Origin of the sequence: Flavobacterium frigidum (assembly GCF_048286735.1) — a bacterium.
Taxonomy (GTDB): domain Bacteria; phylum Bacteroidota; class Bacteroidia; order Flavobacteriales; family Flavobacteriaceae; genus Flavobacterium.
Genome location: NZ_JBLVPU010000018.1, coordinates 1 through 102,325 on the forward strand (window position 1 = coordinate 1; position 102,325 = coordinate 102,325).

88 protein-coding genes and 1 pseudogene are annotated in these 102,325 nt (G+C 34.2%); 56 read left to right on the top strand and 33 right to left on the bottom strand.

Annotation, left to right across the window (positions count from 1 at the left end):
• Window positions 1-192: 192 nt before the first annotated feature.
• From ACNQGO_RS11215 to ACNQGO_RS11265, 11 genes are all read right to left on the bottom strand, one after another.
• Window positions 193-369, bottom strand: a complete 177-nt coding sequence (locus tag ACNQGO_RS11215) for a hypothetical protein (RefSeq protein ID WP_417985298.1) — start codon at window positions 367-369, stop codon at window positions 193-195.
• An 8-nt stretch (window positions 370-377) separates the two neighbouring features.
• The gene (gene ftsY / locus ACNQGO_RS11220; protein ID WP_417979250.1) at window positions 378-1,358 is read right to left on the bottom strand and encodes a signal recognition particle-docking protein FtsY; all 981 of its coding nucleotides are present in this window, start codon (window positions 1,356-1,358) and stop codon (window positions 378-380) included.
• Between the two features lie 127 nt (window positions 1,359-1,485).
• Entirely contained in the window at window positions 1,486-1,638 is a 153-nt protein-coding gene (locus tag ACNQGO_RS11225; RefSeq protein WP_073370281.1) for a DUF4295 domain-containing protein, read from the bottom strand.
• 74 nt (window positions 1,639-1,712) lie between these two features.
• Entirely contained in the window at window positions 1,713-1,895 is a 183-nt protein-coding gene (gene rpmG, locus ACNQGO_RS11230) for a 50S ribosomal protein L33 (RefSeq protein WP_016988713.1), read from the bottom strand.
• 27 nt (window positions 1,896-1,922) lie between these two features.
• Window positions 1,923-2,159, bottom strand: coding sequence for a 50S ribosomal protein L28 (gene rpmB / locus ACNQGO_RS11235; protein ID WP_024980263.1), 237 nt, complete (start codon window positions 2,157-2,159; stop codon window positions 1,923-1,925).
• 72 nt (window positions 2,160-2,231) lie between these two features.
• Complete coding sequence (locus ACNQGO_RS11240) at window positions 2,232-3,485, bottom strand: CinA family nicotinamide mononucleotide deamidase-related protein (RefSeq protein WP_417985299.1); 1,254 nt, start codon at window positions 3,483-3,485, stop codon at window positions 2,232-2,234.
• Window positions 3,486-3,668: 183 nt separating this feature from the next.
• Entirely contained in the window at window positions 3,669-4,013 is a 345-nt protein-coding gene (locus ACNQGO_RS11245; RefSeq protein ID WP_309758546.1) for an Hpt domain-containing protein, read from the bottom strand.
• The gene (locus tag ACNQGO_RS11250) at window positions 4,013-4,624 is read right to left on the bottom strand and encodes a fumarylacetoacetate hydrolase family protein (RefSeq protein ID WP_309758548.1); all 612 of its coding nucleotides are present in this window, start codon (window positions 4,622-4,624) and stop codon (window positions 4,013-4,015) included. Before ACNQGO_RS11250 ends, ACNQGO_RS11245 begins: the two co-directional genes overlap by 1 nt.
• A gap of 41 nt (window positions 4,625-4,665) precedes the next feature.
• The gene (locus ACNQGO_RS11255) at window positions 4,666-5,442 is read right to left on the bottom strand and encodes an exonuclease domain-containing protein (protein WP_417970327.1); all 777 of its coding nucleotides are present in this window, start codon (window positions 5,440-5,442) and stop codon (window positions 4,666-4,668) included.
• Between the two features lie 172 nt (window positions 5,443-5,614).
• Window positions 5,615-6,916, bottom strand: coding sequence for a dihydrolipoamide acetyltransferase family protein (locus ACNQGO_RS11260; protein ID WP_417970242.1), 1,302 nt, complete (start codon window positions 6,914-6,916; stop codon window positions 5,615-5,617).
• An 84-nt stretch (window positions 6,917-7,000) separates the two neighbouring features.
• Window positions 7,001-8,176: a glycosyltransferase family 2 protein gene (locus tag ACNQGO_RS11265; RefSeq protein WP_417985300.1), complete on the bottom strand. Its 1,176-nt coding sequence runs from the start codon at window positions 8,174-8,176 to the stop codon at window positions 7,001-7,003.
• A gap of 358 nt (window positions 8,177-8,534) precedes the next feature.
• Between ACNQGO_RS11265 and ACNQGO_RS11270 the strand changes: the two genes are divergently transcribed.
• The 9 genes from ACNQGO_RS11270 (at window position 8,535) to ACNQGO_RS11310 (ending at window position 17,561) form a co-directional block, all read left to right on the top strand.
• Complete coding sequence (locus ACNQGO_RS11270; RefSeq protein WP_417985301.1) at window positions 8,535-10,397, top strand: ABC-F family ATP-binding cassette domain-containing protein; 1,863 nt, start codon at window positions 8,535-8,537, stop codon at window positions 10,395-10,397.
• Window positions 10,398-10,717: 320 nt separating this feature from the next.
• A complete protein-coding gene (locus ACNQGO_RS11275; protein WP_417985302.1) occupies window positions 10,718-11,539 on the top strand; it encodes a carboxypeptidase-like regulatory domain-containing protein in 822 nt (273 codons plus the stop codon).
• Window positions 11,540-11,701: 162 nt separating this feature from the next.
• The gene (locus tag ACNQGO_RS11280) at window positions 11,702-12,241 is read left to right on the top strand and encodes a hypothetical protein (protein WP_417948035.1); all 540 of its coding nucleotides are present in this window, start codon (window positions 11,702-11,704) and stop codon (window positions 12,239-12,241) included.
• A 353-nt stretch (window positions 12,242-12,594) separates the two neighbouring features.
• Window positions 12,595-14,166 carry a carboxypeptidase-like regulatory domain-containing protein gene (locus ACNQGO_RS11285; RefSeq protein ID WP_417985303.1) on the top strand — a complete coding sequence of 524 codons (1,572 nt, stop codon included), beginning with the start codon at window positions 12,595-12,597 and terminating at the stop codon, window positions 14,164-14,166.
• A gap of 80 nt (window positions 14,167-14,246) precedes the next feature.
• Window positions 14,247-14,699 carry a Gmad2 immunoglobulin-like domain-containing protein gene (locus tag ACNQGO_RS11290; RefSeq protein ID WP_417985304.1) on the top strand — a complete coding sequence of 151 codons (453 nt, stop codon included), beginning with the start codon at window positions 14,247-14,249 and terminating at the stop codon, window positions 14,697-14,699.
• Window positions 14,700-14,865: 166 nt separating this feature from the next.
• Entirely contained in the window at window positions 14,866-15,168 is a 303-nt protein-coding gene (locus ACNQGO_RS11295) for a nucleotidyltransferase family protein (protein WP_417979240.1), read from the top strand.
• Complete coding sequence (locus ACNQGO_RS11300; protein WP_309760806.1) at window positions 15,158-15,496, top strand: HepT-like ribonuclease domain-containing protein; 339 nt, start codon at window positions 15,158-15,160, stop codon at window positions 15,494-15,496. Before ACNQGO_RS11295 ends, ACNQGO_RS11300 begins: the two co-directional genes overlap by 11 nt.
• 396 nt (window positions 15,497-15,892) lie before the next feature.
• Window positions 15,893-17,029, top strand: coding sequence for a hypothetical protein (locus tag ACNQGO_RS11305; protein ID WP_417985305.1), 1,137 nt, complete (start codon window positions 15,893-15,895; stop codon window positions 17,027-17,029).
• A gap of 247 nt (window positions 17,030-17,276) precedes the next feature.
• Window positions 17,277-17,561, top strand: a complete 285-nt coding sequence (locus ACNQGO_RS11310; protein ID WP_417985306.1) for a hypothetical protein — start codon at window positions 17,277-17,279, stop codon at window positions 17,559-17,561.
• Window positions 17,562-17,694: 133 nt separating this feature from the next.
• Here the strand turns inward: ACNQGO_RS11310 and ACNQGO_RS11315 are convergent, their stop codons facing one another.
• A complete protein-coding gene (locus ACNQGO_RS11315; RefSeq protein WP_417985307.1) occupies window positions 17,695-19,242 on the bottom strand; it encodes an SDR family NAD(P)-dependent oxidoreductase in 1,548 nt (515 codons plus the stop codon).
• A 213-nt stretch (window positions 19,243-19,455) separates the two neighbouring features.
• On the opposite strand from ACNQGO_RS11315, the gene ACNQGO_RS11320 reads away from it, so the two are divergent.
• Window positions 19,456-20,247, top strand: coding sequence for an O-methyltransferase (locus tag ACNQGO_RS11320; protein ID WP_417947092.1), 792 nt, complete (start codon window positions 19,456-19,458; stop codon window positions 20,245-20,247).
• Between the two features lie 54 nt (window positions 20,248-20,301).
• Here ACNQGO_RS11320 and ACNQGO_RS11325 read toward each other — a convergent pair whose 3' ends face one another.
• Complete coding sequence (locus ACNQGO_RS11325; protein ID WP_417947090.1) at window positions 20,302-20,976, bottom strand: hypothetical protein; 675 nt, start codon at window positions 20,974-20,976, stop codon at window positions 20,302-20,304.
• A 380-nt stretch (window positions 20,977-21,356) separates the two neighbouring features.
• On the opposite strand from ACNQGO_RS11325, the gene ACNQGO_RS11330 reads away from it, so the two are divergent.
• The 10 genes from ACNQGO_RS11330 (at window position 21,357) to ACNQGO_RS11375 (ending at window position 33,697) form a co-directional block, all read left to right on the top strand.
• Window positions 21,357-22,043: an ABC transporter ATP-binding protein gene (locus tag ACNQGO_RS11330; RefSeq protein ID WP_417947088.1), complete on the top strand. Its 687-nt coding sequence runs from the start codon at window positions 21,357-21,359 to the stop codon at window positions 22,041-22,043.
• Window positions 22,044-22,204: 161 nt separating this feature from the next.
• Entirely contained in the window at window positions 22,205-23,062 is an 858-nt protein-coding gene (locus ACNQGO_RS11335) for an ATP-grasp domain-containing protein (protein WP_417947086.1), read from the top strand.
• A 483-nt stretch (window positions 23,063-23,545) separates the two neighbouring features.
• Window positions 23,546-24,115 (top strand): cob(I)yrinic acid a,c-diamide adenosyltransferase, encoded by a 570-nt coding sequence (locus ACNQGO_RS11340; protein WP_417947085.1) that lies wholly within the window; start codon window positions 23,546-23,548, stop codon window positions 24,113-24,115.
• Between the two features lie 162 nt (window positions 24,116-24,277).
• Window positions 24,278-24,499, top strand: a complete 222-nt coding sequence (locus ACNQGO_RS11345; protein ID WP_007138072.1) for a DUF2795 domain-containing protein — start codon at window positions 24,278-24,280, stop codon at window positions 24,497-24,499.
• Window positions 24,500-24,583: 84 nt separating this feature from the next.
• Window positions 24,584-27,925, top strand: coding sequence for a preprotein translocase subunit SecA (gene secA, locus ACNQGO_RS11350; protein ID WP_417985308.1), 3,342 nt, complete (start codon window positions 24,584-24,586; stop codon window positions 27,923-27,925).
• 477 nt (window positions 27,926-28,402) lie between these two features.
• Window positions 28,403-29,623 carry a putative phage abortive infection protein gene (locus tag ACNQGO_RS11355; protein WP_417970690.1) on the top strand — a complete coding sequence of 407 codons (1,221 nt, stop codon included), beginning with the start codon at window positions 28,403-28,405 and terminating at the stop codon, window positions 29,621-29,623.
• A gap of 201 nt (window positions 29,624-29,824) precedes the next feature.
• Window positions 29,825-30,784 (top strand): hypothetical protein, encoded by a 960-nt coding sequence (locus tag ACNQGO_RS11360; protein WP_417947949.1) that lies wholly within the window; start codon window positions 29,825-29,827, stop codon window positions 30,782-30,784.
• A gap of 85 nt (window positions 30,785-30,869) precedes the next feature.
• Window positions 30,870-31,433: a hypothetical protein gene (locus ACNQGO_RS11365; protein WP_417979232.1), complete on the top strand. Its 564-nt coding sequence runs from the start codon at window positions 30,870-30,872 to the stop codon at window positions 31,431-31,433.
• Between the two features lie 230 nt (window positions 31,434-31,663).
• Window positions 31,664-32,740 carry an AmmeMemoRadiSam system protein B gene (amrB, locus tag ACNQGO_RS11370; RefSeq protein WP_417944389.1) on the top strand — a complete coding sequence of 359 codons (1,077 nt, stop codon included), beginning with the start codon at window positions 31,664-31,666 and terminating at the stop codon, window positions 32,738-32,740.
• Window positions 32,741-32,899: 159 nt separating this feature from the next.
• Window positions 32,900-33,697 carry a carboxylesterase family protein gene (locus ACNQGO_RS11375; protein ID WP_417985309.1) on the top strand — a complete coding sequence of 266 codons (798 nt, stop codon included), beginning with the start codon at window positions 32,900-32,902 and terminating at the stop codon, window positions 33,695-33,697.
• A 286-nt stretch (window positions 33,698-33,983) separates the two neighbouring features.
• Here ACNQGO_RS11375 and ACNQGO_RS11380 read toward each other — a convergent pair whose 3' ends face one another.
• The 3 genes and pseudogenes from ACNQGO_RS11380 to ACNQGO_RS11390 form a co-directional block, all read right to left on the bottom strand.
• Window positions 33,984-34,232, bottom strand: a complete 249-nt coding sequence (locus tag ACNQGO_RS11380) for a hypothetical protein (protein ID WP_417944387.1) — start codon at window positions 34,230-34,232, stop codon at window positions 33,984-33,986.
• A gap of 310 nt (window positions 34,233-34,542) precedes the next feature.
• Window positions 34,543-35,364, bottom strand: a complete 822-nt coding sequence (locus ACNQGO_RS11385; RefSeq protein ID WP_417944386.1) for a haloacid dehalogenase type II — start codon at window positions 35,362-35,364, stop codon at window positions 34,543-34,545.
• Between the two features lie 122 nt (window positions 35,365-35,486).
• A pseudogene (locus ACNQGO_RS11390) lies at window positions 35,487-35,738 on the bottom strand (TrmH family RNA methyltransferase); the annotation flags it as partial.
• Window positions 35,739-35,823: 85 nt separating this feature from the next.
• Here ACNQGO_RS11390 and ACNQGO_RS11395 point away from each other — a divergent pair.
• Together ACNQGO_RS11395 and ACNQGO_RS11400 are read left to right on the top strand one after the other, a co-directional pair.
• On the top strand, window positions 35,824-36,315 hold the full coding sequence (locus ACNQGO_RS11395; protein WP_417979228.1) for a hypothetical protein: 492 nt from the start codon (window positions 35,824-35,826) through the stop codon (window positions 36,313-36,315).
• 3 nt (window positions 36,316-36,318) lie between these two features.
• Window positions 36,319-37,047, top strand: coding sequence for an LVIVD repeat-containing protein (locus ACNQGO_RS11400; protein ID WP_417979227.1), 729 nt, complete (start codon window positions 36,319-36,321; stop codon window positions 37,045-37,047).
• Here ACNQGO_RS11400 and ACNQGO_RS11405 read toward each other — a convergent pair.
• Complete coding sequence (locus tag ACNQGO_RS11405; protein ID WP_417979226.1) at window positions 37,044-37,700, bottom strand: TrmH family RNA methyltransferase; 657 nt, start codon at window positions 37,698-37,700, stop codon at window positions 37,044-37,046. The genes ACNQGO_RS11400 and ACNQGO_RS11405 overlap by 4 nt on opposite strands.
• Window positions 37,701-37,976: 276 nt before the next feature.
• Between ACNQGO_RS11405 and ACNQGO_RS11410 the strand changes: the two genes are divergently transcribed.
• The 4 genes from ACNQGO_RS11410 (at window position 37,977) to ACNQGO_RS11425 (ending at window position 42,881) form a co-directional block, all read left to right on the top strand.
• Entirely contained in the window at window positions 37,977-38,669 is a 693-nt protein-coding gene (locus ACNQGO_RS11410) for an SIR2 family NAD-dependent protein deacylase (RefSeq protein WP_417985310.1), read from the top strand.
• A gap of 142 nt (window positions 38,670-38,811) precedes the next feature.
• Window positions 38,812-40,158, top strand: a complete 1,347-nt coding sequence (gene purB / locus ACNQGO_RS11415; protein WP_417944381.1) for an adenylosuccinate lyase — start codon at window positions 38,812-38,814, stop codon at window positions 40,156-40,158.
• 220 nt (window positions 40,159-40,378) lie between these two features.
• Window positions 40,379-40,984: an NAD(P)H-dependent oxidoreductase gene (locus tag ACNQGO_RS11420; protein WP_417944380.1), complete on the top strand. Its 606-nt coding sequence runs from the start codon at window positions 40,379-40,381 to the stop codon at window positions 40,982-40,984.
• Between the two features lies 1 nt (window position 40,985).
• The gene (locus tag ACNQGO_RS11425) at window positions 40,986-42,881 is read left to right on the top strand and encodes a monovalent cation:proton antiporter-2 (CPA2) family protein (protein ID WP_417944379.1); all 1,896 of its coding nucleotides are present in this window, start codon (window positions 40,986-40,988) and stop codon (window positions 42,879-42,881) included.
• 88 nt (window positions 42,882-42,969) lie between these two features.
• Here the strand turns inward: ACNQGO_RS11425 and guaB are convergent, their stop codons facing one another.
• The 4 genes from guaB to ACNQGO_RS11445 form a co-directional block, all read right to left on the bottom strand.
• Complete coding sequence (guaB, locus tag ACNQGO_RS11430) at window positions 42,970-44,442, bottom strand: IMP dehydrogenase (protein WP_417970708.1); 1,473 nt, start codon at window positions 44,440-44,442, stop codon at window positions 42,970-42,972.
• 280 nt (window positions 44,443-44,722) lie between these two features.
• Window positions 44,723-46,117, bottom strand: coding sequence for a DUF5723 family protein (locus ACNQGO_RS11435; RefSeq protein WP_417944377.1), 1,395 nt, complete (start codon window positions 46,115-46,117; stop codon window positions 44,723-44,725).
• Entirely contained in the window at window positions 46,114-46,668 is a 555-nt protein-coding gene (locus ACNQGO_RS11440; RefSeq protein WP_417985311.1) for a hypothetical protein, read from the bottom strand. The genes ACNQGO_RS11435 and ACNQGO_RS11440 overlap by 4 nt, the downstream gene beginning before the upstream one ends.
• Window positions 46,669-46,772: 104 nt before the next feature.
• Window positions 46,773-47,636, bottom strand: coding sequence for a hydroxymethylglutaryl-CoA lyase (locus tag ACNQGO_RS11445; protein ID WP_417944399.1), 864 nt, complete (start codon window positions 47,634-47,636; stop codon window positions 46,773-46,775).
• A 193-nt stretch (window positions 47,637-47,829) separates the two neighbouring features.
• Between ACNQGO_RS11445 and ACNQGO_RS11450 the strand changes: the two genes are divergently transcribed.
• Together ACNQGO_RS11450 and ACNQGO_RS11455 are read left to right on the top strand one after the other, a co-directional pair.
• Window positions 47,830-48,441 carry a SatD family protein gene (locus ACNQGO_RS11450; protein ID WP_417944375.1) on the top strand — a complete coding sequence of 204 codons (612 nt, stop codon included), beginning with the start codon at window positions 47,830-47,832 and terminating at the stop codon, window positions 48,439-48,441.
• Window positions 48,438-49,151, top strand: coding sequence for a DUF3307 domain-containing protein (locus ACNQGO_RS11455; protein ID WP_417944374.1), 714 nt, complete (start codon window positions 48,438-48,440; stop codon window positions 49,149-49,151). The genes ACNQGO_RS11450 and ACNQGO_RS11455 overlap by 4 nt, the downstream gene beginning before the upstream one ends.
• On the opposite strand, the gene ACNQGO_RS11460 is transcribed toward ACNQGO_RS11455, so the two are convergent.
• On the bottom strand, window positions 49,134-50,156 hold the full coding sequence (locus ACNQGO_RS11460) for a quinone-dependent dihydroorotate dehydrogenase (RefSeq protein WP_417985312.1): 1,023 nt from the start codon (window positions 50,154-50,156) through the stop codon (window positions 49,134-49,136). The two genes, ACNQGO_RS11455 and ACNQGO_RS11460, sit on opposite strands and share 18 nt — an antisense overlap.
• A gap of 304 nt (window positions 50,157-50,460) precedes the next feature.
• On the opposite strand from ACNQGO_RS11460, the gene ACNQGO_RS11465 reads away from it, so the two are divergent.
• The 4 genes from ACNQGO_RS11465 (at window position 50,461) to ACNQGO_RS11480 (ending at window position 53,541) form a co-directional block, all read left to right on the top strand.
• The gene (locus ACNQGO_RS11465; protein ID WP_417985313.1) at window positions 50,461-51,018 is read left to right on the top strand and encodes a hypothetical protein; all 558 of its coding nucleotides are present in this window, start codon (window positions 50,461-50,463) and stop codon (window positions 51,016-51,018) included.
• 175 nt (window positions 51,019-51,193) lie between these two features.
• The gene (gene pepT / locus ACNQGO_RS11470; protein WP_417985314.1) at window positions 51,194-52,447 is read left to right on the top strand and encodes a peptidase T; all 1,254 of its coding nucleotides are present in this window, start codon (window positions 51,194-51,196) and stop codon (window positions 52,445-52,447) included.
• Window positions 52,448-52,614: 167 nt separating this feature from the next.
• The gene (locus ACNQGO_RS11475) at window positions 52,615-52,794 is read left to right on the top strand and encodes a YdeI/OmpD-associated family protein (protein WP_417985335.1); all 180 of its coding nucleotides are present in this window, start codon (window positions 52,615-52,617) and stop codon (window positions 52,792-52,794) included.
• Window positions 52,795-53,085: 291 nt separating this feature from the next.
• On the top strand, window positions 53,086-53,541 hold the full coding sequence (locus tag ACNQGO_RS11480) for a hypothetical protein (RefSeq protein ID WP_417944370.1): 456 nt from the start codon (window positions 53,086-53,088) through the stop codon (window positions 53,539-53,541).
• A gap of 77 nt (window positions 53,542-53,618) precedes the next feature.
• Here the strand turns inward: ACNQGO_RS11480 and yajC are convergent, their stop codons facing one another.
• From yajC to ACNQGO_RS11495, 3 genes are all read right to left on the bottom strand, one after another.
• Window positions 53,619-53,891 (bottom strand): preprotein translocase subunit YajC, encoded by a 273-nt coding sequence (gene yajC / locus ACNQGO_RS11485; RefSeq protein ID WP_417944369.1) that lies wholly within the window; start codon window positions 53,889-53,891, stop codon window positions 53,619-53,621.
• Window positions 53,892-53,918: 27 nt separating this feature from the next.
• Window positions 53,919-54,830, bottom strand: a complete 912-nt coding sequence (gene nusB, locus ACNQGO_RS11490) for a transcription antitermination factor NusB (RefSeq protein WP_417985336.1) — start codon at window positions 54,828-54,830, stop codon at window positions 53,919-53,921.
• A 187-nt stretch (window positions 54,831-55,017) separates the two neighbouring features.
• The gene (locus tag ACNQGO_RS11495) at window positions 55,018-56,118 is read right to left on the bottom strand and encodes a Glu/Leu/Phe/Val family dehydrogenase (RefSeq protein ID WP_417944368.1); all 1,101 of its coding nucleotides are present in this window, start codon (window positions 56,116-56,118) and stop codon (window positions 55,018-55,020) included.
• Between the two features lie 201 nt (window positions 56,119-56,319).
• On the opposite strand from ACNQGO_RS11495, the gene ACNQGO_RS11500 reads away from it, so the two are divergent.
• The 3 genes from ACNQGO_RS11500 to ACNQGO_RS11510 all read left to right on the top strand — a co-directional run bounded on the left by ACNQGO_RS11500 (window position 56,320) and on the right by ACNQGO_RS11510 (window position 59,548).
• Entirely contained in the window at window positions 56,320-58,080 is a 1,761-nt protein-coding gene (locus ACNQGO_RS11500) for an ABC transporter ATP-binding protein (RefSeq protein WP_417985315.1), read from the top strand.
• 71 nt (window positions 58,081-58,151) lie between these two features.
• On the top strand, window positions 58,152-58,532 hold the full coding sequence (locus tag ACNQGO_RS11505) for a PUR family DNA/RNA-binding protein (RefSeq protein ID WP_417944366.1): 381 nt from the start codon (window positions 58,152-58,154) through the stop codon (window positions 58,530-58,532).
• 95 nt (window positions 58,533-58,627) lie between these two features.
• The gene (locus tag ACNQGO_RS11510; protein WP_417985316.1) at window positions 58,628-59,548 is read left to right on the top strand and encodes a hypothetical protein; all 921 of its coding nucleotides are present in this window, start codon (window positions 58,628-58,630) and stop codon (window positions 59,546-59,548) included.
• Window position 59,549: 1 nt separating this feature from the next.
• Here ACNQGO_RS11510 and ACNQGO_RS11515 read toward each other — a convergent pair whose 3' ends face one another.
• On the bottom strand, window positions 59,550-59,888 hold the full coding sequence (locus tag ACNQGO_RS11515; protein ID WP_417970734.1) for a tRNA-binding protein: 339 nt from the start codon (window positions 59,886-59,888) through the stop codon (window positions 59,550-59,552).
• 143 nt (window positions 59,889-60,031) lie between these two features.
• On the opposite strand from ACNQGO_RS11515, the gene ACNQGO_RS11520 reads away from it, so the two are divergent.
• Window positions 60,032-60,910 (top strand): alpha/beta fold hydrolase, encoded by an 879-nt coding sequence (locus tag ACNQGO_RS11520; protein WP_417985317.1) that lies wholly within the window; start codon window positions 60,032-60,034, stop codon window positions 60,908-60,910.
• 107 nt (window positions 60,911-61,017) lie between these two features.
• Here the strand turns inward: ACNQGO_RS11520 and ACNQGO_RS11525 are convergent, their stop codons facing one another.
• Window positions 61,018-61,950: a peptidylprolyl isomerase gene (locus ACNQGO_RS11525; protein WP_417947660.1), complete on the bottom strand. Its 933-nt coding sequence runs from the start codon at window positions 61,948-61,950 to the stop codon at window positions 61,018-61,020.
• A gap of 211 nt (window positions 61,951-62,161) precedes the next feature.
• Here ACNQGO_RS11525 and ACNQGO_RS11530 point away from each other — a divergent pair, with 211 nt between their 5' ends.
• A complete protein-coding gene (locus ACNQGO_RS11530; protein ID WP_417985318.1) occupies window positions 62,162-64,726 on the top strand; it encodes a M14 metallopeptidase family protein in 2,565 nt (854 codons plus the stop codon).
• Window positions 64,727-64,888: 162 nt separating this feature from the next.
• Here ACNQGO_RS11530 and ACNQGO_RS11535 read toward each other — a convergent pair whose 3' ends face one another.
• Window positions 64,889-66,961 carry a M3 family metallopeptidase gene (locus ACNQGO_RS11535; protein ID WP_417985337.1) on the bottom strand — a complete coding sequence of 691 codons (2,073 nt, stop codon included), beginning with the start codon at window positions 66,959-66,961 and terminating at the stop codon, window positions 64,889-64,891.
• A 258-nt stretch (window positions 66,962-67,219) separates the two neighbouring features.
• Here ACNQGO_RS11535 and trmD point away from each other — a divergent pair, with 258 nt between their 5' ends.
• The 6 genes from trmD (at window position 67,220) to ACNQGO_RS11565 (ending at window position 75,238) form a co-directional block, all read left to right on the top strand.
• Complete coding sequence (trmD, locus tag ACNQGO_RS11540) at window positions 67,220-67,918, top strand: tRNA (guanosine(37)-N1)-methyltransferase TrmD (RefSeq protein WP_417985338.1); 699 nt, start codon at window positions 67,220-67,222, stop codon at window positions 67,916-67,918.
• A 169-nt stretch (window positions 67,919-68,087) separates the two neighbouring features.
• Window positions 68,088-68,438, top strand: coding sequence for a 50S ribosomal protein L19 (gene rplS / locus ACNQGO_RS11545; RefSeq protein WP_073354306.1), 351 nt, complete (start codon window positions 68,088-68,090; stop codon window positions 68,436-68,438).
• 266 nt (window positions 68,439-68,704) lie between these two features.
• Window positions 68,705-70,930, top strand: coding sequence for an NADP-dependent isocitrate dehydrogenase (locus ACNQGO_RS11550; RefSeq protein WP_417985319.1), 2,226 nt, complete (start codon window positions 68,705-68,707; stop codon window positions 70,928-70,930).
• A 145-nt stretch (window positions 70,931-71,075) separates the two neighbouring features.
• Window positions 71,076-73,457: a TonB-dependent receptor gene (locus ACNQGO_RS11555; protein ID WP_417985320.1), complete on the top strand. Its 2,382-nt coding sequence runs from the start codon at window positions 71,076-71,078 to the stop codon at window positions 73,455-73,457.
• 37 nt (window positions 73,458-73,494) lie between these two features.
• A complete protein-coding gene (locus ACNQGO_RS11560; protein ID WP_417985321.1) occupies window positions 73,495-74,316 on the top strand; it encodes a DUF4249 domain-containing protein in 822 nt (273 codons plus the stop codon).
• Window positions 74,317-74,575: 259 nt separating this feature from the next.
• Window positions 74,576-75,238: a thiamine diphosphokinase gene (locus ACNQGO_RS11565; RefSeq protein WP_309757700.1), complete on the top strand. Its 663-nt coding sequence runs from the start codon at window positions 74,576-74,578 to the stop codon at window positions 75,236-75,238.
• Between the two features lie 3 nt (window positions 75,239-75,241).
• On the opposite strand, the gene ACNQGO_RS11570 is transcribed toward ACNQGO_RS11565, so the two are convergent.
• Window positions 75,242-76,108, bottom strand: a complete 867-nt coding sequence (locus tag ACNQGO_RS11570) for an alpha/beta fold hydrolase (RefSeq protein WP_417985322.1) — start codon at window positions 76,106-76,108, stop codon at window positions 75,242-75,244.
• Between the two features lie 156 nt (window positions 76,109-76,264).
• Here ACNQGO_RS11570 and rlmF point away from each other — a divergent pair, with 156 nt between their 5' ends.
• The 5 genes from rlmF to uvrB all read left to right on the top strand — a co-directional run bounded on the left by rlmF (window position 76,265) and on the right by uvrB (window position 85,126).
• Window positions 76,265-77,224, top strand: a complete 960-nt coding sequence (gene rlmF, locus ACNQGO_RS11575) for a 23S rRNA (adenine(1618)-N(6))-methyltransferase RlmF (RefSeq protein WP_417985323.1) — start codon at window positions 76,265-76,267, stop codon at window positions 77,222-77,224.
• A gap of 394 nt (window positions 77,225-77,618) precedes the next feature.
• The gene (locus ACNQGO_RS11580; protein WP_417985324.1) at window positions 77,619-78,230 is read left to right on the top strand and encodes an RNA polymerase sigma factor; all 612 of its coding nucleotides are present in this window, start codon (window positions 77,619-77,621) and stop codon (window positions 78,228-78,230) included.
• Window positions 78,231-78,306: 76 nt separating this feature from the next.
• Window positions 78,307-79,419, top strand: coding sequence for a FecR family protein (locus ACNQGO_RS11585; protein WP_417985325.1), 1,113 nt, complete (start codon window positions 78,307-78,309; stop codon window positions 79,417-79,419).
• A 201-nt stretch (window positions 79,420-79,620) separates the two neighbouring features.
• On the top strand, window positions 79,621-83,007 hold the full coding sequence (locus tag ACNQGO_RS11590) for a TonB-dependent receptor domain-containing protein (protein WP_417985326.1): 3,387 nt from the start codon (window positions 79,621-79,623) through the stop codon (window positions 83,005-83,007).
• 127 nt (window positions 83,008-83,134) lie between these two features.
• Window positions 83,135-85,126 carry an excinuclease ABC subunit UvrB gene (gene uvrB / locus ACNQGO_RS11595; protein WP_417972081.1) on the top strand — a complete coding sequence of 664 codons (1,992 nt, stop codon included), beginning with the start codon at window positions 83,135-83,137 and terminating at the stop codon, window positions 85,124-85,126.
• On the opposite strand, the gene ACNQGO_RS11600 is transcribed toward uvrB, so the two are convergent.
• Window positions 85,123-85,524 (bottom strand): excinuclease ABC subunit B, encoded by a 402-nt coding sequence (locus ACNQGO_RS11600; protein ID WP_417972082.1) that lies wholly within the window; start codon window positions 85,522-85,524, stop codon window positions 85,123-85,125. The two genes, uvrB and ACNQGO_RS11600, sit on opposite strands and share 4 nt — an antisense overlap.
• A gap of 56 nt (window positions 85,525-85,580) precedes the next feature.
• Between ACNQGO_RS11600 and ACNQGO_RS11605 the strand changes: the two genes are divergently transcribed.
• From ACNQGO_RS11605 to ACNQGO_RS11625, 5 genes are all read left to right on the top strand, one after another.
• Window positions 85,581-86,402 carry an alpha/beta hydrolase gene (locus ACNQGO_RS11605; RefSeq protein WP_417972083.1) on the top strand — a complete coding sequence of 274 codons (822 nt, stop codon included), beginning with the start codon at window positions 85,581-85,583 and terminating at the stop codon, window positions 86,400-86,402.
• A 26-nt stretch (window positions 86,403-86,428) separates the two neighbouring features.
• A complete protein-coding gene (locus ACNQGO_RS11610) occupies window positions 86,429-87,439 on the top strand; it encodes a dipeptide epimerase (protein ID WP_417947942.1) in 1,011 nt (336 codons plus the stop codon).
• An 82-nt stretch (window positions 87,440-87,521) separates the two neighbouring features.
• A complete protein-coding gene (locus tag ACNQGO_RS11615) occupies window positions 87,522-87,989 on the top strand; it encodes a DUF1456 family protein (RefSeq protein ID WP_417985327.1) in 468 nt (155 codons plus the stop codon).
• 2 nt (window positions 87,990-87,991) lie between these two features.
• Window positions 87,992-88,648 carry an NAD(P)H-binding protein gene (locus ACNQGO_RS11620; RefSeq protein ID WP_417985328.1) on the top strand — a complete coding sequence of 219 codons (657 nt, stop codon included), beginning with the start codon at window positions 87,992-87,994 and terminating at the stop codon, window positions 88,646-88,648.
• Window positions 88,649-88,726: 78 nt separating this feature from the next.
• Complete coding sequence (locus ACNQGO_RS11625) at window positions 88,727-89,248, top strand: hypothetical protein (RefSeq protein ID WP_417985329.1); 522 nt, start codon at window positions 88,727-88,729, stop codon at window positions 89,246-89,248.
• A gap of 31 nt (window positions 89,249-89,279) precedes the next feature.
• On the opposite strand, the gene ACNQGO_RS11630 is transcribed toward ACNQGO_RS11625, so the two are convergent.
• Window positions 89,280-90,845 carry a protein adenylyltransferase SelO gene (locus ACNQGO_RS11630; protein WP_417985330.1) on the bottom strand — a complete coding sequence of 522 codons (1,566 nt, stop codon included), beginning with the start codon at window positions 90,843-90,845 and terminating at the stop codon, window positions 89,280-89,282.
• Between the two features lie 163 nt (window positions 90,846-91,008).
• Window positions 91,009-92,202, bottom strand: a complete 1,194-nt coding sequence (sucC, locus tag ACNQGO_RS11635) for an ADP-forming succinate--CoA ligase subunit beta (RefSeq protein WP_417944342.1) — start codon at window positions 92,200-92,202, stop codon at window positions 91,009-91,011.
• A gap of 405 nt (window positions 92,203-92,607) precedes the next feature.
• Here sucC and gltB point away from each other — a divergent pair, with 405 nt between their 5' ends.
• The 3 genes from gltB to lysA all read left to right on the top strand — a co-directional run bounded on the left by gltB (window position 92,608) and on the right by lysA (window position 100,208).
• On the top strand, window positions 92,608-97,137 hold the full coding sequence (gltB, locus tag ACNQGO_RS11640) for a glutamate synthase large subunit (protein WP_417985331.1): 4,530 nt from the start codon (window positions 92,608-92,610) through the stop codon (window positions 97,135-97,137).
• A gap of 89 nt (window positions 97,138-97,226) precedes the next feature.
• Window positions 97,227-98,681, top strand: a complete 1,455-nt coding sequence (locus ACNQGO_RS11645; protein ID WP_417985332.1) for a glutamate synthase subunit beta — start codon at window positions 97,227-97,229, stop codon at window positions 98,679-98,681.
• Between the two features lie 306 nt (window positions 98,682-98,987).
• Window positions 98,988-100,208 carry a diaminopimelate decarboxylase gene (gene lysA / locus ACNQGO_RS11650; protein WP_417985333.1) on the top strand — a complete coding sequence of 407 codons (1,221 nt, stop codon included), beginning with the start codon at window positions 98,988-98,990 and terminating at the stop codon, window positions 100,206-100,208.
• Between the two features lie 65 nt (window positions 100,209-100,273).
• On the opposite strand, the gene pafA is transcribed toward lysA, so the two are convergent.
• Entirely contained in the window at window positions 100,274-101,887 is a 1,614-nt protein-coding gene (pafA, locus tag ACNQGO_RS11655) for an alkaline phosphatase PafA (RefSeq protein WP_417985334.1), read from the bottom strand.
• Window positions 101,888-102,325 lie beyond the last annotated feature (438 nt).

The window sequence follows — 102,325 nt, forward strand, 5'->3', positions numbered from 1 at the left end:
AAAATAAAAGCATTTAGATCTCAATTCAGAGGAGTTAGAAATATAGAATTCTTCCTTTTTAGACTAACTAATATTTATGCTTAATTTTTGCTTCCCCACAGGTTTTGGGATTGATCCCTGATAATCCAACTTTTGCATTATCTGATTTTGATTCCGTTTTATGGCAAAAAAATAGTGCTTTGTATCAGTAATTTATTTTGCTTTCATGCGTCTAATAAAACCAAGAATAAAGAAAATAAATCCCACTAATAACAAAAAATAATAGAAGGCAAGACTTTTATCCCGAATCACATTTGCCAATACAAAAGAAATTATACTTACCAAATAAAGGTACATTGGTGGTGTATTTTTTAAAGAAGAAAAATTCATTTTAACTATTATTTAAAAAAACTGTCTACAAATTCATACTTATTAAATACCTGAAGATCCTCAATTCCCTCACCAACACCAATGTATTTAACAGGGATTTGAAATTGATCTGAGATCCCAATCACAACGCCACCTTTGGCAGTACCATCAAGTTTGGTAACCGCTAAACAACTAACTTCGGTAGCTGCAGTAAATTGTTTTGCTTGTTCAAAAGCATTCTGACCAGTAGAACCATCTAAAACTAGCATTACATCATGTGGTGCATCAGCAACTACTTTTTGCATTACTCGTTTCACTTTGGTCAACTCATTCATCAGGTTAATTTTATTATGCAAACGACCTGCGGTATCAATAATAACTACATCAGCATTTTGCGCAACTGCAGATTGCAACGTATCAAATGCTACCGATGCTGGATCACTCCCCATTTCTTGACGTACAATAGGAACCCCTACTCGATCCGCCCAAATTTGCAATTGATCAATTGCTGCGGCACGAAACGTATCAGCTGCACCAAGTACAACATTATAACCGGCTTTTTTAAACTGGTAGGCTAATTTACCAATGGTAGTTGTTTTGCCAACACCATTTACTCCCACCACCATTAGAACATAGGGTTTCGTTTGTGTAGGTATTACAAATTGAGTAGATTCACCTGTGTTAGTTTCTGATAGTAAAGCGGCGATCTCATCCCTAAGAATTTGATTCAGTTCATCAGTACCAACATATTTATCAGCAGCAACACGATTCTCAATTCTGGTAATTATTTTTAAGGTAGTATTCACACCTACATCTGATGCAACCAGAATCTCCTCCAAATTATCTAAGACTTCCTCATCTACTTTCGACTTTCCTGCAACGGCTTTCGTAAGCTTCGAAAAGAAATTTGTTTTTGATTTTTCTAGACCTTTATCTAAAGTTTCTTTTGCTTGTTCGCTAAAATTAGGGTCCTTTTTCTCTGATGAAAATATTTTTTTAAAAAAACTCATTGTAAGATAGTATTAAGAATGAAGTATTTAAGTCCATAGAACCAATACAATTTTCTAACGGTAAATATAGAAAATAAAAAAGCTACTTCCGAATGAAAGTAGCTTTTCTATATAATGTGTTTGTTAATTATTTCTTTTTCAAGAATTCATCAACAGCTTCAGGAGCCATAATAGATTCTACGAATGTATATGCACCTGTTTTTGGAGATTTCACCATTTTGATGGCTTTTGATAATCTCTTAGAAGATGTTTGTAACGATGCTACGGTTTTCTTTGCCATGATTCAAATGTTATTTAAATTTAAATAAAATCTTCAAATGTGAACATTTGAGATTTTATCAAAATCTCTAGTTATTACTTAATTTCTTTGTGAACAGTTACACGTTTCAAAACTGGATTAAATTTCTTAATCTCTAATCTATCTGGTGTATTTTTTTTGTTCTTAGTTGTAATGTATCTTGAAGTTCCTGCAACACCTGAAGTCTTGTGCTCAGTACATTCTAAAATTACTTGGATTCTATTACCTTTCTTTGCCATCTTGCTATTTTTTTATTTTGGAATGGATTATTTAATAAATCCTTCTGACTGCGCTTTTTTCAAAACTGCAGCGATTCCATTTTTATTAATTGTTTTTATCGTAGATGCAGCTACTCTTAGAGTAATCCATCTATCTTCTTCTGGAAGATAAAAACGCTTCTTAACTAAGTTTACAGAAAATTTTCTCTTAGTTTTGTTCATAGCGTGAGAAACGTTATTTCCTACCATCGCTCTTTTACCTGTAAGGTCACAAACTCTTGACATTATACTTATCTTTTATCGTTATTCAAAATCAGGGTGCAAAGAAAAGAAAAATAAACCTATTAAGCAACATATTTATTGCACATTTTTCAAAATTTCTTTCTGTAATAGTTCTAAACTTTTAATTACCGCTCTATCTATCACTTTTTCACGGGGTTGACCAAAATTAAATTCTTCTACGATTATTTCTTTTGGAGTGGCCAATGCAATAAAAACAGTTCCAAGATCCGCATTTGCATCTCCTTTTGAAGGTCCTGCGTTACCCGAAGTAGCAATTGCATAATCTGTTTTCATCATCGTTTTTACATTCAATGCCATAGCCGAAACTACCTCTCGACTCACTACGGAATGCTCGTTAATAAGCCGTTCAGAAACTCGCAAAACATCTATTTTAGCTGTTGTAGCGTAGGAAACAACACTTCCTTTAAAATAAGCTGACGCTCCAGCTGCTGAAGTTAATAGCTGTGCTATTTTTCCTCCTGTACAACTTTCAGCAGTTGCAATTGTTTTGTTTTGCTTGGTAAGCATTTTACCCACCACAACCTCAATGGTTTCATCTTCGTCAAAACCTACGATGATATCGTGAATGATAGCACTTAATGAGTTTACGCTTTTTTCAAGAGTAGTTTCTAATTTTTCTTTATCTGCGCCACGCGCCGAAAGACGCAAACGAACTCTACCTGGCGCTGGTAAATACGCTAATTTGATACACTCCGGAAGATTATTTTCCCAGTCTTCTATACGTTCTGCCACAACACTTTCGCCTTGGCCGTATGTCAAAATTGTCTGATGAATAATGTAAGGACGCTCATATTCGCGAACCACTTTTGGTATGATTTCATGCTCGACTAAATACTTCATTTCGTAGGGAACTCCGGGTAGTGAAATAAACACTGTATTTTCCTTTTTCATCCACATTCCTGGTGCAGTACCCACTTGATTGTGAAGCACCGTACATTTTGATGGAACCAATGCTTGATCTTTATTTATTTGAGATGCGGGACGGTTCATTACCTTCTGAATCAAATCAATTACATGGCGCTCCACTTTTTCATCAACAATGAGGACATCATCAAAATAATCACAAAATGTTTTTTTAGTAATATCGTCTTTTGTAGGGCCTAGACCTCCGGTAATAATAACTAAATCAACCGTGTTTTGGAGCTTTTCAAACGTTTCTAAAATATGTGTTTTATCGTCTCTTATCGAAATCATTTCATTGATTTCTACACCAATTTTATCTAGCGATTTGGCAATAAATCCTGAGTTTGTGTCGACAATCTGACCTATTAAAATTTCGTCACCGATAGTAACTATGGTTGCTTTCATTTTGTAGTTCAATTATTTTGGTGAGACTTTACTATAAAAAAACTGTACGAAGTAGTACACTCTTAATTTTGCGTGAGGGATAGAAGTGAAAATCCTTTTTATTACCATAGAGTGACAACGATGGTAATAAAAAGATTGAAACGGAAAGCCCGACCCACTTTTTCAGTGGGTCACGCCCAAATATTACAAATCGAAATCTTTCTTGATTTCTTTGACAGCATCATTTACTTGGTTTTTTACGCTTTTGAAAGTTTCTTTGATGTCTTTCTTTTTACCCTCAGCTTTGGTCCAAGCTTCTATTTGAAGAATCTCTTCAAAAGCGACGTTCAAACCCATTAGATCGAGCGTTGGTTTGATCTTGTGCGCATAAGCATAAGCATGCTTGTGGTCTTTCTTTTTTATTCCTTCTTTAATTTGCATTAAATCATCTGGAACTTCGGTGACAAATAAGGTCAAAATTTCGTTTACGAATTCTGCATCGTTATCTGAAAGTGCGTACACTTTTGAAAGGTTGTAGTTTATAGCCATTATTTTACTTGTATTCTAAATAGTTGTTGTCCTTCTAAAAATCCTTCTAAAACGTCATCTGGGTTTACAGCAGCTACTCCTTCTGGAGTTCCTGTAAAAATAATATCTCCAATTTTTAAGGTAAAAAATTGAGAAACATAGGAAATGAGTTCGTCAATTTTCCAGAGCATGTGACTGGAATTCCCCTTTTGAACCGTTTTGTTATTATTCGTTAATTCAAAAGTAATATTTTCTAGTGAACCAAACTTACTTTTTGGCAAAAATTCACCTACTACCGCAGAGCCGTCAAATGCTTTTGCTTTTTCCCATGGCAAGCCTTTTGCTTTTAATTTTTCTTGTAAATCACGGGCTGTAAAATCTATTCCTACACTAATTTCATCATAATATTTATGTGCAAATTTAGGCTCTATGTATTTCCCTACTTTGCTAATTTTGACAATAATTTCAATTTCATGATGTACATCTTCCGAAAATTCTGGAATAACAAATGGATGCTGTTTCAATAAAACGGCCGAATCCGGCTTCATAAAAACAACAGGTTCTGTTGGTCTTTCGTTCTTTAGCTCCTCTATGTGATTGGTGTAATTTCTACCGATACAGATGATTTTCATTCCTTATTGATTAAAAAATTAATGATTGAAAGATTCAAAAATTAGTTCAATTTATTATTTAGTTTTCTGAGTTTAATGGCTGTCAAAACTTTCTTAGTGTACAACGGGAAATCTGCATTTTGAATCCAACTGAAATAACCCGGTTCTGTTTCCAAAATTTTATCCACTTTTACTCCTTTGTGTTTTCCAAAAGTAAAAATCTCTTCATCATCCTTATCAAAAGCGATCATTCCTGCAAAATCAGCAATTTTTTTTCTTGTAGTAAATTCTGATAGTGATTTCATATCGTTTTCTAGTTCTGGATAACGGTCTAATTGCGCTTTTAATATTTCGTAAGTCGCTATGGTATCCGCCTCTGCTGAATGTGCATTTTCGAGTATTTTTCCGCAATAAAACTTGTGAGCCGCACTTAAAGTTCGCTCTTCCATTTTATGAAAAACTGTTTGCACATCTACAGAAACCCTATTTTTCATGTCAAAATCTACACCAGCACGCAGCATTTCCTCTGCTAATAACGGTATATCAAAACGATCAGAGTTAAATCCAGCCAAATCACTGTCTTTGATCATAGTATACACTTGCGCAGCCAATTCTTTGAATGTAGGTTCATTTGCCACTTTATCATCTGTGATACCATGTACAGCAGTTGTTTGTGGCGGAATTGGGATTGTTGGATTGACCAACCAAGTTTTACTTTCTTTATTTCCGTTCGGAAAAACTTTCAAAATTGATATTTCTACAATTCTATCTTTTCCAATGTCGATTCCTGTGGTTTCAAGATCGAAAAAGCAAATTGGTTTATTGAGTTTGAGTTCCATTTTTAATTTTTGTGTGATTACAAATATATAAGTTAAACCCGAATTTGACGCATTATCCTCAAGTAATTTCTTCAAGAATTCTTGTCTAATTGTGAGTTACAAATCGTACAATAAAATAAAAACCCGACTGATTTTTAAAAATCGGTCGGGTCTAAATTGCAATTATATAGGTCTAAACATCTCTGTTTACATCAAATGCCTCTAAGTATTCAGCGACTCTTTTTACAAAACTACCTCCTAATGCTCCATCAACTACTCTGTGGTCATAGCTGTGAGATAAAAACATTTTCTGGCGAATTCCAATAAAGTCTCCTTCGGGAGTTTCAATCACTGCAGGCATTTTACGGATTGCTCCAAGGGCTAAAATTCCCACTTGTGGCTGATTGATGATCGGCGTACCAAAAACACTTCCAAAAGTACCTACATTGGTAACTGTGTAGGTTCCTCCTTGCGTGTCGTCTGGTTTTAGTTTACCCGCTTTTGCGCGACCTCCTAAGTCGTTAACTGCTTTTGCCATTCCTACTAAATTTAATTGATCTGCATTTTTAATAACAGGAACAATCAAATTTCCGTTGGGTAACGAAGCCGCCATTCCTAGGTTGATGTTTTTCTTTTTGATGATGTAATCACCATCAACAGAAATATTCATTCCAGGAAAATCTTTCAGCGCTTTGGCAACCGCTTCCATGAAAATAGGTGTGTAGGTTAATTTCTCCCCTTCTCTCTTTTCAAACGTATTTTTATTTTTCTCTCTCCATTTTACAATATTCGTTACATCTACTTCAATGAACGATTGCACGTGAGCTGATGTTTGTACCGAAGCGACCATATAACCCGCAATTAACTTGCGCATTCTGTCCATTTCTATGATTTCATCGCCACCACTTACAGATACCGGTGCTGCTTTTTGAGCTACTGGAGCTGCAACTGGTTTTTGAACAGGTACAACTGGAGCCGAAACTACTGGTTGATTTGTTCTATTTTTTACATACTCTAGAATATCATTTTTAGTAACTCTACCTTCTTTTCCTGTTCCAGAAATCGATGCTAATTCCGCTACAGAAACACCTTCTTCTTTGGCAATATTTTTTACCAAAGGTGATAAGAATTTTTCAGAATCAGAGAAATCAACTGGAGCAGCAACTGCTTCTTTTGCGGCATCCACTGTTTTTGTCACTTCAGCAATAACCTCAGGAGCTACGGCTTCTTTAACAATTGATACAAGCTCTCCACCTTCGGTTTCAATAATCGCTATAGTCTGACCCACTTGAACTAGATCGTCTTTACCGAACAATTGTTCTACCAAGATTCCCGAAACCTCACTTGGCACTTCACTGTCTACTTTATCAGTAGCAATTTCAAGTACAGCTTCGTCGGCTTCAATTTTGTCTCCAACTTCTTTTAACCAATTTGTAATGGTTGCTTCTGCAACGCTTTCTCCCATTTTTGGAAGTTTTAATTCAAATCTTGCCATATTATTAACCTAAAAGGTGATTTTGATTTTTAGTTTGCGAAATTACTAAATATTTCAAATATAAATTACATTAAATGTAATTTTTTACTCTATTTTTATAACGTCACCTCTCTCATTACTGTTGTTACTTCCTATTAAGAAATTAGCTTTACTGGGAATTATTTTAAATGTAAAGCCTTTATCTATTGAAGATTCCAGAAATGCAATACAGTTCTTAAAAGAAATGAATTCATTGTCTAAAATGATTTCAGTTCCTAGTTTATCATTAATAGATGACGAATTTACCATTTTTTCTGTTTTCAAATCATGAAACAGGATTTTTTTTTGCAAAACTAAACGGAGTTTTTCAACTAATTTTTCGTTAGCGGAATACAATAGATAGGATTTTGGAGCTATTTTTATTCTTGGTTTTCCTTGAATCATTTTTATTAATGAAAAAATGACAATTCCTATTTTCATAAAAATCGAAAATACAAATGGCACGCTAAAATGCTTTTTATAAAAGAAATTCATCGCCTCTTGAAAATGTCGCATGTATGTTTCATCCTTAATGGTACTTTCTCCTTTATAATGGATTACAGTCGTTTCATGAAAATAATAATTGGATTTCCCTAGTTTCAAAATACGATACGACAAATCAATATCATCTGAATACATGAAACAAGCTTCATCAAAACCGCCTACGTCAAGGTACAAATCTCTTTTCATAAACATAAATGCACCTACCAAAATATCGACTTTTCCTGTTTGAGTTTCGTTTATATGTTGGGCATAATATTTTCCAACTATTCTAGATTTAAGTGGTACTTTATAAAGACCTACAACTTTTGTAAATGCAACCCAAGGAGTTGGAACGCCACGCTTACTTTCTGGGAGAAAATTTCCAGTTCCATCAATGAGTTTGCATCCCACGATTCCTAAATCATTCTTCTCGACTGCCTCTGAAGTGACAAAATTTAAAATTTTAATAAAAGTATCTTCGGCAACAACGGTATCAGGATTGAGGATACAAATATATTCTCCTTTTGCCTGCCCTACTCCGATATTATTCCCTTTTGGAAAACCAACATTATCCTGGTTTCGGATGAGTTTAACGTTTGGAAAACGCTTTTCCATCATTGCGCAACTGTCATCGGAAGAATTATTATCAATTACAATGATTTCGCCGTCAATGGTTTCTAATGCGTTTTGAACACTTAAAACACATTGTTCCAGAAAATACCGGACATTGTAATTAAGGATAATGACGGATAGTTGCATTTTTCAAAGATATATTTTAAGATGTAAAGACGCAAGGGTTCAAAGTTTAAAAACACAAATACCTACTTTTCCTATGGCCCGATTAAGGGAACATATTTTATGTTCATTCTTTAAAAATATAGTGAACACTTAACGGAGTTACTATTTATATCGGAGTTAAGTGAATTTCATTTGGAATGACAGCAGGAAAAATAGCCAAAACCAACTCTTTCGCTCCTAAAAAACAGACTCCTTTTTTAGTTTTGACATTACTTAAACTACAAAAACTTGAAACTTGATGTAAATGAATTACTTTTGCAAAAAAGTTATGTTTCGTAACGCATGCATAGCTTTCAATTTATAACTCATATCTTACAAAGTGAATTACCTTTCTGTAGAAAATATCTCGAAATCTTTTGGTGAACGTACGTTGTTTAAAGACATTTCGTTCGGAATTAATAAAGATCAAAAAATTGCCTTCATTGCCAAAAACGGTTCTGGAAAAACGACTATAATGAGTATCATTAATGGTCTCGAAGAATCGGATACCGGCCAAGTCGTATTGAGAAAAGGTATCAAAATGGCATTTTTGTCTCAAAACAATAATTTGCAGGAGGAATTGACGATTGAGGAAAGTATTTTTGCCTCTGATAATGAGACGTTAAAAGTGATTGAAGCGTATGAAAAAGCATTAGAAAATCCGGAAGATGAGGAAGCTTATCAAAAAGCTTTTGACGGTATGGATCAGCACAATGCTTGGGATTTTGAAACGCAATACAAGCAAATTCTATTCAAACTGAAGTTGGAAAATTTCAAACTGAAAGTAAAAAATCTTTCGGGTGGACAGAAAAAAAGATTGTCTCTTGCTATCATTTTGATTAATCGTCCCGACTTATTGATCTTGGATGAACCAACGAATCACTTAGATTTAGAAATGATTGAATGGCTAGAGAGCTATTTTGCAAAAGAAAACATTACGTTGTTTATGGTGACGCACGACCGTTTTTTCTTAGAACGTGTATGTAACGAAATCATTGAACTTGAAAACGGAAAATTATACCAATACAAGGGAAATTACTCCTATTATTTAGAGAAAAAAGAAGAACGCATAGCATCTGAAAATTCAAGTGTAGATAAAGCACAGAATCTTTTTGTGAAAGAATTAGAATGGATGCGCCGTCAGCCAAAAGCGAGAACGACAAAATCGAAATCGCGTCAGGATGATTTTTATGAAATAAAAGAAAAAGCACAAAGTCGCCGTCGCGAAAATAAAGTCGAGCTTGAAATTAACATGGAACGCATGGGAAGCAAGATTATCGAGCTTCACAAGATTTCAAAAAAATTCAAGGACCATGTGATCATGGTTAATTTTAGTTTTGATTTTCAACGTGGCGAAAGAATTGGAATCATAGGTAAAAACGGAACTGGAAAATCGACTTTCTTAAATTTATTGACCGGTACTTTACCCCTTGATGGTGGAAAAGTAGTTGTAGGTGAAACCATAAAAGTAGGGTACTACACTCAAAGTGGAATCAACCCAAAACCAGGACAGCGCGTTATTGATGTCATTAAGGAATACGGGGAATTTATTCCGTTGATGAAAGGAAAATTGATTTCGGCTTCGCAATTGTTAGAGCGTTTCTTATTTGATGCCAAAAAACAATATGATTTTGTAGATCGATTGAGCGGTGGTGAGTTGAAACGTTTGTATTTGTGTACGGTTTTGATTCAGAATCCGAACTTCTTGATTTTGGATGAACCTACCAATGATTTGGATATTGTAACATTAAATGTTTTAGAAAGTTTCCTTTTGGATTATCCGGGATGTCTTTTAGTGGTTTCTCACGATCGATATTTCATGGATAAAATTGTGGATCACTTATTTATTTTTAGAGGTGATGGTGTAGTCGAAGATTTCCCAGGAAACTACTCTGATTTTAGAGCTTATGAAGACAGTGCTGATGTTGCTCAAAAAGAAGAAAACAAAGCCGAAAAGAAAGACTGGAAACAAAACAATCCAACCGGAAATTTGACTTTCAATGAGCAAAAAGAATTCCAGAAAATTGAACGAGAAATAAAAGATTTAGAGATTCAGAAAGTAGCTATTGAGCAACTTTTTTCGGATGGAAAAATTACTGATGCTGACATTGAGAAAAAAGGAAATGAATTGCAAAACCTCATCCAAAAAATGGAACTTAAAGAAGAACGTTGGTTTGAACTAAGCGCCAAAATGGAAGGATAAAATTAGGAATCAGTTTTCAGTCGCAGTTTGCAGCTTCGAACATTATTACTGTTATAGGATTAGATCCACAACAAAATTAAAATTTTGTTGTGGATTTTTTTTTGCATAAAACCAATTTTTAACTAGTAAGAAAATTAAGATTTAATTAAATATCCTATTAGTGTTTTGTAGTTTATTTTATATATTTTTGAGAAATATAAATTTTGATGTTTATCAGACCCAGATACATAATAATGGTAGATTGAGATGGTTTCATTAGATTTATATAACTTGTAGGCAAGCTAACCACCAACGAGGAAAAATCCATATCAAACATAATTATGAAAAAAGTACTTTTAGCAATTTGCCTCTTATTTTCAAACTTTACTTTTAGTCAAATTAGAATAAATGGAAATGTAAAATCCGAAGCAAATAGTCCTTTGCAATATGTAAATATTGGAATTAAGAATAAAAATATTGGCACTATTTCAGATGAGAAAGGAAATTTTTCAATAACTATTGACAATACAAGGATAAATGAATTGTTAACTTTTTCATACCTAGGCTTTGAAGAAAAAAATTTAAAGGTTGAAGAGTTAATAAAGTTAAAAATCCAAGAGATTATTTTAAAAGAGAAAACAACTGTATTAGAAGAAGTTTTAATAATTTCAACTAGAGCGACTGAAATAAAAATTGGAACAAAGTCATATAGTTCAATAGTTGCTGGTTATGTAAGAGCAAATAATGACAAAAATAATGACATTCGAGAGTTTGCAAAAAAAATAAAACTTAAAAAGCCATCAATATTATTAGATGTAAATATTAATTTATTCAATGTGAAAACTGATACAGCAAGCTTTAGAGTTAATATTTACAACATAAAAAATGATTTGCCAAATGAAAAGATTACCACAGAAAACATAATCGTAAAAAAGAAGGTAGAAAATGGATGGAATAAATTTGACTTACAAAATTTTAATTTAAAATACAATGTACCTATTTTCATAACAATAGAATATTTACCAAAAAAATTGGATGAAGAAGAACCATTTAGATATAGTGGACAATTGTTTGGAGAATCAATAACTCGCTCATCAAGTTTAGGAATATGGAACTCAAAGAGCGGCTTAACAATGGCAATGTATGTTACTGTGAAACAATAGCCAGACTTCAACAGCAGTTTGTAATAATAGTCGGTTTTGGGCTTAATTTAAAGATGGTCTTGTACTTTCAAAAAGGTGTTTACACGAAAGTTTAGGTTGCCTTAATCCTCCACATTGCCACGCAGGCACTCGTAGGCAACAATCTAAAAGAAAAACCAAAAAATGAAATTCGATAGAAATGATAAAATAGAAATTTTTGAAAATGCAATTAGTTGGATTGTAGTATTTGCAATGTTTATTTATGGTGGAGCTAAAATATTTCAATTTGATGGAGCTTCTGAAATAGACAAAATTGTTTCAGAAATGACTGGAATGGAATTGATGTGGGCTTTTTATGATTACTCAAAATCATATGCAATAACTTTAGGACTCTTTGAAATAATTGGAGGAGCATTGATTTTGATGAAAAGAACTAGAATTATTGGTTGTTTGTTCACATCTACTATACTTGTAAATGTGATTTTACAGGACATATATTTCGAAGTGCATATTGGAGCTCTAAAAGCAGCGATTTTATACCAATTATTAATCCTAATAATTTTATGGTTAAATAAAGATAACGTTATTCAAAGCCTAAAGAATTTAATCAATTTCAATAAATCTCAGCAATCGAAATTAAAATTTATAATCAAATTAGTTATTGCTTTTATTTGCTTTGTAATATTTAGAATAACAGAATACTATATAACCATTAAATTATAAAGCAGTAGCGAAAAGCTGTTACAGCGGATTTGAGCAATAGGCTTAATGGAAAGTTGGTTTTGTATTTGGGATGATTCACTTCGACTATTAGCTATTGCTAGGGAGGCTAACCCCGCGCTTCGGAGATGAAATAGGTTTTGATTACGCAGCGCAAATGTCTATGACTTTGCGCCAACAATTATAGTCGCAAAAAAATACAAGATATCCCACCCCAAGTTCATAATCGCAATTTGAGATGGGGTTTTTCGTATAGATACATTAACAGAAAATTAGCACAATTACGCTACTTGAGTATTGAAATAACATATACATTTGGCTATCAATTTCAATCACCAAACTGTAAATCAACTCAAATGAACGTAAAATCTACAAACACATCCATCAAAAAAAAATCTAAATTCATACCACACCTGCTCTTATTGAGTACGATTTTCTTTTTTCAATATTCTTGGTCACAAAATATTTCAGTAAAAATAATTGATGCCACTACTAAAGAACCTATTCCCTACGCCACCATCAATATTGATAAAAAAGAGCATTTGATCTCAAATGCTGAAGGTTTTTTTAACCTATCTGAAACTGCAATTCAAGACGAAAATACACTAATCATTACGTATCTTGGATATAAAAATCTTGAAGTTAAAGTAAGTCAATTATCAAAACTAGATTATATCATAGCACTCACTCCTACTATTTTTGAATTAAATGATGTACAAGTAAATGGTGAAAAACCCAATCCTTATGTTATCATGGCTACGGTAAAGGCTAATATTTCTATAAATTATAGAAATACCGACAATCCTATTAAAGATATGTTATTTGTAAGAAAATCAACGACGACATATCCTAAAGAAGTTGTAGTTGATGTAAATCAGTCTACTGGTTTTTCAAAACAAGCACTCAAGCAAGTCAATAGTGATGTTCAATCTTTTACAAACACTTTAATCGCATCACCTCCAAAAGAGTATACAGACATGTTGTGTAATTTATTTACTCATACTATTAAAAAAGACAATAAGTCAATTGAATTACATAAAATGAACGTTCTCAAAGCAACGGTTCTCAAAAATGAGGGAAGTGCAACCTCATCAGAAGAGTTGAAACAAATAGGCATAAAAACTATGCTAAAACACTTAGATTCTACAAAGTATTACCGCATAAAAAGTGGACTCATCGGTTCTCGAGATACCATTTCTTTAAGAAAAGATTTCAATAAAAAGAAAATAAAAAATAACAAAACAGATCAAAGTACGCTCTTAACAACTACCAAATACAATTTAACACAATTCATCCAGAACAATAATTTAGGTACATCTACTGAGCATGATTTTATCAATAATCCAGAACTGTACCGTTACAAATTTGAAGGAACTACTTTTACTGAGGATAACGATTATGCATTTGTACTTACGTTTTCACCAAAAAAAGGCAGTGCAAAATATACAGGTAAACTCTACATTAATGAGTCGGATTATGCCGTTCTTAGAGCTGAATACCAGCTTGACGAAGGAGAAAAACTTAACAATGTTAATTTAAAATGGCTTTTAGGCATTAAAGTAGCCCAAAATAACAACAAAGGAATTTTAATGTTTCGCAAAAAATCTGAAAACAAGAATTATTACCTGCACTATGCCTCTGAAGAAAATGGAAATTATTTTTATGTAAACCGACCTTTGAAATTTATTGAAATCACAAAAAAAGACAAAGATATTCTATCATTAGACATAAAATTTGAAGGAAACTCTACGACTAAAACTGAATTTTTAAATCTATCACATTCCCTTGTAACAGATACTGATGTTACTAAAGTTGTTGAAAATGAATTCAAACTTATAGCCATAAAATCATACGATCCTAAAATATGGAAAGGATACCATGCTATTGAACCATTGTCCGAATTAAAGCGATTTAAAGTAAAAGAATAATACCCCCACACAATGTTTCGATATCAAATCTTTTTAAAACTAGTTAGTTAATTTAAAAAAAAACTTATCCAATATAATTTATGAAATGGACATTTTTGTTAGCGGCAATATTATTATTCGCATGCAATAAGAAAGAAAATCAGCGCAGCACAATTGTGAATGACACTTTAATAACCATACCTGAAATAACTACAGTAATAAAGGATGAAAAGTCAGAAATTCATTTGCCAAAGCAATATTCTAATGAACGTTTTAAAGAAGTAACTGTCGAACGCATCGATGAAAATAAATTCAGAATTCGCGGAAAAGGGCAAATCTTTGAGGCAAGCTTCAACTGGATAATTGAAGACGGACACGACGAGTTAGAGACGGGGTTCCAGACCACTGATGCCGGAGCTCCCGAGTGGGGTAACTTTGACTTTACAATTGCGGTTCAAAAAAAACGAGAGAATTCAAAATTGACGCTGGTTTTGTTTGAATCAAGTGCTAAAGATGGCAGCCGTCAACATGAATTGCCAATTGTTCTTTTTTAATTTGAGTTAGCGAAATACATTAATCATCTTGTACCAGTATAATGGTGCAGAATTATATTTAGTACACAAATAATAACCAAAAGCATTGATAAGTCTGAAATTCAACTTATGAACAATTCCCGTAAATGAATTATTTTGCGTATTTTTGAATTTACCTTTTTAAAATATGAATCCAATTGAAATCCATACTGCTGCTATAACAAAATTATGCAAAACGCATAATGTTAAGTCATTGTATGTATTTGGTTCTGTTTTAACTGAAAAATTCAATACGGAAAGTGACATTGACTTAATCGTTGAATTTCAACTGATAGATGTCTTAGATTATGCAGATAATTATTATGATTTGAAATTTTCATTAGAAACAATCCTAAAAAGAGAAATTGATTTGCTTGAAGAAAAAGCAATTAAAAATCCCTATTTTCGACAAACTATAAATCAAAATAAACAACTGATTTATGGACAATAATATTAAAACTTGGCTTTATGATATTTTAAGTTCTATCAATGAAATAGAAAGTTATTTTATTGATAAACCAAAAGAGTTCAAAGCCTATGAAAATGATGTGAGGACAAAAAGAGCCATCGAAAGGAATATTGAAATCATTGGCGAAGCAATGAACCGTATTTTAAAAGAAGATAGCGAAATCATTATTTCGAACTCCAGAAAAATAGTTGATGTTAGAAATAGAATAATTCACGGTTATGATTCTGTTTCTGACGATGTGATTTGGGGAATTGTAATTCGACATTTACCCATATTACAAAAAGAGGTCGAAAAAATGCTAGAAGAATAGTAAATAATGTTTGTATTAACAAATTGATAAACCACAACAAAATCCAATTCTGTTATGGTTTTTTTATTTACAAACATACCATCTCTACCAAGCAATCGAATTATAATCTTTCAAAAACTTCCCGCTCTACGAAGTATGCAAAGGTTTTTGATTACGCTGCACAAATGTCTCTGACTTTGCGCCCACAATTATAGTCACAAAAACCAATTTTTAACTAGTAAGAAAAATAATAATTAAATAAAAGTCCGATTGGTGTTTTGTAGTTTATTTTATATATTTTTGATAAATATAAATTTTGATTTTTATCAGAATAAGACACCATATAATGGTAGGTTGAGATGATTTCATTAGCTTTATTTACAGGTTGGATGTAATTTATAAAAATAGGATGTGAAAATGAAAAATTATTTAAAATCTGTTCTTCTTATTCTGTTTTTAAGCGTAACATTTTTAGCTTTTGGACAAAATTCAGACTTAATAATCACTCCGCAAATTAAAATCCCAACTGATTCGATAGCAAAAAAATATCTGATTGAAAATCTCAAAATATTTATTCAAGATATTGAAAATGGCAATATTAACTCTGGAGTAATTGCGAAAGTTCATTTATTTAAATACAAAGATTATTTTGATATTTTTAATAATATTCAAAATAGTGATAAATATGGTACAAGATTTTTCAAACCATACTTAAAAAATATAGTTCTGCAATCTGATAGATCTTATAAAATTGATATTTCATATTTCGGAATTGATGACAAAAACCAAATTTTAAACCGTATTAATTTTTCAGTTATAGCAAAGAGTGAAAACGGAAATTTTAACTTCTACTGTCCTTTTGAAGAGAATGTAAAAAACTGGAATTACAAAAAACAAAAAAAAATAACTTTTCATTTTGATGATAATTTTAATAAAGAAAATGCTTTAAAATTTGAAAAATATAATGCTGAAATTGCTAAAAAACTGAATCTAAGCCCAATTGCTTTTGGATATTACAAATGTAAAGACATACAAGAAGTTTATAAACTTCTTGGGATTGATTACTTTTTACAAATAAATGGAGATGTGCGTTCTAGTTGGATTTTAGATAAAGGACAAATTTTTATTTCTGGAACAAATTTAGAGGAATATAACCACGATTTAACGCATTTATATTTTGAAAGAAAATTTGGAAATGAAATTAGGAATTGGACAGCAGAAGAAGGATACAATATTTACACAACTGATTATTGGGGGAGAAAGCCATCAGAAATTTTTGAGCTATTAGAAAACTTCATAAAAGAAAATCCCGACAAATCACTATATGAAGTTTTTCAAAAGAACAATATTCTTCAACATCCAATTAGAATAAAATTTCCTATTTCTGCAATATTTATGCGAAAATTAGAACGTGAAAAAGGTTTTGATAAAGTATTAGAACTTATTTGTAGTGGAAAAACTGATGATAATTATTATAAACTTTTAGATAAGTATCTCAAAGTAAATAAAGATAATTTTGACCAAATTGTAAAACAAGAATTACAAAAAAAATAGACTACAGCAAAAAGCTAGGTTTTCGTTGCGTGCATATCACGAACAATGAAAGCCCGCTCTTCCAAATACACAGTAATTCTTGATTACGCTGCACAAATATCTCTGACTTTGCGGCCACAATAGTAAGCACAAAAAACTTCTGAAAATCCAATTCTGTTGTAAATTTTATTTGTAATTTAATTGATTGAAGATCTTACTTTCGTGTTACAAACAACCAAATTAATCTATAAAACTGAAAATTACAATTATGGAAAACAAAAGGCTTATTGGCATCGTCCTCACAGTAGTTGTTTTATTGCTCATTCCATTAATAGCAATGCAATTCACAAATGAAGTAAACTGGACCCTGTTCGATTTTGTGGTTGCTGGTGTTTTACTTCTCGGCACTAGTTTTATTTGTGAGCTTGTCATAAGAAAGGTAAAAAAAACCAATCATCGAATCATTCTTTGTGGAGTTATTCTGGCTGCGCTTCTCCTAATTTGGATTGAACTTGCAGTCGGTATTTTCGGGACACCCTTAGCCGGATCATAAACCGCAAACCGTGATTGCGCATTAATAATCCAAACACTAATTAACAGCAACAAAAAACCACAACAAAATCCAATTCTGTTGTGGTTTTTTTTCTATGACAATTTTAATTCCCCCTCTGGGGTTAGGGGGCTTTCTACCAGGAAATCGGATTGTAATCTTTTAAAAACTTGCCGCACCAATGTTTTCCAGTATTAATTCCGTCAAATAATGGATCCATCACTCGAGCAGCGCCATCTACAATGTCTAATGGCGGTTGAAAATCTTGTTCTTCCTGTTTTCTTTTGGCTAATTCTGCAGGATCTTCGTCGGTTACCCAACCCGTATCTACTGCATTCATAAAAATTCCGTCTTTAGCCAAAGTACCTGCGGCAGTATGCGTTAACATGTTCAAAGCGGCTTTCGCCATATTGGTATGCGGATGTCGGTCTTCCTTGAAATCGCGGTAAAACTTCCCTTCCATAGCAGAAACATTGATGATGTGTTTTTTGCCTGTGTTGTCTTTCTTCATCACTTCCGAAAGGCGGTTACACAATACAAATGGTGCTACAGAATTCACCAGCTGCACTTCGATCATCTCCGTGGTTTCTATTTGACCTAATTTTAGTCGCCAACTGTTTGTTTTTCGCAAATCTACTTGCTGAAGGTCGGCATCGAGTTCTCCTTCTGGGAAAACTTCTTGCGCTACCAAGGCATTGTCAAACGAATAGGGAATCTGCGATAATTTGGCTGAAGCCCGCAACCCAATTCCAGGTTCTGGTCCGTGCCAAGTGACAGGCATATTTTCATTGGATGAAAAACCAGTGGTCAACACTTTCAATTCATCCAGACAATTCGTATGATCCAGTAATAATTCTTGTGCTTGTTGTGGTAAAGAAGCAATGGAACGTTCTTCGTTTTCCATTAAATGGGTGTAGAATCCGGCAGGACGTCTCACGGTTTGGGCCGCATTATTAATCAGAATATCCAATCGCTTGTATTTTTGCTCGATAAAATTGCAAAAAATCTCCACACTCGGAATGTGTCGCAAGTCTAAGCCGTGAATTTTCAAACGGTGTACCCAATCCATAAAATCAGGCTCTTTAGAAAATCGCAAAGCCGAATCGACTGGAAAACGTGTAGTTGCCACAACGGTTGCTCCTCCCCGTAAAAGCATCAACGTAATGTGATAGCCAATTTTTAATCTAGAACCTGTAATAACGGCAACTTGCCCTTTTACATCGGCGGTTTGGAAACGTTTGGCATAATTAAAATCACCACAATCAGCACACATCGAATCGTAAAAGTGGTGCATCCTAGTAAACTCGGTTTTACAAACGTAACAGTTTCGTGGAGTTTCTAATTCTAGTTGCTCTTTGCTAGCCAAATCATTAAAAGCCAAAAGCTTTGGTGCTATAAAAATAGTCGCTTCACGTGCAGAGCGAATTCCAGTTTCTTTCCTTGCGGTTCTATCTTGCTTTTCTTTTTTACGTTTGGCAACTAATTTCCCATCTTTTTTACGTTTAGAAAACTCGTCACGATCAGGTCTGGAAAACATTCCAGCCGCTTTGATTAATGCCGTTCGTTGTTCTTTTGGGATATCAAAAATTTGATCCGTATCGGAATTTAATTGGGCTAAAATAGCGATGCATTTCTCAATTTCATCTGAAGTTATGGCCGTTTTAGTATCTGGTAATTCAATCATTATTGTAAAAAGTGAATGTAATATTGGTGGAAATTCTAAGCGCGCAAAGATAGGTTTTTTAAAGTCGGATATTTTTAAAGTTAAAGCGCTATTTCGCAAAGCTTCACAAAGCAAACACTGAGCCTCGCAAAGTTTATTTTTTGTTTTCAAATTTTAAAAAATCTCCGTGTATCTTTGCGTTTTTACTTTGCGAACCTTTGCGTAATAATGACTATGTTATTTCAAATCCAATCCTACCTTAAATTTCTTTGGCACTCTAAAAATGAGCATGCGGTACATTCTCCGTTTGTGTTTAGTTTACTGACAAAATGTTTCTATGATAAAAAATCAAAACCGGAATATGCAGTATTAAGGAAGTATAGAAACTCGCTTTTAGCAAATAAGAACACTATTGAAGTCACTGATTTTGGTGCGGGTTCGAAAGTTTTCAAATCGAATACAAGAGTGATTGCTCAGATTGCCAAAACCGCTGGAATATCTAGAAAACGAGCCGAATTATTATTTAGAATCACCCACTATTTTCAGCCTGACTCTGTTTTAGAAATTGGAACTTCGTTAGGATTGGCTACTGCTGCACTTTCTTTAGGATCCCAAAGCGTCGGGATAAAAGCCAAAATTACAACGCTTGAAGGTTGTCCTAACACAATGGCAATTGCAAAAAGTGAATTACAATTATTCAATTTTGATAATGTAAATCCAATCGTAACTGAGTTTAGTAGTTTTTTGGGTGACATACAACTTCAAACTTTAAACTTTAAACTTATCTATTTCGACGGAAACCACTCCAAAAAAGCAACACTAGACTATTTCGATTTATTACTTCCTACGATTACAAATGAAACGGTTTGGATAATCGACGACATCAATTGGTCGCCAGAAATGAAAAATGCTTGGGAAATTATAAAAACCCATCCAAAAGTAACGGTCACCATAGATACCTTTCAGTGGGGATTGGTCTTTTTTAGGCGGGAACAACCCAAACAACATTTTATAATTCGAATCTAAAAAAAAATGACAGCCATTGCTGACTGTCATTTTTCAAAAGTGAATTAATAAACCTTATTCTTTAGCTCTTTGCATTTCACCATTTTTAGCTCCCATTCTGTTCAATGTATACATTGGTGCAAACTTCAACTTTAAACCAGCAATTTTTCTGTTATCGTCTCCTGAAAGACCTTCTTTTTCAACTGTATTTTTTCTGCTATCTAATGCTTCGTACATCAATTTAACTTCGTCCCAATCCTCACGAGAATACGCATCCTTATTATTATCTACAGTATTTACAAAATTTTGATAAATCCCAAGAATGTTATCTTTGTTTACCCAACTAAAATTCATGTCTTCGCCTATTTTTCCTTCACCAAACAAAGCGTTTCTTAATTGTTGTTTTGGATTAGCCGCTACAGCAACTTTAGCATTATCTTGCACTTCTGCTTCATATTTAGCTTTCATTGCCTCATACTTTGCAGTAGCAGCAGCCAAACGTTCTTGTGCCGCTGTATTGTCTTTCATGTTAGCCAATGCCGCTTGAGCATCTCCACTTTTTAATTGATATGTAGCTTCAATTCCGTCCCAATTTTCTTTAGCATCCTCAGAAGCAACATTACCCAATGAGTCCACATACATTACATATGAATCTACGGTTTTTTCTGCCTCTACAGCTTTTTCATCTTTACATGAAGTAAATCCTAAAGCGATTACCGCTATTCCTAACACCATTTTTGTACTTTTCATAACAACTTGATTTGATTAATATTATTTATGTAAATGTAAGAAGTATTATTCAATTCGTAATTATAATCCAAAAATCTTATAAATATTATATGTAATTATGAAATAAATGAAATATATGTGTGAATTATATAAATTAACTCTTAAATAGTATAAATTATAATTAACTGTTTTGGTGTATAAAAATTGGATTTTTTTGTCAAATCAGTAAAAACAAAAAGAGTTTGACTTTGCCCTGTGAATTAAAATTTAAAAGTCAGGTATAAAATGTAACAAATTTTAAGAAACAGGTACTTATTATTAATTCAAAAGTGTTTTGTACTTTTAAAATCTAATTTAATAGCTGCCTGCGCATCGTCAAAGGTCAAAAATCATATCATCTAATGGCAAACCCGCTCATCCAAATAACCAATATCAAACGAGATTTTGTTCTTGGAAATGAAATCGTTTACGTACTTAAAGGCATTGATTTACAAATAAATAAAGGAGAATACGTTGCATTAATGGGCCCCTCAGGTTCTGGAAAATCAACTTTAATGAATTTATTAGGATGTTTAGACACACCAACTTCTGGGAGTTATATTCTGAACGGAAAAGATGTCAGCCAAATGCGAGATGATGAATTAGCCGAGATTCGGAACAAAGAAATTGGATTTGTTTTTCAAACCTTCAACCTTTTACCAAGAACTACCGCATTAGATAATGTAGCATTACCAATGATCTATGCTGGATTTTCAAAATCGGAACGAAAAACAAGAGCTACCGAAGTACTCGAACAAGTGAACCTTGCCGATAGAATGGATCACCAACCCAACCAACTTTCTGGAGGACAACGCCAGCGTGTGGCTATTGCGCGTGCTTTGGTAAACAAACCTTCTATCATTCTTGCCGATGAGCCTACTGGAAATTTAGACAGCAAAACCTCCTTAGAAATCATGAAACTTTTTGGAGACATCCATGCCAACGGAAATACGGTAATCTTGGTAACACACGAAGAAGAAATTGCCGCTTATGCCCACAGAGTCATTCGTTTGCGTGATGGACTCATTGAAAGCGATACAATTAAATAATTTTTTTTTCGGGAGCTGATCCGGCTATCCGCTACAATATTTTCTAAAACCTTTCAGCCAAAAAAGGCTGCACGCTTTTAGAAAAGGATCTCCACTACTATCCGGGCTAGGAAATCCTCATAATAATTGCGTTCACCATCATCATACAATACCTCTATAAAATGAAAATCGCCATTTTAACCTGCGAAAAACTTCCTGACTTAAATCCGGAAGATCAAAACATAATTACGGAATTAGCCAAACACAACATCGACGCTAAAGCCACTATTTGGGACGATAAAACCGTTAATTGGACCGACTTTGATTATTTGATTTTTCGCAATACGTGGGATTATTTCGAGAAAGAAACCGAATTTAAAATTTGGCTCGACCAAATAGAAAAACTGGGAATCAAAACACTCAATCCTATCGCAATAATCCAGCAAAATATTCATAAGTTTTATTTGCGCGATCTTCAAAAACTGGGAGTTACAATTTTACCAACCGTTTTTATTGACAAAACGAACCATCTTAATCTTACTGAAGTGATTCCGTCACACTGGAAAAGAGCCGTTATAAAACCAGCATTCTCAGCAGGATCCTATCTCACCGAAGTATTTAATGTTTCCGAAATACAAACAATCAATGAAAAGTACATAAGTATTGCAGCTGAAAAAGAGTTGCTTCTACAAGAATTCATGCCCGAGATTCAAACAATAGGAGAAACTTCCTTTATCTTTTTCGATAAAAAATTCTCTCATGCCGTTAACAAAAAACCCGTTGATGGCGATTTTAGAGTTCAATCGCTATTTGGAGGACAGTACACTTTGGTTCAACCAACTACAACACTTATTGAAAAAGCCCAAAAAATTGTAAATACATTTCCAGATCATTTATTGTATGCCAGAGTAGACGGAATTATCATAAATAGCGAACTTCATTTAATGGAAATTGAATGTATTGAACCCGATTTATATTTCAATCTCAGCGAAATCGCACTGGAACGCTTTGTTAACGCAATTGTGGAATTAATACAGTAATTTTGTTTTCAAATCAAGGCAAACACTTTTAACCTTTAGACTTAAAAAAATTTAAACCATTAAGAAATTAAGAAAATTAAGACTTAATGAACTTAATTTCTTAATGGTTAAAAAAAAATGTTTTTTCAAAGCTTTAAAAGCGTTTGCCCTAGTTTTAAAATCAAGGTAAACACTTTTAACCTCTAGACTTAAAAAAATTTAAACCATTAAGAAAATTAAGACTTAATGAACTTGATTTCTTAATGGTTAAAAAAAAACTGTTTTTTCAAAGTTTTAAAAGCATTTGCCCTAGTTTTCAAATCAAGGTAAACACTTTTAACCTTTTTAAACTTAAATAAATTTAAACCATTAAGAAAATTAAGACTTAATGAACTTAATTTCTTAATGGTTAAAAAAAACTGTTTTTTCAAAGTTTTAAAAGAGTTTGACCTCGTTTTCAAAAGACTAAAATCTAAAATCGTTAATCAACAATTTATAATCTAAATGAAAGTATATACAAAGACCGGAGATAAAGGAACCACAGCCCTTTTTGGTGGAACCAGAGTCCCAAAAGATCACGCCCGAATTGAAAGCTATGGAACCGTTGATGAACTCAACTCACACATAGGATTAATTCGCGATCAAGAAATGAATGCGCATTATAAAGAAATACTTATCGAAATTCAGGATCGTCTCTTTACGGTTGGTGCCATTTTAGCAACACCGCCAGAAAAAGAAGTCAAGAAAAACGGCGAACTGCGTTTAAAAAAACTAGGCATTATAGAATCTGATATAGAATTATTAGAAAATGAAATCGACAGCATGGAAAATGCCTTGCCACCCATGACTCATTTTGTACTTCCTGGAGGACATACTACTGTGTCATATTGTCATATAGCACGTTGCGTTTGTCGCCGTGCAGAGCGATTAGCAGTGCACTTAAGCCATAATGAACCCGTAGCGGATATCGCAATCAAGTACTTAAACCGACTTTCTGACTACCTTTTTGTGTTGGCACGGAAGTTGTCTCACGATCTTAATGCGGATGAAGTAAAATGGATTCCGAGGAAGTAGTTAGCGGTTTTTAGTCGAAGTTTTTGATACGAAAACGTTAAACTTTAAACCTGAAACTTTAAACTAAAAAAGACGTTCTTAACTTTAACTAAAAATAAATCATTTTTTACTTGTCTTTTTCAGTAAAAAATTTATTTTTGCACAAAACTAAATAGACTATACATGTATTGGACATTAGAATTAGCATCTTATTTAAGCGATGCACCGTGGCCTGCTAACAAAGACGAACTTATTGACTACGCTATTAGAGCAGGAGCTCCATTAGAAGTAGTAGAAAACCTTCAGTCTATAGAAGACGAAGGCGAGATATATGAATCAATGGAAGAAATTTGGCCTGATTATCCTACTGACGAAGATTATCTTTGGAACGAGGACGAATATTAAAAAGTAAACCAAGAAAAAGTCTCAAAAGAGGCTTTTTTTTTGTTTAAATTTACAGAATTACACAAACAGAAATAAAAACATATTATGAGTTTTATAAATAGTATTATTAAAGTCTTTGTTGGGGATAAATCCCAAAAAGATGTCAAAGTTTTACAACCGTTTTTAAACAAAATTAAAACTTTTGAAACTCCGCTAATGGCATTATCTCATGATGAGCTTAGAGGACGTACTGCTTTTTTTAAGGATAGAATAAAACAAGCACGCGCTGATAAAGACGCTAAAATTGCAGCACTTAAACTAGAGGTAGAAAGCATTGAAGATATTGACAAAAGAGAAGATATCTACGTTGCTATAGACGCATTAGAAAAAGAAGCTTACGATATTTCTGAAAAAACATTATTAGAAATTCTCCCAGAAGCATTTGCCGTTGTAAAAGAAACAGCAAGACGTTTCAAAGATAATACTGAGATTACAGTTACTGCATCACCTCTTGATCGCGAACTTTCAGCAACCAAAAGCTACATTACCTTAGATGGTGAAAACGCAATTTGGGCAAATTCATGGAGTGCTGCAGGGAAAGAAATTACGTGGGACATGATTCACTATGACGTACAATTAATTGGCGGAATGGTGTTGCATGAAGGAAAAGTAGCCGAAATGCAAACCGGTGAAGGAAAAACATTGGTAGCCACCTTACCGCTTTACTTAAATGCGTTGACAGGAAACGGTGTGCATCTAGTAACTGTGAATGATTACTTGGCAAAAAGAGATAGTACTTGGAAAGCGCCATTATTCGAATTTCACGGGATGACTGTTGAGTGTATTGACAATTACCAACCAAGTTCAGAAGGAAGAAAAAAAGCATACGACGCCGATATCACGTACGGAACAAATAATGAATTTGGTTTTGATTACTTACGAGATAACATGGCACACTCGCCAGAAGACTTAGTTCAGAGAAAACACAATTATGCCATTGTCGATGAGGTTGATTCAGTTTTGATTGATGATGCCAGAACACCATTGATTATTTCAGGACCGGTACCACAAGGAGATCGTCATGAATTTAATGAATTAAAACCAAAAATTGAAAACTTAGTTAGCATACAACGTCAGTTGGCCAATGGGTTTTTATCCGATGCAAAAAAATTAATCGCAGCAGGGAATACTAAAGAAGGCGGATTCCAATTGTTGAGAGCGTATCGTGCTTTGCCAAAAAACAAAGCATTGATTAAATTTTTGAGTGAAGAAGGAATTAAACAATTGCTTCAAAAAACCGAAAATCAGTACATGCAGGACAACAAGAGAGACATGCACAAGATTGATGAGGCATTGTATTTTGTTATTGAAGAAAAAAACAATCAGGTTGAATTGACGGATAACGGTATCAAATACCTTTCTGGCGATACCGATTCAGACTTTTTTGTCCTTCCAGACATTGGAACTGAAATTGCAGCTATCGAAAAGAAAAAATTAGATAAAGACGCTGAAGCCGAAGAAAAAGAACAATTGTTTCAAGATTTCGGAATCAAAAGCGAGCGTATTCATACCTTGACACAACTTTTGAAAGCTTACGCTTTATTTGAAAAAGATGTAGAATACGTAATCATGGATAACAAAATCATGATTGTAGATGAGCAAACGGGTCGTATCATGGACGGTCGTCGTTATTCTGACGGATTGCACCAAGCGATTGAAGCCAAAGAAAATGTAAAAATCGAAGCTGCCACACAAACATTTGCAACAGTTACGTTACAGAATTACTTCAGAATGTACAACAAACTGGGAGGAATGACTGGAACTGCAGTAACAGAAGCGGGCGAGTTATGGCAAATATACAAGCTAGACGTAGTAGAAATTCCTACGAACAGAGGAATGGCAAGAAAAGACAAAGAGGATTTTATTTATAAAACCACTCGTGAAAAATTCAATGCCGTAATCGAAGACGTAACGGAATTATCTAAAGCAGGAAGGCCAGTTCTTATTGGTACCACTTCTGTAGAAATTTCAGAATTGTTAAGCCGAATGTTGAAAATGAGAGGCGTTGCACACAATGTCTTGAATGCAAAAATGCACAAACAAGAAGCACAAATTGTTGAAGAAGCTGGAAAACCAGGTGTGGTAACTATTGCAACTAACATGGCTGGTCGTGGTACCGATATTAAATTATCTGCCGAAGTAAAAGCTGCTGGTGGATTAGCTATTGTAGGAACTGAACGTCATGATTCGCGTCGTGTAGACCGCCAATTGCGTGGTCGTGCAGGACGTCAAGGAGATCCGGGAAGTTCTCAGTTTTATGTATCTCTTGAAGATAACCTAATGCGTTTGTTTGGTTCTGAAAGAGTAGCAAAGGTGATGGACAGAATGGGATTGCAGGAAGGCGAAGTGATTCAGCATTCTATGATGACTAAATCTATCGAACGTGCTCAGAAAAAGGTAGAAGAAAACAACTTTGGTGTTCGTAAGCGTTTATTAGAATATGATGACGTAATGAATGCGCAACGTGAAGTAGTGTACAAACGTCGTCGTCATGCTTTGTTTGGAGAGCGTTTGAAATTAGATATTGCCAACATGCTTTACGATACTTGTGAATTGATCGTAGACCAAAACAAAGCAGCAAATAATTTCAAAAACTTCGAATTCGAATTAATTCGTTATTTCTCGATTACTTCACCAGTTACTGAAAGTGAATTCAGCAAATTGACGGAGATGGAACTTACCGGTAAAATATACAAAGCAACGCTGGAATATTACACCGAGAAAACCGAAAGAAGTGCCAGAGAAGCGTTCCCTATTATAAAAAGCGTTTACGAAGACAAGAACAACCAGTTTGAGCGTATTGTAGTTCCTTTTACGGACGGAATCAAATCGTTGAATGTAGTTACTGATTTGAAAAAAGCATACGAAACCATAGGAGCTCAACTTGTTGCTGATTTCGAAAAAAATATTACCTTGTCTATTGTAGATGAAGCTTGGAAGAAACACTTACGCAAAATGGATGAATTGAAACAATCCGTTCAACTTGCGGTACACGAACAAAAAGATCCATTACTTATTTACAAACTCGAGGCGTTCAATTTGTTTAGAGCCATGATCGACAATGTAAATAAAGAAGTGATTTCGTTCTTGTTTAAAGGGGATTTACCGGCTCAAGAAAACCAACAAATTCAAGAAGCGAAAGAAGTACGTCAACAAGACGATTACCAATTGAGCAAAGACGAGATTGTGAGTAGTGAAGCGGCCAACCGTGAGGCAGGACAAACCCAACAAAAACAAGTTACCGAAACCATTGTGCGCGACATGCCAAAAATTAATCGCAATGATAATGTTACGATTCAAAATGTGGCCAACGGACAAACACAAGAAATGAAATACAAAAAAGCCGAGAGCCTAATCGCTTCAGGACAATGGGTTATTGTTAACTAATAACCGTTTCAATTCCTTACTATTACATTCCTCAATTACGAAAGTAGTTGGGGAATTTTTTTGTACCTCATTTACAGGAGCTACTCCCGCCCTACGCTGCAAGCTATTTGGTTTCAAACTCTTTTTCTAGTCACTGGCAGGAGCTTCCGTTGGTCGCTCTGCCACCACCAGAAAAAAGTAGTTTTCAACCGTCATAGGCTTTCCGCTGCTGTCGGGGCTAGGGATTTTGCGGTACATAACTTCGTTTACGGTTTCCCATACTAATCCTGTACCCAAAGAATCTATGTTGGAAAATAAATAAACTACTAATATGTTTTATAAGTATTTTCAGCGATTTATTTATATATTTGAAAATAATAAAGGATGACGTTCATAATACCTATATATCCTATTTTGGGGTGATAGGTCTGATTTTATTAGACGTAAATACAAGTTAGCAGAAAGCGCAGAAATCCGCAATTATCAAGAAATCATCTTATGAAAAACGACAATAAAAACATTGCTTATTTCTTTATTGTATTATCGCTATTAATAACAGTTATTTTGTTATTAATAACACTTGACGATGGTTATACATTTTGGAATTCTCCCGTAGAATATGATGTTACAGGTCAAATTGGTGATTTTATTGGAGGAGTTGTCGGAACAATAATTTCTGCTGCAGGTTTTTACTTTCTTTATCTAACTTTTAATGAACAGAGAAGTTCATTTGAAAAAGAAAGATTAGAAAGTAAGTTTTTTGATCTAGTTAAGTTACATAGAGACAATGTAAATGAACTGAGATTTGATGGAAAAGAATTAGTTGAAAACTATGATTCACTTTTTATAGACAAAACTATTTATGAAGGGAAATCTGTATTCAAAGTAATTTTCAATCAATTTGTAATATGTAAAAATGAATTGGGTCCATTTTTTAGGCGTGACAAAATTTATCTTCCAGATTATGAAAAAGAACTTCTAAATGATATATATATTATTGAGAACAAAATTAATTTGACAACTTTAGCGAAAGTCGATATATGCTATAGTATAGTGTTTTATGGTGTTAGTTCGGAAGGCTTATTAATTTTAGAAAATTTATTTAGCCAAAAATATAAACCTAAATTTATCAACGATATATTGAGATTTATAAGCCTTAAACCTGCTTATGATAAAGATATACTAGAGAAATGGGCAGTATTGTCAAATCGAAAAACTAGAGGTAAGAGAACTGAAATTGTTACTCAAATTTACGATTGGAGAAAAACCAAAAAATTGGATGATGACTTTCAATTTGCTGAAACAATTAGAGATTACCACAATAGATATATTAAATATTATGGTGGTCATCAATTTAGATTAGGTCATTATTTCCGCCATTTATATCAAACAGTAAAATTCATTAATAATCATGATAACATTGATTATCAAACAAAATATGAATATGTGAAGATTTTACGTAGTCAACTTTCAACATACGAACAAGCAATTTTATTCACTAATTCATTATCGCAAATGGGGAAATCTTGGGAACTACAACCAAAAATAAATTCTCAATTAAAAAAGTATAAAAAATATGATTTTGAACTCATAACAAAATATAATTTGATAAAAAATTTGCCTGGCGAATCTATTTATGGATTTCCATTTAAAGAATTTTTTAGAGATATTGAATATGAAAACGATAATGTCCGCAAAGAACGGAAAAATTACCACTAAGCGACATCTGCTACCAAGCGCTAAAACTAATGGCTAGTTTTGCGGTAAATTGTGTGTTTCTTTTTCATAACTTCGCTCAGTCGGTTATGAAAAAAGCTTTCCATAAGTCGCCACTAGCTCTAGCAAGGAAACGTTGGTAGCAGGACAACCAAAAAACTATCTAAACTTACAAATAACAATTTATAATAATTTTTAAAAAAAATGGAAGAAAAAAATGAATTAATGAACACTTCAGGTCACGTAGCATTACCTTTTAATGAAGATCAATTCAAAGATTTTATTGTAAGTCTACTTGGTAAACCACAAACTATATCTAAAAATTTTCCTGGTTCATTTGAAATTCAAAAAAGTACAATCACAACTATTCACGAAATATTAGATCAAAGGATAACTCAACAAAATGATTCTCAATTAATTCAATTTAGAACAACAGTTTACTACGATGACAATTCAACGGTAACACTAAATGGATATGACCATTTAATACATTATAACGAAAATCTTCCTTTAATATCAAAAGCAGTCCACTTAACTTGGCAATATTTAATAAAATTTAGAGATAAAAATAACTATGAAAGACAAGAAATAAACTTATCTTTCACAACTAACCATTCAGAATATCCTATAAGTAATGAAAATGGAATTCGTTATTATGGTAATTCATATGTAAATATTTTAATAAACCACACTGCAAGAACGTGGGGTGCTGACATAGAAGCATTATTAAGTAAGCATTTGAAAACTATTGTAAAAGAAGAAACCAGATTATCAAAATATATACGATTTGGAGATGAAACAGTTACATCAATTATTACTGGATTTTTGACAATAACAACTTTAGGATTTTGCACTTTTAAAACTATTAATTTGCGTCAAAATTTAAATCTTGATACTAAATTTTGGATTCATCATTATTTTGGATATGTTTTCTTATTTATTGCAACATTGATTTTAGCGAAAATTGTTGGAATTATCATTGATGAAATTCATTTGCAAAATAAACCCAGCTTTATTTTACTTACAAATGATTCTGAAAAGGACAAAATTGAAATTTTAAAAAGTTACAGAAATAATTGGAAAAAATATTTTTGGACAATATTTTCAGGGATATTATTAGGAATTATTGGTAACTATATTTATGCCTTTTTAACCACAACATAATGTCCCGCTAAGAGCAGCTATAACGTGATCGGTCAGATTGATATACTATAAAAATAGCAAATCAAAATACATGCAAAGACAAAATTTGACAAAGATAAAAGCCTTTATTGTAAGTGTTGTGACATTTTTAATTTTTAGCTTCCTTTTTTGGGAGCATTTTCACGGTGGTGTCACTAGTCATCATATTCTAGATCTACAAGACCTTCCTTCAATTTCAAATTGGTGGAGTGGTATACTATTGCCTATTCTTACTTGGTTTCTTTTGAGTAGGATTGAAAAGAGACTTTATAAAAAAAATTCACAAACACCACAGACGAATAACTTTATTAGCACCGTTTTTTGGCTTTTTATAACAGGGTTAGCGTTTGGAATTTTGCTTTCAACTTCTTTTACAAATGATTATAAACCGTTCTTAAACAATGTTCTATATATAATAATTATACTCAGCTTTATTATCCCAGTATATTACTCAGAATTTATCTTAGGGTTTATTCTTGGTATGACGTACACCTTTGGAGCAATAATTCCAACAGTGTTTATACTAATAGTTGCAGTTATTGGTCTGGTCGCGTACAGATTTATCAGACCAATAATTTTGAATCTAACAACGAAACTTGGAAATAGTTTTAATAAAAGCCCGAACCAATAATAGTAGTTTGGCAATATAACGGCTGAAGTACTTAGTTAGTGCGGATTTGCAAACCGTGCACACAACAGCATGCAAAACAACCTAAAATTTTAGCAATTTATGAGAAAGACTCAAAGTAGCAATTCACCAATCTTAAACCAAACAGTATCCTAAAACAAAAATGGATCTAAAAATTGCGACCGTTATCAGATAGCGTTTTTAAGCGTAAATTGCTTGAAATAAAATTTATTATGCGATTACTACTTATTCTAATCTGTTTGTGTTGTTTCAGTTGTAAAATTGAAAAAAATATAAAAAATGCAGTACCAGACCTAGCACTAGAAAAGAAAGTTCGGCCTGTGCATGATACGATTGGTTTTACAAAATACAATTGGCAATTAGATTCTATTTATAACCGTTTAGGGATTAAGGATTCTAAAAATAATAAGCAGTGGAAAGCTGCTATAAGTCCGCATGACGATTATAAATACGCTGGACGTTTGTACTACGAATCGCTTAAAGGAATTAATGCCAACACAATTATTTTGATTGGTGTTGCACATCGCGCTCGAAACTTTAAACTTCAGGACAAAATCATCTTTGGAGATTTCACTCATTGGAAATCGCCTTATGGTGATTTAAAAGTGTCTGATTTAAATGCTGAAATTATGGCGCAACTGCCACAATCTTCCTACCTAGTTCATAACGATATGCAAGAGTTAGAACATTCATTAGAAGCTATCATACCTTTTTTACATCGCAAAAACAAGAACCTACAAATTATTCCAATACTGGTGCCGTACATCAATTACGAAACAATTGAAAGCATAAGCGATGTTCTTTCTGATGTTGTATCAAAAATTTTAAAAGAAAAGCATCTTACATATGGAAAGGATGTCGCAGTTGTCATTTCTAACGATGCTGTACATTATGGTACTGAAAATTGGAGTGGTGATTTAGCTCCATTTGGAGTAGATGATATAGGTACTAAAAAAGCTAGAGCTTTAGATATGGAGATCATTGAGAAGTGTTTAGTAAACGAAATTAATCAAGTAAAAGTAAAAACATTTACAGAATACACCTTACAAAATAGGGATTACAAAGAATATAAATGGGTTTGGTGTGGTCGTTATTCTGTACCTTTTGGAGTGAGTTTTGCCAATAAATTAAATCAGGCATTATACAACAAACCTTTGATAGGGACTTTTTTAGGTTACGCATCAAGTATAGATCATGACCTTATAAAAGTAGAAGATTTAGGTATGGGAACTACAGCTATAGCCACTCAAAAACATTGGGTAGGTTATGCAAGTATAAAATATGAGTAGAGAGGTAATTAACTTTTATGTTCCGCAAAAAATTTAATTTTTAACAAAAAATAATCGGTTACAAGGTTTGCAACTTGATGCAACTCGAAATATTGGCAGTAATTTTAGAAAAACATTATGTATAAAGGAAATTTAAAAGTAATTCTAACGATAATTTTTTTGAGTTTAACTGCAAATTTTATTTTTGCACAAAACAAAGAATACCGCGACACAACTGTTGACAGTTTAACTTTTGTAAATAATAGAAACTCACTAAACAATATAAATACTGAAGTATTTGAAAAAAAAATATTTACTAAAAAAGATATAGTAATTCCGTACAGACTTTTAACACCAAAGAATAATATTGAAAGCCAGAAATATCCATTAATAATTACTTTTCACAACTCTTCTCGAATTGGAAATGATAATGAAAATCAACTTGAACCATTTGCGAAAAATTGGTTAAGGCCTGAAATTTATAATAAATATCAATGTTATGTTATTGCACCGCAATTCAACAAGCGTTCATCAAATTATGAAAAAAATATTGAGGGTATTCCAATTTCAAAACCTTCAAGCGATGTTTTTGCTTTATTGGAATTAATTCAAAATACTGAACAAGAATATCCTAACATTGATAAAAATAGAATTTATTTAATTGGTTATTCCATGGGTGCTTCAACTGCACAAAATTTACTAAATATTGCACCAAATAAATTTGCGGCAATTATTTCGGTTGCAGCAGTTCCTGATTTCTCAAATCTTAAAAAATTAAATAATAAAAATATTTGGCTTATTCACGGCGAAAAAGATGATGAAAATCCTTATCATGGAAGTGTTGAATTGTTTAAAAAATTATCTTCAAACAAAAATTTAATTTTTACAACTTTTAGTAACCTAAATCATAATAATATTGTCGCTCCTTTTTTAATGACCGAAGAAATTCCTAAATGGTTATTTGAAAAGTACAAATAATACTTCGGCTAACAGCTAGAACATATAGTTTGTTAAAAGCGAGTTCAGTACTTAAATTAATACTTGTGCTTCGATTAAGGGAAAAAACAAAATACTGCCATCTCTGAAATTTACTTCGACGGTGATGGTCACGATAATTAATTAAATAACACAGCTAAACGCTTCGTTTTTCAATAACTGTGCTTAACTAAAATCTCTTTTAAACTCATAACCTTTATTTTCCTTTTCTATACTTGAGCTTCGTTTTGCCGTTTTAGTTTCGCTATTGCTAAAATTATAAATGATATTACACTAAATTGTAGGTTTTTATATCCGTTGTTAGAATTGATTGAAGCAGATACATTAACAAATACATCATGCCATTTTTTAGACTAAAAGGATAGGAAACGCTCAGGTTCCATACTGCTTGACTCGCTACATTTCTTGTGGTTATAAAATTTTTATTCGTGTCATCGGCTGGCGTGACTTGTGCAAAAAAGTCTTTTATAAAACTGTAACTCAATGACGTTGTTAAGGTGTATTTGTAAGTATTCAAAATCCTGCTTAACCTGTTTTAGTGCATGCTATTGACAAAAATTGCTTTGATTTAATTGTATGCGACAATACCTTATTTGCTATTGGGAACAACGGCGTATACCGCTATAAAATGAATCCGAGTAACATAAAAGACATACAACTGGAAAGTGAAACAACGTTTTAATGTTCCTCAAAATATCGCACTTCGATTCTTATACTATCTTTAATAGAACTTTTGGCCCAAGCCAAACGCTTCTCCAAAATTTCAGTTTCGGATAAGTGCCAAGCGATGTTTGAATTGCGCAATCGATTCGTGTATTTTTAAATGATTAGAACTGCTGAAATGGTATTGAGATTAGCTTCTGAGCAACTGATAAAATATTCTCTTCATTAATTTCAGGTAAATTTGCAAGAGGAAACAATTGCTGTTCCGGACGGCTGACAAAAGCCGTTTGCCAACCCGCCCAATTTGCACCAGCAACATCCCAACCGTGCGCCGCTATCAACATACATTCATTTGGTTTTAATCTCATTTTTCTAGCAGCCCAATTATAGGTATCTACATGTGGTTTGAATTTAGCTACATCTTCTATACTCAACACATCGTCAAATATATCATGAATTCCCGCATATTTCAGTTGCGTTTCAACTGCCTTATTGGAAGAGTTAGTGAAGGCAACCAATTTAAAACCCTCTTTTTTTAAAAGTAAGAGTGATTCTTTCACTTCTGGATGTGCAGGCAATGATAAAATTGCGGCAACAGCATCTTTGGCTTGTTTATCCGTTATAGCAATTCCATTTTTGTGGGCAACCATCATAAGTACAGCGGCTCCAATTGTTCCGAAATCATGATATTGATTTGCTACTGTAGTAACCAATGAATATTGAAGCATTGTAGTGAACCATAAAGGCATTAACTCAGGACGATCTCCAAGCGCTGCACCAATACTTTTTTTCATCACATTAAGATCCAGCAACGTTTCATTTACATCAAAAAATAAAACCTTTGGTCTCTGGAAATAACCAGCGCAGTACTCCTTATTATTCTCTGTATCTTCTTTTGGAATTAAAATAGGAGCAATTACTCCCTCTGCTCCAGCTGGCAATATAGTATTTATTAAATTTTCATTGCTATTTTTAAATTCTTTCATTGTTTTTCTTTTTTAATCATGCGTTAAATACAGTATTCGATAAAGTATCTTGTTTTATGAAAACAGTACAAGTTACATGCTATTTTTTAAATAAAAAATACAACTGTAGCAATATAAAATAACTATTTCACATTATCAGCATAATACCGTTCTTCAATTCTTATACTATCTTTAATTGAATTTTTAGCCCAAGCCAAACGCTTCTTCAAAATTTCAGTTTCGGATAAGTGCCAATTTATGTTTGAATTGCGCAATCGATTCGTCAAGTTCTGAATGATGATTGCCGCCGAAACTGAAATGTTCAAAATTTCGGGAAAACCAACCATCGGGATTTTAAGAAAACCATCGGCGCGTTGCAAAATTTCACTCGTCAACTATCAATATCTCGCTAAACAAACAATAACACTATCGTAACGCAACCAAATCCTCTTTTTGATATCTTTATAAAAACATTTTGCAATGAAAAAAATAGTACTTCTTATGTTGGTTTCATTTCTGTTCGTTTCCTGTTGGCCTACAACGGATACCGGTGACTTTCCGCGTCAAGAATACAAACCGGTTATTATTACTCGGAGCGCCCTCGAAACCTCCATTGCTTTTCAAAATGCCCAGCCTATTATTAAATCGGGAAAAATCTACATTAAGGACGATTTAATGTTTATTAACGATGTCAATAAAGGTTTTCATGTTTATGATTACACCGATCCTAAGAAACCTATCCGACTCCATTTTATAAAAGCTCCAGGCGCTACTGACTTAGCCATCAAAGGAAATACGGTGTACATCAATCAAGCAGTAGATTTAGTCACTGCCACTTTCGATCCTGCGACAAAAAAATTTATGGTTACTAACAGAAACAAAAATGTGTTTCCGCAAAAACAAGCTCCAAATGGTTCCGTGGCCAACACAAATCAAGATGAAATAATAATCGATTGGACTTTAACCAAGTAAAACATGAAAAAAATTATATCCTTAGTAATATTACTATTCATAATCGGTTGTTCACAAAGTGACAGCGCACAAAATGGCGACATAGGGCAAGGCGGTTCACTAGCTGTTTTTGCCATAAAAGGAAACTATTTATACGGTGTCGACCAAATGAAATTGAATGTATTCTCGCTAATTGACTCAGAAAAGCCCGTAAAAGTTAATGAAATTTTCATAGGTTTCGATATTGAAACCTTGTTTTCATACGGCGATAATTTGTTTATTGGATCTAGAAATGGAATGTTTATCTATTCGATCAGCAATCCTGAAAACCCAACAAAATTGTCAAGCGTACAGCACTTTACCGCTTGTGATCCAGTCATTGCCAATAGTACACACTCCTATGTAACCTTAAATTCGAATACCACTTGCGGCAACAACACAAACGTTTTACAAGTTTATGACACCAAAGATTTAACGAATCCAAAATTAATTCACAGCAGAACGCTCTCGCAACCTAAAGGCATTAGTTTTTTTACCGCTGATTATTTATTGGTTTGCGATGATGTTATCAAGATATTCAATATTCAAAATCCTGCTGAACCTGTTTTAGTGCATGCCATTGACAAAAATTGCTTTGATTTAATTGTACGCGACAATACCTTATTTGCTATTGGGAACAACGGCTTATACCGCTATAAAATGAATCCGAGTAACATAAAAGACATACAACTGGAGAGTGAAACAACGTTTTAATTTTCCTCAAAATATCGTGCTTCGATTCGCTTAATATCTTTAATTGAATTTTTGGCCCAAGCCAAACGCTTCTCCAAAATTTCAGTTTCGGATAAGTGCCAATCGATGTTTGAATTGCGCAATCGATTCGTCAGGTTTTGAATGATGATTGCCGCCGAAACTGAAATATTCAAACTTTCGGTAAAACCTACCATGGGGATTTTTAGAAAACCATCGGCGCGTTGCAAAATTTCTTCGGATAATCCGTCTCTCTCTGTTCCAAAAAATAAAGCACTAGGTTTCGAAATATCAAAATCCTCCAATAAGCAATCATTCTCATGTGGCGTGGTAGCTATGATTTGATACCCTTTACTTTTTAACGTATCCAGACAATTCGTAATACTATCGAAGGTATTGATGTCGACCCATTTTTGAGCGCCCATCGCAATTTCCTTGTCGATACTTTTCCCATAACGCTGTTCGATCACGTTCAATTCCTGAATTCCGAAAATTTCACAACTCCGCATTACTGCGCTGGTATTGTGCATTTGAAAAATATCCTCCACAGCAATTGTAAAATGTTTGGTTCTGTTTTGCAATACTTTTTGAAATTTTTCTTTGCGGTTGTCGGTTAAGATATTTTCGAGGAAAGCGAGGTACTCTAAGTCAATCATTATGGATTGTTTTTTTGCAAAAATAGTGAAAATAAAAAAAAGCCACAGATTCACTGATTTATCATTTGTTTAGTACAACATAAAAAAAGCAACAGAACAAAAATTAACCGCAAATTCGCAGATTTAAATGTTTGATTAATTTAAAAAAAACTTTAAGTATGTGGCAAAAAAAAGTGCAAATACTCAAATTCCCTGTTCTTTTTTTTTAAATTTAACCTTCCAATATAAAGCCTAATTCAAAAAAAATCTGTGAATCTGTGGCGAAAAAATATAACTATGAAAAAGAAACTTGTAGTATTGACCGGAGCAGGAATCAGTGCCGAGAGTGGTATAAAAACCTTTCGCGACAGTGACGGACTTTGGGAAGGTCATAACGTACTAGATGTGGCCACGCCTGAAGGTTGGTATAAAAACCCGGCTTTGGTACTTGATTTTTACAATCAAAGACGAAAACAATTGAAAGAAGTGGAACCTAATCTTGGGCATCTGATTTTGGCCGAATTAGAAACCGATTTTGAGGTGTACATAATCACACAAAATGTGGATGATTTGCACGAACGTGCGGGAAGTTCTAATGTATTGCATTTACATGGCGAATTATTGAAAGTAAGAAGCACTAAAAACCCAGATTACATTCTGGATTGGCAGGACGATTTGAATTTTGGTGATTTTGACGAAAACAAGAATCAATTGCGGCCGCATATCGTTTGGTTTGGCGAAGAAGTTCCTGCGCTTGATGAAGCCATAATACTTGCTGAAAGTGCCGATTATTTTGCGGTAATCGGGACCTCCTTGCAAGTCTATCCTGCGGCTGGACTTATTGATTTCACACCTCGGGAAACACCTATTTTTTATATTGATCCAAAGCCAATAAAAATCCCAAATCTCAGAAATCCAGTGGAGGTTATTCCTGAAGTGGCTTCAAAAGGCGTTGAAATCATGAGGAAGAATTTACTACATAAATTGTAATGAGAATGACAAAGGCAATGAGAATGGCAATGCCAATTCCAATGGCAAAAAATCAATTATGAGGGCAATAAAAGTCTATACTTATACTCCATTACTTATAACTTATAACTATTTTTGTGCCTTTCGAACAAACAACTAAACAATGACTACTTTAAACGAATTGAATGCTATATCCCCAATCGACGGAAGATATAGAAACAAGACTATTTCGCTGGCTCCCTTTTTCTCTGAAGAAGCCTTAATCAAATACCGCGTATTGGTTGAAATCGAATATTTCATTGCTTTGTGCGAGGTGCCTTTGCCTCAACTTGCAGGAGTACATTCGGATTTATTTGAAAGTTTACGCAACATTTTTAAAAATTTCTCTACGGAAGATGCCCTTTGGATCAAAGAAACGGAGAAAGTGACTAACCACGATGTAAAAGCCGTGGAATACTTTATCAAAGATGCTTTTGAAAAATTAGGATTATCAGAATATAAAGAGTTTATCCACTTTGGATTAACATCTCAAGATATTAATAACACTGCGATTCCGTTGTCTACAAAAGAAGCTTTCGAGAAAGTGTACATGCCTTCTTTGATTACTTTGACATCAAAATTGAAAGATCTAAGTATCGAATGGAAGGACGTTCCAATGCTTGCACGCACCCACGGACAACCGGCTTCTCCTACTCGTTTGGGGAAAGAAATTGGTGTTTTTGTTGAACGTTTAGAGGAACAAATGCGTTTGTTGTTTAATATTCCTTTTGCAGCTAAATTTGGTGGAGCAACCGGAAATTATAACGCACATCACGTAGCGTACCCACAAATTGACTGGAGAAATTTTGGAGGGAAATTTGTGGAAGATATTTTAGGATTGCACCACTCCTTCCCTACTACACAAATTGAGCACTACGATCATTTCGCAGCCTTTTTTGATGCATTGAAAAGAATAAACACGATCATCATTGATTTAGACCGAGACATTTGGACCTATGTTTCGATGGAATATTTCAAGCAAAAAATAAAAGCAGGTGAAATAGGTTCTTCGGCGATGCCACATAAAGTAAACCCAATTGATTTTGAAAACTCCGAAGGGAATTTAGGAATTGCGAATGCGATTTTCGAACATTTATCGGCTAAATTACCTTTGTCAAGATTACAGCGTGATTTAACAGACAGTACGGTTTTAAGAAACATTGGTGTACCAATGGGACATACCTTAATCGCTTTTGAAGCTACTTTGAAAGGATTAAACAAATTGTTGTTGAACGAACCTAAATTTCACGAAGATTTAGAGAAGAACTGGGCAGTTGTAGCTGAAGCAATTCAAACAATCTTGCGTCGGGAAGGATATCCTAATCCGTATGAAGCCTTAAAAGGATTGACTAGAACCAATGAAGCGATTGATAAAAACGCCATTCATGGTTTTATTACAACCCTAGATGTTTCGGACGAAGTAAAAGCAGAATTGATGCAAATTACACCTAGTAATTTTCTTGGCATATAAGTTTTAAGAAATTATTGAATTGTATTAAATCCCTTCGAAAGGAAGTCAAATTTCTTTCGAAGGGATTTTTTATTATCAAAAAATCGTAAAAACGAGGAGGAGTATCCTAAAAAATGAATACTATTTTATACCTTTCAATACACTTTTAAATTGAAGTAAATTGTTCGCCAAATTGATTACCTTATTTCTTGTTTAAAAATAAAAAGACAAATAACATTTCATGCCAAAAAATAAAATCTTAATCCTGTTTTCACATCCATTGTTCGAAAAATCACATGCGAACAAAGCGTTAGTGAATCATATTCCCGATTCAGAAAATATTACTTTTCATGATTTATACGAACAATATCCAAATTTTGATATTGACGTAAAATTCGAACAAGATTTATTGAGCAAACATGACATCATCATTTGGCATCATCCTATGTATTGGTACAGTTGTCCGCCTTTAATGAAGCAATGGATTGATATGGTTTTAGAACACAATTGGGCTTATGGAAAAAAGGGAAAAGCATTACTTAATAAAATAATTTTTCAAGTCATTACAACAGGTGGCGATAAAGAAAATTATTGTGAAACTGGCAGTGATCGTTACAGTATTCTAGAATTGCTAGAGCCCTTTAACCAAACTGCAAAAGTGTGTAACATGATTTATTTACCCCCTTTTGTAGTTCACGGAACACATAATATGAAGAGTGAAGATTATGAAAAAAATGGTTTGATTTATGGCTATTTTTTGGACTATTTAGAAAATTACGATTTAAATACAGATGAAATTTTGCAATTCCATTATTTGAACGAATGGTTTGCAACAATACAAACCTAATATGGATACTAATTTTTTACTTCAGGCTATTATCTACCTAACAGCATCTGTAATTTGTGTGCCAATTGCAAAAAAATTAGGCTTAAGTTCCATTCTAGGCTATTTGTTTGCTGGAATAATTATTGGCCCTTTTGTTCTTGGACTGATAGGTCAAGAAGGCCAGGATATAATGCATTTTGCAGAATTTGGTGTGGTCATGATGCTTTTTTTAATTGGTCTTGAACTAGAACCCAGTAAGTTTTGGAAAATGCGAAGATTCATTCTTGGTATGGGATCTATGCAACTGGTAGGCACAACAGTACTAATGTTTGTAGGATGCCTCATTTTTATGGACTGGAAGTGGGAAAGTGCCTTGGCAATTTCGCTTGCACTAGCACTATCGTCAACAGCAATTGTCTTACAAACATTGAAAGAAAAAGGCCTATCAAATACCTCCGTTGGGAGTTCTTCTTTTTCGGTTTTACTTTTCCAAGATATTGCTGTAATCCCAATATTAGCCTTTTTACCACTATTATCCTCGGTCAATCTTGAGCTTAGCAATGACGCGCCTCAATCATTAATCACGGGTTATCAAAGTTGGTTGCAAACGGTAATCGTTTTCGGAATTCTTGCGACAATCTATTTTGCAGGTCGCTTTTTGTTTGTTCCGTTGTTACAAATCATTGCAAAAACGAGGCTGCAAGAATTGTTTACCGCTTCGGCATTATTGCTCGTTGTAGGGGTTTCCTATATGATGCAATTAATTGGCTTAAGTCCTGCACTTGGCGCATTTATGGCAGGTGTCGTACTGGCAAATTCTGAATTTCGTCATGAATTAGAAGGCGATATTGCGCCTTTCAAAGGACTGCTTCTTGGTTTGTTCTTTTTGGGAGTTGGCGCCTCGATCAATTTCCAGTTAATAATTGACAATCCGTTATTTATTTTTGCTTTTGGAGCCATTCTAACCATAGTGAAATTTATAGTTTTGTTTTTTACCAGTCGATTTTATAAAAAAAAATTGGATCAAAATTTACTTTTCGCTTTTGGCTTAAGCCAAGCAGGTGAATTTGGTTTTGTGATTATGAGTTTTTGCATGCAATTGAATATCATACCTAATATTTTAGCCAACCAGATTATGGCTGTCATAGCGATGAGTATGGTTGCCACACCTTTTTTATTATTGATCAATGAGCGAATAATCTATCCCAACACCAGAACTAAAGAAAAGGAAACCAAAAAAGAGAATGATTACATCGATGAAGATAATCCAGTTATCATAGCAGGTTTTGGACATTTTGGAAGCACGGTTGGCCGACTGTTGAGAGCTAATAAAATAAAAACAACTATTTTAGATTATGATTCAGACCGTATCGATTTACTCCGAAAAATGGGTTTTAAAGTGTACTATGGAGATGCAACCCGATTGGAATTATTGAAAGCCGCAGGTTGCGAAAATGCGAAAGTTTTTATCGCTGCTATTGATAATCCTACTGTCAATCTCCAAGTAATTGAGGTATTAAAAAAACACTTCCCAAATTTAAAAGTATTAACTCGTGCTCGAAACAGAAATGATGCCTATGAACTCATCGATCATAAAGTCAAACATATTTATCGAGAAACCTTATACAGTGCTGTCAATATGGGTGTTGATGCGTTGGTAGAATTGGGACTTCGAAAATATACTGCAACTAGACAAGGGCAACAATTTATAAAATACGACGAAATTACGACTCGTAAACTAGCTGAAAAACGCCATGATAAAATGGCCTATATGATTACTGTTAAGGAAGAAATAGAGTTGCAAGAGCAACTACTTAAAGCCGACGTTTATTCTCAAGTGGCGGCAACAAACCACAGCTGGGATAGTCAGCATTTAAAAGACAACTTGGCAGATGTATCCGAATCAACTGAATCGTAGTACTACACTTTTCACCAACAAAAAAAGCATAATTACTATCCAAGAAAAGGAAGTAATTATGCTTTTTTTTTATGATTTTGAAACAGGGTTATCTCGAATAATTCGGTGCTTCTTTTGTAATAGTTACATTATGAGGATGACTTTCATTGATTCCACTGGCTGTTATGCGAACAAAACGACCGGTTTCCTGTAAAGTTGGAATATCTTTTGAACCACAATAGCCCATTCCTGCTCTTAGTCCTCCAATGAACTGTTGCATACTTTCGTTTAATTCACCTTTGTAAGGAACTCGACCCACAATACCTTCTGGAACAAGTTTTTTTACATCATCTTCAACATCTTGGAAATAACGGTCTTTTGATCCTTCTTGCATGGCTTCAACAGAACCCATTCCGCGGTAGGATTTGAATTTTCTTCCTTCAAAAATAATTGTCTCACCGGGAGATTCCATGGTTCCAGCTAGCAAAGAACCTAGCATCACACAATCAGCACCAGCAGCAATAGCTTTTGGGATATCACCAGTATACCGAATTCCTCCATCAGCGATAACTGGAACTCCACTTCCTTTGATAGCCGCAGCCACTTCAAGAACAGCAGAAAACTGAGGAAAACCTACACCCGCAACAATACGAGTAGTACAAATAGAACCTGGACCAATTCCTACCTTTACACCGTCTGCACCATTTTCAACTAAAAATTTAGCGGCCTCCGGAGTAGCGATATTACCGACGATAACATCTATTTGTGGAAATTTACTTTTAACCTCTTTTAATACATTGACAACACCTTGCGTATGCCCGTGAGCAGTATCGATAATAATAGCATCAACCCCAGCATTTACCAAGGCTTCCGCTCTCAGAACAGCATCACCTGTTACGCCAATAGCTGCAGCTACACGTAGACGACCAAAAACATCTTTATTAGCGATTGGTTTCTGGGTTAATTTAGTGATGTCTCTAAAAGTAATTAAACCCACTAATTTGTACGACGCGTTTACAACTGGTAATTTTTCAATTTTATGGCCTTGCAAAACTACTTCTGCTTGTTCTAATGAAGTGCCTTCGGCCACAGTCACTAAATTTTCACTGGTCATCACTTCTACTATAGGTCTGGTGTTATTTCTTTCGAAACGCAAATCCCTGTTGGTAACAATTCCTTTCAATATTTGGTTTTCATCTACGATTGGAATACCTCCAATGCCAAATTCTTTCATTGCATTTTTAGCATCTGCAACAGTCGAAGTCAATGGTAAAGTCACGGGATCAATGATCATTCCTGACTCTGCACGTTTTACTTTACGAACTTTAGCAGCTTGTTGTTCGATCGTCATGTTTTTATGCAAAACACCTATTCCGCCCTCTTGTGCCATAGCAATAGCCATTGCACTTTCTGTTACTGTATCCATAGCAGCAGATACGATAGGAACGTTTAACGTAATATTTCGAGAAAATTTAGATTTAATACTCACTTCGCGCGGAAGTACATTAGAGTAATTTGGGACTAATAGAACGTCATCGTAAGTTAATCCTTCGCCGATAATCTTGGTGTTGTGTGCGATCATTGCAATTGTAGTTGGAGTTTAATTGCGTGCAAATATAAACAATCTTAACCAAAAAAACGAGCATTAAATGCAATAAAGTATAAGTCACATCTGGAGCTATTCTTGCAAATCCTTAATTACTAAATTAATACTCAACTCATTGTGCTACGAACGTCGAAACATCGTATAACACTAGAAAACTATGTTTCAATTGTACTGAGTTAAGTACAAGTTTTCATCACGTTATTTGTGAAAAAATTATAAAATTTTAGAACGAAACAGAACCCATGAAAGCAAACCGCTATTTTTTCTTATCCTTAAAAACAACATTAAGCCCCAATTGAAAGGATGCACTATTGGCTTTTGTGACATCCTTATACTCCAAAAGATTGTCCGCAAGTACATAAAAATTAACAGGCCCAATCATACTCGAAATCCCCAAACCAATATTTTTATAAGAATAGGAGTCAATAGTATATGTAGCTTTAATATTCAAGCCATCAAAAATTCTTCTTCGGTAATAAGTGGTCAATGCTAGCAAAGGCGTTTTAGGCGTTGACATTAAAAATAATTGAGTACCGAGAGCGCTTTTATAAATGCTTTCGTTACTACTATTTGCGCAATTACAATCTTCAGCAACGTCTTCTTCAAATGAGTATTGGATCGAACTATTAAACTTGGCTGGGCGCCAAGTCGTGTATTTAGTGTATAAAGTATCTAAAGGAATCGCATCTTTGAATTCTTCAAAAACATTACCTAAAGAACCTCCAGAGCTAAAACTTGGCGTTACTCCTTCGTATTTATAGCTTCCTTTTAACGTCAGACTTTCTACTTCTTTACTATGTTTTATAAAACCAAAATCAATTATACTTGCTGTAATCTGTATGTTTTTTTTTGGGTAATACGTAAAACCTGCATCTAAACCCAAACCTAGATTACCACCTAACAACGCTCTTTTGGTAATGTCTTTGACCACATTAGGCTCATAATTTTCATCATTGTAATTTGAAAGTCCAGAAGTATTGAGTTCCAAGTTAGAAAAAATTTGCTGTTCATACACACCTTGAGTTGATGGAACGGTATAAATGTAGCCTGAATTATTAACAGAACTGACATTGTAAATACTGGAATAAATTTTTCCTCGCACACCCAAAATCAATTTATCACTCACATTTTTATGAAATCCCAAATGAAATACGGAGAGCATTTCTGCTTTAACATTAATATCTGCTAAACTAAAAACTTTACCCAAATAATCTCTATTGCCGTCAATAGCCAAAATTGCCATATCCTTAGGCATATAACTTAAAAAATCAAATTCTTGATACATACCAAACGACACATACGAATCACGTTCTTGTCCTCTTAACTTAAAGCCTCCGCTGAATAGTTCTACCTGTTCGTTGACCGCAATATTATCTTTATTAGTGGAAGAGAATATCACATTACGCAGTTTTACATTAAAATCTACACCATCATTTGCCAGTAAATCATAAGCCGAAAAACCGCTTGAACCTACATTTGCAGAAATACCAGACAATAAAGGAACCCCAAAATACCAATTGTACTTGACATCGGCACCTGAATTAGTCATTAACGTCTGCGGGATCGAAGTGAAATTATAAAGCAATTGTTTATTTTGTGAATAGCTGACAACCGTTAGCATTAGCACAAAAACTAAAATATTTTTTCTCATTCTACTACAAAATAAGCAGTTACACCTGAACGCAATTTCAAACTACCTGGACTATTTTCATTCAATTGTGGTCCGGACATCATTTGTAATATGAAAGCAATTTTTGTAGTTCTCTTTAATAAATCAAGTTGCGCATTTTCGAATATTTCAGTTTTAGTTACTTTGTTTTCTGAACCAGAATACGGTGGTATAGTAAAGTTTGAAGTATAAAGCTGTTGATTGTTGTTATCTAGAAAAACTAAATCAATGGTATATCCCTTATTGATCGTATTGCTCACTTCAAAAAAAAGATCAACTCTTCTTAATTTATCTGTGAAAAATTTTTCAGTAAATATGTTTGTAGTTGATACATCAAAAAAAACGGGCTCTTCTATTCCTCCAGTTACAAATTGATTGGCTGGGACATCAAAATACGCCAAATTCGATACTAATACAGGTTCTAATTTCACATTATTCACTTGATCATAATCCAAATCACTCGCACATGAAAACGAAATTAAGACCAGAAAAATTGAACCTAAAATGCTGTAAATAGGTTGTTTTTTATGCATAAAAAGTAGTTTATAGGAGAATTAGTGACAGTTTATAGTTAACGTTCTAATCATAAATTTATTATTTTCAAGTTGAATAGCGCATCAATTATTACGTATTAATTTTAATGAAATTCCCCAAATAATTTAGAAGCCTCATTATAAGCACTTTCAAAACTCATCGGACTCATATCTGTCTTTTCTTTTTGTGCAGTAAAATACGATAATAACTTCTCAGTGGGCATATTCCCTGTTAAATGATCTGTCGCCATTGGGCATCCGCCAAAACCTTGGACTGCACCATCAAATCGGCGACAACCGGCTTTATATGCTGCATCAATTTTTTCAAACCACTTATCAGGTGTGGTATGCAGGTGAGCGCCAAATTCAATTTCTGGGTACTTCGGAATCAAATTTGAAAACAAATAAGAGATTACCTCCGGTGCTGAAGTCCCTACAGTATCCGAAAGTGATAAAATTTTCACTCCCATAGAAGCTAATTTCTCTGTCCATTCTCCTACGATTTCTGTACTCCACAAATCGCCATAAGGATTGCCGAAACCCATTGAAAGATAGGCCACAACTTCTTTATTACTTGTATCAGCTATTTCTAAAATTTCTTGCAACGTTAGCAACGACTCTGCAATTGTTTTATGTGTATTCCGCATTTGAAAATTTTCAGAAATCGAAAATGGAAAACCTAAATATTGTATTTCAGCATGTTTTGAAGCCAAAGTAGCTCCTTGTGTATTTGCAATAACAGCTAACAATTTACTTGTTGTTTGTGATAAATCAAGTTGTGCTAAAACTTCCGCGGTATCCTGCATCTGCGGAATTGCTTTGGGAGAAACGAAACTTCCAAAATCGATAGAATCAAAGCCTACACGCAATAAAGATTGGATATATGCTACTTTTCTTGCTGTAGGAATAAAAGGTTTTATGCCTTGCATGGCATCTCGTGGGCATTCGATAATTTTTATTGCTTCCATAGAAGTCCAAAGATAGGTAAAATCAGATTTCACGAAATCGTTTTTTAATAATTTTTCATACCCAAAAAACATTCCACTTTTTAGGAATAAATAAAATTATTCCATATTTATGGAATAAATTAAAATATTCCACTTTTATGGAATATTTAAGTGAAAATTATTTTCTGATTCATTTTTTAATTATATTTGGGATATGATAGGCATACTTACAGGAGATATCGTCAATTCTAGGAAACTGTCATCCGAAATATGGATGGATGGTTTGAAGGAATTATTGAATGTTTTTGGAGAAAACCCAACCGAATGGGAGATTTACAGAGGAGATGAATTTCAATTAGAAATTAAAAATCCAGAAGACGCGCTGCGAATTGCTTTGCGAATAAAAGCCTATTTTAAAACTTTGAAACTCGATGCTCGAATGAGTATTGGTTTTGGAGACAAAACATATGCAGCAAATAAAATTTCTGAAAGTAACGGAACTGCTTTTTTGCGCTCGGGCGAAGTTTTTGAAACTTTAAAGAAACAAAAAATCAATTTAGCCATAAATTCTAGTGATGAAGCGTTTAATGCCGAAATCAATATGATGTTGCGATTGAGTCTAAGTTTTATGGACAATTGGTTAGTGCAACAAGCAGAATTAGTATTAATATCTATAGAAAACCCATCACTTTCACAAGAGGAAATTGGCATAAAATTAGGGATTAATCAAGCAGCCGTTAGTAAAAGACAAAAACGTGCTCAATTTCATTTGGTGATGGAAATGGAACGTTATTTCAGAAATAAAATCAAAACCATCAACACATGATTATTTTTGTAAAATTGCTTTTGGCGCATTTGTTAGGTGATTTTTTATTGCAACCTACTTTATGGGTTTTAGATAAAGAAAGTAAAAAACACAAGAGCAAATACCTATACATCCATACTTTTTTACACGGAATATTAGCTTGGATTTTCGTTGGCGAAATGGCATTTGGATGGTTTGCATTGGCATTAGCCTTAACACACGGAGGCATCGATTTGATGAAATTGCAATTCCAAAACAACAAAACAAAACGCGCGTGGTTTGTGCTCGATCAAATTTTGCATTTAATATCCATTGCCATAATTGTTGGACTTTATAAAAACTTGTCTGTTGACTTTACCGCTTTCAACAATCAATTTTGGGTACTGGTGACCGGAATTTTATTGCTAACAAAACCAACTTCCATAGTAATCAAAAATGTCATTTCGATTTGGACACCAGAGAGCAAAAACAACAACGACGATTCGCTTGAAAATGCTGGAAATTATATTGGTATTCTGGAACGCCTATTTGTTTTTTGCTTCATACTTACAGCACATTTCGAAGCCATTGGCTTTTTATTGGCCGCCAAATCCATCTTCCGTTTTGGAGATTTGAAAGAAGCGAAAGACAGAAAACTAACTGAATACGTACTTATCGGTACACTGTTGAGTTTTGGAATCGCACTTTTGACTGGCTTTTTAGTGCAATATGGATTACTGCATTTTAGCTAAAATCTTTTTATTTATGGCTTTCACCAAAGCGGGACCTTCATAAATAAACCCTGTGTAAAGCTGCACTAAACAAGCGCCTGCCTCTAACTTTTCAATCGCATCATCAGCAGAATGAATACCACCCACTCCAATTATAGGAAAGGCTTTATTACTCTTTTCAGACAGGAACCGAATAACCTCAGTAGCTCGTTTTGCTAATGGTTTCCCGGATAATCCACCCATTTCTGTCTTGTTTTCAGACTGCAAGCCTTCACGAGAAATAGTAGTATTTGTAGCAATAATGCCCGCAATTTTAGTTTCCTTGATAATATCAATAATGTCGAACAGTTGCTCATTGGTCAAATCTGGAGCAATTTTTAACAAAATTGGCTTTTGCTTTGGCTTATCTAAATTCTTGTTCTGCAATGTTTGAAGCAATTGTGTAAGCGGTTCTTTATCCTGTAAGGCGCGCAGATTTGGTGTGTTTGGAGAGCTGACATTTACCACAAAATAATCAACATAATCATACAAGGCATCAAAACATATTTCATAATCTAAAGTGGCCTCTTCGTTTGGCGTCAACTTATTTTTTCCAATGTTGCCACCTATCAATACGCCATTGTTTTTTTTCAAACGCTCAACAGCTGCTGTAACTCCACCGTTATTGAATCCCATTCGGTTAATAATAGCGCTATCTGATTTTAAGCGAAACAATCGTTTTTTTAGATTCCCGTCTTGACTTTTTGGTGTTAATGTTCCTATTTCGATAAAACCAAAACCAAAATTGGACAGTTCTTTATACAACTTAGCATCCTTATCAAACCCAGCAGCTAGACCTACCGGATTTTTAAATTTCAATCCGAAGATTTCAGTCTCTAAACGGGGATCATTGCATTCATACAAAAATCTGAACAGAAATGTAAATCCTGGGATTTTTGAAAAAAAGCGAATTAAAGAAAAAGTAAAATAATGAACTTTCTCTGGATCAAACAAAAAAAGGAAAGGACGAATAAGTGATTTGTACATATTTGTTGTGTTGTTGTTGCAAAAATAGAACTATCTCAACAATAATTAAATACTTATAAAAAAAATACACAACATTTTTAACTGGGTAACCGCTAAAAAGATGGATAAACAGTTGCTAAATAAAACTTTAAAAAAACAAAAAAATAAAATACATCACACTGTTTTATAGGTTTTTATGATTTTAAAATCCTACTTAAAAACTTCATCTACAATAATAGGAAATGCTTTTCTCAATCCTTTTTAGTACCTTGTAAAAAATGATTGAGTGTAAAAAGCACTATATACAAATCTTAAATCTATGATCATGAAGAATAAATTAATTTTTACCGCAGTGTTACTTTGCAATTTTCAACTTTTCTATGCACAAGAAACTAAATCAGACTCTACAAAAGTTGCTACAAAAACAACAATTACTACAGTTACAACAATTAGAGACACTGTTCGAGTTGCCACTAAAGTCACTCCAAAAATAGCCACAGCTGCCGAAAAAGAAGCAATAAAAAATGAGTCTAAGGCACTACGAGATAAAATGAGGCTAGAGAAAAAAGCATTGAAAGAAGCCAAAGAAACTGAAAGAGAAAAAAAAGATTTTGAAAAAAAACAAAAAGCGTTCAACAAGCGCCAAGATAAAATCCTTTCTGGTGAAAAATCAGTAAGCAAGATCAAAACAAAAATATCCGACGAGGAAAAAAGTTTAATAAAACTTAAAGAACGATTTGAAGGAAAAAAAGCAAAAGGAAAATTAAGTCCGATACAGATTGAAAAAGAAAATATCAAAATCAGTAAAAGTCAAATAAAATTAAATAGACTAGAAGAAGATCTAAATAAAGCCGAAGCAAAGCTCGCAAAAACAAGAGATTAATGCAAACCACCTTCGGGTGGTTTTTTTATTAGAAAGAGTGGATATCAAAGTATTCAAATAAAACTCAAGCCAATTAAACGCCATATAAAAAAACAAATTGGCGGCCATTTAGTTGCTGCTCTATTTCATAAAACCTCCTAAAAAAAAGTTTATATTTGCATCAAAACAAATCAAAATGCAACATATAATAGACCGTTTCATAAGTTACGTAACAATTGATACCGAATCTGATGCTAGTTCAGAAACTACACCTAGCACAAAAAAACAATGGGATTTAGCCCATAAATTGGTTGAAGAACTTAAAACAATAGGATTGCAAGACGTTACTATAGATGACAAAGCCTATATCATGGCAACTTTACCCAGTAATGTCAGTCATGAAGTTCCAGTAATTGGGTTTATTTCGCATTTTGATACCACTCCAGATTTTACCGGAGCCAATGTAAAACCTCAAATCGTCTCCAACTATGATGGGAATGATATTGTATTAAATGCTGAGAAAAATATTATTCTATCTCCAAGTTATTTCAAAGATTTATTGCAGTACAAAGGGCAAACTTTAATAACAACTGACGGAACTACACTTCTAGGTGCCGATGATAAAGCAGGTATTACCGAGATTGTTACTGCAATGGAATTTCTTGTAAACAATCCCGATATCAAGCACGGGAAAATCAGAATTGGTTTTACACCCGATGAAGAAATTGGACGTGGTGCGCATCATTTTGATGTGGCTAAATTTGGAGCAGACTGGGCGTACACTATGGATGGCAGCCAGATCGGCGAATTAGAATATGAAAATTTTAATGCGGCTGGAGCCAAAATTACTTTCAAAGGAAAAAGCGTACATCCTGGCTATGCCAAAGGAAAAATGATCAATTCGATGTTGACTGCTAATGACTTTATAAATGAATTACCTGCTGGAGAAACTCCAGAAGAAACCAAAGGATATGAAGGTTTCTTTCATGTACACCACCTAACTGGAAGTATAGAAGAAACTGTTTTGGAATTAATCATTCGTGATCATAACAAGAAAAAATTTGAGAAACGCAAAGAACTAATCGAGAAAATTACTCGTAAAATCAATAAGAAATTTGCGAAACAATTTGGTGAAGATATTGTTATTACGGAAATTAAAGACCAGTATTACAATATGAAAGAAAAGGTACTTCCTGTAAAACATATTGTTGATATTGCAGAAAAAGCAATGAAAGAACTCGGAATTAAACCGCTAATAAAACCTATTCGTGGCGGCACAGACGGTTCTCAATTATCCTACAAAGGATTGCCATGCCCAAATATTTTTGCTGGTGGACATAATTTTCATGGTAAATATGAATACGTTCCCGTAGAAAGCATGCAAAAAGCAGTTGAAGTAATTGTGAAAATTGCCGAATTAACTGCGATAGAAGATATATCAATAAAATAGTACATTGGAATCCATCAAAACAAGCAATTCCTGGGGGAAAAACAACAATTGATTGGAAGAAATAGGGTTTCTAAAATTATATATTAGAAGCAATTACCAATGAAAAGTCTGGAAAGAAGACTAAGCCTCAAAAAATGAGGCTTAGTTAATCAACTGCTTCAAGAAGAATTAATACAGATCCTAATTTAGCACAAGCATTTGGACAATTCTCCTCTTCAAAACAATATGAATTCTTAGAATATATTGAAACAACTAAACTGAAAGAAACCAAACTCTCTCAGATTGAGAAAATTAAACCAATGATTAAAGAAAGCATTGGTTTAAATGATAAATACCGATATAATTAAGTCCCAACTCTGACACCCAGATTTGGGACTTTTTTTATGGAAAAAATCTTGACAAAATGCTTCTTACTTTAATCTAATTTAACTTCGTTTTATCTAGAAGTATTTAATAATTTATTTAAAGTGTTATCAAAATTACGTCCGTTTTAACAAATAATTATTTAATACATTAAAAAACTTAACATTGGCCGATTGATAAAATCACTACATTTACTTACAATGAAATAACAATTTTATAACATTAAAAAAAATACAAATTAAATATCTATAAAAACTACACTAAAAATACATCTTATGGCACTAAATGAAGAACAAGACACAACACCATCGGCTCCGCTACAACCTGAGATCAAGAAGCCCACACGAGCTAAAAGAACAGTAGTGGCAAAACCAACGGTTTCGGAACCAGTGGAAATAACACCACCCGTAATGGAAGAAGTACTGCTCGAAACTATAGAAATAGCGACTTTTACCTTAGATAACAACAGTGATGACAATGCCGACTTAATACAGAAAAAAAGTAAAAAGGAAACTAAAAACAAAGTAAAAATGAAAGACAAAGACAAGAAAAAGGCTAAAAAAGCCGATGCAAAAGAAAAAGCGAAACAAAAAGCAAAAGCAAAAGCCAAAAAGGCTAAAAAAGCCAAAAAAGATAAAGCGAAGAAAGAAAAATTAAAAACAAAAATAAAAGCAAAAAAAGCTAAAGCAAAATCAAAAAAAGCAAAGAAGAATAAAAAAAATAAAAAATAGAAATCTTATTTTTTTATAAAAAAGTCCCAACTTGAAAATTACAAGTTGGGACTTTTTTTATACTGAAAAAATTAAAATTATTTTTTATTCAAGGCTGCACTCATTTCCATTGAAATAGCAGAACGCTCCATTTTTAATTTACCTGACATGGTTTCTACCACTACAGTGGTCTCTGCTAGTTCAGAAACTTTTCCGTGAAGACCACTTTTTGTGATGATTTTATCACCTACTTTCAAAGCGCTTTCAAATTCTTTTTCATTTTTAGCTTTTTTCTGTTGTGGTCTAATCATAAAAAAATAGATGACTACAAACATTAATAAAAACGGTGCAAATTGAGTTAATTGTTCCATGATTTAATTTATTTTTTTAATTGGTTATTACATTAAACCACGACCGGCTTTAATGATTCTTTTGTTGGCCTCTAATTCTTTTACTAAATTATCTAAAATTCCGTTGATAAAAATACTGCTTTTAGGCGTAGAATATTCTTTGGCAACTTCTAAATACTCATTCAATGTTACTTTTACGGGAATGGATGGGAATTTCAAAAATTCACAAATGGCCATTTTCAGAATTATAGTATCAATCTCAGCGATACGTTCTGTATCCCAGTTGGGTGTTTTATCCAAATATTCTTTGGCCAAATCTGCTTCGTTTAAAACCGTTTTTCGGAACAAATCCTTAACGAAATCCTTGTCCTCATTGTCTTTATACAACTTTGGCACTCTAAAATTATCGTTCTCTCCAGATTTAATGGCTTTCAATTGCTTGATGATGTGCGTATTCACAACTGGAATATCATCTACCCAAGTCAATTTGTCGTCCTCTAAATATTCGTATAATTTTTCGTTAGGAACAAGTACTTCCATAAATAAATCAACGATGAATTGTCTATCTTCTTCAAATGTATTTACTGAATTGCTCATGTAATTTGCATACAAATCACTCGCCTTTACATCATTCAAAAGCAATAAAATATAATCATCGTTTAAGGACCAATTATTGATTTTACGATTTTCAAGCGCAATACTTAGTGAATTGTTTTCGGAAAGAATTTGAAAAATTTGATTTTTGATAAACTTTTCGTTGGGTTTACGTTCCTCAGGAGTTGCTAGATGCTTTAAACTTGATTTGTGCAAAAAGATAGTCTCTGTTTTACATATTTCAATCAAAGATGAAATCATAATAAGGTATAAATCTTGAATGTTATCGATGCTGTAAAAAAGGAATTTTTCTTCTTTTTCCAGATTATCTGAACCACTTTGATGCATTGCATAAATGGACTGCATAACTTTAACGCGAATGTGTCTTCTATTTACCACCTTGTAAGAACTTTTTTAATTAGGGCGCAAAAATAAGAATTTCATTTTTTAAAATAAAATATATAAATGCTTATTTTAAAAAGTTATTAGTATTCAGCCTGAGTTTTCAGCACTAGCTGAACCCTTCGACTGAATACTGAATACAAACTATTTTTTATTTATTCTCTAATTTTCTTTGATCAATTCTGTTTTGAGCTATCGTCAAAGCTGCCTGATGTGTTGTGATTTTATTGGCAAGTGCAAAATCAAAAATTTCTAAAGTTGTATTGTAAATATTTTCTGTTTTACGCATGATTTCTGCTCTGTCATAATGCGCTAATTCTGCATAAACATTTATAATCCCTCCCGCATTAATCAAGAAATCAGGTGCATAAAGTATGCCTCTTTCTTGTAGAATGGCACCGTGAACATTTTCATCTGCCAATTGATTATTAGCAGCACCAGCTATTACCTTCGCTTTTAATTTGTAAACAGTATCATTATTGATGGTAGCTCCCATAGCACAAGGCGCATAAATATCAACATCAGCACTGTACAAATCGTCCCCTCTAAAAATTTGGGCATTGTATTTTGTACCTACTTCATTCAATTTCTCCTCATTGATATCAGCAATAGTAACTAGCGCACCCTCTTTAGTCAAATAATCGACTAACGTTTCGCCCACGTGACCTATTCCTTGTACCAATACTTTTTTGCCACTTAAAACATCCGAACCAAATTGTTGTTTTGCAGCAGCTTTCATACCTACATACACACCATACGCTGTAACAGGTGATGGGTTTCCAGCTCCACCTCTTTCCTCTGAAATTCCAGTAACATAAGGGGTAACATCTCTTACAATATCCATGTCTGCGGTTTCCATTCCCACATCCTCAGCAGTAATATATCTTCCGCTTAACGAATGTACAAATTCACCAAACTTGCGCATCAACTCTGGTGTTTTTTGTGTCTTAGCATCACCAATGATTACCGCTTTACCTCCACCAATGTTTAATCCAGTAATTGCTGCCTTATAAGTCATACCCCTAGAAAGACGCAAAACATCATTTAATGCTTCCCATTCATTGGCATAATTAAACATTCGTGTACCGCCTAAAGCAGGCCCCATTACCGAATTATGAATACCAATAATTGCTTTTAAACCTGTATCTTTGTCGTTGCAAAATACAATTTGTTCGTGATCATCAAATGATAATTGACCAAAAACGGGATCCATTTTTTGAAGTTCCTTTCCAGTTGTGAAAGCTGCATTCATAGTGTAAGTTTTTATAGTGTTTAATTATGAATTTGTCAAAAAGACAATTCAAATTTACATAAAATATAAATATGTACTAATGATTCGTATAAAATTCATTAAATCAATAAAATACGTACTCACAGATTTAGTATTCAAATTATCAAAATTAAAGATTTATCTTAAAATAAAAATAGTTCAACACAGCATATCTCTAACAAAATGAAAGAATTACGTTATTTAAATAAATATTTCGTCAAATATAAATACAGTTTTCTATTAGGAATTATTTTTACAATTATCGCTCAAATCTTTATGCTTTTCACGCCAAAGTTGATCAGCAAATCGTTCAAAGTTATTGAGGCTTTCGCCAAAGACAAAACAGTATCCAAAGCTGTTATTCACGAAGAATTACTATCAAATATCTTGTTGGTTATTGCCACCACAATAATTGCTGGGTTTCTAACTTTTTTGATGCGACAAACTTTAATTGTAATGTCACGCCATATTGAATTTGATTTAAAAAACGAAGTATTTCGTCAATATGAAAATTTATCTCAAAATTTCTACAAACAAAATCGCACCGGTGATTTGATGAACCGTATTAGCGAAGACGTTTCAAAAGTAAGAATGTATGTAGGTCCTGCGGTAATGTATACCATAAATACTGTCATTCGATTTGCAATCGTAATCGTATATATGTATAATGTCTCGCCAATATTGACTTTGTATACGCTGCTACCGCTTCCTATTTTATCTTATGCCATTTTTAAATTAAGCACAGAAATCAATGTACGGAGTACTATTTTTCAGCAATATTTATCTAAAGTATCTAGTTTTTCACAAGAGATATTTTCTGGAATTCGAGTAATAAAAGCCTATTCACTAGAAAATCAACATCAAAACAACATGGTTACTTTGGCCAATGAAAGCAAAAGTAAAAGCTTAAATCTAGCTAAAATACAATCTTTATTTGGGCCTTTAATGCTTGCCTTGATAGGGATTAGCAACTTAGTGGTAATTTATTTTGGTGGTTTAATGTACATCAACGGCTCTATAAAAAGCATTGGAACAATTGCTGAATTTATTTTGTACGTTAATATGCTCACGTGGCCTGTTGCCACTTTAGGTTGGGTTTCGTCTATGGTTCAGGAGGCCGAAGCTTCTCAAAAAAGACTCAATGAATTCCTTAAAATTGAACCGGAGATAAAAAATCAAAACCAAAACAAATCAGTCATTGAAGGCTCTATTTCTTTCGAAAATGTTAGGTATACCTATGAAGACACTAATATTACTGCCTTACAAAACATTTCGTTTACCGTAAAAAAAGGAGAGACTCTAGCCATTTTAGGAAAAACAGGTTCCGGAAAATCAACGATTTTATCTTTGATATCGAGAATGTATGATGTAACCGAAGGAAAAATCACCATTGACGGGAACGAAATAAGCTCGGTCAATCTTTTTGATTTACGAAATAGCATTGGAATAGTGCCACAAGATGCCTTCTTGTTTTCGGATAGTATAAAAAATAATATCATGTTTGGTAAGGAAAATGCAACCAGTCAAGAAGTGGAAGCAGCCGCGAAAAGTGCCGTTGTTCATGATAATATTATGGGCTTCAACAAACAGTATGAAACGATTTTAGGAGAAAGAGGAATCACACTTTCTGGAGGTCAGAAACAACGCGTTTCTATAGCAAGAGCCATCATCAAAAACCCTCCTATTTTACTTTTTGACGATTGTTTATCAGCAGTAGATACTGAAACCGAAGAAACGATTTTGAATAACTTATTTGAAATTTGTAAAGACAAAACTACTATAATTGTAAGTCATCGTGTCTCGTCTGCTAAAAATGCTGATCGAATTATTGTCATAGAAAATGGTCAAATTATACAACAAGGTTCTCATAATCAATTGATAAATGAAGAGGGCTACTATGCTGCTTTATACTTAAAACAACTTTCAGAAAAAGAAATGCTTTAAATGTTGGAAAATAGATATTTTTTATAGATTTTTGAGTACTAGTTAACAACCATAAATTGAATGAAAGGATTATGAGAGAACATGACATGTTAGAAAAAGAAGAGATTTTTTCGAAAGTTTTAAGAGCTGGAAGAAGAACCTATTTCTTTGATGTAAGAGCAACCAAGGCAGATGATTACTATATTACCATTACAGAAAGTAAAAAATTCACAGAAGAAGATGGCTCTTTCCATTTTAAAAAACATAAAATCTATTTATACAAAGAGGATTTTGTAGCTTTTGCAGAGATTTTAGGTGAAATGACCTCTTATGTATTGAATCACAAAGGAGAAGAAGTAATTTCAGAGCGTCACCAAAAAGATTTCAAAAAAGAATATGCAACTGAAAAATTTGAAGATGATGAGATCCCACAAACCTCAACATTTACTGATATAGAATTTGACGATATTTAAAGTCGTACAACAATCGACTTAAACGAAAGTTAAAAGCCTAAGATTCAAATGAGTTTTAGGCTTTTTTCATTATTTTTAGATTTAATATCAAAAATATGACAGAAACTAAATCATTAACAGACATTGTTTACGACAAACTTTTATCTGAAAAAACAAAAAAGAAAACTGAAATATTCTTTATATCGTTAGCTATAATAAGTTTCATATTGCATTTACTGATCATTACATTAGTTGACCTCAAAATAATTCTAATCAATGATTACTCTAAATTATTGAACGACCCAATATCTGCCATTTACACTCCTTTTTCCTTTATTTTGATTTATGAAGTGTATCTTCTAGTGTATTATTTACCAAAATCAACCACCATATACATTGGAAAACAATATGAAATCATCACGCTGATAATTATTAGGAGAATTTTCAAAGACCTAACAAAATTAGAAATTAATTCCAATTGGTTTGATGTTAAAACCAATGTAAATTTCACACTTGACATTTTGGCTACGGTCATTTTATTTTTCCTGATTTTTTTATTTTATAAGCTCAACAGACAAAATGAAATCAATCAAGCTAAAATTCAAAAACACATCGAAGTTACTAAATTCATCAATCTTAAAAATATTTTTGCCATTATACTCATCCCAATATTTCTGGTATTATCGATATACAGTTTGGGTCACTGGATTTACGAAAGTTTCTTTTCATTAAAAGAAATAGTAGACAACATTAAGGATATAAATAAAATTTTCTTCGAACAGTTTTTTACGATTTTAATATTGATAGAAGTACTTTTGCTTTTATTTTCCTTCTTTCTATCGGATAAATTCAACAGAGTAATTCGCAACTCCGGATTTATAATTTCTACAATATTGATTAAACTTTCTTTTGGAACCGAAGGATTAATGAATACAATCCTTATTGTAACTGCTGTTTTATTTGGCGTTATCATTTTAGCAATTCACAATAAATATGAAACGTTAGAAGTAAAAAAAGAAAGTTCTTTAGTGCCCTAATTTATCCAATTCGTAATCCGTTTTCGATTTTAAAATCCGGCGCCAATAAAATGACATCCCCTTCTGCTCCTACTGCGCCAAGGACTAGGCATTCGCTCATAAATTTACCGATTTGTTTTTTTGGAAAATTGACAACCGCTACAATTTGCCTAAGGCGTAAATCTTCTTTTTGATACCGTTTTGTTATTTGCGCAGATGTTTTTAGAATACCAATTGTAACCCCAAAATCAATTGTCAATTGATAGGCTGGTTTCCTTGCTTCCGGAAAATCATTAACTTCAAGTATCGTTCCTACGCGCATTTCTACTTTTTCAAATTCAGTCCAGGTTAGGTTTTCCATAATTATTTTAGTTAAATAAAATATTGAATGACAGACCTCTAAATTATACAAATATTTGAACTAATTCTATAATACTATTTTTAGTTTATGCAGTTAATTTTACAAAAGAGGAATATTAAATTCATCTTTAAAATAGTACTATTATGGAAATGAATCAGATAAACAGCAACGACTCGAGAAAGGGAAATAATACTGGATTAGATATGTACATTGAAACAGCACCAAATGTCAAATTATATGTTAAAGATTATGGCGAAGGAAAACCTGTAATTCTTATTCATGGATGGCCACTATCTAATGAAATGTGGGAGTATCAAATTGATACTTTAGTTCAAAATAATTTTAGAGTCATTGCGTATGATCGTCGTGGTTTTGGTAAATCATCACAACCTTGGGATGGCTATGATTATGACACTCTAGCAGATGATTTAAAAGCTATTATTGAAAACTTGGATTTAAAGGAAGCAACACTTGTTGGATTTTCAATGGGTGGCGGGGAAGTGGTTCGCTATTTCAGTCGTCATGGCGGCAAAGGAGTTTATAAAGCGGTTCTTATCGCTTCAGTTACCCCATTTCAACTGCAGACAGACTCTAATCCAAAAGGTGTTCCTCAAGAAAAGTATGATGGCATGGCAACGCTAATCAAACAAGACCGAATCAGTTTTCTGGATAATTTTGGCAAAACATTTTTCGGTGTGAGCTTTATCAGCAAACCTATCAGTACTCCTTTATTAGACTATTACAGAATGCTTTGCTCTTTTGCATCCCCACGTGCTTCTTTAGAATGTGCCAAATCATTTTCGGCAACCGATTTTCGAAGTGAAATGGCTTCTGTAAATGTTCCTACATTAATTATTCATGGAGACGAAGATAAAACAGTTCCTATTGAAATCACTGCTGAGATAGCAGCTAAATTAATACCAGACAATAAATTTATTGTTTATGAAGGAGCTCCTCACGGTTTATTTTACATTGAAAAAGATAAATTAAACAAAGATTTGATTGAATTTTTAAATTCATAAATTAGAATATAACAGCCTTCATAAATCTCAATTTATTTAGCACAAAAAAACCCAAAACTTTCGTTTTGAGTTTTTATAATTTTATTGGTTCTATAACTAGTTCTAGACTATTTAACCTCCATCAATTCTACGTCAAAAATCAAAGTAGCATTTGGTGGTATTGCTCCTCCAGCTCCACGAGATCCATATCCTAAATGAGAAGGAATAACAAAACGCGCTTTATCACCAACTTGTAGCAACGCAATTCCTTCATCCCAACCTTCAATAACTTGACCTTGACCTAATCTAAATTCGATTGGTTTTTTTCTTGGGTACGAAGAGTCAAAAACTTTACCATTTTCTAATGAACCTTCATAGTGTACAGCCACTGTTTTTCCGCTTTCTGCCTTTTTACCTTCACCTCTTTGAATGAATTGGTAACGCAAACCACTTTCTGTTTTTTCAAAACCAGCAGCTAACTTTTCCATTGCTGCTTCGGCCTCTGCTTTTAGAGCAATATCACGTTTGTTTCTCGCTCCTTTGAAAGTGATAAAAGCCTCAATTGCATTCCAATTTGCAGCTTCTTCTCCTTCTCTGATAATTTCAATAGATTCTAAAACATCTCCTTGCTCTACTGAATCAACAATATCTTGTCCTTCTACTACGTGACCAAAAACAGTATGCTTATTATCCAACCAATCCGTTGGAATATGTGTGATGTAAAATTGCGAGCCATTTGTTCCAGGTCCTGAATTGGCCATTGCCAAAACTCCAGGACGGTTGTGTTTTAAACTTGGGTGAAATTCATCATCAAATTTATATCCAGGATCGCCTGTTCCTGTTCCTTGTGGACAACCACCTTGAATCATAAAATCAGGAATTACTCTGTGAAATTTTAGTCCGTTATAAAATTTTGCACCTTGAGGCTTTACTTTATTCTCTAAATTTCCTTCTGCTAATCCTACAAAATTCCCAACCGTTCCCGGCGTCAAATCGTGTGTAAGTTTTACTAAAATAGCACCTTTTGCGGTGTTAAATTTAGCATATATTCCGTTTTCCATGTTTTTTAATTTTTATTGAATTGCAAATTTACAAATTAAATTTATTTCAACCTATTGCATCAAACTTTTGATTTGCAAATGAGAAGTTAAATTAGTTTACAGTTTGTAGTATGGCAAACAAGGATCAAAATTTCATTTATAGCAACAGAAAGATCAAAATAAAGAACAATTTAATGAAATAGCATCTAATTTTTAACAGCAAAATACTAAAATGGCAATACAATACTTTTTATATTTACAGCTCAAACTAACACCAAACCACATGAAATTGATGTATTCCCTTTTGCTATGTATTCCTTTTTTGAGTATTGGACAAAAAACGTCACTAGATTATTATTTACCACAAAACGGTAGTTACAATACAAAAATCCCCACGCCAAAGAGTATTCTTAATTTTGAATTGGGTGAAATGCATACCGATCATACTCAAGTGGCCAATTATATGAGGGAAGTTGCAAAAGCATCGGACAGGACTAAAATTGAAACTACAGGGTATACGTTTGAAAATCGACCGTTACAATTATTGACCATTTCTAGTCCAAAAAACTTGGCTAACCTTGACGAAATTCTTAAAAGACATGCTGCCATTACTGATGCTGATGCTAATAATAGTGATTTATCAGACCTACCAATAGTAGTTTATTTAGGATATTCCATTCACGGAAATGAGTCTAGCGGTACAGGTGCAGCAATCGCCTTAACCTATTATCTTGCTGCAAATGACAGTCCAGAATTAATGAAAACCTTAGACAAAACCATCATATTATTGGACCCATCCTTTAATCCAGATGGTTTGCATCGTTTTTCGACTTGGGTGAATAGTAATAAAAGTGCCAACTTAGTCACCGATCCTAACGATCGCGAGTTCAATGAAGCTTGGCCAAGAGGTCGTTTTAACCACTACTGGTTTGATATGAATAGAGATTGGTTGCCAGTACAGCTCCCTGAAAGTCAGGCACGAATAAAAACCTTTAGAAAGTGGATGCCAAATGTCCTGTGTGACTTTCATGAAATGGGAACAAATTCTACCTACTTTTTCCAACCAGGTGAACCCACTCGAACGAATCCGCTTACTCCAGAACTAAATCAAGTACTAACTCGAAAAATTGCAGGATACCACGCCAAAGCACTAGATAAAATAGGCAGTTCCTATTTTGTTGAAGAAAACTATGACGATTTTTATTTTGGCAAAGGATCCTCCTACCCTGACATCAATGGTACCATAGGAATATTATTTGAACAAGCCAGTTCTAGAGGACATGCGCAGGAAAGTGCTAATGGTATTTTGACGTTTCCATTTACGATCCGAAATCAATTTACAACCAGTTTATCAACCTTGCAAGCAACAACTGAAATGCGTGAAGAGCTGCTGGCCTACCAAAGAGATTTTTACAAAAATGCTAAAATAGAAAGTAGTAAAAGCAAAGTGAAAGGCTATGTTTTTGGTGATGAAAAGGATGCTTCAAGAGTACATGAATTAGCCAAGATTCTAAGTCAGCACAAAATAAAAATGCAAGAATTAAAAGAGGATGTTATCATAAACAAAAAGAAATTTTCTAAAAGTTTAAGTTATTTTATTCCCGTTGCACAACAAAACACCAAATTGATAAATGCGATTTTTGACCGTCAATTACAATTTAAAGACAGTTTATTTTATGACATTTCAGCGTGGAGCTTTGATTTGGCTTTTAATCTCAACTTTGAAAGCGTAAATACACTAGACAATGCGGGTAATGATTACGAACCAAATCTGAAAAAAGGTTTTGTTTCTAAGAAAAGTGACATCGGCTATTTGATGGAGTGGACAGATCATAAAGCTCCAAAATTATTAAACCAATTACTTGCTAAGGGCTTGCGTGTAAGAACTACTAAAAAACCATTTACACACATTGGAAAAACATTTTCTTATGGTTCTTTATTTATTCCTGTCCAAAATCAAGAATTAAGTAGTCAAGAAATTTTTAACTATTTGAATCAAATTATTCCTGATTTTGCTATCGAAATTACAGCCGTGGAGACTGGTTTTACCGATGGTGTAAATTTAGGTAATCCAAATTTCGTGACATTGACACCACCCAAAGTCGCCATGATTGTAGGACAAGGTGTCGATCCCGCTGATGCAGGAGAAATATGGCACATGTTTGACCAAAAAGCCGCGATGCCATTGACTAAAATTGATATGGAGCAACTTGAGGGTGTTACCTTAAGTAAGTACACTACTTTAATTTTAGTAAATGGTTCTTATTCTAAAATTTCAGACAAAACAGCAACTAAAATCGGACAATGGGTGCAAAACGGAGGGACTTTAATTGCGTATCAAGATGCAATTAAATGGTTGAATAAAAATGAGTTAACCGCATTGACTCTTAAAGATTCTAAGCTGGAAGCTAAGGAAATTACATTCGAGCAAACAGATGACTATAAAGGAGCGCAAGAAATTGCAGGAGCCATATTTGAAACTAAACTAGACTTATCGCATCCTATCAATTTTGGAATGCCTCGCAATACGTTGCCTATTTTTAGAAATACTTCAATCATGATTGAACCCAACAAAAATAGTTACAACAACCCAATTCAATATACAAAAACACCACTGATTAGTGGTTATATTTCTAAAGAAAAACTTGCACTTTTAAAAGAAACAGTACCTTTTCAATCCATTAAAAAAGGAGATGGCAACATTATTGTATTTACAGACAACACCAATTTTAGAGCATTTTGGTTGGGAACTGAAAAGCTATTGTGGAATGCTATTTTCTTCGGTAAATTGATGTAAAAAGTGCTGATTTCTCTCGAACAGGTTAAGGCCCAGGGTAAGTAATGATCCTCAACTGCGCTCGAATGGACAAGTGTTTTTAAAAATCTAGTATAAAATCAGTTCTAAAAAAAAATGACATTCTTTCGAATGTCATTTTTTTTAAAATAGAATCAAACTTTATTATTTTTCTAGCAAGCCAGCGTTTCTCAAGTACGGTTCAATTTGCATCTCATGCCCAATGAAATCTTTGAAAGCTTTGTTCAAATCCACACTGTTACCCACTGATAAAATGTATTTTTTAAAACGTTCACAATTGGCTCTTGTCATACCACCATTAGCTTGCATCCAGTCAAACGCGTTATAATCTAAAGTTTTAGACCAAGTATATGCATAATATCTCGCAGAATATCCTCCGCCCCAAATGTGAGCAAAATAAGGCGTATGGTATCTGGTGGGAACCTCATTTACTAATAATCCGTATTTAGTAAGTGCTTCTTTTTCAAACTCTAAAACAGGTTTGAAATCAGATTCCTTAGTAACACTATGCCAAGCCATATCAAGTGTTGCTGCAGCCAAAAGCTCTGTTACTACATATCCTTTATTGAAGGTATCTGCCTTTTTAATTTTATCTATCAATTCTTGTGGAATGGCCTGTTTGGTTTGATAATGTATCGCATAATTTTTTAATACTGCAGGATCTAAAGCCGCGTGCTCGTTGATCTGCGAAGGAAACTCAACGTAATCTCTAGGCACAGCCGTACCAGAAAGCGTTACATACTGCTGATTTGCAAACAATCCATGTAACGTATGCCCGAATTCATGAAACAGTGTAGTTACATCATCAAAACTGATCAAAGACGGATTTCCCGAAGTTGGTTTTGCAAAATTATACACATTCACGATCACTGGTTTTTGTTTTAAGTAGTGCGACTGACTGACAAAATTACTCATCCAAGCGCCGCCATTTTTGTTGTCTCGCGTATAAAAATCCAAATAATAAATCGCAATTGATTTTCCATCAGTATCATAAACCTCATAAGCTTTTACATCAGGATGATAAACCGGTAAATCATTTCTCTCTTTAAATGTTAGTCCATACATTTGCTTTGCAGCAAAAAATACGCCTTTTTCCAATACTGAGGAAATTTCGAAATACGGTTTTATTTGACTCTCATCTAAATCATACTTGGCTTTGCGAACTTGCTCCGAATAAAAATCCCAATCCCAAGGTTCTAGTTTAAAGCCTCCGTTTTGAGAATTAATAAGGTCTTGTATTTCTTTGGCTTCTACTTTAGCTTTAGCAACCGCTGGTGTAGTAATTTTTGCCAACAAATCTATTGCAGGTGCTGGTGATTGTGCCATTTGATCTTGCAACTTCCATTCAGCAAAACTCTTTTTACCCATCAAATTTGCTTTTTGCAAACGTAATTTTACCATTCGCTCAATTACGTCTCGAGTATCTCCATCATCATTTTTTTCTGCACGATACCACGATGCTTTGAATATTTTTTCTCTACTAGCTCTATTAGTAAGACTTTTCAAAACGGGTTGCTGCGTGGTGTTTTGTAATCCTATTACATATTTTCCATCTTGACCTGCCTCTGTCGCTTTTGCTTTAGCTGCAGCAACTTCGGCAGCATTTAAACCTGCTAGATCATTTGCATTATCAAAAAAAACAGCTCCATTTTTTCGAGCAATTAAAAGTTTATTTCCAAAAAGCGTACTTAAAGTTGCCAGCTCTTCATTTATTTTTTTCATTTTTACTTTATCCGTTGCTGATAAATTGGCTCCAGCCAACTCAAACTGCTGTAAGTAATACTGTGTCAGTTTCTTATCTTCTCCTTTCAAAGTTGATAAATTAATTGCTTTAAAACGATTGTAAAGTTTGCTATTCAAGTAAATTTTATCATTGTGTCCTGAAAAAATAGGCGCATACTCTTCATCAATAGCTTGCAAGGTTGGATTGATATTCGATCCTGTTAAATTGTAAAAAATACCTACTGCTCTGTTAAAATCTACTCCGCTTGTCTCTAATGCCAAAACTGTATTTTGGAAAGTAGGCTTAGAAGGATTATTGGCAATCTTATCTATTTCTTGATCGTGCACTTTTAAACCATATTCAAAAGCAGGCTTAAAATGTTCGTCTTTAATCAAGTTGAAATTGGGCGCCTGATATTGCAGCGTACTTTTTTGTAGAAGCGGATCTGTCATCTTAACCGATTTATTTTGTGCATATCCTGTTTGAGTTTGCATACCAGCTACTAAAAACAGCGAACTAGCAACGATTATTTTCGAAAAAATTTGCATAGTAATGTAATTTATTTTTGAGGGATAAAAGTAGTCGAAAAAAGTGTGGTTTGAAAAGTATCTAAAATTAGTAATGCTTCTGAAAAACAATTCGACACTACAAATCCAAAAAAAGTTTTTATCCAAGATTAACTTATTTGAAAACGGAATCAACTTTGTACCTTTGCTCCCGAATCCTCGGGATTGAAACTTATAAAAGAAATTATGCGCATCGATATTGTTACCGTTCTCCCAGAATTATTGCGAAGCCCCTTTGAAGCTTCAATTATGAAACGTGCTATCGACAAAGGATTGGTGGAGGTTCATTTTCATAACCTGCGTGATTATACGACCAACAGACAGAAAAGTGTAGACGATTATCCTTATGGGGGCGGAGCTGGCATGGTCATGACCGTACAACCTATTGACGCTTGCATTACCCATCTGAAAAGTGAAAGATCCTATGATGAAATTATTTACATGTCGCCTGACGGGGAAACTTTGAACCAGAAAATGGCAAATACGATGTCGATGTATGAGAATATCATTATCCTTTGCGGACATTATAAAGGAGTAGATCAACGGGTACGTGATCATTTTATTACCAAAGAAATCTCTATTGGAGACTATGTTTTAAGTGGTGGAGAACTCGGTGCATTGGTTTTATCAGATGCTTTAATCCGATTGATTCCAGGTGTTTTGAGTGATGAAACTTCTGCGTTAACAGACAGTTTTCAAGACGGATTATTATCGGGTCCAATATACACCCGTCCAGCAGATTATAACGGATGGAAAGTTCCTGAAGTTTTAACTAGTGGAAATTTTGCCAAAATTGATAAATGGCGCGAGGATATGGCATTCGAACATACTAAAAACAGACGTCCTGATTTGCTGTCTTTCGACTCCACTCAAGATGACATGTAATACAAAAGCACCATTTTGAAATTATAAGTGACTCATTATAAGCCATCAAATAATTCATAATTTATAATTTATAATTCAAAATAATTACATACTTTTGCGCCCACATTGAGTTAACCTCTGGCGAGATCCGTGAATGTTGATTTAATACAAACCATAATTAAAAAATATCATGGCAGATTTAATGAAATTCGTTCAAGACGAATTCGTAACAAGAAAAGAATTCCCAGTTTTTGCAGCTGGAGACACAATCACTGTTTACTACGAAATTAGAGAGGGTGAAAAAACGAGAACACAGTTTTTCAAAGGTGTTGTAATCCAAAGAAGAGGTTCTGCTAACACAGAAACTTTTACAATTCGTAAAATGTCTGGTGCAATTGGAGTAGAGCGTATCTTTCCAGTAAACTTACCAGCTTTACAGAAAATTGAAATCAACAAAAAAGGTGCAGTTCGTAGAGCTAGAATTTTCTACTTTAGAGAACTTACTGGTAAAAAAGCTAAGATTAAAGATAAAAGAAGATAGTTCACTATCTTTTTATAAAAAAAGTCCCAACAATGTTGGGACTTTTTTTTGTCTATAATTTTCCTTAGAAATTATTAAATTGATAATATTGACCATATAAAACTATTAATATAGGAATTGCATGCTCAGAATCTTAAAATAAGGACGTTTCACTGTTAAATCCATCTTCTTTTACATCTGATTTTCATATATTTGCTCGCCTTATTTAAAGAAAAAAAGCCTTGAATAAGCTACGTTTAACGCGATTCGATTATAAAAATAAAAAAATGACACAGAAATCAAAAATTTTTTACACGCTTACTGATGAAGCACCTTTATTAGCAACCTATTCATTTTTACCTATTGTACAAGCATTTACGGGAACTTCTGATATTGAAATTGAAACTAGAGACATTTCTTTAACCGGAAGAATCTTATCCAATTTTCCAGAATTTTTGACAGAAGAGCAAAAAACTGGAGATTCTTTACTTGAACTGGGACAATTAGCAACAACACCAGAAGCTAATATTATAAAATTACCAAACGTTTCGGCATCTGTTCCCCAATTAAAAACAGCCATCGCTGAGTTGCAATCACATGGTTACAACTTACCAAACTTTCCAGAAGAACCTCAAAACGATGAGGAAAAAACGATACAAGCCAAATATTCTAAAATTTTAGGTTCAGCTGTTAATCCTGTACTACGCGAAGGAAACTCCGATCGTAGAGCACCTAAAGCGGTTAAAAATTATGCTAAAGCAAACCCGCATGCTATGGGAGCTTGGAGCGCAGACTCAAAAACTCACGTAGCTTCTATGGAAAGTGGCGATTTTTACGGAAGTGAAATATCCCTTACTGTTACTGAACCTACTGATGTTAAAATCGAATTCATAGCAAAAGATGGAACAACTACTGTTTTAAAAGAAAGTACACCTCTAAAAGAAGGTGAGATCATTGACAGTTCTGTCATGAACTTAAAATCTTTAAAAACGTTTGTAGCTAAAACAATTGCAGAAGCTAAGAAATTAAATGTCCTACTTTCTGTTCACTTGAAAGCGACGATGATGAAAGTATCGGATCCAATTATTTTTGGAGCTATTGTCGAAGTATATTTTGCAACCGTTTTCGAAAAATATGCTGTCTTATTCAATGAATTGAATATCGACACCAGAAATGGTTTAGGTGATGTGTATGCTAAAATTGCTGGACACCCTATGCAAACTGAAGTGGAAGCAGCATTAAATGAAGCCATTGCAAACGGACCAGCATTGGCTATGGTCAATTCAGAAAAAGGTATTACAAACCTTCATGTTCCTTCGGATGTTATTGTAGATGCATCGATGCCAGCTATGATTCGTACCTCAGGACAGATGTACGATAAAGACGGGAAACAACACGATACTGTAGCCATGATCCCAGACAGATGTTATGCCGGTGTGTACACCGCAACTATCGATTTTTGTAAAAAACACGGTGCTTTTGACCCAACTACAATGGGAAGTGTTCCGAACGTTGGTTTGATGGCTCAAAAAGCCGAAGAATACGGTTCGCATGACAAGACATTTCAAATAGCTGCTGAAGGACTTGTTCGTGTTGTAGATGCTAAAGGAACTGTTTTGATGGAACAAGACGTTGAGACAAATGATATTTTTAGAATGTGTCAAGCAAAAGATGCGCCAATTCAAGACTGGGTAAAATTAGCAGTAAACAGAGCACGTTTATCTAATACCCCTGCTATTTTCTGGTTGGATAACAACAGAGCACACGATAGAGAACTAATTTTGAAAGTCACTACATATTTAAAAAATTACGACACTACTGGTTTAAATATTCAAATTTTAAATCCTATTGAAGCGACCAACTTCACTTTAGATAGAATAGTAAAAGGACTCGATACCATTTCTGTAACAGGTAATGTTTTGCGTGATTATCTTACGGATTTGTTTCCAATTCTTGAAGTAGGAACATCAGCAAAAATGTTATCTATCGTTCCGTTAATGAATGGTGGAGGTTTGTTTGAAACGGGTGCTGGCGGATCAGCTCCAAAACACGTAGAGCAATTTATCGCAGAAGGTTACTTGCGTTGGGATTCTCTTGGAGAATTCTTAGCTCTTGGAGCATCATTAGAGCATTTAGGACAAACCTTAAAAAATCCTAAAGCAATGGTTTTGGCTGAAACTCTTGATGTAGCTACCGAGAAATTCTTAGCAACAGATAAATCACCAGCACGTAAACTAGGCGGAATAGACAATCGTGGTTCCCAATTTTATTTGGCTATGTACTGGGCAGAAGCATTGGCAACACAGCATAAAGAAGTAGCTTTGAAAACCATTTTTACTCCAATTGCAGCTGAATTATTAGCGAATGAAGCAATAATTAATACTGAATTGATCGCTGCTCAAGGGAAACCACAGCATATCAATGGTCATTACCAACCTGATCCAAAATTAACAAGCAGCGCCATGCGTCCAAGTAAAACTTTCAATGCAATCCTTGCGAAAATCAATGCTTAGATCAACTGCAACATAATGAATACTAAAAGACAACCTTCATCCGTTGTCTTTTTTTTATCTTAGCAATACCTTAACATCTGTTGTAAGTCATTAACCATTCAATTTGAGGTACTTTGTACTTTTTTATTTTGATAAACTGTAATCCATGAATTCAAAAAAAGTTATTCCTCTTTTAATCCTATTTTTTTGTTCAATAACACTCTTTGCACAAGAAAAATTCACACTCAGTGGAACTATCATTGACGCCAATAGCAACGAAACCTTAATTGGTGTAAATGTGGTACTACCAGAACTAAAAACTGGTGTAACCACAAATGAATATGGGTTTTATTCCATAACGCTTCCAAAAGGCGTGTACACCGTTCAAATCAGTTATTTGGGGTATCAAACTTTACAAGAATCCATAACATTGGATCAAAATGTAAAAAACAACTTTAAATTATTCAGTAATGAAACTGCCTTAAAAGAAGTTGTTATCACAGATAATAAAACCAAAACCGATATCAGAAAACCAGAAATGAGTGTCAACAAACTCTCTATTTCGACCATAAAAAAAATGCCAGTGGTATTGGGTGAAGTCGATGTTTTAAAATCAATTCTATTACTTCCTGGAGTTACCAATGCTGGCGAGGGAGCTTCCGGATTTAATGTACGGGGCGGTGGAGCAGACCAGAACTTAATATTACTAGACGAGGCAACCATTTTTAATTCCTCACACGTTTTTGGCTTTTTCTCCGTTTTCAATCCTGATGCTATTAAAGATTTGAAATTGTACAAAGGCGGAATTCCAGCCCGTTACGGCGGTCGTGCCTCTTCAGTTTTAGATATTTATCAAAAAGACGGTAATAGTAAAGAATTTCATGTCAATGGTGGAATTGGATTAATTTCCAGTAGAATTTTAGCCGAAGGTCCGCTAGTAAAAGATAAAGGATCGTTCCTTATTGGTGGTCGTAGTTCGTATGCACATTTATTCCTAAAACTTTCAGAGGAACAAAAAGACAATTCGGCATATTTTTATGATTTAAACACCAAGCTGAGTTACAAATTAAATCCTAACAATAGTTTGTATTTATCCGGTTATTTTGGCCGAGACGTTTTTAGCCTAAGCAAAAGCTTTACTAATATATATGGTAATGCTATTGTGAATTTACGCTGGAACCACTTGTTTTCAGAAAAATTATTTTCGAATTTATCGTTGATCTACAGTGATTATTATTACGGTTTAGATTTAGATTTTGTAGGGTTCAAATGGGATTCTGGTATAAAAAATTACAATATCAAGTACGATTTTAAAAATTATATATCAGACACATTCAAACTAAATTATGGGGTAAACGGAATTTACTATGAGTTCAATCCAGGTACTATCAAGCCATCTGATGATAATTCCGGTATCAACTTTGATCAATTGGATAAAAAATATGCTTTTGAATCGGCACTTTACATCAATGCCGATCATGATATATCCAATAAAATAGCGCTTTCTTACGGATTACGATATAGTATGTTTTACCGCCTAGGTCAATCTACGGTAAATATTTATGAAAATGATAATCCAGTACTTTTCAATTCAGATTTACAGATTTACGAAAAAGCAACTCCCATAGACACCAAGTTTTACGAACGAAACAAAGTGATGAAAAGCTACAACTATCTAGAACCTCGCCTATCCGTTGCCTACCAAATCAACGATGACCAATCTATAAAAGCGAGCTATAACAGAATGGTGCAGTATTTACAACTGATTTCAAATACCTCATCGCCTACTCCGCTTGATGTCTGGACGCCAAGCGACCGTTTTATTAAACCACAAATTGCAGATCAGGTGGCTTTGGGATATTTCAAAAACTTTAAAGACGATATGTATTCCCTGGAAATAGAAACGTACTACAAAGAAGTCCAGAACCGATTGGATTATATTGATGGTGCAAATTTAATAGCCAACAAAGCCATTGAGCAAATCATTCTAAACGGACAATTGCGTTCCTACGGATTAGAAATACTTCTCCGAAAAAACGAAGGAAAATTGAATGGTTGGATTTCCTATACATTATCCAAATCTGAGCAACAAACTCCAGGAAGAACGGCACAAGAATTAGGAATTAACAATGGTCAATGGTACAATTCTGTATATGATAAATTGCATAATGTTGCCATTACAAGTTCGTATAATCTAAATGAAAAGTGGTCATTTGGCGCAAATTTTGCTTTACAAACTGGTCAACCCGTCACCTATCCAGTGGGTAAATATGAATACTTAGAAATGAGCGTTCCTAGTTACGGACTGCGAAACGAAAATCGCCTTCCTACCTACCATCACTTAGATCTAGCAGCGACATTAACACCCACAAAAAACAAGAATAGAGATTGGAAAGGCGAATGGGTTTTTAGTATTTACAATGTGTACAATCGAAAAAACGCTGCTTCTATCAGTTTTAGACAAAACAATGATACAGGCAGTAACGAAGCAGTTAAGACTTCCATTTTTGGTGTGGTTCCTGCGGTGAGTTACAACTTTAAATTTTAAACCTTTTAACTTAAAGAGAGGAAATAAATAAAACATCATGAAAAAAATAACACTTTATCTGATAGCAATCATCGCATTTTTTACAACAAGTTGTGAAGATGTGATCGACGTAAATTTAGAAAATGCAGCACCAAAACTGGTTATTGAGGCGGCTATCAACTGGAGAAAAGGCACTGCTGGAAACCAACAAAAAATAAAACTAACTACTACTTCTGGATTTTACAGTACTGAAATCCCAAAAGTATCAGGCGCAACTGTGTCTATAAAAAATAGCGCCAATATTGTTTTTAACTTTGTTGAAATTCCAAATACAGGCGAATATGTTTGTTCGAATTTTGTCCCAACGATCAACGAAAAATACACACTCACGGTTATCAGTAAAGGCAATACCTACACTGCTTCAGAAACCTTGCAGCCTGTTGCTAGTATCACTAAAATCGTTCAAAACAATCAAGGAGGTTTTACAGGAACTAATAAAGAAATCAAAACATATTATCAAGATCCCGCTGGTGTAAGCAATTATTACCTTTATAAATATGCCTATTCCAATCGAAAAAAATCAGATTTTTACGTCGATGAAGATGAGTTTTTTAACGGAAACGAATTCTTTAGTATATCACAAAATGACGAGCTAAAAAAAGATGATACTATCGAAGTGAGCCACTTTGGAATTTCAAAAGCCTACTACAATTACATGAGTATTTTAGTAAGCATTGCTGGTAATAGCGGCGGCGGACCCTTTCAATCTCCACCTGCAACAGTTAGAGGAAATATTGTCAACACTACAGATTCGGCTAATTATCCACTGGGCTATTTTTCCCTAAGTGAAGTCGATGTTAAAAATTATACAGTTGAATAATTGGGAGCTTATCCTGCTGTTCATTTCAACAAAAACAGGTTTTAAACAGTTTTTTAGTCCGTATAAGAAGCTTCCTTTGGTCGCTCTTCTACAGTCAAAAAACTAAAGTTTACAATCTGTTTTTGGTTTTCATTTCCATCTGGGCTAAAGTGAAGTTGCCGTTTCCTGTTTACATATTTTAACTAACTTTAAAGTCAAAAATTTATCGTGTAAACGTACCAGAAAATCTAAATTCAAAATTCATAAAATATAAATCCTCATGTCTTCACACCATATCGTACGCGACGATCAAGAACCTGCATTAATTATTGCCAATGGTGCTTCCTGTAATCCAGAATTATTAGGGCAGCTTTTAGAATGGTCTCCACTTGTTATCGTTTTAGATTCAGCAATGGTTCGCGTGATGGAATTAGACATAAAAGTCGATGTTCTTTTAGGCGATTTTGACAGAGGATTTGATCCTGAAATTTACAAAACATCGCAATATCCTATTGAAATTATTCATACGCCTGATCAAAACAAAACCGACTTAGAAAAGGCATTTGATTATTTAATAGAAAGAAAAATCCCGGCAGTAAATGTAGTTTGGGCAACTGGCCGAAGAGCAGATCACACGATTACAAATCTCACCAATATTACCAGATATAGAAATCTATTAAAAATTGTCATTCTAGACGATCATTCTAAGGTTTTTCTATTACCCAAAAAATTCGAAAAATGGTATACTGCCAATACGCCTATTTCGTTAATTCCTATCGGTAATGTGACAGGCATTCATTCTGAAAATTTATTTTATCCATTAAAAAACGATAGCCTAACTATAGGATATCGGACTGGAAGCAGCAACCACGTTGCACAAGACGGACTGGTTACCATATCACATGATGAAGGAGATTTATTGATGATGGAATGTCTGGATTAGCATCTACTCTAGATTCAATAATGCATTTCTAACTATTTCATAATGACTCCACGGAATAAAATGATTGGCCTCATCAATAACTATAGAATCAATTGATTGGGCTGCTACAAAGCTTTTTTTCATAAAAGCCACATTGCTAAACGGCACTAAAGCATCTTTGGTTCCATGAATAATTGTGACAGCACTTGTTATTTTTTTCAAGTCAGGTGCTAAACTAAATAAATCTTTTTTTAACCACCACAATTCATCATTTGAAGGGCGCAAAGCACCAGGAATTAAATAACGTAATGGAACTGATTTAACGACCGTGCGCCATTGTTCTGGGTTTTCGGCCTTTGGATCTAATGATCCTGCAAGTATCACAACATGTTTATACCATGAAGGATGATCAGCAGCTAGCTTTGCCACCATAGGACCGCCATAGGAATGTCCTACAAGAATCATCGGTTGTTTGTTATCGATTAGTTTGATAAAGGAGCCTATTATTTGAGATTGCACCGTTAAATTTTGAGCATCCCCAAAATCACTATACCCAAAACCCGGTCGATCAATAGCAATCATACGGTATTTCTTCAACAAGGTGGTGTCCTGTAAATATTCTTTAAAAGCATTCCAACTTCCTGGCGATCCGTGTACAAAAATCAACGTGGGCTTTTGAGCATTACCCGTTTCTATATAATGTAGATTGTGTCCGTCAACTAGAGCATCCTTATCTAGAAAAACGGTTTTCGAAGCTCCAAAAAAGGCATTCGTTTCCTTACTGGAATAGCGCATCGTCATACAAGCTTGACACATTATGATATAAAAGACCAAAAAACTATAAACGATGTAGCGTTTCTTGAAACGAAATTTTGCAGGAATAAAAACCATCTTTACTGATATTTTTTATAAAAGTAATCGTTTTTAGGCTTCAAAAAAACCACGTTGTTTTATTTTATGATTTATTTCTGAGCTATTTATCGTGTCAATGAAGCCTTTAAGCATTTACAACTTTGGAATCCCTATATTTGCATCGAAATAAAGAAAATGAAAGCGAAAACGATTACCGAAAAGACGAATTTACACCCAAGAAATCTTGATAAATTTGGATATGATTTTGAGCAATTAATTATAAAATCACCTGAATTAAAAACTTTTGTCGCTGTAAATGAGCACCAAATAGAAACCATCAATTTCAGTAATCCTGATGCTGTAAAAGCACTGAACAAAGCGTTGCTTTTGTACCATTACAATATTAAAAATTGGGATATCCCTAAAAACTATTTGTGTCCGCCAATTCCAGGAAGAGCTGATTACATTCACTACTTAGCAGATTTATTGGCTTCAAGCAACAACGGAAACATTCCTGAAGGCGAGATCGTTCAAGGATTAGACATAGGTGTAGGTGCCAATTGCATTTATCCTATTATAGGAAATTCAGCGTACGGTTGGAGTTTTGTGGGAACCGACATTGATGTGCTTGCTATAGAAAACTGTGGCGCGATCATTGAAGAAAATCCAAAATTAATTGATGCCATCAGTTTGCAGCAACAAACGGAAGCTCGTTTTATTTTCAAAAATATAATTACGCCTGAGGATAAATTTACCTTTACGATTTGTAACCCGCCTTTTCATGCATCACAAGATGAGGCTACCAAAAGTACATTGCGAAAAATAAATAATTTAGAATCCCAGAGTGCTGCTACTAAAACAACTAAACCTATTTTAAATTTTGGTGGCCATAATGCCGAATTGTGGTGTGAAGGTGGCGAACTTGGTTTCGTGACTCAGATGATATACGAAAGTGCCAAATATCCAATGCAATGTTTGTGGTTTACGACTTTAGTCTCGAAAAAAGAAAATCTCTCTAGTCTATACAAAACATTAAACAAAGTCAGCGCTGTCGAAATTAAAACCATTGATATGGCTCAAGGCCAAAAAACAAGCCGAATTGTAGCTTGGACTTTTTTAAGTGTAGCACAGCAAAAAGCATGGAAATTCGAATAAAAACTCCTTTTCACCTGAATATTTCATCTCACTAATAATACTTTGATAGTCTTGAAAATCAATTTGTAACGATACAGTTTCCAATTATTCATTTAAAAGGAAGCCCTTTAAACACTTCTATTTTAAATCTATAATTAAATTTTCCACAATTTATTTTTCCAAAAAAATAACTATTCCTAAATAGTTATTTTTTTTTATAAAATATTGAACAAAAATTAATTATTAACATAATTTTAATTAGATTTGATAAATAAATATTTAAAATAGTCACAAATACATTTCTTTGACGATTCATCAAAAAGAGAATTAAAAACCTTACTATTAAATCCAAAAAAAAATTAAATACTCTTTTTAAGATAATTTACTTTTAAAATAATGAGCTAATTCAAACTAAATGGTAAAAAAGCAGCCCTTACATATCGACATACTTGAAGACTCCGCACTTTGGAACAGTCTGAAAGAAGGGAATGAAAATGCTTTTTCAGTACTTTTTAAAAGACATTATTCTCATTTAGTCCGTTATGGAAACTCCTTATTTCCTTATCCTGAAAAAGTACAAGACTGTGTACAAGATGTTTTTACAGATCTATGGATTTACAGAGACAAATTGAGTGACAAAGTAGTTGTAAAAGCCTACTTATTAGCCTGTGTTCGCAAGCGGATTACCCGATCACAAGAACGGGATCGTATTTTTAGGCTAAGCTCCTCTATAGATACGATTGAATTTTTATTTGATTTTTCAATAGAACACGAACTTATTTCTGATGAAACTACAGCTTCTAAAGTGTCACATCTCAATCAACTGATTAATGATTTGCCTTCTCGACAAAAAGAGGCTTTATATCTTCGTTACACCCAAGAACTTACTGTAGACCAAATTGCTGATACACTTAACATTAATTATCAATCAGCAAACAATCTTTTGCACCGAGCACTGTTAAGCTTACGCAAAGATTGGAAAGGAACTATCTGTTGCATTTTAATGCTATTTACATTGGCGTTCTAGTCTTCCAAAAAAAAATACCATTTAGTGAGTATCAATTAAAAAAATTGTCCTCTATATAATTGTAACCCTTTTTTTGATGCAACACCGTAATAATTATACCGAGATAGAACACTTTTTAGCTGATGAATCATTCCGATTATGGGTGTGTTGCAAAGACGTCCAACAAGAATGGGAAGAATGGACTTTAGAAAATTCCAGTCGTGCTAAACTGGTCGAAGAATCCAGATTATGGCTTTTAGCGATGAACGTTCCTAATGATGATTTAGCTGCGGATGAGGTTCAACATGCTCTAGAAGCTACTTGGGGAAAAATTGAAAGAACTGAAGGAAATAAAAAGGAGAAACCAGTTCTTAAACTTTTGCGAAAAAGATGGTTTAATGGAGTAGCTGTAGTTTTGATTATAAGCCTTTTAACAGGCTGGCTATACAATCAAAGCAACACTTCTGAAAACGCTGCACTGACATATAGTGAACTTATAAACGAAAATGACGAAGGTTTAGTTGAGCAAACTAACAATTCAGACAAACCACAAATTATAACATTATCCGATGGTAGTTCTGTTTTACTTCAACCCAACAGTAAACTAAGTTATCCTAAAATATTTGTGGGCAATGAAAGAAAAGTGTACCTCTCTGGTGAAGGTTTTTTCGAAATCAGTAAAGACCCTAAAAAACCATTTTTCGTCTTTGCGAATGAAATAGTTACAAAAGTAGTAGGAACCAGTTTTAAAATAAAAGCATACGCTAATCAGCCAAATGTGGAAGTGGTGGTTCGAACTGGAAAAGTAAAAGTAAGATCTAATGAATTAATCTCTAATCCAAAAGACCAACTGATTGTTTTATTACCAAATCAAGCTTTGCGATTCGTTCGAAAAAGCTTACTTTTTAATAAGATTACTGATATCACACAGGATGAATCATTGAGTCGTTCCACCAGTAATATAGAGCAATTAGGATTTGAATTTACAGACATTCCTGTTTCACAAATTTTCAAAACTATTGAGCAGGCGTATTTAGTGAAAATTGATTTCCCTCAAACAAAATTAAATAATTGCTATCTCACTACCTCTTTAAGCGATCAGCCTTTACCTGAAAAATTAAAAATTATTTGCAAAAGCATTGGTAACAATACGAGTTATGAAATGAATGGAAACCAAATTAAAATTATATCTGACGGATGTAACGAATAGCAACTCGCCAATGAATAAAAACAATACAATAAAAAAGCGCCGAAAATGCTGTAACATTCTCGACGCCTTGAATAAAATCAATTCGCTCTCTGTAAAGAGTAACTGCAGTGTTCTATCAATACCCTAACTAACAAATATTAATAAAAACAGACCAAAACTATGAAAAAAACCGTCCTTAAACAACGACTACTAATTCGAATTATGAAAATAACCTTATTTCAATTTGTTTTAGCGCTTGTCTTTTCAAGTGTAACAATAGCGAACAATATCAGAGGTCAAAAAAAACTGGACACAAAGGTAACTATTACCGTGACCGATTTGAACTTAGATACTGCATTGACTAAACTTGAAAAATTAGCACATGTGAAATTTTCGTATAATTCGAGAATGTCACAATTGAACCAAAAAGTGAGTGTTATTGCTAATAATGAAGCATTATCAAGTGTACTAAATCGCATTTTAAAACCATTAAAAATTAATTATACTGAAGTTAGCAATCAAATTATTTTACAAAAGGAAGAAATTGATAAAACAGGAAGTAATGGAGAATTTATCTCACTTTTAAATCAAAACGCAGTGGCTGAAATCATTAAAGGCCGCGTTGTTGATGAAAAAGGAGACTCTTTACCTGGCGTAACGGTTCTTGTAAAAGGAACTAAAAAAGGCACAACAACAGATATCGATGGGAGTTATACCATCAATGCTGAAATTGGAGACGTTTTGCAATTTTCTTATGTGGGATTAGAAACTAAATCCGTAACCGTAACTGGAACAACATTAAATGTTACTTTGACGGGAAGTGGAGAAACGTTGCAAGATGTTGTCGTAATCGGTTCCCGGAATGCCGCCAGAACAGTAACAGAATCTGCAGTGCCTATTGATGTTATCAGCATGAAAGAGATCAATTCTAAAGGACCTCAAGTAAATTTGAACCAAATTATGAATATGGTAGCACCATCCTTTACATCTGCCACGCAAACTGTAGCTGATGGAACGGATCATATTGACCCAGCTCAATTGAGAGGTTTAGGTCCGGATCAAGTACTGGTGTTAGTAAATGGAAAAAGACGTCATACATCATCTCTAGTAAACGTTAATGGTTCACCTGGTAGAGGTGCTGTAGGAACCGATTTAAATGCTATTCCTGCTTTTGCTATTGAAAAAATTGAAGTATTACGAGATGGAGCATCCGCACAATATGGTTCTGACGCTATTGCAGGTGTAATCAACTTAAATGTGAAGAAAAACACAAACAAATTAGAGGTAGCACTTTTCGCGGGAAGTCATTTTTCTAAGGGAGCAAACGACCATGCTGGCGGAAATGATGGAAACAATCTTCAGCTGGATTTAAACTATGGAACTGGTCTTGGTAAAGAGAAAAGTTTTATAAACTTTACAGGAAGTTTTCAATTAAGAGACCAAACAGGAAGAGCAGGACTTGAAGGAGACACAAGACAAGAATTTACCGGTTATAATGCAATCGAACGTGTAGCATCAGCCAACGGAATTGATGTCAATTCTTATTTTGGAAATAGTAACAATATGACTGCTGCTAATCAAACTGCTTTAATTTCGGCAATAAAAACTTATGCACCACAAGTAAGCTATTTCACTCCAGCAAAACAGTCGGAAATAAGCAGTGCTACAACTCTTGCAGCACTTAGAACTGCATTGAATTTTAATAATACCGACCAAGAAATTGCTGCAAGGGGTTTGACTAGAAGAGACTTTAATCAAAAAGTAGGGCAATCTTCTTTAGCAAGTAGCCAAATATTTGTAAATGCAGCTTATCCAATATCCAAAAATTCTGAATTATATGCTTTCGGTGGTTATAGTAACCGAAACGGTGCGGCAGCTGGTAACTATAGAAGACCAAGTACAGCCAATGCTTCGACTGCTGTTTATCCTAATGGTTTTTTACCAGAAATTCATTCGGAAATTAGCGATATATCTGCAGCTGTAGGTTTAAGAGGTAAAGTTTTTGAAACTTGGAATTATGATTTGAGTAATACTTATGGTAAAAACTCATTTGGTTTCAACGTAGAAAATTCGATAAATGCAACTTTAGGAACATTGTCGCCAAGCACATTTGATTCTGGTAAATTATCATTTGCACAAAACACAACCAATTTTGATGTAAGCAAAAAATTCGACAAATTAAATGTAGCTTTCGGAGCAGAATTTCGTCACGAAAATTATATAATTGCAGCAGGAGAAGAAAAATCGTATGCTGCATATGACATAAATGGTGCGCTTGTAAATGCGACCACAGCTAATAACTTAAGAGTTACTGATTTTTATGGCACAAATCGCGGAGCGGGAGTACAAGTGTTCCCAGGTTTTGGCCCAGCTAATGCTTTGAACAAAGATCGAAATAGTGTAGCGCTTTATGCTGATTTAGAGTATGAAATCACTGAAAAATGGATGGTGAATGGAGCTGTACGTTTTGAAAATTATTCTGATTTTGGAAATACTTTAAATTACAAATTAGCTTCTCGTTACAAAATTGCGCCAAACTTTAATGTAAGAGGTGCTGTTGCAACTGGATTTAGGGCGCCTTCCTTGCACCAAATATATTTTAATAATACGTCTACACAGTTTGCACTTGGTACCGCAGTGCAGGTTGGAACCTTTAATAATGATTCACAAGCGGCTCAATTATTAGGAATTCCACAATTAAAACAAGAGGAATCTCAGAGTGCCAGCGTTGGTTTTACTGCAAAAATTCCGTCGGCAAAGCTAACCTTTACCGCAGATGCTTACAGTATATATATTAAAGATAGAGTAGTATTAACAGATCAATTTGCCAGACCAGCTGGTGCACAAACACCTGGTTCTACAGGAGCAACTTTACAAGGCATTTTTGACGCCGCAGGAGCAACAGCTGCACAATTTTTTGGCAACTCCATCGACACTAGATCAAAAGGATTAGACATCGTAATTAGTCATAAAATTGAATTAAACGAAGCCATTACATTGAATAATGATTTAGCTGGAACTTTTTCTCAAACAAGAAAAGTGGGCGATATTCACGCTTCTCAAATCTTGGTCGATAATGGCCAAATAAACAGATACTATTCAGAAATTAACAGAGTTTATCTAGAAGAGGCAGTACCAAGAGTTAAATTCAACTTAACCAATAGTCTGTCATACAAAAAATTCGATTTCTTTTTGAGAAACGTATATTTTGGACAAGTAACCGATGGTGAAATTGTTGATGCAAATGGTGATGGAACTATTAATGCCATTGTTGTAAATGGACGACATGTAGAAAATGAACATTTAATATTAGATGCAAAAATAATTACTGATATATCCGTTGGTTACAATTTTACTAAAAATGCTAGATTTGTAATTGGAGCCAATAACCTATTAGATATTTACCCAACTGTAAACTTCAAAACACAAACTGTCGCTTTACGTGCATCTGGTGTAGATGCAAGTGGTAATATAATTTATTCTCCAACTACTGCAGCGAATAATACTATTGATCAGACTACAGGTAATCAATTCACTTACTCAAGACGTACCTCTCAATTTGGTCAAAATGGTCGTTTCCTTTTTGCTAGGTTAAGCTTCAGTTTCTAATAATTTATATTTCTCTAATGAAACCATCCTGTCATATCGGGATGGTTTTTTTTTGGCAAAAAGTTTAGAAAAAAAAGAATCCAAACTTTGTACCTTTGTCTCTCTTAACCTTTGTCCCTTGTTTTAAATGAATTTCCAAGTAGTATCTGATTACCAGCCAAAAGGCGACCAACCGCAAGCCATCGCAAAATTAGCACAAGGAATAGTTGATGGAGATCAGTTCCAAACGCTTTTAGGAGTTACAGGATCCGGAAAAACATTTACGGTGGCCAATGTGATCCAAGAAGTACAAAGACCAACATTAGTTTTGGCACATAACAAAACTTTGGCAGCACAATTATACTCGGAATTCAAGCAATTTTTCCCGAATAATGCTGTCGAATATTTTGTTTCATACTACGATTATTACCAACCCGAAGCATTTATGCCCGTTACAGGCGTTTTCATTGAAAAAGATTTGTCCATCAATGAAGAACTGGAAAAAATGCGAATGTCAACCACTGCTTCACTACTTTCTGGACGTAGAGATATTTTAGTAGTAGCATCGGTTTCTTGTTTGTACGGTATTGGAAACCCGATAGAATTTCAGAAAAATCTAATTCCAATTGAGAAAGGCCAGATTATTTCTCGTACCAAATTATTACATCAATTGGTACAAAGTTTATATTCTAGAACTGAAGCCGATTTTAATCCTGGAAGTTTCAGGATAAAAGGAGACACTGTTGATGTGTATCCTAGTTATGCAGATGAAGCCTACCGCATTCATTTTTTTGGTGATGAAATTGAGGAGATCGAAAGCTTTGACACCAAGAATTCTCAAGTCCTTGAGAAATTTGAAAGACTGACTATTTATCCCGCTAATATGTTTGTGACTTCGCCAGATGTATTGCAAAATGCAATTTGGGAAATCCAACAAGATTTAGTCAAACAAGTTGATTATTTCAAGGAAATAGGAAAACATTTAGAAGCAAAACGTTTGGAAGAACGCACCAATTTTGATTTAGAAATGATCCGAGAATTAGGATATTGTTCTGGAATAGAAAATTACTCGCGTTACCTTGATGGCCGACTGCCCGGAACAAGACCCTTTTGCTTACTGGATTATTTTCCCAAAGATTATTTGATGGTGGTCGATGAAAGCCACGTAACGCTTTCACAAGTAAGCGCTATGTATGGCGGAGACAGAAGCCGAAAAGAAAATTTAGTTGAATATGGTTTTCGACTTCCTGCTGCGATGGACAATCGTCCGTTGAAGTTTGAAGAGTTCGAAGCCATGCAGAATCAAGTCATATACGTATCCGCTACACCAGCAGATTATGAGTTACAGAAAACTGAAGGAGTGGTTGTCGAGCAGGTAATTCGTCCTACAGGTTTATTAGATCCCATTATTGAAATTCGACCGAGCTTAAACCAAATAGATGATTTAATTGAAGAAATTCAGGTTCGAGCCGAAATTGACGAACGTGTTTTAGTGACGACTTTAACCAAAAGAATGGCCGAAGAACTAGCCAAATATTTAACTAAAGTCAATATTCGTTGTCGTTACATTCACTCTGAAGTAGATACTTTGGAACGAATAGAAATTATGCAAGATTTGCGAAAAGGGATTTTTGATGTTTTGATTGGTGTGAATTTACTTCGTGAAGGATTAGATTTACCTGAGGTTTCGTTGGTAGCAATTTTAGATGCGGATAAAGAAGGATTTCTAAGAAGTCATCGTTCGCTTACACAAACCATTGGCCGCGCTGCGAGAAATTTGAATGGAAAAGCAATTATGTATGCAGATAAAATTACCAATAGTATGCAAAAAACGATTGATGAAACTACCTATCGCAGAACCAAACAGATTAATTACAATACTGCAAATAATTTAACTCCTCAGGCTTTAAACAAAAAGATAGAAAGTGCCTTTACAAAAAACCCGCTAGTAGATTACGAGTTAGGAAACTCTTTGAACGCTGCCGCAGAACCAGAAAACCTGTACCTATCTAAACCTGAAATTGAAAAACTGATTCGTGAAAAAAGAAAATCAATGGAAAAATCTGCTAAAGAATTAGACTTTATGCAAGCGGCTAAATTACGTGATGAAATAAAAGCATTGCAAGGACAATTGACTTAATTATACTGCTCCTGAAAAACATTCAACAAAACTGCTCCGTCAATAATTGCGTTTGGTGCGTTTTGCATCAATTTAAGAACTCTTTTTGTTGCTGTCGGATTCAATCCCATATTTATTGCAATTTGCTGAAGAGTAATCATTTCTTTTTCATGTAAAATTCCGTCACAGTACATCAACAAGGCCAATCTATAAAATTGTTGAATACGCAAAAACTCTGTTTTAATAGGTATTTGTGGTGCCTCTTCATGAAAAAACTGATTAAATTCGTCTTTATTTATCTGTAACCCTTGAGCAATAATTGCTAAGAAATCATATTCTCGTTTGTGCAATTGTCCATCAACAGTAGAAAACGCAATCATCTCTAAAAGTAAACTTCTCTTTTCTTCGAATGTATTCATCAAATTATTATTTTTAGCTAAAATATTGTTTTTAATTTAAAACACAAAAACTAATAATGATTAGAAATACGTTCCTACTCCTCCTCTTTATTTTAATACCCGTAAAAATAAATGCGCAAGAGAAAATGCAAAATATTGGGAGCACTGCTACAAAGCAAGTTTCCACTTTTACAATTGACGCCCCACAATTGAAGAGCACAAAGAAAATTTGGGTGTATTTGCCTAAAAATTATGCCAATTCAAAAAAGAAATTCTCGGTCATTTACATGCATGACGCGCAAAATTTATTTGATGCCAAAACATCGTATGCTGGCGAATGGAACGTTGATGAAAAATTAGACAGTCTAAATGCACCCGTTATTATTATAGGAATCGAGCATGGAAATGATACCCGTATGGAGGAATTAACGCCTTTCAAGAATGTAAAATATGGTGGTGGAAAAGCCGATGACTATTTAGCTTTTATCGTGAAAACGTTAAAACCATACGTTGACAAAAACTACAAAACCAAACCCGACAAAAAACATACTCTTATCATGGGAAGTTCGCTTGGTGGTTTGAATTCTTTTTATGCGGTTTTAAAATACCCAGAAGTATTTGGTAAAGCAGGAGTATTTTCACCTTCCTTTTGGTTCTCCAAAGACATTTATACCCTTATGGAACAATCAAAAAAGACAAAAGCAAAAATCTATTTTCTATGCGGTGACAAGGAAAGTGACGATATGGTTTCTGATTTGAACAAAATGGAATACCTGCTGAATTCCAACAGATGTTATTGTTTGAACTTGAACCAGAAAAAAATTGTAAAAGACGGTCAACACAATGAAAAATTATGGCGAGATGGATTTGTACAAGCTATTTTATGGCTTGGTTATTAATAGCATCAATATAAAACAGATATTTTATGGAACTGATTTTAAGAGAGTACAACCTAAAATTAAAACATACCTTCACAATTTCGAGAAAATCAATCGACTTTCAGCCATCTTTAATTGTTGAATTAAAGAGCGATGGGTTTTCTGGTTTCGGCGAAGCCACTTCCAACCCTTATTACCACACTACCGTTACAATGATGCGTGCTGATTTAGAAAAAATTAGACCATTAATTGAAGCGAGTATTACCGAAACTCCAGAAGAATTTTGGACAAAAATCCATCCCTATTTGCAGAATAATATGTTTGCTCTATGCGCTCTTGACGTCGCATATAATGATTGGTATGCGCGTAAAAAAGGAAAAAAACTATACGAATTGTGGAATTATACGATCGATAAAAATCCATTGACAGATTATACCATTGGAATTGCTTCTATCGAAAAAATGATTGCAAAAATGAAAGAACTGCCGTGGCCAATTTATAAAATAAAATTAGGAACGCCAGAGGATATTGCTATTGTTACTGCTCTTAGAAAACATACTGATGCTGTTTTTCGCATAGATGCTAATTGCGGCTGGACTGTTGATGAAACGATCAGTAACGCCATCGAATTAAAAAAATTAGGTGTCGAATTTTTAGAACAACCATTAAAAGCTGATGATTGGGCAGGACACAAGGAAGTCTACAAGCATACTGTTTTACCAATTATCGCTGATGAAAGCTGTATCATTGAAACGGATGTCGCAAAGTGTCAACATCATTTTCATGGAGTGAATATAAAATTAGCCAAATGTGGCGGCTTAACTCCAGGCAGACGCATGATTAACGAAGCCAAACAGCTAGGTATGAAAACAATGGTAGGTTGCATGACGGAATCTACGGTGGGGATATCAGCAATAGCTCACTTATTACCGCAATTGGATTACGTAGATATGGACGGCGCATTGCTTTTAGCCGAAGATATTGCTACCGGAATCACGCTCGAATATGGAAAAACTACCTATTCTGAACACAATGGGACCGGCGTAATTTTACTTTAAATATTTTATCATCAAACCAATTCTAAAACTAAAATTGTGTTGTAATTGCTTTTAAAACGTACCTTTGTAAAAAATTATGATGATGACAAATAACGATATCTTTAAAAAACTTCGCGTTGCACTTATGTTGCGTGACGATCAAATAGTTGAAATATTAGAATTGGTAGATTTTAGAATAACCAAATCAGAGCTAGGTGCTTTTTTTCGGGATGAAAAACATGAAAATTACATGGAATGTGGCGATCAAGTGCTACGTAATTTTCTAAATGGATTGGTTATTCACTTGCGTGGAACCAAAGAAAATCCAAAAAATCCAAATGATGTTTTAGCCAAACACAAAGCACAAATTCCAGCGAAAGAAAGTGTAAAAGAGCGACCAGAATTTAAAGCCAAACCAAGAGATGAAGAGCGTTCTCGAGGTGATGAAGCGCCTTCGAAGAAAAAACCTGCAACCAAGAATAATTCAAAAAAACAATATCCCAAAGGTAATTCTAAAATACAAGTTGTAGAGAAAGTGAAATTTAATTTCGGTAAAGGCAGCAAATCCTAACCGTGAAAACGGCGTTAGTAATTGGAAGCACTGGTCTAATAGGCTCTGAACTATTGAAAATTCTTTTAGAGAGTCCAGAGTATACTAAGGTGGTGACTTTCGTAAAAAGAGATTTAGGAATCCGTCATCCCAAATTAACACAATACGGTATTGATTTTGATAAGCCAGAAACTTATGAAAATCTTGTTGTAGGGGACGATTTCTTTTGCACGATTGGCACAACGATCAAAAAAGCAGGAAGTCAAAGCGCATTCAGAAAAGTAGATTATGAGTATCCGCGACAGTTTGCCAATTTTGCAAGGCAAAACAAAGTCAAAAAATTTCTGATAATTTCCTCTCTAAATGCCAATGCAAAATCAAGTAATTTCTATTTGAAAACCAAAGGAGACATTCAAGATTTTCTCAAAAATTGCGAATTCGAAAGCGTTGCTGTACTGCAGCCCTCCCTTCTTTTAGGAAACCGAGCAGAATTTAGATTCGGTGAAAAAGTAGGTGCCTTTTTCATGCAAACGTTTTCATTTGTGTTTCAAGGCAACTTGAAAAAATATAAGGCGATTGAAGGTAAAACTGTTGCAAAAGCAATGTTTAAAATAGCTCAAAGAAACGACACAGGTTTCAAAATATATGAATCGGATGCGATTCAAGAAATTGGAAAGTAATACAATTGCAAAATCCTGAATGAGAGTTCAGGATTTTTTGTACATTTAGTTTGCATCAATGAATTTACACCTTCCAATATGAAATGCCTCTTTACCCTTTACACATTATTTTTTACAACACTATTTTTTGGACAAAAGAATAAAATTGAACAACCAGCGGTGTTTATTGATTCTAACTTAATTGCAAGAAATGCAATTGAATATATCAACCCAAATGAAATTGAATCCGTGAATGTTATCAAAAAGGACACCATAATAAATGCTGTTTTGTTTCATGGTCAGCTTTACATTACTTCTAAAAACCCTAAGAAATACGACTTTCTAACTTTAGAAAAAATCAAAACTGAATTTACAAAAATTAAAAGTAACGACGTCATTTACATGGTAAATGGAGCATTTATAAAAGACAATATTGATACTTTCAAATTAGACCGAAACTATATTTTAAAAGTTGAAGTTACTAATTCAGAAGAATTTTATAACCTAAGAGAGAGTACCGCCAAATTTGACATTATCAACATATTAGGAAAAACCAAAGAAAATTTAGATGATAAAAATAAGATTTTATTAAGAGGTCATGAAGCCATAGGAGTTAAATAGATTGTGTTTTAAATAATTTTTAAATCCCATTTTAAGAACTACAACTTAACATCGAACATCCCACTTTATCTCTAGCCCAATCGGGTCTTTTGGCAAACCATTTTTGAAACTGGGGTTGTTCGTCATATGGATTTTTGAGCATTTCGAATAATTCTTTCAATAAGTCATAATCTCCTTTATCCGCGTCATCTATACACAACTGCGCCATGTAATTTCGCAGCACGTATTTTGGATTAACTAAATTCATCAGCTCTTTTCTTTCTGTATCTAAAAGTTTTTCTTCATTAATTCGAATGCTGTACCGCTCCAACCAATCGTACCATTCCTTCATTGCATTTTCATTTAAATCCTTTTCATTGTAAAAAGCTTCTTTGACAGCATTGAAAGCGATTGTAACGGAATCATCTTTTGAAACAGTACTTAAATTTCTAAAGAAAATCGTCATATCTGTTTCTACTCTTTCCAATAATTCTACCAAAACGCCAACTAAAAGCAAGTCACTTTCTTTCTTGTCTTGAAGACCAAGTTTATTTTGCATCATTATCAAATATTCGCGTTCGTAATCAACGCTAAACTTATCTAGAATAGTTTCTAGTGGTTTTGCATCCTCAATCAGTGGATACAAAGCATTAGCTAATTGGTACAAATTCCACAAAGCAATTTCAGGTTGGTTGCCAAAGCGGTATCTTTTATGTTGTCTGTCGGTAGTATTTGGCGTCCAGCCAGCATTGTAATCTTCTAACCAGCCGTACGGTCCATAATCAATCGTAATGCCGTGAATTGACATATTATCGGTATTCATTACACCATGAACAAAGCCTACGCGTTGCCATTCGATAATCATTTTTTTTGTAGATTCAGCAACTGCAGCAAAAAACGCAAGATATTTTTCGGCTCCTTCGCTTGTAATAGCTGGAAAATGGTGTTTGATAGTAAAATCAGTAAGTAATTTGAGATTAACAAGATCATTTTGCGAAGCCAATATTTCAAAACTTCCAAAACGAATAAACGATGGCGCTACTCTACAAACGATGGCACCTTTTTCATACGCTGGATTTCCGTTGTACAACACATCGCGCAACACAGGATCGCCTGATAGCATTAGCGACAGCGAACGTGTCGTAGGAACACCTAAATAATGCATGGCTTCGGCACATAAATATTCTCTGATGGAGGAGCGCAATACCGCAAAACCATCCGCAGTTCTAGAATATGGTGTAGGCCCAGCACCTTTTAGTTGTAAAGTGAATGTCGCATCTTCATGAACTACTTCAGTAAGATTTATAGCGCGGCCATCACCCAATTGTCCAGCCCAATTCCCAAATTGATGTCCAGCATAACACAAGGCAAAAGGTTGGGTATTGGGATAAATTGTAGTTCCTGAAAACGTATTTAAAAAATCAGAAGAAAGTACATCTTCATCCGAAAGTCCGAGTGTAGTAGCCATGTCACCATTCGCATGAATTAAACTCGGATTAGAAGGCTTGGTCGGAGCAACATAGGAATAACATGTTTTTTTTACTTGTCTTGGACTATTTTCAAGATCAGGATCAGCGGGTAAATTAGTTATAAAATTATTTTGTATCTTAAGTTTCATGAGTTGTTGCAATTAGAAAACAAAGATAACCGTTGCTTACAATAAAACTTTACACTTTCAAGTAATATTATGATTTGTTCTCCTTAGTAATAGGAACTGCTTTAAACTAAAAAAACCTGTTTGATTACTCAAACAGGTTTTTGAAATATAAAAATTTTATTAATTAAGAAAGTGCTGCTTTTACTTGATCTGCTGCTTCTTGAAATTCAACTGCAGATAAAATTGGCATTCCTGAATTATCTATTAATTCTTTTGCGATTGCTGCATTAGTACCTTGTAAACGAACAATAATTGGCACTTTGATTGCGTCACCCATATTTTTATAAGCATCAACAACTCCTTGTGCCACACGGTCACAACGAACGATTCCACCAAAAATATTAATCAAAATTGCTTTTACGTTTTGATCTTTTAAGATAATACGAAAAGCAGTTTCAACACGTTTTGCATCAGCAGTTCCACCTACGTCAAGGAAGTTAGCAGGCTCAAAACCAGCATACTTGATTAAATCCATAGTTGCCATTGCTAATCCAGCTCCGTTTACCATACATCCTACAGTACCGTCAAGATCCACGTAGTTTAATCCTACTTCTTTTGCTTCTACTTCGATTGGATTTTCCTCACGAACATCGCGCATATCAGCATATTTCTTTTGTCTGTATAAAGCATTATCATCGATATTTACTTTAGCATCGACAGCCATAATTTTATTATCAGATGTTTTTAAAACCGGATTGATTTCAAACATCGAAGCATCAGATCCAATGTATGCATTGTACAAAGAGTCGATGAATTTCACCATTTCTTTGAAAGCATTTCCAGAAAGACCTAGATTAAAAGCAATTCTTCTTGCTTGAAAACCTTGTAATCCAACAGAAGGATCAATTTCTTCCGTAAAGATTAAATGTGGAGTATGTTCTGCAACTTCTTCAATATCCATTCCACCTTCAGTAGAATACATAATCATGTTACGACCTGTAGCTCTATTCAATAAAACAGAAACATAAAACTCAGAAGTTTCACTTTCACCAGGGTAATAAACATCCTCAGCAATTAAAACTTTGTGTACTTTTTTACCTTCAGCAGAAGTTTGAGGAGTAATCAATTGCATTCCGATAATTTGCTCTGAAATCTCTTCTACTTGTTGTAAGTTTTTGGCAAGTTTTACTCCACCACCTTTTCCACGTCCACCGGCATGAACTTGGGCTTTTACAACATACCAACTTGTACCCGTTTCGGTTGTTAATTGTTTTGCAGCAGCAACCGCTTCTACAGGACTATTAGCAACGATTCCGCGTTGAATGCGAACTCCGTAGCTAGCTAAAATCTCTTTTCCTTGATATTCGTGTATGTTCATAATATAGAATTTGTCTGGCTTCTGAATTTTTTCAGTTTAAAAGTGGCACAAAAATAGCAAAATTAAATGTAACTGTTATTTTTTTTTCAATTAAATATAGGTCAAAATGAGACCAACCTGACGGATATGAAACCATTCTCACCAAACGATAAATTATAATAATTAATCACAAATTTGTTATAAATAGTCGCAATTCTGTTTTACCGAACTATTTTTTTCAAAATCAAGTGTCTAGCACCATCCAATTGCTTCACTTTTTATCGAAAAATCAAATCAGCAATGTTTAAATAACAATATTGATATTTATCCAACAAATTTCTATTATAAATATAAAAACAAGGCCATTTTAACCAATTCACTAACTATATGATACTAAATATTTAATTTTACATAAAAATAAAAAGTATGAAAGTTAAAGAACAAGGCCTATACTTACCCGAATTTGAACACGACAATTGCGGAGCTGGGTTCATTTGTAATCTAAACGGAAACAAGTCCAATGACATTATACACAAAGCACTAGACATATTAATTAAACTAGAACATCGTGGTGCAGTAAGTGCTGATGGGCGAACTGGAGATGGTGCGGGAATATTATTTGATATCCCTCATGATTTTTTTAAAAAAGTATGTGATTTTGAAATCCCAGCAGCAAAACAATATGCCGTGGGAATGGTGTTCATGCCCAAAAGTCCCAACCAAATCGCTTTTTGCAAAACCACTTTTGAAGCATCTATAAAAGATCAAAAGTTAGAAATTTTAGGATGGAGAACAGTTCCAGTTGACGCATCAAATTTAGGTCAAATCGCAGCTGAGAAAGAGCCCACGGTGCAACAAGTATTTGTAGGTAAAAATGGATTGGATTTGACAGAACAACAATTTAATGCTAAACTGTTTGCAGCTAGAAAAATTGCAGAACACGCTATCATAAATTCAAGAATTTCAGAAAGCTACAGGTTCTATTTTTCTAGTTTTTCTACAACAACTATCATATATAAAGGTTTGCTAATGCCAGAAGATATCAGCAGGTATTACACCGATTTACTCGATGACGACTTGGTAACCCGATTGGCATTGGTTCACCAACGATTTTCGACCAATACATTCCCATCTTGGGAACTCGCACAACCGTTTCGCTATATGTGTCACAATGGAGAAATCAATACGTTACGTGGCAACATAAGCCGCATGCGTGCACGTGAAGAGTTGATGAAAAGTGATGTTTTTGGCGATGATATCAAAAAATTATTCCCAATTATTTTAGAAGGAAAATCAGATTCAGCTTCAATGGATATGGTAATAGAATTGTTACTGATGACGGGCCGTTCCTTACCCGAAGCTATGATGATGGTAGTCCCAGAAGCTTGGGAAAAACACCAAACGATGTCGGAGGATAAAAAAGCCTTTTACGAATACAACGCTTGTATTATGGAACCTTGGGATGGTCCAGCCTCTATTCCTTTTACAGATGGTAACGTCATTGGAGCGCTATTGGATAGAAATGGATTGCGTCCTTCTCGATACACTTTAACCAAAAGTGGTTTCGTAATTATGTCTTCAGAAATTGGAGTATTAGATATCAAACCAGAAGATGTCATTCAACACGGCCGATTAGAACCGGGGAAAATGTTTTTGGTTGATATGAATGAAGGCCGAATTATCGAAGATGACGAAATCAAAAATGCAATTGTAACCAAACATCCTTATAAACAATGGCTTGACGAAAACTTACTTTCGCTAGCGCAAATTCCATACACTGATAATCTCATTCCGGTTGAAAATGTTGATTTTGAAACCAGACAGCGCTTGTTTGGATATACGATTGAAGATTTAAAAACAATCATCAACCCGATGGGTGCCGAAGGAGCCGAAGCGCTAAGTTCGATGGGCAATGACACACCACTTGCCGTTTTATCAGATCAGCCACAACTTTTGTATAATTATTTCAAACAGTTATTTGCTCAAGTTACAAACCCGCCTTTGGATGGTATTCGTGAAGAAATCATTACGGATATTAGTTTAGCAATTGGCGGAGATTATAATATTTTTGAAATTGTACCCAAGCATTGTAAAAAACTAAAAATCCAAAATCCGGTCATTTCCAACGAAGATTTGGACAAAATTCGAAACATTGATCATACCGATTTCAAGTCGGTCACCATTTCTACTTTATATGAAATAAAAAAAGGAGTAAACGGACTAGAACGCGCTCTTGAAAAAGCAGTACAAGCTACCTACAAAGCTGTTTCAGAAGGCTGCAATATTGTGATTTTATCAGACAGAGGTGTAAGCGAAAAAATGGCCCCTATTCCAATGTTATTAGCGTGTTCGTATATTCATCATTCGCTAAACATACTAAAAGTTCGATCAAAATTTGGTATTCTAATAGAATCGGCAGAACCACGCGAACCCCATCATTTTGCGCTATTATTTGGTTACGGAGCAAGTGCCATAAATCCATATATGGTCAATGAAATCATCCACAACCAGGTAAATGCAGGATTTATCACTGGTGTAAAAGCGGATTATGCCATCAAAAACTACAACAAAGCCATCGCAAAAGGGATTCTGAAAATCATGAATAAAATCGGAATTTCTACTTTGCATTCGTACAGAGCGGCACAAATTTTTGAAATCTTAGGATTGAACAAAACTTTTACTTCTAAATATTTTCCTTACACGCCATCACGAATTGAAGGAATTGGTTTGATGGAAGTCGAAAAAGAAATCAAAAAAAGATACCAAAAAGCCTTTCCAAATTCAAAAGTCAGTAATTTACTTCCACTCGAAATTGGCGGTGTCTACAGATGGAGACGATTAGGCGAAAAGCACATGTTCAACCCAACCACGATTTCTAAATTACAACAAGCTGTTCGTTTAAACAGTCCTGAAAGTTATAAAGAGTATTCTAAAATGGTCAATGATCAAAGTGAAAACTTAATGACTATTAGAGGTTTATTTGAATTCAATAACTTAGATCCTATTTCAATTGACGAAGTGGAACCTTGGACAGAGATTGTAAAAAAATTCAAAACAGGCGCTATGTCTTACGGATCCATCAGCCAAGAAGCACATGAAAACCTAGCGATTGCCATGAATAGAATTGGTGGAAAAAGCAATTCTGGAGAAGGTGGAGAAGATCCAAAACGTTTTCAAAAAGACTTGAATGGAGACTCTAGAAATAGCGCCATCAAACAAGTTGCCTCTGGCCGTTTTGGGGTTTCCATCAACTATTTGACCAACGCTCGCGAAATTCAAATCAAAATGGCCCAAGGTGCAAAACCCGGAGAAGGTGGTCAATTACCCGGTGAAAAAGTAGTGCCTTGGATTGCCGAAACTCGAAATTCAACACCGTATGTTGGCTTAATTTCTCCACCACCACACCATGATATTTATTCAATTGAAGATTTATCGCAGTTAATTTTTGACTTAAAAAATGCCAATCGCGAAGCTAGAATTAATGTCAAATTAGTTTCTGAAGTTGGTGTTGGTACCATCGCGGCAGGAGTTGCTAAAGCAAAAGCCGATGTGATTTTGATTTCAGGATACGACGGAGGAACTGGAGCTGCACCATTAACTTCATTACAACACACCGGCATTCCTTGGGAACTTGGACTTGCCGAAGCTCAACAAACATTGATTTTAAATGATTTACGAAGCCGTATCGTTTTAGAATGTGATGGCCAACTAAAAACGGGTCGCGATGTGGCTATTGCTGCATTACTTGGAGCTGAGGAATTTGGTTTTGCAACAGCGCCATTAGTAGCTTCTGGTTGTATTATGATGCGAGCGTGTCACTTGAATACATGTCCAGTAGGAATTGCAACACAAGATCCTGAATTGAGAAAAAATTTCAAAGGAACACCAGAACACATCATCAACTTCATGTATTTTATTGCTGAAGAGTTGAGAGAAATCATGGCACAACTTGGATTTAGAACATTAAAAGAAATGGTGGGACAATCTCAAAAACTGAATGTAAACAAAGCCATCAAGCATTACAAAGCAAGTGGATTAGATTTATCTTCCATTTTGTACAAGCCTGAAAAAGCAAAAGAAGTTCCCAATCACAATACAACAACGCAAGATCATGCTTTAGAACATGTACTTGATTTTGAAATTATAAAAGCGGCTATTCCATCAATTTACAGAAAAGAAAAAACAAGAGTCACCTTCGATATCAAAAACACCGATCGTTCTGTAGGAGCAATTCTAAGTAACGAAATTTCAAAAATATACGGTGCGCAAGGTTTACCCGAAGACACTATCTTAGTTGATTTTACAGGATCTGCTGGACAAAGTTTTGGGGCTTTTGCTACTAATGGTTTATCATTTAAAATTCATGGCAATTGTAATGATTATTTAGGCAAAGGGCTTTCTGGCGGAAAACTAATAATTAAAGTTCCTCCTACTGCTACTTTCAAACCCGAAGAAAACATCATTATTGGTAACGTAGCGCTATACGGGGCTATCACTGGCGAAGCCTACATTAATGGTATGGCGGGCGAACGTTTTTGTGTGCGGAATTCTGGAGCAACTGCCGTTGTAGAAGGAATTGGAGATCATGGCTGCGAGTACATGACAGGCGGAACTGTAGTGGTTTTAGGAAAAACAGGAAGGAATTTTGCAGCTGGAATGAGCGGTGGTATTGCGTATGTTTTTGATCCAAATAAAAAATTCGACGCTACTTTATGTAATATGGAAATGGTTGCTTTTGAATTATTGGAAAATGATGACTTTACTAAACTGAGACGTTTGATAAAAAATCACTCGCTCTATACGAGTAGTCCGTTGGCAAAAAGGATTCTAGAGGATTGGGAAAATCAACAGCAGCATTTTGTAAAAGTAATGCCTACTGATTACAAAAAAGCATTGCAGCGCTTAGCCCCCCAACCTCCGCAGGAGGAGCATGTGAAAGAGCTTGCTAGCATTTAAGATTTAGTGAATAAAATTATACAATCGTATTCTCGTTTCGGCTCCCCCTCCTTCGGAGGGGGCTGGGGGGAGGAAAAACATTTTTAATTATGGGAAAAATAGGAGGATTTAAAGAATATTCTAGAACCGACGAAAGTAATGTTGCAGTTCCAGAAAGAGTATCAAATTATAATGAATTTACAATTCCGTTAACCAAAGATAAAATCAAAGAACAAGGTTCCAGATGTATGGATTGCGGTATTCCATTTTGCCACAGCTCTTGTCCGTTAGGAAACTTAATTCCAGATTTCAATGACATGGTACATCAGGAGGAATGGGAAAGTGCCTTGAAAATATTACAATCTACCAATAATTTTCCTGAATTTACAGGAAGACTTTGCCCTGCTCCTTGCGAAAAATCATGTGTTCTAGGAATCATTAGCGAGCCAGTTGCTATCGAAAATATTGAAAAAAATATTATAGAAAGAGGTTTTGCCGAAGGTTGGATCAAACCACAACCGCCAGAGAATAGAACCGGAAAAACAGTCGCCGTAATTGGCTCTGGACCTGCTGGTTTAGCAGCAGCCCAACAATTAAACCGCGCCGGACATACCGTTACCGTCTTTGAAAGAGACAATGCCATTGGTGGATTATTGCGTTATGGGATTCCAAATTTCAAACTAGAAAAAGGAATTATCGACAGACGTGTTAAAGTTTTAGAAGCGGAGGGAATTACTTTTAAAACCAATGTCAACGTGGGAGTTAATTATGAAATTTCAGAACTCAATAAATTTGATTCAATCGTGTTATGTGGTGGTGCTACGGAGCGTCGTAGTTTACCAACAAAAGGAATTGAAAGTACAGGTGTGGTACAGGCAATGGACTTTTTGACGCAACAAACCAAAGCATTATACGGTGAATCTATTCCACATCAAATCAAAGCAACGGATAAAAATGTTATCGTTATTGGTGGCGGTGATACCGGCTCAGACTGTGTAGGAACGTCAAACCGTCATGGTGCCAAATCAGTCACAAATTTTGAAATTTTACCAAAACCTCCAGTAAGCCGAAGCGAGTCCACTCCATGGCCTTTCTGGCCCCTGCAATTAAAAACTTCTAGCTCTCATGAAGAAGGCTGTGAAAGAAACTGGCTCATAAACACCAAAGAATTTATAGCCAATGATGCTGGCGAATTGGTTGGATTAAAAACCATTGAAGTAGCTTGGAAAATGACAACTGGTCAACGACCTGAACTAATTGAAAAAGAAGGTTCCGAAAAAATCTGGCCATGTGACTTGGCTTTGTTAGCACTCGGTTTTACAGGACCCGAGAAAACATTGAGCGAGCAGTTGGGCATCAAAATTGACACCCGTAACAACTATCAAGCTACGAATTACCAAACCAATATTCCACATATATTTACCGCAGGTGACATGCGTAGAGGACAATCATTAATTGTTTGGGCAATATCTGAAGGTCGCGAAGCAGCCAGAGAAGTAGATAAATACTTAATGGGTTATACCAACTTACCTACCAAAGGAAATGGCGATTTACCTAGCCTATAAATAGTTTTTAAACAATCAAAAAATGACTGCCAATTCGTTTATAGGCAGTCATTTGATTTTTTAGGAGGTGCCCCTACCTGCACTATCGTTTCGGTAGCGTCGGGCTGTTCGCCTCAAGTCCGCGTCGCTTTCGTAAAAACTACAGCGCCTGTGGGCTATCCGCTGCCATCCCTCACCCAAATTGAAAATTCGAATCTAAAACACTAATTTGTTTAAAATATAACTTTTTGTTACAATTTGTTAGAATTCATATCTTCCCTTGTAGGACTAAATAAAGAGTAATAAATTTGCTCAAAATTAATAATTATGCAATCAAAAGACTTAGTACAATCAGCAGAACAATTTGGTAGTCCATTATACGTATATGATGCCGAAAAAATACAATCTCAATACAACAGATTATCCAAAGCTTTTTCTAAGGTAAAACAGTTGCGCATCAATTATGCAATGAAAGCCTTATCAAACGTGGCGATACTTCAATTGTTACGAGAAATGGGTTCAGGTTTAGATACGGTTTCTATACAAGAAGTACAATTAGGTTTGCACGCGGGCTACGAACCTGAAAAAATATTTTATACTCCAAACGGTGTTTCGCTTGAAGAGATAGAAGAGGTTGCCGCTATGGGAGTTCAAGTAAACATTGATAATTTATCAATTTTGGAACAATTTGGAACAAAATATCCAAATGTACCAGTTTGCATCCGAATCAATCCTCACGTGATGGCTGGAGGAAACGCTAATATTTCTGTAGGTCATATTGATAGTAAATTTGGAATTTCAGTTCACCAATTACCACATTTGGTCCGAATTGTAGAAAACACAAAAATGAATATTGTGGGTATCCATATGCACACCGGCTCCGATATTTTGGATATTGAAGTATTTTTATATGCTGCCGAAATATTATTTGATGCAGCTAGAAATTTCAAAAACTTAGAATTCTTAGATTTCGGAAGCGGATTTAAAGTGCCATACAAAAAAGATGATATTGAAACGGACATTGAAGAATTAGGTAAAAAACTATCAAAAAGATTCAATGCTTTTTGTACTGAATACGGAAAAGAATTAACATTGATATTTGAACCAGGGAAATTTCTTGTAAGTGAAGCTGGTTATTTCTTAGCAAAAGTTAATGTCGTGAAGCAAACTACATCAACGGTTTTTGCTGGAATAGACAGTGGTTTCAATCACTTAATCCGTCCAATGTTCTACGGCTCACAACACCATATAGAAAACATCTCAAACCCAAAAGGGAAAGAACGTTTTTACTCTGTAGTTGGATATATTTGCGAAACGGACACATTTGCAAACAACAGAAGAATTGCCGAAATAAAAGAAGGCGATATTTTATCTTTCAGAAATGCAGGAGCCTATTGTTTCTCTATGGCATCAAACTATAACTCCAGATACAAACCAGCTGAAGTATTATGGATGAACGGCGAAGGACATTTAATAAGAGCACATGAAACCTTTGAAGACTTATTGAAAAATCAAATTCCACTACCACAAGCAATAGAAACGGTTTAAAATAAAAAAATCCCATTTACACTGACAATCAGTTGTAAATGGGATTTTTTAAATTCAAAACACTATTACTTATCTAGCAAAGTTTCTAAAACTTCTGACTCAGTGCCATTAGGAAACGGAATCTTTAACATCTGAGATAGTGTAGGGGCAATTTGAGTAATATACTTTTTTGCGTGTAACTCGCCTTTAGGAACATGCCATCCATAAAAAAGAAGAGGCACATGAGTATCATAACTATTTGGAGATCCATGTGTTGTTCCTGTAGCCTGATATTCCATATAGCCCGTTTTATCTAGAATTACTAACTCACCGTTTTGTTTAGGATCATAACCTTTAGCTATAAAACTTAAAAAATAATCATCCCCTGATGAAGCTAAAATTTCTTCCTCTGTATACACTCTTTTGATGTGCTCTTGCGTCATCAAAAAAACTTTAAAGCTCTCTTTTACTTTTGTCAATTCTAAACCTTTTTGTTTTACCAAGTCCTTATTGAAAAATACATTGAAATTAGAATAATCCAAGATAAGATCTACTCCAAAAGTTTCATTTGAAAATTTCTTTAAAGATTCCACAAAACCTTTTGTAGGTACATTTTTCACATTGTACTTATTATCCTTTAAATAATTTGGATTTTCAGCACCAGCATGATCAGCAGTCAAAAAAACTAAATAATTATCTTTCCCAACTGTTTTGTCTAAGTAATTTAAAAATTGATCTATATTTTGATCAAGTCGTAAATATGTATCTTGCAACTCTATCGAACGAGGTCCAAAAGTGTGACCAACATAATCTGTAGAAGAAAAACTAACCGTTAGGAAATCTGTTGCATCATCTTTTCCTAACTCTTCTTTTTCAATAGCTTTCATCGCTAAATCTGCTAAAATATCATTACCAAAGGGTGTAGTTCGCAAAACATCGGCACCTTTTTCTTTATAGATCTTAGCCAAATCATAAGGAAAAACGGGACCATTAGCTTTATCCAATTTCCCCTCGTACGGATTATCATCTGCTAAACTTTCATTGTAGGTAGATAGTGGCTTTAGTAAATTCCAACCTTTGTTAATGTAGTTCATGTATCGTTTTTCTTGGTTGAACTCCGTTACCCAACTTGGCAAATTTGAACCATAAAAAGTACTGGAAATAAAAGAACCTGTTGAGCTGTACCAAAATGCCCAATTAGCAAAATGTCCGGCCGGTAAAATTGCACCACGGTCTTTAATACTCAATCCAATAACTTTACCTTTAAAATTGGTAGCCATACGCAACTCATCTGTAATAGTAGTACTTAAAAGATTTCTAGGTGACATCGCACCCTCTTTATCTGTACCTTCTCCTAACGTCTTAACAGATGCATCGTCCGTACAATACATATCTTTTCCTGTCGCTTTATTGAACCAATCATTTCCAACAATTCCATGCGTAGATGGCGTTGTTCCCGTATAAATACTTGCATGGCCGGGAGCTGTATAGGTTGGTACAAAATTGTAATGCATATTATGAAAAGTATATCCATCATTCATCAATCTTTTAAATCCATTAGCAGAAAAATCTGCAGAAAAACGATATAGGTATTCCATTTTCATTTGGTCTACCACTATGCCCACTACCAATTTGGGGCGTTGCTGCGCTTGTGAGTTTAAAGACATAATAACTGCCAAAAACAAAATAATTCTCTTCATATTGTATATTTATATTTTATACAAAAATACAACATAAAGTTCAAACTCAATCTTCACAACTGCTTCATGACACTAAATTAATAAATTGTTAACCCCGAAAATAACAAGAATTAATTAGATGGAATCTAAAATTAAACTATAAAATGAGAGAATAAAATAATTTAAAAGTAATGGAGAAAGTTATAAAATAAATTTTTCCTGTGAAAATTTAATTATATTTTTTAGAAATCTCAAAATTTAAATTTGGTACAATTTAAACACAAAAAACTCCCTAAATAATAGGGAGTTTAAAAGGATTTAGTACGGATCAAGTCTAAAAGTTGTGGGGAAATATTAAATTTCGATATTTGTATTTTAAAAATAGATACAAATGCAAGATTCTTTTAGTGAGCTAATCAAATTATTATTACCTGAAATTGTTGTGGATTATTTTGAATT

What these genes read in the sequence shown, in the direction of transcription:
- ACNQGO_RS11515 (WP_417970734.1), bottom strand. Translation starts at nt 59,888, where the DNA reads ATGGAAAACCTAACCTGGACTGAATTTGAAAAAGTAGAAATGCGCGTA.
- ACNQGO_RS11495 (WP_417944368.1), bottom strand. Translation starts at nt 56,118, where the DNA reads ATGAATGCAGCTTTCACAACTGGAAAGGAACTTCAAAAAATGGATCCC.
- ACNQGO_RS11385 (WP_417944386.1), bottom strand. Translation starts at nt 35,364, where the DNA reads ATGAAAGAATTTAAAAATAGCAATGAAAATTTAATAAATACTATATTG.
- ACNQGO_RS11355 (WP_417970690.1), top strand. Translation starts at nt 28,403, where the DNA reads ATGAAAAACGACAATAAAAACATTGCTTATTTCTTTATTGTATTATCG.
- ACNQGO_RS11450 (WP_417944375.1), top strand. Translation starts at nt 47,830, where the DNA reads ATGATAGGCATACTTACAGGAGATATCGTCAATTCTAGGAAACTGTCA.
- ACNQGO_RS11615 (WP_417985327.1), top strand. Translation starts at nt 87,522, where the DNA reads ATGACAAATAACGATATCTTTAAAAAACTTCGCGTTGCACTTATGTTG.
- ACNQGO_RS11535 (WP_417985337.1), bottom strand. Translation starts at nt 66,961, where the DNA reads ATGCAAACTCAAACAGGATATGCACAAAATAAATCGGTTAAGATGACA.
- uvrB (WP_417972081.1), top strand. Translation starts at nt 83,135, where the DNA reads ATGAATTTCCAAGTAGTATCTGATTACCAGCCAAAAGGCGACCAACCG.
- lysA (WP_417985333.1), top strand. Translation starts at nt 98,988, where the DNA reads ATGCAATCAAAAGACTTAGTACAATCAGCAGAACAATTTGGTAGTCCA.
- ACNQGO_RS11250 (WP_309758548.1), bottom strand. Translation starts at nt 4,624, where the DNA reads ATGAAAATCATCTGTATCGGTAGAAATTACACCAATCACATAGAGGAG.
- ACNQGO_RS11420 (WP_417944380.1), top strand. Translation starts at nt 40,379, where the DNA reads ATGCCAAAAAATAAAATCTTAATCCTGTTTTCACATCCATTGTTCGAA.
- sucC (WP_417944342.1), bottom strand. Translation starts at nt 92,202, where the DNA reads ATGAACATACACGAATATCAAGGAAAAGAGATTTTAGCTAGCTACGGA.
- ACNQGO_RS11410 (WP_417985310.1), top strand. Translation starts at nt 37,977, where the DNA reads ATGAAAAAGAAACTTGTAGTATTGACCGGAGCAGGAATCAGTGCCGAG.
- ACNQGO_RS11360 (WP_417947949.1), top strand. Translation starts at nt 29,825, where the DNA reads ATGGAAGAAAAAAATGAATTAATGAACACTTCAGGTCACGTAGCATTA.
- ACNQGO_RS11610 (WP_417947942.1), top strand. Translation starts at nt 86,429, where the DNA reads ATGGAACTGATTTTAAGAGAGTACAACCTAAAATTAAAACATACCTTC.
- ACNQGO_RS11630 (WP_417985330.1), bottom strand. Translation starts at nt 90,845, where the DNA reads ATGAAACTTAAGATACAAAATAATTTTATAACTAATTTACCCGCTGAT.
- ACNQGO_RS11585 (WP_417985325.1), top strand. Translation starts at nt 78,307, where the DNA reads ATGCAACACCGTAATAATTATACCGAGATAGAACACTTTTTAGCTGAT.
- ACNQGO_RS11265 (WP_417985300.1), bottom strand. Translation starts at nt 8,176, where the DNA reads ATGCAACTATCCGTCATTATCCTTAATTACAATGTCCGGTATTTTCTG.
- ACNQGO_RS11520 (WP_417985317.1), top strand. Translation starts at nt 60,032, where the DNA reads ATGGAAATGAATCAGATAAACAGCAACGACTCGAGAAAGGGAAATAAT.
- ACNQGO_RS11480 (WP_417944370.1), top strand. Translation starts at nt 53,086, where the DNA reads ATGGCACTAAATGAAGAACAAGACACAACACCATCGGCTCCGCTACAA.
- rplS (WP_073354306.1), top strand. Translation starts at nt 68,088, where the DNA reads ATGGCAGATTTAATGAAATTCGTTCAAGACGAATTCGTAACAAGAAAA.
- ACNQGO_RS11510 (WP_417985316.1), top strand. Translation starts at nt 58,628, where the DNA reads ATGACAGAAACTAAATCATTAACAGACATTGTTTACGACAAACTTTTA.
- ACNQGO_RS11550 (WP_417985319.1), top strand. Translation starts at nt 68,705, where the DNA reads ATGACACAGAAATCAAAAATTTTTTACACGCTTACTGATGAAGCACCT.
- ACNQGO_RS11310 (WP_417985306.1), top strand. Translation starts at nt 17,277, where the DNA reads ATGGAAAACAAAAGGCTTATTGGCATCGTCCTCACAGTAGTTGTTTTA.
- ACNQGO_RS11300 (WP_309760806.1), top strand. Translation starts at nt 15,158, where the DNA reads ATGGACAATAATATTAAAACTTGGCTTTATGATATTTTAAGTTCTATC.
- ACNQGO_RS11465 (WP_417985313.1), top strand. Translation starts at nt 50,461, where the DNA reads ATGAAGAATAAATTAATTTTTACCGCAGTGTTACTTTGCAATTTTCAA.
- amrB (WP_417944389.1), top strand. Translation starts at nt 31,664, where the DNA reads ATGCGATTACTACTTATTCTAATCTGTTTGTGTTGTTTCAGTTGTAAA.
- ACNQGO_RS11290 (WP_417985304.1), top strand. Translation starts at nt 14,247, where the DNA reads ATGAAATGGACATTTTTGTTAGCGGCAATATTATTATTCGCATGCAAT.
- ACNQGO_RS11295 (WP_417979240.1), top strand. Translation starts at nt 14,866, where the DNA reads ATGAATCCAATTGAAATCCATACTGCTGCTATAACAAAATTATGCAAA.
- ACNQGO_RS11565 (WP_309757700.1), top strand. Translation starts at nt 74,576, where the DNA reads ATGTCTTCACACCATATCGTACGCGACGATCAAGAACCTGCATTAATT.
- ACNQGO_RS11605 (WP_417972083.1), top strand. Translation starts at nt 85,581, where the DNA reads ATGATTAGAAATACGTTCCTACTCCTCCTCTTTATTTTAATACCCGTA.
- ACNQGO_RS11255 (WP_417970327.1), bottom strand. Translation starts at nt 5,442, where the DNA reads ATGGAACTCAAACTCAATAAACCAATTTGCTTTTTCGATCTTGAAACC.
- ACNQGO_RS11305 (WP_417985305.1), top strand. Translation starts at nt 15,893, where the DNA reads ATGAAAAATTATTTAAAATCTGTTCTTCTTATTCTGTTTTTAAGCGTA.
- ACNQGO_RS11285 (WP_417985303.1), top strand. Translation starts at nt 12,595, where the DNA reads ATGAACGTAAAATCTACAAACACATCCATCAAAAAAAAATCTAAATTC.
- yajC (WP_417944369.1), bottom strand. Translation starts at nt 53,891, where the DNA reads ATGGAACAATTAACTCAATTTGCACCGTTTTTATTAATGTTTGTAGTC.
- trmD (WP_417985338.1), top strand. Translation starts at nt 67,220, where the DNA reads ATGCGCATCGATATTGTTACCGTTCTCCCAGAATTATTGCGAAGCCCC.
- ACNQGO_RS11240 (WP_417985299.1), bottom strand. Translation starts at nt 3,485, where the DNA reads ATGAAAGCAACCATAGTTACTATCGGTGACGAAATTTTAATAGGTCAG.
- ACNQGO_RS11505 (WP_417944366.1), top strand. Translation starts at nt 58,152, where the DNA reads ATGAGAGAACATGACATGTTAGAAAAAGAAGAGATTTTTTCGAAAGTT.
- ACNQGO_RS11435 (WP_417944377.1), bottom strand. Translation starts at nt 46,117, where the DNA reads ATGAGAAAAAATATTTTAGTTTTTGTGCTAATGCTAACGGTTGTCAGC.
- ACNQGO_RS11320 (WP_417947092.1), top strand. Translation starts at nt 19,456, where the DNA reads ATGTTATTTCAAATCCAATCCTACCTTAAATTTCTTTGGCACTCTAAA.
- gltB (WP_417985331.1), top strand. Translation starts at nt 92,608, where the DNA reads ATGAAAGTTAAAGAACAAGGCCTATACTTACCCGAATTTGAACACGAC.
- ACNQGO_RS11225 (WP_073370281.1), bottom strand. Translation starts at nt 1,638, where the DNA reads ATGGCAAAGAAAACCGTAGCATCGTTACAAACATCTTCTAAGAGATTA.
- ACNQGO_RS11580 (WP_417985324.1), top strand. Translation starts at nt 77,619, where the DNA reads ATGGTAAAAAAGCAGCCCTTACATATCGACATACTTGAAGACTCCGCA.
- pepT (WP_417985314.1), top strand. Translation starts at nt 51,194, where the DNA reads ATGCAACATATAATAGACCGTTTCATAAGTTACGTAACAATTGATACC.
- ACNQGO_RS11555 (WP_417985320.1), top strand. Translation starts at nt 71,076, where the DNA reads ATGAATTCAAAAAAAGTTATTCCTCTTTTAATCCTATTTTTTTGTTCA.
- rpmG (WP_016988713.1), bottom strand. Translation starts at nt 1,895, where the DNA reads ATGGCAAAGAAAGGTAATAGAATCCAAGTAATTTTAGAATGTACTGAG.
- ACNQGO_RS11335 (WP_417947086.1), top strand. Translation starts at nt 22,205, where the DNA reads ATGAAAATCGCCATTTTAACCTGCGAAAAACTTCCTGACTTAAATCCG.
- guaB (WP_417970708.1), bottom strand. Translation starts at nt 44,442, where the DNA reads ATGATCGCACACAACACCAAGATTATCGGCGAAGGATTAACTTACGAT.
- ACNQGO_RS11315 (WP_417985307.1), bottom strand. Translation starts at nt 19,242, where the DNA reads ATGATTGAATTACCAGATACTAAAACGGCCATAACTTCAGATGAAATT.
- ACNQGO_RS11590 (WP_417985326.1), top strand. Translation starts at nt 79,621, where the DNA reads ATGAAAATAACCTTATTTCAATTTGTTTTAGCGCTTGTCTTTTCAAGT.
- ACNQGO_RS11645 (WP_417985332.1), top strand. Translation starts at nt 97,227, where the DNA reads ATGGGAAAAATAGGAGGATTTAAAGAATATTCTAGAACCGACGAAAGT.
- ACNQGO_RS11405 (WP_417979226.1), bottom strand. Translation starts at nt 37,700, where the DNA reads ATGATTGACTTAGAGTACCTCGCTTTCCTCGAAAATATCTTAACCGAC.
- rpmB (WP_024980263.1), bottom strand. Translation starts at nt 2,159, where the DNA reads ATGTCAAGAGTTTGTGACCTTACAGGTAAAAGAGCGATGGTAGGAAAT.
- ACNQGO_RS11440 (WP_417985311.1), bottom strand. Translation starts at nt 46,668, where the DNA reads ATGCATAAAAAACAACCTATTTACAGCATTTTAGGTTCAATTTTTCTG.
- ACNQGO_RS11340 (WP_417947085.1), top strand. Translation starts at nt 23,546, where the DNA reads ATGAAAGTATATACAAAGACCGGAGATAAAGGAACCACAGCCCTTTTT.
- ACNQGO_RS11425 (WP_417944379.1), top strand. Translation starts at nt 40,986, where the DNA reads ATGGATACTAATTTTTTACTTCAGGCTATTATCTACCTAACAGCATCT.
- ACNQGO_RS11275 (WP_417985302.1), top strand. Translation starts at nt 10,718, where the DNA reads ATGAAAAAAGTACTTTTAGCAATTTGCCTCTTATTTTCAAACTTTACT.
- ACNQGO_RS11530 (WP_417985318.1), top strand. Translation starts at nt 62,162, where the DNA reads ATGGCAATACAATACTTTTTATATTTACAGCTCAAACTAACACCAAAC.
- pafA (WP_417985334.1), bottom strand. Translation starts at nt 101,887, where the DNA reads ATGAAGAGAATTATTTTGTTTTTGGCAGTTATTATGTCTTTAAACTCA.
- ACNQGO_RS11570 (WP_417985322.1), bottom strand. Translation starts at nt 76,108, where the DNA reads ATGGTTTTTATTCCTGCAAAATTTCGTTTCAAGAAACGCTACATCGTT.
- ACNQGO_RS11260 (WP_417970242.1), bottom strand. Translation starts at nt 6,916, where the DNA reads ATGGCAAGATTTGAATTAAAACTTCCAAAAATGGGAGAAAGCGTTGCA.
- purB (WP_417944381.1), top strand. Translation starts at nt 38,812, where the DNA reads ATGACTACTTTAAACGAATTGAATGCTATATCCCCAATCGACGGAAGA.
- ACNQGO_RS11460 (WP_417985312.1), bottom strand. Translation starts at nt 50,156, where the DNA reads ATGTACAAATCACTTATTCGTCCTTTCCTTTTTTTGTTTGATCCAGAG.
- secA (WP_417985308.1), top strand. Translation starts at nt 24,584, where the DNA reads ATGAGTTTTATAAATAGTATTATTAAAGTCTTTGTTGGGGATAAATCC.
- ACNQGO_RS11245 (WP_309758546.1), bottom strand. Translation starts at nt 4,013, where the DNA reads ATGGCTATAAACTACAACCTTTCAAAAGTGTACGCACTTTCAGATAAC.
- ACNQGO_RS11625 (WP_417985329.1), top strand. Translation starts at nt 88,727, where the DNA reads ATGAAATGCCTCTTTACCCTTTACACATTATTTTTTACAACACTATTT.
- nusB (WP_417985336.1), bottom strand. Translation starts at nt 54,830, where the DNA reads ATGCAGTCCATTTATGCAATGCATCAAAGTGGTTCAGATAATCTGGAA.
- ACNQGO_RS11445 (WP_417944399.1), bottom strand. Translation starts at nt 47,636, where the DNA reads ATGGAAGCAATAAAAATTATCGAATGCCCACGAGATGCCATGCAAGGC.
- ACNQGO_RS11330 (WP_417947088.1), top strand. Translation starts at nt 21,357, where the DNA reads ATGGCAAACCCGCTCATCCAAATAACCAATATCAAACGAGATTTTGTT.
- ACNQGO_RS11395 (WP_417979228.1), top strand. Translation starts at nt 35,824, where the DNA reads ATGAAAAAAATAGTACTTCTTATGTTGGTTTCATTTCTGTTCGTTTCC.
- ACNQGO_RS11560 (WP_417985321.1), top strand. Translation starts at nt 73,495, where the DNA reads ATGAAAAAAATAACACTTTATCTGATAGCAATCATCGCATTTTTTACA.
- ACNQGO_RS11280 (WP_417948035.1), top strand. Translation starts at nt 11,702, where the DNA reads ATGAAATTCGATAGAAATGATAAAATAGAAATTTTTGAAAATGCAATT.
- ACNQGO_RS11345 (WP_007138072.1), top strand. Translation starts at nt 24,278, where the DNA reads ATGTATTGGACATTAGAATTAGCATCTTATTTAAGCGATGCACCGTGG.
- ACNQGO_RS11600 (WP_417972082.1), bottom strand. Translation starts at nt 85,524, where the DNA reads ATGAATACATTCGAAGAAAAGAGAAGTTTACTTTTAGAGATGATTGCG.
- ACNQGO_RS11400 (WP_417979227.1), top strand. Translation starts at nt 36,319, where the DNA reads ATGAAAAAAATTATATCCTTAGTAATATTACTATTCATAATCGGTTGT.
- ftsY (WP_417979250.1), bottom strand. Translation starts at nt 1,358, where the DNA reads ATGAGTTTTTTTAAAAAAATATTTTCATCAGAGAAAAAGGACCCTAAT.
- ACNQGO_RS11525 (WP_417947660.1), bottom strand. Translation starts at nt 61,950, where the DNA reads ATGGAAAACGGAATATATGCTAAATTTAACACCGCAAAAGGTGCTATT.
- ACNQGO_RS11215 (WP_417985298.1), bottom strand. Translation starts at nt 369, where the DNA reads ATGAATTTTTCTTCTTTAAAAAATACACCACCAATGTACCTTTATTTG.
- ACNQGO_RS11455 (WP_417944374.1), top strand. Translation starts at nt 48,438, where the DNA reads ATGATTATTTTTGTAAAATTGCTTTTGGCGCATTTGTTAGGTGATTTT.
- ACNQGO_RS11500 (WP_417985315.1), top strand. Translation starts at nt 56,320, where the DNA reads ATGAAAGAATTACGTTATTTAAATAAATATTTCGTCAAATATAAATAC.
- ACNQGO_RS11325 (WP_417947090.1), bottom strand. Translation starts at nt 20,976, where the DNA reads ATGAAAAGTACAAAAATGGTGTTAGGAATAGCGGTAATCGCTTTAGGA.
- rlmF (WP_417985323.1), top strand. Translation starts at nt 76,265, where the DNA reads ATGAAAGCGAAAACGATTACCGAAAAGACGAATTTACACCCAAGAAAT.